This window comes from Ancylobacter sp. TW_SC_1 (assembly GCF_056836805.1).
The window spans coordinates 2,877,935-2,989,494 of record NZ_CM166365.1; the positions used below are offsets into that span (position 1 = coordinate 2,877,935).

Annotated in this window: 104 protein-coding genes, 2 tRNA genes and 1 pseudogene (2 of these 107 running past the window's edge); 48 read left to right on the forward strand and 59 right to left on the reverse strand. The window is 67.7% G+C overall.

Annotated elements, in window-relative coordinates:
- The 6 genes from trkA to AC1PZ7_RS13295 all read left to right on the forward strand — a co-directional run.
- Positions 1–531, forward strand: partial view of a Trk system potassium transporter TrkA gene (trkA, locus tag AC1PZ7_RS13270; RefSeq protein ID WP_482355692.1) — the 3' portion only. 846 nt of this gene lie to the left of the window's left edge; only the last 531 of its 1,377 coding nucleotides appear in the window; its start codon lies off the left edge, out of view; it ends in the stop codon at positions 529–531.
- Positions 532–544: 13 nt separating this feature from the next.
- Positions 545–1,993, forward strand: coding sequence for a TrkH family potassium uptake protein (locus AC1PZ7_RS13275; protein WP_482355693.1), 1,449 nt, complete (start codon positions 545–547; stop codon positions 1,991–1,993).
- A gap of 20 nt (positions 1,994–2,013) precedes the next feature.
- On the forward strand, positions 2,014–2,874 hold the full coding sequence (locus tag AC1PZ7_RS13280) for a D-amino-acid transaminase (protein WP_482355694.1): 861 nt from the start codon (positions 2,014–2,016) through the stop codon (positions 2,872–2,874).
- Between the two features lie 209 nt (positions 2,875–3,083).
- Entirely contained in the window at positions 3,084–3,335 is a 252-nt protein-coding gene (gene hfq / locus AC1PZ7_RS13285; RefSeq protein WP_013166585.1) for an RNA chaperone Hfq, read from the forward strand.
- A gap of 83 nt (positions 3,336–3,418) precedes the next feature.
- Complete coding sequence (gene hflX / locus AC1PZ7_RS13290; protein WP_482355695.1) at positions 3,419–4,726, forward strand: GTPase HflX; 1,308 nt, start codon at positions 3,419–3,421, stop codon at positions 4,724–4,726.
- Positions 4,727–4,914: 188 nt separating this feature from the next.
- Positions 4,915–5,868, forward strand: coding sequence for a TylF/MycF family methyltransferase (locus AC1PZ7_RS13295; RefSeq protein ID WP_482355696.1), 954 nt, complete (start codon positions 4,915–4,917; stop codon positions 5,866–5,868).
- Between the two features lie 52 nt (positions 5,869–5,920).
- Here AC1PZ7_RS13295 and mazG read toward each other — a convergent pair whose 3' ends face one another.
- From mazG to AC1PZ7_RS13340, 9 genes are all read right to left on the reverse strand, one after another.
- Complete coding sequence (gene mazG / locus AC1PZ7_RS13300) at positions 5,921–6,742, reverse strand: nucleoside triphosphate pyrophosphohydrolase (protein WP_482355697.1); 822 nt, start codon at positions 6,740–6,742, stop codon at positions 5,921–5,923.
- A 96-nt stretch (positions 6,743–6,838) separates the two neighbouring features.
- On the reverse strand, positions 6,839–7,639 hold the full coding sequence (locus AC1PZ7_RS13305) for an MBL fold metallo-hydrolase (protein WP_482355698.1): 801 nt from the start codon (positions 7,637–7,639) through the stop codon (positions 6,839–6,841).
- Positions 7,640–7,655: 16 nt separating this feature from the next.
- Positions 7,656–8,429 (reverse strand): TatD family hydrolase, encoded by a 774-nt coding sequence (locus AC1PZ7_RS13310; RefSeq protein WP_482355699.1) that lies wholly within the window; start codon positions 8,427–8,429, stop codon positions 7,656–7,658.
- 8 nt (positions 8,430–8,437) lie between these two features.
- Positions 8,438–9,982 (reverse strand): methionine--tRNA ligase, encoded by a 1,545-nt coding sequence (gene metG / locus AC1PZ7_RS13315; RefSeq protein WP_482355700.1) that lies wholly within the window; start codon positions 9,980–9,982, stop codon positions 8,438–8,440.
- 35 nt (positions 9,983–10,017) lie between these two features.
- Entirely contained in the window at positions 10,018–11,055 is a 1,038-nt protein-coding gene (locus AC1PZ7_RS13320; protein ID WP_482355701.1) for a DNA polymerase III subunit delta', read from the reverse strand.
- Positions 11,052–11,783 (reverse strand): dTMP kinase, encoded by a 732-nt coding sequence (gene tmk / locus AC1PZ7_RS13325; protein ID WP_482355702.1) that lies wholly within the window; start codon positions 11,781–11,783, stop codon positions 11,052–11,054. Before tmk ends, AC1PZ7_RS13320 begins: the two co-directional genes overlap by 4 nt.
- A gap of 2 nt (positions 11,784–11,785) precedes the next feature.
- Positions 11,786–13,027, reverse strand: a complete 1,242-nt coding sequence (locus AC1PZ7_RS13330) for a D-alanyl-D-alanine carboxypeptidase family protein (protein WP_482355703.1) — start codon at positions 13,025–13,027, stop codon at positions 11,786–11,788.
- A 116-nt stretch (positions 13,028–13,143) separates the two neighbouring features.
- Positions 13,144–14,220: a septal ring lytic transglycosylase RlpA family protein gene (locus AC1PZ7_RS13335; protein ID WP_482355704.1), complete on the reverse strand. Its 1,077-nt coding sequence runs from the start codon at positions 14,218–14,220 to the stop codon at positions 13,144–13,146.
- Between the two features lie 281 nt (positions 14,221–14,501).
- The gene (locus AC1PZ7_RS13340; protein ID WP_482355705.1) at positions 14,502–15,197 is read right to left on the reverse strand and encodes a GntR family transcriptional regulator; all 696 of its coding nucleotides are present in this window, start codon (positions 15,195–15,197) and stop codon (positions 14,502–14,504) included.
- 135 nt (positions 15,198–15,332) lie between these two features.
- Here AC1PZ7_RS13340 and AC1PZ7_RS13345 point away from each other — a divergent pair, with 135 nt between their 5' ends.
- The 9 genes from AC1PZ7_RS13345 to AC1PZ7_RS13385 all read left to right on the forward strand — a co-directional run bounded on the left by AC1PZ7_RS13345 (position 15,333) and on the right by AC1PZ7_RS13385 (position 24,629).
- Positions 15,333–15,935, forward strand: coding sequence for an amino acid synthesis family protein (locus AC1PZ7_RS13345; protein ID WP_482359643.1), 603 nt, complete (start codon positions 15,333–15,335; stop codon positions 15,933–15,935).
- Positions 15,928–17,685, forward strand: coding sequence for an alpha/beta fold hydrolase (locus AC1PZ7_RS13350; RefSeq protein ID WP_482355706.1), 1,758 nt, complete (start codon positions 15,928–15,930; stop codon positions 17,683–17,685). Before AC1PZ7_RS13345 ends, AC1PZ7_RS13350 begins: the two co-directional genes overlap by 8 nt.
- Before the next feature lie 24 nt (positions 17,686–17,709).
- Positions 17,710–18,747 carry an LLM class flavin-dependent oxidoreductase gene (locus AC1PZ7_RS13355; RefSeq protein WP_482355707.1) on the forward strand — a complete coding sequence of 346 codons (1,038 nt, stop codon included), beginning with the start codon at positions 17,710–17,712 and terminating at the stop codon, positions 18,745–18,747.
- Positions 18,748–18,757: 10 nt separating this feature from the next.
- A complete protein-coding gene (locus AC1PZ7_RS13360; protein ID WP_482355708.1) occupies positions 18,758–20,245 on the forward strand; it encodes an aldehyde dehydrogenase in 1,488 nt (495 codons plus the stop codon).
- 11 nt (positions 20,246–20,256) lie between these two features.
- Positions 20,257–20,571 carry an NIPSNAP family protein gene (locus tag AC1PZ7_RS13365; RefSeq protein ID WP_482355709.1) on the forward strand — a complete coding sequence of 105 codons (315 nt, stop codon included), beginning with the start codon at positions 20,257–20,259 and terminating at the stop codon, positions 20,569–20,571.
- Positions 20,572–20,693: 122 nt separating this feature from the next.
- Positions 20,694–21,728 (forward strand): ABC transporter substrate-binding protein, encoded by a 1,035-nt coding sequence (locus AC1PZ7_RS13370; RefSeq protein WP_482355710.1) that lies wholly within the window; start codon positions 20,694–20,696, stop codon positions 21,726–21,728.
- 169 nt (positions 21,729–21,897) lie between these two features.
- Complete coding sequence (locus AC1PZ7_RS13375; RefSeq protein ID WP_482359644.1) at positions 21,898–22,725, forward strand: ABC transporter permease; 828 nt, start codon at positions 21,898–21,900, stop codon at positions 22,723–22,725.
- A 3-nt stretch (positions 22,726–22,728) separates the two neighbouring features.
- Positions 22,729–23,526 carry an ABC transporter permease gene (locus tag AC1PZ7_RS13380; RefSeq protein WP_482355711.1) on the forward strand — a complete coding sequence of 266 codons (798 nt, stop codon included), beginning with the start codon at positions 22,729–22,731 and terminating at the stop codon, positions 23,524–23,526.
- A complete protein-coding gene (locus AC1PZ7_RS13385; RefSeq protein WP_482355712.1) occupies positions 23,523–24,629 on the forward strand; it encodes an ABC transporter ATP-binding protein in 1,107 nt (368 codons plus the stop codon). The genes AC1PZ7_RS13380 and AC1PZ7_RS13385 overlap by 4 nt, the downstream gene beginning before the upstream one ends.
- 69 nt (positions 24,630–24,698) lie before the next feature.
- Here the strand turns inward: AC1PZ7_RS13385 and AC1PZ7_RS13390 are convergent, their stop codons facing one another.
- Genes AC1PZ7_RS13390 through AC1PZ7_RS13410 form a run of 5 tightly spaced genes read right to left on the reverse strand, consistent with a single transcriptional unit; the run spans position 24,699 to position 30,394 of the window.
- Positions 24,699–25,664 (reverse strand): ABC transporter substrate-binding protein, encoded by a 966-nt coding sequence (locus AC1PZ7_RS13390; protein ID WP_482355713.1) that lies wholly within the window; start codon positions 25,662–25,664, stop codon positions 24,699–24,701.
- Positions 25,665–25,691: 27 nt separating this feature from the next.
- On the reverse strand, positions 25,692–26,693 hold the full coding sequence (locus AC1PZ7_RS13395) for an ABC transporter permease (RefSeq protein WP_482355714.1): 1,002 nt from the start codon (positions 26,691–26,693) through the stop codon (positions 25,692–25,694).
- Positions 26,686–28,206, reverse strand: coding sequence for a sugar ABC transporter ATP-binding protein (locus AC1PZ7_RS13400; protein ID WP_482355715.1), 1,521 nt, complete (start codon positions 28,204–28,206; stop codon positions 26,686–26,688). The genes AC1PZ7_RS13395 and AC1PZ7_RS13400 overlap by 8 nt, the downstream gene beginning before the upstream one ends.
- Positions 28,203–29,339, reverse strand: coding sequence for a Gfo/Idh/MocA family protein (locus tag AC1PZ7_RS13405; protein WP_482355716.1), 1,137 nt, complete (start codon positions 29,337–29,339; stop codon positions 28,203–28,205). Before AC1PZ7_RS13405 ends, AC1PZ7_RS13400 begins: the two co-directional genes overlap by 4 nt.
- Entirely contained in the window at positions 29,336–30,394 is a 1,059-nt protein-coding gene (locus AC1PZ7_RS13410) for a sugar phosphate isomerase/epimerase family protein (RefSeq protein ID WP_482355717.1), read from the reverse strand. The genes AC1PZ7_RS13405 and AC1PZ7_RS13410 overlap by 4 nt, the downstream gene beginning before the upstream one ends.
- 169 nt (positions 30,395–30,563) lie before the next feature.
- Here AC1PZ7_RS13410 and AC1PZ7_RS13415 point away from each other — a divergent pair, with 169 nt between their 5' ends.
- On the forward strand, positions 30,564–31,577 hold the full coding sequence (locus tag AC1PZ7_RS13415; RefSeq protein ID WP_482355718.1) for a LacI family DNA-binding transcriptional regulator: 1,014 nt from the start codon (positions 30,564–30,566) through the stop codon (positions 31,575–31,577).
- Between the two features lie 53 nt (positions 31,578–31,630).
- On the opposite strand, the gene AC1PZ7_RS13420 is transcribed toward AC1PZ7_RS13415, so the two are convergent.
- Both AC1PZ7_RS13420 and AC1PZ7_RS13425 read right to left on the reverse strand, forming a co-directional pair.
- The gene (locus AC1PZ7_RS13420) at positions 31,631–31,873 is read right to left on the reverse strand and encodes a BrnA antitoxin family protein (protein ID WP_482355719.1); all 243 of its coding nucleotides are present in this window, start codon (positions 31,871–31,873) and stop codon (positions 31,631–31,633) included.
- A gap of 329 nt (positions 31,874–32,202) precedes the next feature.
- A complete protein-coding gene (locus tag AC1PZ7_RS13425) occupies positions 32,203–33,165 on the reverse strand; it encodes a LysR family transcriptional regulator (RefSeq protein ID WP_482355720.1) in 963 nt (320 codons plus the stop codon).
- 202 nt (positions 33,166–33,367) lie between these two features.
- Here AC1PZ7_RS13425 and AC1PZ7_RS13430 point away from each other — a divergent pair, with 202 nt between their 5' ends.
- The 9 genes from AC1PZ7_RS13430 (at position 33,368) to AC1PZ7_RS13470 (ending at position 43,870) form a co-directional block, all read left to right on the forward strand.
- Positions 33,368–34,459 carry an ABC transporter ATP-binding protein gene (locus AC1PZ7_RS13430; protein ID WP_482355721.1) on the forward strand — a complete coding sequence of 364 codons (1,092 nt, stop codon included), beginning with the start codon at positions 33,368–33,370 and terminating at the stop codon, positions 34,457–34,459.
- 36 nt (positions 34,460–34,495) lie between these two features.
- A complete protein-coding gene (locus AC1PZ7_RS13435; protein ID WP_482355722.1) occupies positions 34,496–35,218 on the forward strand; it encodes an HAD-IA family hydrolase in 723 nt (240 codons plus the stop codon).
- A gap of 20 nt (positions 35,219–35,238) precedes the next feature.
- Positions 35,239–36,543 carry an NAD(P)/FAD-dependent oxidoreductase gene (locus AC1PZ7_RS13440; RefSeq protein WP_482355723.1) on the forward strand — a complete coding sequence of 435 codons (1,305 nt, stop codon included), beginning with the start codon at positions 35,239–35,241 and terminating at the stop codon, positions 36,541–36,543.
- 63 nt (positions 36,544–36,606) lie between these two features.
- Positions 36,607–37,644: an ABC transporter substrate-binding protein gene (locus tag AC1PZ7_RS13445; RefSeq protein ID WP_482355724.1), complete on the forward strand. Its 1,038-nt coding sequence runs from the start codon at positions 36,607–36,609 to the stop codon at positions 37,642–37,644.
- A gap of 132 nt (positions 37,645–37,776) precedes the next feature.
- Positions 37,777–38,649, forward strand: a complete 873-nt coding sequence (locus tag AC1PZ7_RS13450) for an ABC transporter permease (protein ID WP_482355725.1) — start codon at positions 37,777–37,779, stop codon at positions 38,647–38,649.
- Between the two features lie 2 nt (positions 38,650–38,651).
- Positions 38,652–39,446: an ABC transporter permease gene (locus AC1PZ7_RS13455; protein ID WP_482355726.1), complete on the forward strand. Its 795-nt coding sequence runs from the start codon at positions 38,652–38,654 to the stop codon at positions 39,444–39,446.
- Complete coding sequence (locus AC1PZ7_RS13460; RefSeq protein ID WP_482355727.1) at positions 39,443–41,140, forward strand: GMC family oxidoreductase; 1,698 nt, start codon at positions 39,443–39,445, stop codon at positions 41,138–41,140. Before AC1PZ7_RS13455 ends, AC1PZ7_RS13460 begins: the two co-directional genes overlap by 4 nt.
- Positions 41,141–41,255: 115 nt before the next feature.
- Complete coding sequence (locus AC1PZ7_RS13465; protein ID WP_482355728.1) at positions 41,256–42,758, forward strand: NAD-dependent succinate-semialdehyde dehydrogenase; 1,503 nt, start codon at positions 41,256–41,258, stop codon at positions 42,756–42,758.
- A 38-nt stretch (positions 42,759–42,796) separates the two neighbouring features.
- Positions 42,797–43,870, forward strand: coding sequence for a tartrate dehydrogenase (locus tag AC1PZ7_RS13470; RefSeq protein ID WP_482355729.1), 1,074 nt, complete (start codon positions 42,797–42,799; stop codon positions 43,868–43,870).
- Between the two features lie 133 nt (positions 43,871–44,003).
- Here the strand turns inward: AC1PZ7_RS13470 and AC1PZ7_RS13475 are convergent, their stop codons facing one another.
- The 9 genes from AC1PZ7_RS13475 to AC1PZ7_RS13515 all read right to left on the reverse strand — a co-directional run bounded on the left by AC1PZ7_RS13475 (position 44,004) and on the right by AC1PZ7_RS13515 (position 55,442).
- The gene (locus AC1PZ7_RS13475) at positions 44,004–44,486 is read right to left on the reverse strand and encodes a cupin domain-containing protein (protein ID WP_482355730.1); all 483 of its coding nucleotides are present in this window, start codon (positions 44,484–44,486) and stop codon (positions 44,004–44,006) included.
- Positions 44,487–44,636: 150 nt separating this feature from the next.
- Complete coding sequence (locus tag AC1PZ7_RS13480; RefSeq protein WP_482355731.1) at positions 44,637–45,359, reverse strand: HAD family hydrolase; 723 nt, start codon at positions 45,357–45,359, stop codon at positions 44,637–44,639.
- On the reverse strand, positions 45,356–47,041 hold the full coding sequence (locus AC1PZ7_RS13485; protein WP_482355732.1) for an ABC transporter permease subunit: 1,686 nt from the start codon (positions 47,039–47,041) through the stop codon (positions 45,356–45,358). The genes AC1PZ7_RS13480 and AC1PZ7_RS13485 overlap by 4 nt, the downstream gene beginning before the upstream one ends.
- Positions 47,038–48,081 carry an ABC transporter ATP-binding protein gene (locus tag AC1PZ7_RS13490; protein ID WP_482355733.1) on the reverse strand — a complete coding sequence of 348 codons (1,044 nt, stop codon included), beginning with the start codon at positions 48,079–48,081 and terminating at the stop codon, positions 47,038–47,040. Before AC1PZ7_RS13490 ends, AC1PZ7_RS13485 begins: the two co-directional genes overlap by 4 nt.
- Before the next feature lie 28 nt (positions 48,082–48,109).
- Positions 48,110–49,123, reverse strand: a complete 1,014-nt coding sequence (locus AC1PZ7_RS13495; protein WP_482355734.1) for an ABC transporter substrate-binding protein — start codon at positions 49,121–49,123, stop codon at positions 48,110–48,112.
- Between the two features lie 145 nt (positions 49,124–49,268).
- A complete protein-coding gene (locus tag AC1PZ7_RS13500) occupies positions 49,269–50,087 on the reverse strand; it encodes a DeoR/GlpR family DNA-binding transcription regulator (RefSeq protein WP_482355735.1) in 819 nt (272 codons plus the stop codon).
- 142 nt (positions 50,088–50,229) lie between these two features.
- Complete coding sequence (locus AC1PZ7_RS13505; protein ID WP_482355736.1) at positions 50,230–54,222, reverse strand: autotransporter domain-containing protein; 3,993 nt, start codon at positions 54,220–54,222, stop codon at positions 50,230–50,232.
- Between the two features lie 110 nt (positions 54,223–54,332).
- On the reverse strand, positions 54,333–55,265 hold the full coding sequence (locus tag AC1PZ7_RS13510; protein WP_482355737.1) for an AraC family transcriptional regulator: 933 nt from the start codon (positions 55,263–55,265) through the stop codon (positions 54,333–54,335).
- A gap of 3 nt (positions 55,266–55,268) precedes the next feature.
- On the reverse strand, positions 55,269–55,442 hold the full coding sequence (locus tag AC1PZ7_RS13515) for a hypothetical protein (RefSeq protein ID WP_482355738.1): 174 nt from the start codon (positions 55,440–55,442) through the stop codon (positions 55,269–55,271).
- Between the two features lie 374 nt (positions 55,443–55,816).
- Here AC1PZ7_RS13515 and AC1PZ7_RS13520 point away from each other — a divergent pair, with 374 nt between their 5' ends.
- A complete protein-coding gene (locus AC1PZ7_RS13520; RefSeq protein ID WP_482355739.1) occupies positions 55,817–56,728 on the forward strand; it encodes an agmatinase in 912 nt (303 codons plus the stop codon).
- Positions 56,729–56,971: 243 nt separating this feature from the next.
- Here AC1PZ7_RS13520 and AC1PZ7_RS13525 read toward each other — a convergent pair whose 3' ends face one another.
- From AC1PZ7_RS13525 to AC1PZ7_RS13535, 3 genes and pseudogenes are all read right to left on the reverse strand, one after another.
- The gene (locus tag AC1PZ7_RS13525; protein ID WP_482359645.1) at positions 56,972–58,207 is read right to left on the reverse strand and encodes a nitrate reductase; all 1,236 of its coding nucleotides are present in this window, start codon (positions 58,205–58,207) and stop codon (positions 56,972–56,974) included.
- Positions 58,208–58,774, reverse strand: a pseudogene (locus AC1PZ7_RS13530) (molybdopterin-dependent oxidoreductase); the annotation flags it as partial.
- An 89-nt stretch (positions 58,775–58,863) separates the two neighbouring features.
- Positions 58,864–60,227, reverse strand: a protein-coding gene (locus tag AC1PZ7_RS13535) for an IS3 family transposase (RefSeq protein WP_482359592.1) whose coding sequence is annotated in 2 segments (ribosomal slippage) — positions 58,864–59,877 and positions 59,880–60,227 — 1,362 coding nt in all. Because the reading frame shifts where the segments join, the coding sequence is not laid out codon by codon here.
- Between the two features lie 90 nt (positions 60,228–60,317).
- Here AC1PZ7_RS13535 and AC1PZ7_RS13540 point away from each other — a divergent pair.
- On the forward strand, positions 60,318–61,301 hold the full coding sequence (locus tag AC1PZ7_RS13540) for a terminase gpA endonuclease subunit (RefSeq protein WP_482355740.1): 984 nt from the start codon (positions 60,318–60,320) through the stop codon (positions 61,299–61,301).
- A gap of 21 nt (positions 61,302–61,322) precedes the next feature.
- On the opposite strand, the gene AC1PZ7_RS13545 is transcribed toward AC1PZ7_RS13540, so the two are convergent.
- Entirely contained in the window at positions 61,323–61,766 is a 444-nt protein-coding gene (locus AC1PZ7_RS13545; RefSeq protein WP_482355741.1) for a hypothetical protein, read from the reverse strand.
- 125 nt (positions 61,767–61,891) lie between these two features.
- Here AC1PZ7_RS13545 and AC1PZ7_RS13550 point away from each other — a divergent pair, with 125 nt between their 5' ends.
- From AC1PZ7_RS13550 to AC1PZ7_RS13580, 7 genes are all read left to right on the forward strand, one after another.
- A complete protein-coding gene (locus AC1PZ7_RS13550) occupies positions 61,892–62,341 on the forward strand; it encodes a hypothetical protein (RefSeq protein WP_482355742.1) in 450 nt (149 codons plus the stop codon).
- Positions 62,341–62,589, forward strand: coding sequence for a hypothetical protein (locus AC1PZ7_RS13555; RefSeq protein ID WP_482355743.1), 249 nt, complete (start codon positions 62,341–62,343; stop codon positions 62,587–62,589). The genes AC1PZ7_RS13550 and AC1PZ7_RS13555 overlap by 1 nt, the downstream gene beginning before the upstream one ends.
- Positions 62,576–62,752, forward strand: a complete 177-nt coding sequence (locus AC1PZ7_RS13560) for a hypothetical protein (RefSeq protein ID WP_482355744.1) — start codon at positions 62,576–62,578, stop codon at positions 62,750–62,752. The genes AC1PZ7_RS13555 and AC1PZ7_RS13560 overlap by 14 nt, the downstream gene beginning before the upstream one ends.
- Positions 62,752–64,137: a phage portal protein gene (locus tag AC1PZ7_RS13565; RefSeq protein ID WP_482355745.1), complete on the forward strand. Its 1,386-nt coding sequence runs from the start codon at positions 62,752–62,754 to the stop codon at positions 64,135–64,137. The genes AC1PZ7_RS13560 and AC1PZ7_RS13565 overlap by 1 nt, the downstream gene beginning before the upstream one ends.
- Positions 64,127–65,905 carry a prohead protease/major capsid protein fusion protein gene (locus AC1PZ7_RS13570; RefSeq protein WP_482355746.1) on the forward strand — a complete coding sequence of 593 codons (1,779 nt, stop codon included), beginning with the start codon at positions 64,127–64,129 and terminating at the stop codon, positions 65,903–65,905. The genes AC1PZ7_RS13565 and AC1PZ7_RS13570 overlap by 11 nt, the downstream gene beginning before the upstream one ends.
- Before the next feature lie 2 nt (positions 65,906–65,907).
- Positions 65,908–66,141: a phage head-tail joining protein gene (locus AC1PZ7_RS13575; RefSeq protein WP_482359646.1), complete on the forward strand. Its 234-nt coding sequence runs from the start codon at positions 65,908–65,910 to the stop codon at positions 66,139–66,141.
- Positions 66,142–66,448: 307 nt separating this feature from the next.
- Complete coding sequence (locus AC1PZ7_RS13580; protein WP_482355747.1) at positions 66,449–67,072, forward strand: hypothetical protein; 624 nt, start codon at positions 66,449–66,451, stop codon at positions 67,070–67,072.
- Positions 67,073–67,108: 36 nt separating this feature from the next.
- On the opposite strand, the gene AC1PZ7_RS13585 is transcribed toward AC1PZ7_RS13580, so the two are convergent.
- The 4 genes from AC1PZ7_RS13585 to AC1PZ7_RS13600 form a co-directional block, all read right to left on the reverse strand.
- Positions 67,109–68,347, reverse strand: a complete 1,239-nt coding sequence (locus AC1PZ7_RS13585; protein ID WP_482355748.1) for a tyrosine-type recombinase/integrase — start codon at positions 68,345–68,347, stop codon at positions 67,109–67,111.
- Positions 68,348–68,538: 191 nt separating this feature from the next.
- Positions 68,539–68,628: transfer RNA gene (locus AC1PZ7_RS13590), tRNA-Ser, on the reverse strand.
- Between the two features lie 84 nt (positions 68,629–68,712).
- Entirely contained in the window at positions 68,713–69,444 is a 732-nt protein-coding gene (locus tag AC1PZ7_RS13595) for a hypothetical protein (protein WP_482355749.1), read from the reverse strand.
- Between the two features lie 149 nt (positions 69,445–69,593).
- Positions 69,594–69,869 (reverse strand): hypothetical protein, encoded by a 276-nt coding sequence (locus tag AC1PZ7_RS13600; protein ID WP_482355750.1) that lies wholly within the window; start codon positions 69,867–69,869, stop codon positions 69,594–69,596.
- A gap of 563 nt (positions 69,870–70,432) precedes the next feature.
- Between AC1PZ7_RS13600 and AC1PZ7_RS13605 the strand changes: the two genes are divergently transcribed.
- The 3 genes from AC1PZ7_RS13605 (at position 70,433) to rimO (ending at position 72,981) form a co-directional block, all read left to right on the forward strand.
- Complete coding sequence (locus AC1PZ7_RS13605; RefSeq protein WP_482355751.1) at positions 70,433–71,002, forward strand: hypothetical protein; 570 nt, start codon at positions 70,433–70,435, stop codon at positions 71,000–71,002.
- A gap of 177 nt (positions 71,003–71,179) precedes the next feature.
- The gene (gene hmuQ, locus AC1PZ7_RS13610; protein ID WP_482355752.1) at positions 71,180–71,509 is read left to right on the forward strand and encodes a heme-degrading protein HmuQ; all 330 of its coding nucleotides are present in this window, start codon (positions 71,180–71,182) and stop codon (positions 71,507–71,509) included.
- A gap of 113 nt (positions 71,510–71,622) precedes the next feature.
- A complete protein-coding gene (gene rimO / locus AC1PZ7_RS13615; protein WP_482355753.1) occupies positions 71,623–72,981 on the forward strand; it encodes a 30S ribosomal protein S12 methylthiotransferase RimO in 1,359 nt (452 codons plus the stop codon).
- Positions 72,982–72,991: 10 nt separating this feature from the next.
- On the opposite strand, the gene AC1PZ7_RS13620 is transcribed toward rimO, so the two are convergent.
- The 9 genes from AC1PZ7_RS13620 to AC1PZ7_RS13660 form a co-directional block, all read right to left on the reverse strand.
- Complete coding sequence (locus AC1PZ7_RS13620) at positions 72,992–73,756, reverse strand: bestrophin-like domain (protein ID WP_482355754.1); 765 nt, start codon at positions 73,754–73,756, stop codon at positions 72,992–72,994.
- Between the two features lie 16 nt (positions 73,757–73,772).
- The gene (locus AC1PZ7_RS13625; RefSeq protein ID WP_482355755.1) at positions 73,773–74,993 is read right to left on the reverse strand and encodes an ArgE/DapE family deacylase; all 1,221 of its coding nucleotides are present in this window, start codon (positions 74,991–74,993) and stop codon (positions 73,773–73,775) included.
- On the reverse strand, positions 74,990–76,270 hold the full coding sequence (locus AC1PZ7_RS13630; RefSeq protein WP_482355756.1) for an allantoate amidohydrolase: 1,281 nt from the start codon (positions 76,268–76,270) through the stop codon (positions 74,990–74,992). Before AC1PZ7_RS13630 ends, AC1PZ7_RS13625 begins: the two co-directional genes overlap by 4 nt.
- Before the next feature lie 136 nt (positions 76,271–76,406).
- The gene (locus AC1PZ7_RS13635; RefSeq protein ID WP_482355757.1) at positions 76,407–77,492 is read right to left on the reverse strand and encodes a BMP family ABC transporter substrate-binding protein; all 1,086 of its coding nucleotides are present in this window, start codon (positions 77,490–77,492) and stop codon (positions 76,407–76,409) included.
- A 102-nt stretch (positions 77,493–77,594) separates the two neighbouring features.
- Entirely contained in the window at positions 77,595–78,518 is a 924-nt protein-coding gene (locus AC1PZ7_RS13640; protein ID WP_482355758.1) for an ABC transporter permease, read from the reverse strand.
- On the reverse strand, positions 78,511–79,587 hold the full coding sequence (locus AC1PZ7_RS13645; RefSeq protein ID WP_482355759.1) for an ABC transporter permease: 1,077 nt from the start codon (positions 79,585–79,587) through the stop codon (positions 78,511–78,513). The genes AC1PZ7_RS13640 and AC1PZ7_RS13645 overlap by 8 nt, the downstream gene beginning before the upstream one ends.
- Entirely contained in the window at positions 79,577–81,142 is a 1,566-nt protein-coding gene (locus tag AC1PZ7_RS13650) for an ABC transporter ATP-binding protein (protein WP_482355760.1), read from the reverse strand. The genes AC1PZ7_RS13645 and AC1PZ7_RS13650 overlap by 11 nt, the downstream gene beginning before the upstream one ends.
- 217 nt (positions 81,143–81,359) lie before the next feature.
- On the reverse strand, positions 81,360–82,337 hold the full coding sequence (locus AC1PZ7_RS13655; RefSeq protein WP_482355761.1) for a quinone oxidoreductase family protein: 978 nt from the start codon (positions 82,335–82,337) through the stop codon (positions 81,360–81,362).
- Positions 82,338–82,389: 52 nt separating this feature from the next.
- Positions 82,390–83,121, reverse strand: a complete 732-nt coding sequence (locus AC1PZ7_RS13660) for a CDP-alcohol phosphatidyltransferase family protein (RefSeq protein ID WP_482359647.1) — start codon at positions 83,119–83,121, stop codon at positions 82,390–82,392.
- Positions 83,122–83,293: 172 nt separating this feature from the next.
- On the opposite strand from AC1PZ7_RS13660, the gene AC1PZ7_RS13665 reads away from it, so the two are divergent.
- Positions 83,294–84,505 carry a UbiH/UbiF family hydroxylase gene (locus AC1PZ7_RS13665; protein ID WP_482355762.1) on the forward strand — a complete coding sequence of 404 codons (1,212 nt, stop codon included), beginning with the start codon at positions 83,294–83,296 and terminating at the stop codon, positions 84,503–84,505.
- A 3-nt stretch (positions 84,506–84,508) separates the two neighbouring features.
- Here the strand turns inward: AC1PZ7_RS13665 and AC1PZ7_RS13670 are convergent, their stop codons facing one another.
- Positions 84,509–85,471, reverse strand: coding sequence for an AEC family transporter (locus AC1PZ7_RS13670; RefSeq protein WP_482355763.1), 963 nt, complete (start codon positions 85,469–85,471; stop codon positions 84,509–84,511).
- Positions 85,472–85,621: 150 nt separating this feature from the next.
- Between AC1PZ7_RS13670 and hspQ the strand changes: the two genes are divergently transcribed.
- The gene (gene hspQ / locus AC1PZ7_RS13675) at positions 85,622–85,951 is read left to right on the forward strand and encodes a heat shock protein HspQ (RefSeq protein WP_482359648.1); all 330 of its coding nucleotides are present in this window, start codon (positions 85,622–85,624) and stop codon (positions 85,949–85,951) included.
- A gap of 87 nt (positions 85,952–86,038) precedes the next feature.
- On the opposite strand, the gene AC1PZ7_RS13680 is transcribed toward hspQ, so the two are convergent.
- Positions 86,039–86,785 (reverse strand): invasion associated locus B family protein, encoded by a 747-nt coding sequence (locus AC1PZ7_RS13680; RefSeq protein WP_482355764.1) that lies wholly within the window; start codon positions 86,783–86,785, stop codon positions 86,039–86,041.
- Positions 86,786–87,112: 327 nt separating this feature from the next.
- Here AC1PZ7_RS13680 and AC1PZ7_RS13685 point away from each other — a divergent pair, with 327 nt between their 5' ends.
- Both AC1PZ7_RS13685 and AC1PZ7_RS13690 read left to right on the forward strand, forming a co-directional pair.
- Complete coding sequence (locus tag AC1PZ7_RS13685) at positions 87,113–88,813, forward strand: extracellular solute-binding protein (protein WP_482359649.1); 1,701 nt, start codon at positions 87,113–87,115, stop codon at positions 88,811–88,813.
- A gap of 165 nt (positions 88,814–88,978) precedes the next feature.
- A complete protein-coding gene (locus AC1PZ7_RS13690; protein ID WP_482355765.1) occupies positions 88,979–89,293 on the forward strand; it encodes a hypothetical protein in 315 nt (104 codons plus the stop codon).
- A 24-nt stretch (positions 89,294–89,317) separates the two neighbouring features.
- Here the strand turns inward: AC1PZ7_RS13690 and mfd are convergent, their stop codons facing one another.
- Both mfd and AC1PZ7_RS13700 read right to left on the reverse strand, forming a co-directional pair.
- Positions 89,318–92,833, reverse strand: a complete 3,516-nt coding sequence (mfd, locus tag AC1PZ7_RS13695) for a transcription-repair coupling factor (protein WP_482355766.1) — start codon at positions 92,831–92,833, stop codon at positions 89,318–89,320.
- A gap of 13 nt (positions 92,834–92,846) precedes the next feature.
- On the reverse strand, positions 92,847–93,143 hold the full coding sequence (locus AC1PZ7_RS13700) for an FAD assembly factor SdhE (protein ID WP_482355767.1): 297 nt from the start codon (positions 93,141–93,143) through the stop codon (positions 92,847–92,849).
- 349 nt (positions 93,144–93,492) lie between these two features.
- Here AC1PZ7_RS13700 and recG point away from each other — a divergent pair, with 349 nt between their 5' ends.
- The 3 genes from recG to mobA all read left to right on the forward strand — a co-directional run bounded on the left by recG (position 93,493) and on the right by mobA (position 96,672).
- The gene (gene recG / locus AC1PZ7_RS13705) at positions 93,493–95,574 is read left to right on the forward strand and encodes an ATP-dependent DNA helicase RecG (protein ID WP_482355768.1); all 2,082 of its coding nucleotides are present in this window, start codon (positions 93,493–93,495) and stop codon (positions 95,572–95,574) included.
- 106 nt (positions 95,575–95,680) lie between these two features.
- A complete protein-coding gene (locus tag AC1PZ7_RS13710; protein WP_482355769.1) occupies positions 95,681–96,022 on the forward strand; it encodes a YbaN family protein in 342 nt (113 codons plus the stop codon).
- A complete protein-coding gene (gene mobA, locus AC1PZ7_RS13715; RefSeq protein ID WP_482355770.1) occupies positions 96,022–96,672 on the forward strand; it encodes a molybdenum cofactor guanylyltransferase MobA in 651 nt (216 codons plus the stop codon). The genes AC1PZ7_RS13710 and mobA overlap by 1 nt, the downstream gene beginning before the upstream one ends.
- On the opposite strand, the gene mobB is transcribed toward mobA, so the two are convergent.
- On the reverse strand, positions 96,657–97,190 hold the full coding sequence (gene mobB, locus AC1PZ7_RS13720) for a molybdopterin-guanine dinucleotide biosynthesis protein B (protein WP_482355771.1): 534 nt from the start codon (positions 97,188–97,190) through the stop codon (positions 96,657–96,659). The genes mobA and mobB overlap by 16 nt on opposite strands.
- 153 nt (positions 97,191–97,343) lie before the next feature.
- On the opposite strand from mobB, the gene AC1PZ7_RS13725 reads away from it, so the two are divergent.
- Complete coding sequence (locus AC1PZ7_RS13725; protein WP_482355772.1) at positions 97,344–97,583, forward strand: sulfurtransferase TusA family protein; 240 nt, start codon at positions 97,344–97,346, stop codon at positions 97,581–97,583.
- 9 nt (positions 97,584–97,592) lie between these two features.
- On the opposite strand, the gene AC1PZ7_RS13730 is transcribed toward AC1PZ7_RS13725, so the two are convergent.
- Entirely contained in the window at positions 97,593–97,886 is a 294-nt protein-coding gene (locus AC1PZ7_RS13730; protein WP_482355773.1) for a DUF2218 domain-containing protein, read from the reverse strand.
- A 94-nt stretch (positions 97,887–97,980) separates the two neighbouring features.
- Between AC1PZ7_RS13730 and AC1PZ7_RS13735 the strand changes: the two genes are divergently transcribed.
- The gene (locus AC1PZ7_RS13735; RefSeq protein WP_482355774.1) at positions 97,981–98,619 is read left to right on the forward strand and encodes a lipase family protein; all 639 of its coding nucleotides are present in this window, start codon (positions 97,981–97,983) and stop codon (positions 98,617–98,619) included.
- Here the strand turns inward: AC1PZ7_RS13735 and AC1PZ7_RS13740 are convergent.
- Together AC1PZ7_RS13740 and AC1PZ7_RS13745 are read right to left on the reverse strand one after the other, a co-directional pair.
- A complete protein-coding gene (locus tag AC1PZ7_RS13740; RefSeq protein ID WP_482355775.1) occupies positions 98,616–100,868 on the reverse strand; it encodes a putative bifunctional diguanylate cyclase/phosphodiesterase in 2,253 nt (750 codons plus the stop codon). The two genes, AC1PZ7_RS13735 and AC1PZ7_RS13740, sit on opposite strands and share 4 nt — an antisense overlap.
- Positions 100,869–101,315: 447 nt before the next feature.
- A tRNA-Lys gene (locus AC1PZ7_RS13745) sits at positions 101,316–101,391 on the reverse strand.
- Positions 101,392–101,629: 238 nt separating this feature from the next.
- Here AC1PZ7_RS13745 and wrbA point away from each other — a divergent pair.
- Positions 101,630–102,229 carry an NAD(P)H:quinone oxidoreductase gene (gene wrbA, locus AC1PZ7_RS13750; RefSeq protein WP_482355776.1) on the forward strand — a complete coding sequence of 200 codons (600 nt, stop codon included), beginning with the start codon at positions 101,630–101,632 and terminating at the stop codon, positions 102,227–102,229.
- A gap of 75 nt (positions 102,230–102,304) precedes the next feature.
- On the opposite strand, the gene tgt is transcribed toward wrbA, so the two are convergent.
- From tgt to gyrA, 7 genes are all read right to left on the reverse strand, one after another.
- Complete coding sequence (gene tgt / locus AC1PZ7_RS13755) at positions 102,305–103,459, reverse strand: tRNA guanosine(34) transglycosylase Tgt (protein ID WP_482355777.1); 1,155 nt, start codon at positions 103,457–103,459, stop codon at positions 102,305–102,307.
- The gene (gene queA / locus AC1PZ7_RS13760; protein WP_482355778.1) at positions 103,456–104,541 is read right to left on the reverse strand and encodes a tRNA preQ1(34) S-adenosylmethionine ribosyltransferase-isomerase QueA; all 1,086 of its coding nucleotides are present in this window, start codon (positions 104,539–104,541) and stop codon (positions 103,456–103,458) included. Before queA ends, tgt begins: the two co-directional genes overlap by 4 nt.
- Positions 104,542–104,663: 122 nt before the next feature.
- On the reverse strand, positions 104,664–105,122 hold the full coding sequence (locus tag AC1PZ7_RS13765; protein WP_482355779.1) for a peptidylprolyl isomerase: 459 nt from the start codon (positions 105,120–105,122) through the stop codon (positions 104,664–104,666).
- 78 nt (positions 105,123–105,200) lie between these two features.
- The gene (locus AC1PZ7_RS13770) at positions 105,201–105,767 is read right to left on the reverse strand and encodes a peptidylprolyl isomerase (RefSeq protein WP_482355780.1); all 567 of its coding nucleotides are present in this window, start codon (positions 105,765–105,767) and stop codon (positions 105,201–105,203) included.
- A gap of 42 nt (positions 105,768–105,809) precedes the next feature.
- Positions 105,810–106,310, reverse strand: coding sequence for a pantetheine-phosphate adenylyltransferase (gene coaD / locus AC1PZ7_RS13775; protein ID WP_482359650.1), 501 nt, complete (start codon positions 106,308–106,310; stop codon positions 105,810–105,812).
- 100 nt (positions 106,311–106,410) lie between these two features.
- Positions 106,411–106,992 (reverse strand): LOG family protein, encoded by a 582-nt coding sequence (locus AC1PZ7_RS13780; RefSeq protein ID WP_482355781.1) that lies wholly within the window; start codon positions 106,990–106,992, stop codon positions 106,411–106,413.
- 83 nt (positions 106,993–107,075) lie between these two features.
- Positions 107,076–109,835, reverse strand: a complete 2,760-nt coding sequence (gyrA, locus tag AC1PZ7_RS13785; RefSeq protein WP_482355782.1) for a DNA gyrase subunit A — start codon at positions 109,833–109,835, stop codon at positions 107,076–107,078.
- A gap of 287 nt (positions 109,836–110,122) precedes the next feature.
- Between gyrA and AC1PZ7_RS13790 the strand changes: the two genes are divergently transcribed.
- On the forward strand, positions 110,123–110,749 hold the full coding sequence (locus AC1PZ7_RS13790) for a MarC family protein (RefSeq protein ID WP_482355783.1): 627 nt from the start codon (positions 110,123–110,125) through the stop codon (positions 110,747–110,749).
- Between the two features lie 4 nt (positions 110,750–110,753).
- Here the strand turns inward: AC1PZ7_RS13790 and AC1PZ7_RS13795 are convergent, their stop codons facing one another.
- Together AC1PZ7_RS13795 and AC1PZ7_RS13800 are read right to left on the reverse strand one after the other, a co-directional pair.
- Positions 110,754–111,401, reverse strand: a complete 648-nt coding sequence (locus AC1PZ7_RS13795) for a hypothetical protein (RefSeq protein WP_482355784.1) — start codon at positions 111,399–111,401, stop codon at positions 110,754–110,756.
- 138 nt (positions 111,402–111,539) lie between these two features.
- Positions 111,540–111,560: the 3' end of a DUF2306 domain-containing protein gene (locus tag AC1PZ7_RS13800; RefSeq protein ID WP_482355785.1), read on the reverse strand. 378 nt of this gene lie beyond the right edge of the window; the window shows 21 of its 399 coding nt (coding positions 379–399); its start codon lies off the right edge, out of view; the stop codon is at positions 111,540–111,542.

Here is a 111,560-nt window from a genome sequence, read left to right on the forward strand (position 1 = left end):
GTGCTGCGCGGCAGCGCGCTGGACCGCACGATCCTGGAGGAGGCGGCCGTCGGCGACGCGGACACGGTGATCGCCGTCACCAATGACGACCGGGTCAACATCCTGTCCTGCCTTTTGTCGCGCGAGCTTGGCGCGCGGCGCATGCTGTCGCTGCTGAACGATCCGGCCTATCCCGCCTTCGCGCGCGGGCTCGGCATCGACGCCTATGTGAACCCGCGCCAGATCACCGTTTCCAAGATCCTGCAATATGTCCGCAAGGGCCGCATCCGCGGGGTCCACTCGCTGCTGAACGGCGCGGGCGAGGTGATCGAGGCCGAGGCGCTGGAGACCTCGCCGCTGGTCGGCAAGCCGTTGAAGCAGCTCGACCTCTTCGACGGCATGCGGATCGGTGCGGTGATCCGTGCCGGTCGCGTGCTGTTGCCGCGCGGCGATACCGTCATCCAGGCGCGTGACCGGGTGGTGATGTTCGCGCTCGCCGACAAGGTGAAGCGGGTCGAGCAGCTCTTCCGGGTGAGCCTGGAATTCTTTTGAGAGGCCGGGCCAGATGATCGCGGTCGCCCGCCACAGCGCGCTCACTGCCGGGGTGATGGCGGGCTTCCTGCTGATCGCGGCGCTGGTCTCGCTGTTCCGCAACGAACCCGGTGCCGACATCTTCCTGATGACGGCGCTGCTCACCGTGTTCGGGGCCGGAGCCGTTTATCTCGCGGTGCGCAATCGTGGCGGACGGCTCGACCGGCTCGCGTCCTACAGCCTGCTCATCGTGCTGTGGATCGGCGTGCCGGTGGTTGCCGCCGTGCCGATCGCCGCGACCACGTCGCTCGGCCCGATGGACGCGTGGCTGGAGGCCGTATCGGCCTTCACCACCACCGGCGCCGTGCAGATCCATGACATCGACGACGTGCCGCGCGCGACGCTGGGCTGGCTGCTGACGCTGCAATGGGCCGGCGGCCTGCTGACGCTGCTCGGCTTCGTCGCCGTGCTGGGGCCTGCGGGCATCGGCGGTCTGCCGGACCGGAGCGTGCGCTCGACCCTGCTCGGCGTCACCGAGCAGTCCTCGCTCGACGACGCGCTGCGGCTGGTGCTGCCCGTCTATCTGGGCGCGACCATCCTGTGCACGTTCCTGCTCTTCCTCTTCGGCGTGAGGATGTTCGACGCGCTCGGGCTCGCCGGATCGGCGCTTTCCACGGGCGGCCTGCTGCCAGATGTCGACGGTGTCGCCGCCTACGGCCATTTCGCGGTGAAGCTGGTGCTGATGCTCTTCATGCTGGTGGGCGGGACGAGCGTCCTGTGGCACCGCATGCTGCTGTCGTGGCGCTTCCGGCTCGCATTCGGACAGTACGAGAACATCGCCCTGTTCGTGCTGTGCCTGGCGGTCGGCATCATCGCCGGGGCCGCCGGCTTCCGCATGCCCAATGGCGCATTGTCGCTGCCGATCGCGCTGGAGGACGGCATGTTCACCGCCGTCTCGCTGATCACGACGACCGGCATCGAGCCGCATGGCGGCGCCTTCGCCAGCCTGCCGCTGACGCTCGTCGTCGCCATCGTCTTCGTGGGTGGGGCCAGCTTCTCCACCGCAGGCGGCATCAAGATCTACCGTGCAGGTATTATGTTGCTTCAGAGCCATCTGGAGCTCGAGCGGCTGGTTCAGCCGAACGCCGTGCATCCGCGCCGTCTCGGCCAGCAGAACGTGACGCTGCAGATGATGAAGGCGATCTGGATCATGTTCGGCGTCGCCTGCACGGTGATCGCGGCGCTCTCGGTAGCCATCGCACCGGCGATGCCGAGCTTCGAGGCTGCCTTTGTCTCGATCCTTACGGCGCTGAGCAATGTCGGTCCGGTCTATACCGCCGGCTGGCAGCCGGATGTCGGCTGGCCGGAGTGGGGGACGCTGCCCGCCTATGCGCAGATTATACTGGCAATAGCCATGATTCTCGGCCGACTGGAGATTCTCGTCGTGCTGGGTCTGGCCAATTTCGCGCTATGGCGGCGGTAGGCCGCCGGAACGGATCGCAGATGTCGCGCATCGCCTATGTAAACGGACTTTACGTGCCGCACGCGGATGCGGCGGTACATGTCGAGGATCGCGGCTACCAGTTCGCCGACGGCGTCTATGAGGTGTGCGAGGTGCGCGGCGGCCGGATGGTCGACGAGCGCCGGCATATGGAGCGGCTGGTGCGTTCACTCGGCGAGATCCATATACGCCTGCCGATGCCGCTCGCCGCGCTGGGCGTGGTGCTGCGCGAGACGATCCGGCGCAACCGCGTGCGCACCGGCTTCGTCTACCTGCAGGTGACGCGCGGCGTCGCACGGCGCGACCACTATTTCCCCGATCCCTCGACGCCGCCTTCGCTCGTCGTGACGGCGCGTTCCGTCGATCCCGCCAAGGGCGAGGCGCAGGCGTTGCAGGGCATGGCGGTCATCACCGTGCCCGACAATCGCTGGGAGCGGGTCGACATCAAGACCATCGGCCTGCTGCCCAATGTGCTGGCCAAGGAGGCGGCACGGCAGGCCGGCGCGCGCGAGGCATGGTTCGTCGATGCCGCCGGCCATGTCACCGAGGGCGGCTCGACCAATGCGTGGATCGTGACCGGGGAGGGCAGGCTGGTCACCCGTCCGGCCGAGAGCGGCATCCTGCGCGGCATCACCCGAACGGTGATGATGGAGGTGGCCGAAAAGCTGCAGCTGCGCGTCGAGGAGCGGCCCTTCACCGTCGCCGAAGCACTGGCCGCGCGCGAGGCCTTCGTGACATCCGCGACCAATTTCGCCACGCCCGTGGTGCGAATCGATGGTCAGGTGATTGGCGACGGCCGGCCGGGGCCGGTGGCCCGGGCGCTGCGCGAGAACTTCCACAAAGTGGCCGAGATCGCCCGCTGACAGCGAGGATTGTGCCGTTCCCAAGCCATTCTCACCGATGAATGGCCTTGCCAAGCGCAGGCAACTTGGCGAAAGCATCTTGCGCGATAGGCATGGTGTGCCATGTTTGCGATGCACGTCTTCATAAATGTCCGCTCCCGGACGGGGCGCACTGGTGAAGGCGACCGCGCCGACCTACGAGCAACAACAAACAAACGGATCAAAAAATCATGGCCGCGGAACGTTCCCAGAACCTCCAGGACACCTTTCTCAATCACGTCCGCAAGAACAAGACGCCGCTCACCATCTTCCTGGTCAACGGCGTGAAGCTCCAGGGCGTCGTCACCTGGTTCGACAATTTCTGTGTGCTGCTGCGTCGCGACGGTCATTCGCAGCTGGTCTACAAGCACGCCATTTCGACCATCATGCCCGGCCATCCGGTTCAGCTGTTCGAGCCGGACGAGACCGGCGAGAAGGGCTGAAATTGGAGCTGAAAGCTTCCCGGCGGCCGGCGGCCGGCCGCGGTGCCGGTCTGCCCACGGAAAACGAGACGTCCGGCGATGCGATGCGGGTCGTGGTCGTCGTGCCGCATCTCACGCGCCGCGGGGCAGGGGAGGACGACCCTCGCCGCTCCCCGGAGGCCCGGCTGGAGGAAGCGGTCGGACTCGCCCTCGCCATTGATCTGAAGGTTGCCGCCAGCCTGCTGGTCGGCCTTTCCCAGGTGCGTCCGGCGACCTATCTCGGCACCGGCAAGGTCGACGAGATCGCCGGCATCGTGACGGCGGAGGAGGCGGGGCTTGTCTTCGTCGACGCGCCGCTCAGCCCGGTGCAGCAGCGCAACCTCGAAAAGGCCTGGTCGGCGAAGGTCATCGACCGGACCGCGCTGATCCTTGAGATCTTCGGCCAGCGCGCCCGCACCAAGGAGGGCGTGCTGCAGGTTGAACTCGCCCACCTCAACTATCAGCGCAGCCGGCTCGTGCGGTCCTGGACCCATCTGGAGCGCCAGCGCGGCGGCTTCGGCTTTCTCGGCGGTCCCGGCGAGACGCAGATCGAGGCCGACCGGCGGCTCATCGGCGAGCGGATCATCAAGATCGAGCGCGAGCTCGAACAGGTGAAGCGCACCCGTGCATTGCATCGGGCGAGCCGCAAGAAGGTGCCCTATCCGGTCGTCGCGCTGGTCGGCTACACCAATGCCGGCAAGTCGACGCTGTTCAATCGGCTGACCCGTGCCGACGTGATGGCGCAGGACCTGCTCTTCGCCACGCTCGACCCGACGCTGCGCTCGGTTCAGCTGCCGACCGGCGAGCATGTGATCCTATCCGATACGGTGGGGTTCATCTCCGATCTTCCGACCCAGCTCGTCGCGGCCTTCCGGGCGACGCTGGAGGAGGTCATCGAGGCCGACCTGATCCTGCATGTGCGCGACATGTCGCATGAGGATGCCGACGCGCAGGCGCACGACGTGAAGGCCGTGCTCGCCGATCTCGACATCGATCCGGAGGACGACCACCGCGTCATCGAAGTCTGGAACAAGATCGACCGGCTCGACGAGGAGGGCAGGGCGCGCCTGATCAACGCCGTCTCCCGGCGCGAGGGCGATGCGCGCCCGATTCCGGTGTCGGCGCTCAACGGCGACGGCATGGACGTGCTGCTTTCGTCGATCTCGCGGCGCCTGTCGCGCGAGCGTGTGAGCCTGCGGGTCAATCTCGACGCCACCGACGGCAGCGGCCTGAGCTGGCTCTACCGGCACAGCGAGGTGCTGGAACGCCGCGAGGATGTCGACGGGCGCCTGCACCTGGTGGTGCGGGTGCTGCCGGATCGCGCCGAGCATATCGAGCGCCGCTTCGGCGCGCGGCGGTTGCCTTCCGCCTGATGCCCGCCCGCTGCCCGGGTGTAGTATGATACAGTTCAGCGTATCGGGCGCCGGGGGGGATCATGTCACGATTGCGGGCCTACCTATCATGGGGGCGAAGTACCATCAGGGAAGCCACAGCGCCAAGACCGCCACACCAGCGGCGTCTGGCTGACCTTTCGGCAGAGCTTGCCCTGCGCCTGGAAGAAATGGAGGCGCTGCGACAGCGGACGGCGCTTCTCCGGGACGAGTTCGCGACGTTGCGCACGGCGGCCGAGGAACTGCCCGTCGCCCGCAACAACAAGCAGGCACTCGCCGTGGGCAGGCAGTCCTTGCTCGACTACCGCGTTCAGGCGGCCTTATCCGGAGATGTGGACGAAGGTGACACCGGCGATTCCGGGCGCGTGCGCGGGCTTTATCTCGACCTGCTGGAAGCCGCGCTCACCGGTTGCCTCACAGAAGATCCGGCACAGAGCCGCTCCGCCGAGGTTGGCTACGACAGCAAGCTGCGTATGATCGGATGGGACTGGCCGAAGACCGCACAAACCATGATCGGCGTCGTTCGGATGCGCAATCTGCGCCATCTGCTGGAGCGCGCGATCGCCGACGGCGTTCCCGGCGACGTGATCGAGACCGGGGTCTGGCGCGGTGGTGCCTGCATCTACATGCGCGGCATTTTCGCGGCACACGGCATCGGCGACCGGACGGTCTGGGTGGCGGATTCCTTCCGCGGCCTGCCTCCGCCTGACGAAGCCGCGTTTCCTCAGGATCGTGGCGATACCCACCACACCCGCGCGGAGCTGGCGATTCCCCTTGAGGAGGTTCGGCGCAATTTCGAGCGCTACGGTCTCCTGGATTCGCAGGTCCGCTTCCTGGAGGGGTGGTTCAAGGACACGCTACCCACGGCTCCGGTCGAGCGGCTCGCGATCCTGCGGCTGGATGGCGACATGTACGAGTCCACCATCGAGGCGCTGGACGCGCTTTACCACAAGGTGTCGCCGGGCGGGTTCGTGATCATCGACGACTACATCCTCCAGCGCTGCCGGCAGGCGGTGCATGATTTTCGTGCGCGCCACAACATAACGGCGGAGCTCGAAGCGGTGGACGGGGTTTCTGTATTCTGGCGGGTGCCGCCTGCGGGCGACGGCGCGGCTCCCGCCTGAGGGGCGGGGACTCTGCGTTGGGGGCGGCTTGCCGCCGAGAGCAGGGGGGCGATTACTCGCGCTTCGCGGCCTGCCAGAGCGCTTCCATCTCGTCGAGGCTCGCCTCGCCCGGCGAGTGCCCCGCCTCCGCCAGTCGATCCTCGATATAGGCGAAGCGCCGGACGAACTTCTGGTTCGTGCCGCGTAGCGCCGCCTCGGGATCAACGTCGAGATGGCGGGCCAGATTGGCGAGCGCGAACAGGAGATCGCCGACTTCGCCGGCGGCAGCCTCGCGGTCGCCCGCGACGATCTCGGCCTCGACCTCGTCGATCTCCTCGCGGATCTTGTCGAGCACCGGCCGCACGCTCGGCCAGTCGAAGCCGACCTTGGCCGCCTTGTTCTGAAGCTTGACGGCGCGGGTGAGGGCGGGGGCGCCACTCGGCACGCCGTCCAGCGCGCGGCCCTGCTCCGGTTCCGGCGGCAGGCCGCGCCGCATCCGACGCTCGACCCGCTCGGCCTTCTCCTGCGCCTTGATGGCATCCCAGGCGGCATTTACCGCCGCGACGTCACGACCGCGCGCGTCGCCGAACACATGCGGGTGGCGGCGGATCATCTTTCGCGTGATCGCCTCGACGACGTCGCCGAAATCGAAGGCGCCGCGCTCCTGCGCCATGCGGGCGTGAAACGCGACCTGAAGCAGCAGGTCGCCGAGTTCGTCGCACAGATCGTCGAGGTCGTCGCGCGCGATGGCGTCCGCCACCTCGTAGGCTTCCTCGATGGTGTAGGGCGCGATGGAGGCGAAGTCCTGTTCGAGGTCCCACGGGCAGCCGGTCACCGGCGTGCGCAGCGCGGCCATGATGTCGAGCAGGCGATCGATGTCGCGGGAAGGCTTCATTCTCGCATCCCTAAGAGTCGCAGAAGACATATTATGGAAAACATCGAGATAATCAGGCCGTGAGGCGATGATTTAGAAACGCCGCACATCCCATTGTCAGAGCGTGAATTTAAGGCCGTCAAAGGCGGCCGTGACACCGTCGGGCAATTCGCGCATCAGCGTGCCGTAATCGAGATCGGTGTGCAGGTTGGTCAGCACCGCGCGGCGCGGCTTCAGGCGCTCGATCCAAGCCAGCGCCTCGCTCAGCGAGAAATGCGTCGGATGCGGCGTGATGCGCAGCGCGTCGACGATCCAGACGTCGAGGCCTTCGAGATAAGGCAGGCTCTCGTCCGGCAGATCGTGCAGGTCGCTGGAGTAAGCCAGCCCGCCGATGCGGAAGCCGTGCGAGATGATGTTGCCGTGATACTGCCGGAACGCCTGCGCCTCGATCGGTCCGGCCGGCCCCTGGACGCGGATCGTGTCGCCGGCGTGATAGCGATGCTCGGCCAGGATCGGCGGATAGTCGCTGCCCGGCGGCGTCTCGAAGCAGTAGCCAAAGCGCTGGTGCAGCAGCGCCGAGGTGTCCGGGTCGACATACACGTCGATGCGTCGGCGGTGCATGATGGTCAGTGGGCGCAGATCGTCGATGCCGTGCGTGTGGTCGGCATGTTCATGAGTGAACAGCACGCCGTCGAGACGGTCGACCTCCGCACCGATGAGCTGCTCGCGCAGGTCCGGCGAGGTGTCGATCAGCACCCGGGTCGGCTGCTCGATCCCCGGCTCGAAACGCTCAACCAGCATGGAGCAGCGACGGCGCCGGTTGCGCGGCTCCTTCGGGTCGCAGGCGCCCCATCCCTGCCCGACCCGCGGCACCCCGCCGGAGGAACCGCAGCCGAGAATGGTGAAGGTGAGCGCCATGGCGGAATTGGATGCCTCAGGATGCCCGGGAGAACAGGCGGAAGAAATTTTCGGTGGTCAGCGCTGCGATGTCCTCGAACGGGACGCCACGCGCCTCGGCGAGTATACGGGCGGTTTCCACCACATAGGAAGGCTCGTTGCGTTTTCCGCGCCGGCTGTTGGGCGCGAGGTAGGGCGCGTCGGTCTCCACCAGCACGCGGTCGGCCGGCAGGCTCGCGGCAATCTCGCGCAGCGGCGCACCCGACTTGAAGGTGAGGATGCCCGAGAACGACACATAGCCGCCCAGCGCCACGGCGCGGCGGGCCAGCTCCGGGCCGGCGGTGAAGCAATGGAGCACGAAGCCGAAGGCGCCCTTCCCGCTTTCCTCTTCGAGGATCGCGGCGACGTCCTCGTCGGCGTCGCGGGCGTGGATGACCAGTGGCAGGCCGGTGCGCCGGGCCGCCTCGATATGCAGGCGGAAACCGGCCGCCTGCGCCGCGCGCGGGGCGGTGTCGTAATGGTAGTCGAGCCCCGCCTCGCCAATGGCGACGACCTTGGGGTGGTCGGCCTCGGCCAGCAATTCGTCGAGCGTGACGTCGGCTTCCTCGCCGGCATTGTGCGGGTGGGTGCCGACCGAGCAGAACACGTCATCGAAGCGTTCGGCGATCGCCCTCACCTCACCCGACCGGCGCACCCGGGTGCCAATCGTGACCATGCGGCCGACGCCCGCCGCTCGTGCCCGCGCGACCACGTCGTCGAGCTCCGCGGCAAAATCCGGGAAGTCGAGATGGCAGTGGCTATCGACGATCATGGAGCGGCCTACGCCTCCGGCTCGACATAGCGCGGGAACACCCCGACCGGCGCCGGGAGCGCCGTTCCGCCCATCAGCCGGCCAGCGTCGCCAAGGCTGGCGAAGCTGCGGGCCTCAGCCGGAATGTTAAGCAGGTCCAGCAGCTTGCCGGCGCTTGTTGGGATGAAGGGTTGCGCCAGAAGCGCCACCTGGCGGACCACTTCCGCCGTCGTCCACAGCACCGTGCCGAAGCGCTCCGGATCGGTCTTGCGCAGTTCCCACGGCGCGGCGCCGGCGAAATAGCGGTTGGCGTCGGCCACCACCGACCAGATGGCGGCGAGCGCCTGATGGATCTGCTGAACGTCCATCGCCTCGCGCACCTTGGCGCCCATGGCGTCGGCGCTCGCGAGGATCGCCGCGTCGTCCTCGGCGAGCGGGCCGGGCGCGGGCAGCGTGCCGCCGAGATTCTTGGCGATCATCGACAGCGAGCGCTGGGCCAGATTGCCGAGGTCGTTGGCGAGGTCGGCATTGGTGCGGGCGACGATGGCCTCATGGCTGTAGGAGCCGTCCTGGCCGAACGGAATCTCGCGCAGCAGGAAATAGCGCAGCGCGTCGACGCCATAGGCATTGGCGAGGTCGAACGGGTCGATGACGTTGCCGACCGACTTCGACATCTTCTCCCCGCGATTGTGGATGAAGCCGTGGGCGAAGACGGTCTTGGGCGGCTCGACGCCGGCCGACATCAGGAAGGCGGGCCAGTACACGGCGTGGAAACGGATGATGTCCTTGCCGATGATGTGCAGGTCCGCCGGCCAGTAGCGCCTGAAGCTCTCGCTCGCCGTGTCGGGATAGCCGACGCCGGTGATGTAGTTGGTGAGCGCGTCGACCCACACATACATCACGTGGTCCGGATCGCCCGGCACCGGGATGCCCCAGGAGAAGGTGGTGCGGCTGATCGAGAGGTCCTGCAGGCCGCCCCTCACGAAGCTCGTCACCTCGTTGCGCCGCACGTCCGGGCGGATGAAGTCGGGATGGGCGTCGTAATAGTCGAGCAGCTTCTGCTGATAGGCTGAGAGGCGGAAGAAGTAGCTCTTCTCCTCGGTCCACTCGACCGGCGTGCCCTGCGGGCCGAGGCGCACGCCGTCAGCGTTCACCGTGGTTTCATCCTCGGCGTAATAGGCCTCGTCGCGCACCGAATACCAGCCGGAATAGGCGCCGGGATAGATGTCGCCGGCCTCGACCATGCGCTGCCAGATCGCCTGTGTGGAGACGATGTGGTCCTCGTCGGTGGTGCGGACGAAGCGGTCGTAGTCGACGCCGAGCAGCGCATCCATCTCCTTGAAGCGGGTGGCGTTCCTGGTCGCCCATTCGAGCGGCGTCAGGCCCTGCTTCTCCGCCGTCTGCGCCATCTTCAGCCCGTGCTCGTCGGTGCCGGTCAGGAAGAAGACGTCGTAGCCGTCGAGCTTCTTGAAGCGGGCGAGCGCGTCCGAGGCGATCTTCTCGTAGGCGTGGCCGATATGCGGCGCGCCATTGGGATAGTCGATCGCCGTGGTGATGTAGAAGGCGGGTTTCAAGATCGTTTCCTGCGGCACGCCCGGCTCCCGTGCGGTCAGGGGCGCAGGGCCTCGTTGAGCGACGCGAAAATCCGGAAGACGAGGGTTTTGCGGTCGAGATTGTAGACGTCGGCGTCGACCGCGGCGCGGCGAACCTTCTCCCACACCTCCGGCAGGCGTGCAAGGCGCACGCAGGCCGTCTGGCGCCGTCCCGTGGCGTGGTCGCTGATCCATTCCTCGACGGTGCCGACGAAGCTCTCCAGTGCCCCTCCCCGGTCGCCCTGAAGCCGCTCGCCAAGGGCGTGCAGCGCTTTCGGATCGACCCTCGGTAGCGTGTCGAGCAGGACCGTCGTGGCATTGCGGACCGCCAGCCCGTCGCCGGCCATCAGGGACAGGGCCTCGCGCACGCTGCCGCCCGCTGCCTCCGCTGCCTCGGCGAAGCGGCTGCGATCGAGGTCCGGCATCGTCTCGGCCAGCGACTCCAGCGCGGTGACCACCTGATCGTCGGCCAGCCGGCGCAGCGCCACCATGCGGCAGCGCGAGCGGATGGTCGGCAGAAGCCGGCCCGGCGCGTGGCTCACCAGCAGGAAGAGCGAGCGGGCCGGCGGCTCCTCGAGTGTCTTCAGCAGGGCGTTGGCGCCCTGCGCGTTCATCTCGTCCAGCGTGTCGACGATGCAGACCCGCCAGCCGCCGAGTGCCGCTGTCGAGCCGAAGAAGCTGCGCACCCGGCGCACCGTCTCGGCCGGAATGGTCGCCGGCAGCTTGCCGCTGTCATTGGGCGTGCGCCTCAGCACCAGAAGGTCCGGATGCGACAGTGCCGCGACCTGCCGCGACGCGGGATTGTCGGGCGCGACGGCGAGCGAATGGGCGGGCGCGGCCCCGCCGGACAGTACGAAACGGGCGATCGCGTAGGCCAGCGTCGCCTTGCCGATTCCTTCCGCCCCGCCGAGCAGCAGCGCGTGCGGCAGCCGGCCGGCGTCCCAGGCGGTGCGGACCATCGCCTGTGCCTCGTCATGGCCGATCAGGCGCGAGGTCTCGCGCGGCGAGGGTGCGGTGCCGAAGCGGTCGGCTTCCAGCTGGGCGGTCTCCTTCACTGGCGGGCTCCCCGGCGCGGGACCTTGGGCTGGAGGCGCGTCGACACGGCGTTCCAGACGGCCTCGGCGACCGTGTCCGGGTCGGCGCTGGCGTCGATCAGCACGCAGCGCCCGGGCTCGCGCGCGGCGAGATCGCGGAAGGCGTCGCGCAGGCCACGATGGAAGTTGAGGTCTTCGCTTTCAAAACGGTCGGCATCGCGGCCCGAGCGGGTGGCGGCGCGGGTCAGGCCTTCCTCCGCCGGAATGTCGAGGATGATCGTCAGGTCCGGCTTCGTCTCGCCCACCGTCACCACTTCGAGCGCCGCGATGAGGCGCAGATCGACATTGCCGACGGCGCCCTGATAGACGCGCGTCGAATCGGCGAAGCGGTCGCATATGACCCAGGCGCCGCGCGCCAGCGACGGCCGGATCATGGCGTCGAGGTGATCGGCGCGGGCGGCGGCGAAGAGCGCGGCCTCGGCGAGCGGCCCCAGCGGCTTGGCGGCGCCGGAGAGGATCAGGTGGCGGACGATCTCCGCGCCGGTCGAGCCGCCCGGCTCGCGTGTCGCCACGGCGTCGATCCCCATGGCGGCGAGGCGCTGCTGCAGCCGCCGCACCTGCGTGGACTTGCCGGCACCCTCCCCGCCTTCGAAGGTTATGAAATGGCCCGGACGGGCGGAACGGCGGCGTGGCAGGCCGACGGGCTTCAGATCCGCGGATTTCGCGCCTCGGGGCTTGCGGGCCGCCATGCTCAGCCCGTCAGCTTGGCGTAGCCCTGGCGCAGCAGGCTCACGACCAGTTCATAGGCACCGTCCATCGCGCGCCGCCACAGCGGGCCTTCCGGCACCGGTTCGGCGGCGATCAGCGGCACGTCGAGGGCGAGCTGTTCGCCGCGATAGACCATCAGCCGGGCCAGCGTCGCGCCCTTCTCGACCGGCGCGGGAATGGGCCCCTCGTAGCGGATGCGGGCGACGAGCTTCTCGTCGCCGTTGCGCGGCACCAGCACGCGGATCGTCTCGTTGCTGGTCAGCAGCGCGCCGCCACGCGCACCGCCGTAGAGCGTCGCTTCGCCGACGATCTGCCCGGATTCGAAAAGGAGCCGCGACTCGAAGGAACGGAAGCCCCATTCGAGCAGCTTGCGGGCGTCTTCCGCCCGCTCCTTCTCGCTTTTCGAGCCCATGATGACGACGATGAGGCGCTGGCCGTTCTGCACCGCCGAGCCGACGAGGTTGAAGCCGGCATCCTTCTGGTAGCCGGTCATGAAGCCATCGGCCCCCAGGCTCATGCCGAGCAGCGGGTTGCGGTTGCTCTGCCGGATCTTGTTCCAGAGGAAGTCCGGCTCGCTGTAGATTTTGTAGAGTTCGGGGTAGTCGCGGATGATGTGCGCGGCGATCTTCGCCATGTCGCGCGGCGTCGTCTTCTGGTCGGGATCGGCCAGGCCGCTGGAATTGACGAAGACCGAGCCGGTCAGCCCGAGGCGCTTGGCCTCCTCGTTCATCTTGACCGTGAACGCCAGCTCATTGCCGGAAATGCCCTCGGCCAGCACGATGGCCCCGTCATTGCCGGAGGGGATGATGGCGCCGCGAAGCAGGTCGCTCACCTTGATGGAGCTGTTCACCGCGGCGAACATGGTGGAGCCGCCCGAAGGTGCGCCACCGCGTCGCCAGGCATACTCGCTCACCTTGAATTCGGTGTCGGGCGAAAGGCGGCCCGAGGAGACTTCCTCGAACACCACCGCCATGGTCATCAGCTTGGCGATGCTGGCGGGGGCATTGGCCGTGTCGGCGGCGCGCTCGAAGAGCACCGATCCGCTGTCGAAATCGAGAAGCAGGGCCTGCGGCGACGCGATATCCGGCTGCGACTGTGCCCGCGCGGGGAAGATGCCGGCCATCAGGCCGATCGCGGCGAGCAGAGTTCCGCACGCGAGTCGCGCGCCGACAGAGCGGCCGGCCATCGTCTTCGGGCGCGGGACAACGAGGTGCATCAAGCTCACAACAACCCTCCCCTGCCTTCAAGGCAGAGTTAGCAGCCGGTGACGGCCATCGCAATGCAACCCGCACCGCGCTTTGCCAGAAGGCATGGAAGGATGTTCGGAAGCCCGCGGGGCGGTCAGTAGAGGCCGCGGCCGGAATCGATGGTCGTGTCGGTCGTAGCGTCGGCGTAGCCCATTGCGGGCTGCGGTCCCACGACCCAGCCGCTCGGCATGCCGTTCGAGGCGGAAGCCGGAGGCGGCGCCTTGGGCGCGCGGACCGGCGGCTGCAAGCTGGCCACCTGCACCGCGCGGGTCGGCGCCGTGCCGCTGGGCGCGCGGTTGGCGGCGACCTGCGGCGCCGGACGCGGCGCGCTCGCCACGGCAGCCGGACGAGGCTTGCTGGCAACGCGGACCGGCGCGACCGGTGCGGGATCGAAGACCGGCTCGGACGCGTCGGCCACCTGCTCGTCGCCGGGTTCGCCGAGGTCGAACGGACGGCTCGGCGGCAGCGGCACGGCGGCGGCCATGCCGCGCAGCGGGCCGGCGGACGCGACCATGACGGTGGGCATCTCGGCCGGCCTGCCGTTCTGGCGCAGCGTCGCGGCGAGCTGGATGTCGTCCGACCCCTCGAGCGGAGCGCGGCCGACATATTCGACCCGCACGCGGGCGGTGCCGTGACGCTTGAAGCCGAGCAGATCGGCCGCACGCTGGGAGACATCGACCACGCGGTTGCCGTGATAGGGCCCGCGATCGTTCACGCGGACCACCATGGACCGGCCATTCTGCAGGTTGGTGACGCGGATATAGGAAGGCATCGGCAGCGTCGGATGCGCCGCGGCGATGGAGTGCATGTCGAACACTTCGCCGTTGGCCGTCAGGCGGCCATGAAAATCGTCGCCATACCAGGAGGCGAGGCCTTCGGTGCGATAGTTCTTCGGCTCGGTCGGCACATAGGTCTTGCCGGCGACCACATAAGGCTTGCCGACGCGGTAGGTGCCGCCGCCCTTCGGTACGGGCTGGCCCATCGCGACGACGCGCGGGCTGGCGGACACGCCGTATTTCGGATCAATCTTGCTCGTCAGCTTGGAGCCGCCAGTGCAATTGGCGACCAGAAGGCCGATGCTGCAGAGCGCCACGAGCCGGCCGATCCGGACGGCGGTGGTGTCCGTCGCAATGTGGCCGGCAGCACGAGCAAGAACTGGAATCGTTGCCATTCACCCCGACCGCATCCGGGCACCCGGTCCGCGGCAACGTCGATACGTCGCCAGGATCGAGCCCCATTTCACCAAGATCGTCGGAAAGATACCGGCGATCCCACTCCGTGTCTCTCAAGAGGCTGTCCGAGTGAGGCGAAAATGCGGCACATCGCGCGGCATGGTGAACGAAGTGTAAGTGACGATGGGGAAAAGGGTATTCGAGCCCGACCGATACGTCCTCGCCGCGCGGCGGCCGCGAAACCGCCGTGAGCGTGGCTCGATCTGCTTGCTGGAGTTGATCAGATGTCGCCGAGAATGGCATCGGCGAGGCGGGCTACGGTGGCGACATGCGCACGGCTCGCCTCAAGGGCCGCCTCCCCGTCCCTGCGACGAATCGCGTCGTGCAGCGCGCGCATCTCGCCGATCGCGGCCGCGTGGCGTCCATCGGCGGCGATGGTCATGCCGCGCAGGTGATTGATGCGGGCATTCAATGAGCGCACCACGTCCCAGGCGACGAGCTTGCCGGCGGCAATGAACAGCTTCTCGTAGAATTCGGTCGTCGCCTTCAGCACCAGTCGCGGGGTGCCCTCGCGAAACGCAGTGTCGATCCTGTCGATGGCGTGACCGAGTTCGGTGATCGACGCCTCATCGGCATGCAGGGCGCAGGCGCGTGCCGCCTCGCCCTCGAGCAGGCCGCGGATCTCGTAGATCTGCGCCGCCTGGGCCGGATCGGGCTTCGCCACCGCCGGGCCCTGGTGTGGAATGGTCTCGACCAATCCTTCGGCTTCGAGATGGCGCAGCACTTCGCGCACGACACTGCGGCTCACGCCCAGCCGCTCGCACAGCGTGCGCTCGACAAGCCGCTCGCCGGGCCGGAAGCGGAAATCGAGGATCGCATCCCGCATCTTTTCGAGTGTCAGGCTGCGCAGCGTCGCGACGTTGCGCTCCACCTTCATCTCCGCCGCCGCGTCGTTCGAATCCGTCATCGCGACCATCGTCGTCTCCATCCCCGCTTCTTGTCGCCTGTGCCGCGCGGCATGGCAATTGACTCGATTGTCCGATGGTATACCATCATACGAGACAGAATGACCACTGCGCCGAACAAGGCGCCGCCAAGCCGGAAACGCATGATGCCCTTGCAGCTCAGGAAGCTCGTCACCTTCTCCGAAACCACGCTGATCGAGGGCGGGCGCACCGCGCCGACTCCGCTGCGGCTGCATGCCGCCGCCGCGGTGCTGACCAATCCGTGGGCCGGGCGCGGCTTCGTCGAGAACCTCAAGCCGGAAATCCACGACATCGCGCCGCAGCTCGGCGCGCTGCTGACGGAGGAGATCCTCAGGCTGGCCGGCTCGGGCGAGGCGGTGGAAGGCTATGGCAAGGCCGCCATCGTCGGCACTTCGGGCGAGGTGGAACACGCCTCGGCGCTCATCCACACGCTGCGCTTCGGCAACCACTACCGCAAGGCGGTCGGCGCCAAGAGCTATCTCGCCTTCACCAATACGCGCGGCGGCCCGAACACTCCCGTGGTGATTCCGCTGATGGACAAGCTCGACGAAGGGCGCCGCTCGCACTACCTCACCATCCAGTTTTCCATCCTCGACGCGCCCGCGCCGGACGAGATCGTGGTGGCGCTCGGCGCGTCCATCGGCGGACGGCCGCATCACCGCATCGGCGACCGCTACCAGGACCTCAAGGACCTCGGCGACACGCAGGAGCTCGGCGCCCATGTCTGAGGCGCGCGTCGTCGGCTATAGCGGCCGCGACGGGCGGCCGGCCCGCATCCGGTACCGGCGGGACGGGGTTGCCGGGAGCATCCCCGTCGTGCTGGTGCATGGCGTCGGCATGGCGCTGGATGCGTGGGAGCCGCAGATCGAGGCGCTTCGCGCCCGCTACGACGTGATCGCCCTCGACATGCCCGGCCATGGCGGTTCCAGCCTGCCGCCGGCCGACGCGCGGCTCGCCGACTACAGCGACCATGTGGTCGCCCTGCTCGATGCGCTGGCGCTGCCGGCGGCGGTCGTCATCGGCCACTCTATGGGTGCGCTGGTGGCGCTGGATGTGGCCTTGTCGCATCCTGCGCGGGTGCTCGGCGTTGCCGCGCTCAACGCCGTGTTCTGCCGCACGCCCGCGCAGCGCGCCGCCGTGCTCGCCCGCGCCGCGTCGCTTGCCGAGGAAGGCAGCGCCGCGTCGCACGAGGCGGCGGTGCGGCGCTGGTTCGGCGAGCCGGTGCCACCGGACCTCGAGGCGACGGCGCAGCGCGTGGCGGATCTGCTCACCACCTGCGATCCCGTCGGGTATGCGCGCACCTACGCGCTGTTCGCCTCTTCCGACGAGGCCCATCGCGACAGGCTGCGTGATCTTACGGTCCCTGCCCTTTTCATGACTGCGGATGGCGACGCGAATTCCACCCAGGCGATGTCCGAGGCGATGGCGCGGCTCGTCCCTCAGGGGCGCTGCGAGGTGCTGGCCGGCGAACGCCACATGATGAACCTGACGGCGCCGGAGGCCGTGAACCAGCGCCTCCTCGCCTTCCTGCAGCAGGTCGCTCCCGCCGCCTTCGATGCGAAGGCGTTCCGCCAGGCGCTGGGCGCCTTCGTCACCGGCGTGACGGTCGTCACCACGCGTGACGGTGCGGGCACGATGCGCGGTTTCACCGCCAACTCGTTCTCCTCGGTGTCGCTGGACCCGCCGCTCATCCTCGTCTGCATCGCCAGGACGGCGTCGAGCTTCCCCGTGTTCAGCGCCGCCGGGAACTTCGCGGTGTCGGTTCTGGCCGCCGGGCAGAAGGACGTCTCGGCGCTCTTCGCCTCCAAATCCGCCGACAAATTCGCTGACAGCCGCTGGCACATCGGTCCGGCGGGCAGCCCTGTCATCGAGGACGCGGCGGCGTGGTTCGACTGCCGCCGGCATGATGTCGTCGAGGCGGGCGACCATGTGATCCTGATCGGCGAGGTCGCCGGCTTCGGTGCCACCGCTGCCCCACCGCTCGGCTATTGCCGGGGCGCCTATGTCGATTTCGCGCTGGGTCAGCAGGCGCTGGCGCGACGCGACGAGCCCGCCCGCGTCGGCGCCATACTGGAGCGCGACGGCGCGGTGCTGCTGATCGAGGACGGCAAGGGCGGCGTCGATCTTCCTGCCGGTACCCGCTTGGAGCCGGCCGGCAATCCGCGCAGCCTCAGAGGCGCGCTGGCACGGCTCGGCGTCGAGGGCCGGCTCGGCTTCCTGTTCGCGGTGTTCGAGACGCCGGGCGACGGCGAAGGGACGGTCTCGATCTACTATCGCGGCACGTTCGACGGTACGCCGCGCATGGAAAGCGGGGCCCGTCTGGTGCCGTTCGACGCCATTCCGTGGACGCGCCTGCCGGACGAGCCCACGCGGAGCATGCTCCAGCGTTTCGTGCGCGAGCGCTGCGAAGACGCATTCGGCATCTATGTGGGCGATTCCGAGCGCGGCACCGTCCATCCGCTCGCCGCCCACGCCTGAGACAGAACCGGGGATCCGACGGCCATGAAATTCTCTCTCTTCGTCCACATGGAACGTTCCGATCCGTCGATCCCGCATCGCCGGCTGTTCGACGAGCTGGAGGAACTGGCGCTGACCGCCGAGGCCACCGGCTTCGAGACGGTTTGGATCGGCGAGCACCATGCGATGGAGTTCACCATCGCACCGAACCCCTTCATCCAGCTCGCGCATCTGGCCGCCCGCACCTCCACGGTGCGCCTCGGTACCGGCAATGTGGTCGCCCCGTTCTGGAACCCGATCCGCCTCGCCGGGGAAGCGGCGATGATGGACGTCGCCTGCGAGGGGCGGCTCGATCTCGGCATCGCGCGCGGCGCCTACAGCTTCGAGTATGAGCGCATGCTCCCCGGCCTCGACGCCATGGGCGCGGGCCTGCGCATGCGCGAGATGGTGCCGGCGCTCCGCAAGCTGTGGCAGGGCGACTACGCCCATGAAGGCCAGTTCTGGTCCTTCCCCACCACCACCGCATCGCCCAAGCCCGTGCAGCCCGGCGGCCCGCCGGTCTGGATCGCGGCGCGCGATCCCAACAGTCACGACTTCGCGGTGGCGAACGGCTGCAACGTGCAGGTCACTCCCCTCGCCTCCGGCGATGGCGAGGTGGCCAGCCTGATGGAGCGCTTCGACACGGCGGTCGGCAGCCATCCGGAAGTGCCGCGCCCGAAGATCATGCTGCTGCAGCATACGTTCGTCGCCGATTCCGAGGCCGAGACGCAGGCACTCGCCGACGATCTCTCCGCCTTCTACTGCCTGTTCGGTGCCTGGTTCGCCAACAAGCGGCCGATCCGGCAGGCGATCATGGCCCCGCTCTCCGCCGAGGAGCGCGCGGCATTCCCGCAATACGCCCCCGAACTGGTGCGCCGGAATCTCGTCATCGGCCAGCCCGACGAGGTGATCGCCCGGCTCAAGGGCTACGAGGCGCTCGGCTTCGACCAGTTCTCCATCTGGATCGACAGCGGTCTCAGTCACGCCCGCAAGAAGAAGTCGCTCGACCTCTTCATCCGCCACGTCATGCCGGCTTTCGTGTGAGGGGACGAAGATGAGCGCACAGGATCTTCGCGACGACTTCCGCCTCTATATCGATGGCGCGTTCGTCGGGGGCGGCGCGAGCTTCGAGAGCCTCGATCCGGCAACCGGGACGGCCTGGGCGCTCATGCCGGCGGCCACGGCCGCCGACGTCGACCGCGCGGTGCGCGCCGCCCATCGCGCCTTCGACGACCCCGCCTGGGCCGACCTCACCGCCACCCAGCGCGGCAAGCTGCTGATGAAGCTCGGCGACCTCGTTGCCGCCCATGCCCCGGAACTGGCCGAGCTGGAGACCCGCGACACCGGCAAGATCATCCGCGAGACCCGTGCGCAGATCGGCTATGTCGCCGACTATTACCGCTATTTCGGCGGCCTCGCCGACAAGGTCGAGGGCGCCCACCTCCCCGTCGACAAGCCCGACATGGAGGCCTATCTGCGCCGCGAGCCGATCGGCGTCGTCGCCGCCATCGTGCCGTGGAATTCGCAGCTCTTCCTCTCGGCGGTGAAGCTCGGCCCGGCGCTCGCCGCCGGCTGCACCGTGGTGCTCAAGGCGTCGGAAGAAGGTCCCGCGCCGCTGCTCGCCTTTGCGCGTCTTGTCCATGAGGCCGGTTTCCCCAAGGGCGTGGTCAACATCCTCACCGGCTTCGGCGAGGAATGCGGGCGCACGCTGACCGCCCATCCGCTGGTCTCGCGCGTCGCCTTCACCGGCGGGCCGTCGACGGCGCGGCATGTGGTGCGCAACACGGCCGAGAACCTCGCCTACACGACGCTGGAACTGGGTGGAAAATCGCCGGTTCTGGTCTTCGAGGACGCCAATCTGGAGAGTGCCGCCAACGCGGTCGTCGCCGGCATCTTCGCCGCCTCCGGCCAGAGCTGCGTCGCCGGCTCGCGGCTTTTCGTCCAGGAATCGGTGCGCGAGAAGCTGCTTGCCATGCTCGTCGAGAAGGCGAGCTGCATCCGCATCGGCGACCCGCGGGACCCGGCGACGGAGATGGGCCCGCTCGCCACGGCGCGCCAGCTCGCCCATATCGAGGCGACGGTGGCGGCGAGCCTCGACGCCGGCGCCGTCCTCGTCTCCGGTGGCCGGCGGCCGGCGGGCTTCGCGGCCGGCAATTATTACGAGCCGACCATCCTCGCCTGCGCGGGCAACGAGGTGCCTTGCGCGGCGGAGGAACTGTTCGGGCCGGTGCTCAGCGTCATCGCCTTCGACGACGAGACGGACGCCATCGCCAAGGCCAATGACAGCCCCTTCGGGCTGGCCGCGGGCGTCTTCACCTCCAGCCTCACCCGCGCGCACCGGCTCATCCGCCGCCTGCGCGCCGGCATCGTCTGGGTGAACACCTACCGCGCCGTCTCGCCCATCGTGCCGTTCGGCGGCTACGGCCAGTCCGGCCTCGGCCGCGAGGGCGGCGCGGAATCCATCCGCGATTACACCCGCACCAAGTCGGTCTGGATCCGCACCTCGGACGAGCCGATCGCCGATCCCTTCGTGATGCGCTGAGGAGGCCCGCCATGCTTTACGAAATGCGTACCTACCGGCTCAGGACGGGCACCGTGCCGGCCTATGTGAAGCTGGTCGCCGAGGAGGGCATCGCCATCCAGAAGGGCCATCTGGGCCAGCTAGTCGGCTACTTCACCAGCGACATCGGCCCGCTGAACGAGATCGTCCACATCTGGGCCTATGCGAGCCTCGACGACCGTGCCGCCCGCCGCGCGGCGCTGGCCGCCGATCCGGTCTGGCAGAGTTTCCTGCCCAAAATCCAGGCGCTGATCGAGGTGATGGAGAACAAGATTCTCCTGCCGACCTCGTTCTCGCCGCTGAGCTGACCCGAGGCGTTTCCACGCGGGAGAGCGGCTCTCTCGCGCAAGGACGATGCGTCAGAACGAAAGATCAAGGCGCGAAAAAGCGCCGCGTGCCGACCATAACCAGAGAACCACAGGGGAATAGCATGTCTCGCAAGTTCAAGATCGGCTGGGTCGGAGGGCTGGCCCTCGGTGCGCTCGTCGCTGGCGCGGGCCTCGGCGTCGCCAAGTCGGGCTCCATCGTCTTCACCAGCTGGGGCGGCACCACTCAGGACGCGCAGAAGAAGGACTGGGCCGAGCCCTTCACCAAGAAGACCGGCATCGCCGTGAAGCAGGACGGACCGACCGATTACGGCAAGCTGAAAGCCATGGTCGAGAGCGGCAACGTCACCTGGGATGTCGTGGACGTCGAGGCGGACTTCGCCGCCGCCGCCGCCAAGGACGGGCTGATCGAACCGATCGACTTCAGCATCGTCAAGCGCGCCGATCTCGATCCGCGCTTCGTCACCGACCACGCGGTCGGCAGCTTCTATTACTCCTTCGTGCTCGGCTTCAACCCGGCCAGCCTTGCCGGCAAGACGCCGAAGAGCTGGGCGGACGTGTTCGACACCAAGGCCTTCCCCGGCAAGCGCACCTTCTACAAATGGTCGGCGCCGGGCGTGCTGGAGATCGCGCTGCTCGCCGACGGCGTGCCGGCGGACAAGCTCTACCCGCTCGACCTCGACCGCGCCTTCAAGAAGCTCGACACGATCAAGGGCGACATCGTGTGGTGGGGCACCGGCGCGCAGTCGCAGCAGCTTCTCGCCTCGGGCGAGGCGCCGATCGGCCAGTTCTGGAACGGCCGCCTCTTCGCGCTGGAGCAGAGCGGCGAGAAGGTCGGCATCTCCTGGGAGCAGAACCTGACCGCCGCCGACATGCTCGTCGTGCCGAAGGGCTCGAAGAACAAGGAAGCGGCGATGAAGTTCCTCGCCGAGGCGACCAGCCCCGAGGGGCAGGCGAGCTTCGCCACCGACAGCGGCTACGCGCCGGTCAACGTCAAGTCGGCGGCGCTGATGCCGAAGGATGTGGCGGCGAACCTGCCGGACAAGCACACCACCTCGCAGATCAATCTCGACATGGGCTACTGGGCCGCCCATCGCGACGAGATCGGCAAGCGCTGGTACGCTTGGCAGGCGCAGTGACGCCTGTCCTCCCCGACGACGCCGCGACGTCCGCGCCGGCACGCGCGGACGTCCTCTCAGCTTCCCCCGTTCCGGTCCTTCAGGCCGGAACGGGCCGAGCGACCTTCGACGAGCGCCCATGACCGTGATCGACGCCGCGACACGCCCCGCCCCGCATGCGCCTCCGGCCATGCCGCGCCGCACCTCCCGCGGCTTCGCGTCGGTCGTGCCGGCGCTGCTGCTTGTCGGCTGCATCTTCGTGCTGCCGGTTCTCGCCCTGCTGCTGCGAAGCGTGCTCGAGCCGCAGCCCGGGCTGCAGAACTACGCCGCCTTCTTCGCCTCGACGACCTATCTCAAGGTCCTCGGCAACACCTTCCTGGTCGCCGGCACGGTGACGGTGGCGACCGTGCTGCTCGGCTTCCCGGTGGCGTGGTTCCTCGCCATCGCGCCGGGGTTCTGGTCGCGGCTGCTGTTCGCCATCGTGATCCTGTCGATGTGGACCAACCTGCTGGCGCGCACCTATGCCTGGATGGTGCTGCTGCAGCGCACCGGCATCATCAACCGGACGCTGATGAATCTCGGGATCATTTCCGAGCCGCTGCCGCTCATCAACAATCTGGCCGGCGTCACCATCGGCATGACCTACATCATGCTGCCCTTCATGATCCTGCCGCTGCACGCGACCATCCGCTCCATCGATCCGTCCGTCTTCCAGGCGGCGGCGCTGTGCGGGGCGAGCCGCTGGCAGGCCTTCACGCGGGTGATGCTGCCGCTCACCGCCTCCGGCGTCGCGGCCGGCGCGCTGATGGTGTTCGTGATGTCGCTCGGCTACTTCATCACCCCGGCGCTGCTCGGCGGCACGTCGAACATGATGCTTGCCGAACTGATCGCCCAGCTCGTCCAGTCGTTGCTGGATTGGGGGCTGGCGGGTGCGGCGGCGCTGATCCTTTTGACCATCACGCTGGCCATCTATCTCGTGCAGCTCCGCTTCTTCGGCTTCGGACAGGCGAGGAGCTGAACCATGCTGCTCGACTTCTCCCGCCTCGGCGCCTGGCGCGTCGCCCTCATTCTCATCGCGCTGCTGGTCGGCGCCTATCTGCTGCTGCCGATCCTGCTGATCGTCGCGCTGTCCTTCGGCTCCTCGCAATGGCTGCAGTTTCCGCCGCCGGGCTGGACGCTGCGCTGGTATGAGGAACTGTTCGACGATCCCGAATGGATCGCCTCCTTCCTCACCAGCTTCCAGATCGCCGCCGTCGTCACCGTGCTGTCGGTCGGCATCGGGCTGATGGCCTCCTTCGGCCTGACGCGCGGCACCTTCCGGGGGCGGGAGGCTCTGCGCGCGCTGTTCCTCACGCCGATGATCCTGCCGGTGGTGGTGCTGGCGGTGGCGCTCTACGCCTTCTTCCTGCGCCTGCATCTGAACGGTACCTTCGTCGGCTTCGTGCTGGCGCATCTCGTCATCGCGCTGCCCTTCTCGATCATCGCCATCTGCAATGCGCTGGAGCGCTTCGACCGCGACATCGAGACCGCCGCCATCGTGTGCGGCGCCAGCCCGCTGGAAGCCAAGATCCGTGTCACCCTGCCGGGCATCCGGCTCGGCCTCGTCAGCGCGGCGATCTTCTCGTTTCTCGCCTCCTGGGACGAGGTGGTCATCGCCATCTTCATGGCCAGCCCCGACCTCCAGACGCTGCCGGTGCGCATCTTCGGCACGCTGAGGCAGGACCTCTCGCCGGTCATCGCCGCCGTCTCGACGGTGCTGATCGGATTGACCGCTGCCCTCATGGCCCTGGCCGCTCTCCGCAAGGACACCCGCCCATGACAACGCCCTTCCTCGAGATACGCGGCATCACCAAGACCTTCGGCAAGGTCGCCGCCGTTTCCGACGTGTCGCTCGACATTGCGCGCGGCGAGTTCATGACGTTCCTCGGCCCCTCCGGCTCCGGCAAGAGCACCACGCTCTACATGATCGCCGGGTTCTTCGAGCCGAGCGCCGGCGACATCCGCCTGGAGGGGCGCAGCATCCTCGCCGAGCCGTCGAACAAGCGGAACATCGGCATGGTGTTCCAGCGCTACACGCTGTTCCCCCATCTCAGCGTCGCGGAGAACGTCGCCTTTCCGCTGCGCGTCCGCCGCCGCCCGCGTGCCGAGATTGGCCGCAAGGTCGAGGAGATGCTGGCGCTGGTGCGGCTGGAGCGCTTCGCCGACCGCATGCCGGCGCAGCTTTCGGGCGGCCAGCAGCAGCGCGTCGCGCTTGCCCGTGCCCTCGCCTACGATCCCCCGCTGCTGCTGATGGACGAGCCGCTCTCGGCGCTCGACAAGAAGCTGCGCGAGGAAATCCAGACCGAGATTCGCCGCATCCATCGCGAGACCGGCGTCACCATCCTCTATGTCACGCACGACCAGGAGGAGGCGCTGCGCCTGTCCGACCGTGTCGCCTTGTTCAACCATGGCCGCATCGAGCAGGTGGGCAAGGGCCGCGAGCTCTACGACGCGCCGCGCACCCGCTTCGTCGCCGACTTCGTCGGCCATTCGAACTTCCTCGACTGCAGCATTGCCGGAAGGCGCGGCGAGCGGGCGGAGATCGTCTTTCCCGACGGCAGCCGGCTCTCCGACGTGCCGTTCCACGATCCCGCGCACATGCGCGATACCGCGCCGTCCGCCGCGCAGAGCAGTCTGATGGTGCGGCCGGACCGGGTGCGCATCGACGTCTCCGGCAAACCCTCAAGCGTGCCTGGGATCGATGCCGTGCTGACCGATGCGACCTTCATCGGCGAGACCTTCCACTTCGCGGTCATGACGGCCTGGGGTGCCCCGGTGGACGTCCGCGTCGCCGCCGGAACGCCCATGCCAACCGATTATGCGGTCGGCGACCGGGTCCGGCTGAGCTGGGAAGCCGATCACGCCTGCCTGTTCGCGAAATGAACGGACGGGGACGCCGCCGCGATGGCGTCGTTCCCGTCCGCCCCTGCCCGTTCGTCTGGCCCCCCGGCGTCAGAACGGGCTGTTCGGGAAGTAGAAGTGCGCCGCGTTTTCCGGCGTGATCAGCGTCGAGCCGATGATGAAGCGGCCATAGACCGGCGTGTCGGAGACGAAGCGCAGCGCGGTGATCTCCAGCGCGGTGGAAATCTGCGCCGGCGGATAGGACACGTCGACCGGGATCTGCGGGTCCTTGTCCATCACCCGCTTGATGATCTCCTTCATGCCGGCGCCGCCGACGATCCACATCTCCTTCTGGCGGCCGGACTGCGAGATCGCTTCCAGCACGCCGATGGCCATGTCGTCGTCGGCCGCCCAGACCGCGTCGATCTGCTTGTGCTTGGACAGGTAGTCCTGCATCACGGAGAACGCCTTGTCGCGGTTCCAGTTGCCGTGCTGCATGTCGAGGATCTCGATCCCGGACCCGTCGATGGCGGCCTTGAAGGCGTCGACGCGCTCATTGTCGAGCGTGGTGGGAATGCCGCGCAGCACGACGATCTTGGCGCCGGGCTTGAGGTTGGCCTTGAAATACTCGCCCGAGACCCGGCCGAAGGCGGTGTTGTCGCCGGCGACATAGAGGTCCTCGATGCCGGGCTGCGACAGGCCGCGGTCGACCACCGTCACCCATTTGCCGGCGTCCTTCACCGCCTTGACGGGGCTTGTCAGCGGCTCGGATTCGAAGGGCAGCACGACCAGCGCGTCGATGTTGCGCGTCGCCACCATGTCCTCGATGTCGTTCACCTGCTTGCCGACCGCGCCGGCGGTGGCGAGCACGAACTCCAGGTTGGGATAGGTCGCCTTCAGCCGCTTGATGGTCTCCTGCGCGTGCCAGTTCAGTCCGCCCATGAAGCCGTGGGTGGCGGAGGGGATCGAGACGCCGATCACCGCCTTCTTCGCCTGCGCCGCCGCGGGAAGGGAAAAGCCGGTGGCGGCAGTGGCCGCGCCGACGGCGGCGGTAGTGAGGAATGTCCTGCGTTCCATTGTCGTTTCCTCCCGTTGCCTCCGCTCTCAGGCGGATGATGATTTGCCGCGCTGGAGAACCACCGCGAGCACGATGATGACGCCCTGGATCGTCCCGTTGAGATAGGGGGAGACGAGGTCCGCCAGGATGAGGATGTTGTCGATCAGGCTGAGGATCAGCACGCCCACCACCGTGCCCCAGACGCGGCCAAAGCCGCCCTTGAGGGCGGTGCCGCCGATGATCACGGCGGCGATGGCTTCCAGCTCCCACAGCATGCCGGTGGAACCGGAGGCCGAGCCGAGCCGCGGCACGTACATGATGGTGGCGAGCCCGACGAGCAGGCCCAGCAGCACATAGGTCATCATCCGCACGCGGTCGACGTTCACCGCCGAATAGCGGGCGACCTTGTCGCTGGAACCGATCGCCTCGCAGTAGCGGCCGAAGCGCGTGTGCCGCATCGCGATCTGCCCGGCGATGGCGACGAGGGCGAAGACGAGGATCGGCCAGGCAATGCCGAACAGGCCGGAATAATAGACCGGCCGGTAGAACTGCCGCACGCCGAAGTCGAGGCTGATGGTGCCGCCATCGGCGAGCCACGTCACCAGGGAGCGGAAAATGCCCATGGTGCCGAGGGTGACGATGAAGGGTTCGATGCGCGCCTTGGTGACGAGAAGCCCGTTGCCGAGTCCGGCGAGCAGTCCCACCCCGAGCGCGATCGCCATGCCGGCGAGCACCAGCGGCACGCCGACGCCCATGGAAGGCAGCAGCGCGTTCATGGCGAGGATCATGACCCCGGCGATGAACGCGGCCATCGAGCCGACCGACAGGTCGAGCCCGCCGGAGGTGATGACGAAGGTCATGCCGACCGCGATCATGCCGATGAAGGCCGAGCGGGCCAGCACGTTTGTGATGTTGCCGGCGGAGAGGAAATTGTCGTTCAGGAACGCGCCGAGCGCGACGAGCAGGATCAGCGCCAGCAGCGGGCCAAGAGCGGAGAGGCCAGGCAGGCGCGAGGTGCGGGCCGGCGGGGACATGGCGGTATCAGTCATTGGGACGCACCTCGCCGGTGCCAGCCTCGCTGGTGCCCATCACCAGCCGCACCACGTTGGTCTCGCTGATGCGATCGCCTGTCAGTTCGCCGGCGATGGTGCCGTGGCGCATGACGAGGACGCGGTCGGAGAGGCCGAGGATCTCGGGCATGTCGGAGGAAATCACGATGACGCTGCGTCCTTCGGAGGCGAGGTGGTCGATGAAGGCGTAGATCTGGCTCTTGGTGCCGACGTCGATGCCCCGCGTGGGTTCATCGATGATGACGATCTCGGGCTCCGCCAGCAGCGTCTTGGCGAGCAGCAGCTTCTGCTGGTTGCCGCCCGACAGATTGCCCGCGACCATGTCGCGGCGCGGCGCGCGGATGTCGAACTCCTCGATCGCCCGGCTCAGCGCCTCCTCTTCCCGCGCCTTCGAGAGGAAGGGACTGCCGAAGCGCGGAAGGGTGGAGAGGGTCAGGTTCTCGCGCAGGGTCTTGTCGAGCAGCAGGCCGCGCTCCTTCCGGTCCTCGGTGAGGTAGGCGATGCCGTATGTTGCCGCCTCCTGAACCGAACGGATGCGAACGGGGGCGCCGTTGCGCCGTATCTCCCCGCTCGCCGCGCGCAGCCCCACCAGCCCCTCGGCGAGTTCGGTGCGGCCGGAGCCGACGAGCCCGGAGATGCCGAGCACCTCGCCCCGGCGCAGGCGGAAGGACACGTCGTGGACCAGCGGCGGCACGGCGAAGTCCCGCACCTCGATCGCGACCTCCCCGGCCGCGTGGCGGTGGCCCGGATAGATGTCCGCGAGGTCGCGCCCGACCATGGCGGTCGCCATGCCGTCCTCGGTCAGCTCGCCGCGCATCGCCCGGCGCACCACCGCGCCGTCGCGCAGCACGGTGACGCGGTCGGCGATCCGCGAGACCTCCTCCAGCCGGTGCGAGGTATAGAGCAGCGCCACGCCCTGCGCGCGCAGGCGGTCGATCTGGCGGAAAAGCACCTCCACCTCGCGATGGGTCAGCACGGCGGAGGGCTCGTCCATGATGAGGACGCGCGCCTTGCGCGACAGCGCCTTGGCGATCTCGACCATCTGCCGGTCGGAAACGGTGAGGTCGCGAATGCGGGCGTCGGGGGCGATGCGGCTGTCGAGCTGGTCGAGCAGTTCCTGCGTGCCGCGACGCATGGCGCGATGGTCGAGGAGGACGCGGCCGATCTCGCGCCCGAGCCAGATGTTCTCGGTGACGGTGAGGTCCGGCGCGAGGTTGAACTCCTGGTGGATCACCACGACGCCGGCCGCTTCCGCCTCGGCGCCGCTGGCATAGGGCGCGGGCCGGCCGTCGAGCAGCACCTGTCCCGACGAGGCCGGCAGGAAGCCGCCGAGGATTCTCATGATGGTCGACTTGCCGGCGCCGTTCTCGCCGATCAGCGCGTGGACCTCGCCGGGATGCAGAGCGAAGTCGACGCCGTGCAGAACCTCGATCGGTCCAAAGCTCTTGCGGACGTCGCGGAGCTCGAGCACCGGCGCCGCGCCCGCCTTCATAACGTCACCCAGGCGGCGTTGCGCCTCGACGACTGGACGCAGGCCTCGACGAAGCGCATGCCCGCGAGCCCGTCCGCCAGCGTCGGGTAGACCACACCGGCCGGCGGCGGCTCGCCGGCCCGATGGGCGCGGATCGCCCGCGCCGCCTCGGCATAGATGTTGGCGAAGCCTTCGAGGTAGCCCTCGGGGTGGCCCGGCGGGATGCGCGAGACACGCGTCGCTTCCGGCAGCGCGCCGGCCCCGTTGCGGGTGAACAGCCGCTTGGGCTGGCCGAACGGGGTGAACCACAGGCGGTTCGGGTCCTCCTGCGCCCATTCGAGGCCGCCCTTCTCGCCGAAGATGCGCAGGCGCAGCCCGTTCTCGTTGCCCGGCGCGACCTGGCTGGCCCAGAGCATGCCCCTCGCGCCGCCGTCGAAACGCAAGAGTACATGGGCGTTGTCGTCGAGCGCGCGGCCCGGCACGAAGATGGAGAGGTCCGCCGCCAGCGCCTCCGGCGTCAGGCCGGAGACGAAGCAGGCGAGGTTGTAGGCGTGGGTACCGATGTCACCGGTGGCGCCGCCGGCGCCGGAACGCTCCGGGTCGGTGCGCCACTCGGCCTGCTTGGAACCATGCCTTTCGGCCGCCTCGGTCAGCCACTCCTGCACATATTCCACCTGAACCAGGCGGATCTTGCCCAGTTCGCCGGCCGCGACCAGGGCACGCGCCTGACGTACCATCGGGTAGCCGGTGTAGTTGTGGGTGAGGATGAACAGCGCCTTCGACTGTTCGGCCACCTTGGCGAGCTTCCGCGCTTCCGCCATCGTCGCGGTCAGCGGCTTGTCGCAGATGACATGGATGCCGCGCTTGAGGAACTCGATCGCCGGACCGGCATGCATGTGGTTCGGGGTGACGATCGCCACGGCCTCGATGCCATCCTTGCGGCGGGCCTCGCCCTTCGCCATGGCGACGAAATCGTCATAGCTGCGCGTGATCCCCAGAGCCTGCGCCGAAGCGCGGGCCTTCTCCGGGGTGGAGGAGAGCGCGCCGGCTACGAGCGTGAACTCGCCGTCGAGCCGCGCGGCGATGCGGTGGACGGCGCCGATGAAGGCGCCGGAGCCGCCGCCCACCATGCCGAGGCGGATCGGGGCGTTCATCGGTCGAGGCCCAGCAGGCGGCGATTGGCGGCGCGATCCGTGCCGGCCGCCGCGAAATCGTCGAAGGCGCGCTCGGTGACACGGATGATGTGGTTCTTCACGAAGGCCGCGCCCTCGCGCGCGCCGTCCTCGGGATGCTTCAGGCAGCACTCCCACTCGACCACGGCCCAGCCGTCGAAATCCATGGCGGCGAGCTTGGAGAAGATGGAGCCGAAATCGACCTGCCCGTCGCCCAGGCTGCGGAAGCGCCCGGCACGGTTGAGCCAGGGCTGGTAGCCGCCATAGACGCCCTTGCGTCCGGTCGGATTGAACTCGGCGTCCTTGACGTGGAACATGCCGATGCGCTCGGCATAGATGTCGAGGTGATCGAGATAGTCGAGCTGCTGCAGCACGTAGTGCGAGGGATCGTAGAGCATCTTGGCGCGCGGATGCTGGTCCACGCGGTCGAGGAACATCTCGAAGGTGTCGCCGTCGTGCAAATCCTCGCCGGGGTGGATCTCGAAGCAGATGTCGACGCCGCAACTATCCGCGTGGTCGAGGAGCGGGCGCCAGCGGCGGGCCAGCTCGTCGAAGGCTTCCTCGATCAGCCCCGCCGGCCGCTGTGGCCACGGGTAGACATAGGGCCAAGCGAGCGCGCCGGAAAAGCTCACCATGGCGGTGAGCCCGAGGTTCTTCGAGGCCGTGAGCGCCTTCTTCACCTGGTCGACCGCCCATTCCTGCCGCGCCGAGGGATTGCCGTGCACGCTCGCGGGGGCGAAGGCGTCGAACATCGCGTCATAGGCGGGGTGGACCGCCACAAGCTGGCCCTGCAGATGGGTGGACAATTCGGTGACGACGACCCCGTTCTGCGCGCCCTGCCCGGCCCATTCCGAACACCAGTCGCGCGAGGCGGCGGCACGGTCGAGATCGAGGATGCGCGGATCGTTGGTGGGCACCTGCACGCCGGCATAGCCGCACTCGTCGGCCCACCGCGTGATGTCGTTCCAGCTGTCGAAGGGCGCATCAGTGCCGATGAACTGGGCCAGAAACAGGCCCGGTCCCTTGATGGTCCGCATGTCTTCCTCCCGACCGGACGTTGCCGGCCAACCGCTTGTGTTTTTGTAATCGGTTGCAATCAGCGTAACGGAGTCATGTAATCGATTGCAAGAGGGGGTCGGCACCGTCTTCCGTTACGGCAGTGTGAGCGGATTGCCAATCGGGCACCGGCGCGTCTATGGAGTGGCCATGCAGCACCAGAGACCGAAGATCGTGGACGTGGCGCGGCTTGCCGGCGTTTCCACCGCCACGGTCAGCCGTGTCCTCTCCAACCCGGATGTCGTGAGCGCCGAGACAAGGCGGAGCGTCGAGGAGGCGATCCGGCAGACCGGCTACCGGCTCAACCACGCCGCGCGCAATCTGCGCCACCGGCGTACCGGCGGCGTCGTGGCGCTGGTGCCGAATCTGTCCAACCCCTTTTTCTCGCAGATCCTCGCCGGCATGGCGGCGGTGCTGGCGGCGGCCGGCTATAATCTGCTGGTCGCCGACACCTGCGCCATGGGCGGGGAAACCCTGCTCAGCTATGCCGAGCCCAGCCGGGCCGACGGGCTGATCGTGCTCGACGGGTCGCTGCCTGCCGACGGACTGGCGCGCCGGGTGCCGGTGGTGCTCGCCTGCGAGTGGATTCCCGGCTTTGCCGCGCCGCGCGTGAAGATCGACAACCGGGCGGCGGCGCGTATGGCCGTCGACCACCTCGCCGATCTCGGCCACCAGCGGATCGGCCATGTCGCGGGTCCGCCCGGCAATGTGCTGACGGAAGCGAGACTGGCGGGCACCGAAGAGGCGCTGAAGGCCCGGGGGCTGCCGTCACCGACGGTCTTCCCGGGCGACTTCAGCCTCGATTCCGGCCGCCGCGCGGGCGAGGCGTGGCTGACCCTGCCGGCGGACGAGCGCCCGACAGCGGTTTTCCTCGCCAGCGATGCGATGGCCTGCGGCTTCATCGGCGAGCTTCAGCACCGCGGCGTGGCGGTGCCGCGTGATGTCTCCGTGATGGGCTTCGACGACATCGAGCTCGTGGCGCACATGACCCCGGCGCTCTCCACCATCCGCCAGCCGCGCGAGTCGATCGGCCGCCACGCGGCGCAACGCCTGCTCGATCGGATCGGCGGCGATGAATGCCCCGACGACACGGTGCTGCCGGTGGAGCTGGTGCTGCGGGGAAGCACCGCCCCTCCCCCCTCCCCGCCGAACGCGCGGGCCTGAATTTCGCCGCTGCCGCGACTGCCGAACGCCCGGCAGGCCGGCCACGTCCGCTGCTAGAGTCCGGCGGCCTTGCGCAGCGCGGCGTTCATCCGGTCCTGCCAGCCCGCGCCGCCCTCCTGAAAGTGCTCCAGCACTTCGCGATCGAGGCGGATGGACACGAGTTCCTTGGCATTCGGGAGCACCGGGGCGGCGGCGGCCGGCGCACTGGCCGGCGGCGGTGCCGTGACGGTCTTGAACGCCGCCTCGGCGGCATCGCGGGCTGAACCGCCGAAGCGGCGGGTGGTCGGACTGCGCATATGGTAGGTTCCTAGCGTCGCGGACGGCTTATTCTACAGAGCAACCCGTGCTCGCTTATCAGCAGCCCTGAGGCTTCCATCCTACCGGCACCGCCCGCGAGCGCACAACATGCGCGTCGGGCCGGGCCCGCACCGCGCGCCCATTCTTCCACAGCGCCGTCGCATGCCCGCTTCGACCGGGCCGTCGGGCATGGAGCCTGGTCATTGGCCATCCTCCCCGCCGCGCGCAGCGCACCCCTGGCATTTCGGGGCATGAAACGTCGCCTGATGCCGGCGCGCCGCGCCTGCGGCGGCAAGCCGGTCGACGGCTCGGTTTGCCGCCCACGGTTTCAGGCGTGGCGGCGGTCCAGAACCTCGCGGATCCCGAGTTCGGGATAGAATTCCGCCACGTGCCGCACGTCCTCGTTGAGCCGAGCGACGATCCAGTCGCGCAGTTCGGCCACGATGGGGCGCAGCGGCTTGTCGCGGGAGCGCACGAACTGGCAGTGACGCCCGGTGGTCCTGATACGCGAACTCGCCGGCACCAGCGCCTGCGTGCGCAGCCAGTGGCAGGTGACGTTCAGCCAGCCAAGCGCCACGCCCTGGCCGAGCATGGCCGCCTGCACGACGATCGCGTAATCGGAGAAGATCATCGAATTGGTCGCCGCGCCGGGGTCGCCGGGAAAGAACACATGCGACCAGTCGGGCTGCACATCGTCGAGATTGATCAGGGTCTCGACCGGGGTGGCTGCCTCCCTCACCGATCCACCCTGCGTGTCGCGGTAGCCGGGGCTGCAGATCGGCACGAGGATCTCCGGCATGATGTAGCTCGCCTCGTGCCGTTCGTCCGGCCGATCGAGGAAGCGCATGCCGAGATCGACATCGGTGACCGGTCCCGACAGCGCCGACATGATCAGCTGGAAGCGCAGTTCGAGCGAAGGAAAGGCCCGCTTGATCTCCGCCATGTGCGGCATGATCCAGTGGGTCGTGAAACCGGTCGAGACCGATAGCGTGACGGTCTCCACGCCGGTCTTGCGATCCTCGATCTCGCGCAGCGCATGTTCGATGCCCGAGAAGCCGCGCGAGATCGCTTCATAAAGGATGCGCCCGGCTTCCGTCAGCGTCACCCCGCCGAGCGTGCGGTCGAACAGGGTGATGCCGAGATGGTCCTCGAGCCGCCCGATCATGCGGCTCACGGCCGCCGGCGTCACATTGAGTTCCCCGGCGGCACGCGCGAAACTACCGCAGCGAGCCGCCGCTTCGAAGGTGAAGAAGCCGTTCATGGACGGCAGGGCGAGACGAAGCCGGCGCATTACATAATGTAATGTCGGCCGGATTTTTTTTCAATTGAATATGGCTTCGAACGTTGGTCTGTTGCGTTCAACAAATGCAGAACGCACAGCCGAAGACGCGCATTGCGGGGGCGGTCCGGCACCCAGGGGAACCACGGGTGTGACGCCGCCGACCGCGCATATGCGATGTAATGTCTTCGTTCGCTTTCCAGATCGGAACGACATGAGCAGACTGATTTCACGGGATACGGTGGGGGTTACCATTCGAGCGGCTTCCAAATTCTATGGGAGCTTCTGCGCGCTCGACGACATCAACCTTGAGGTCCAGCCCGGCGAATTCGTCTCGATCCTCGGTCCCTCCGGCTCCGGCAAGACGACACTACTCGGCATTCTCGGTGGATTCGTGCCGCCGACCTCCGGCTCGATCCATCTCGGCAGCCGCGACATCACCACCGAGCCGCCGCACCGGCGCGACATCGGGATCGTGTTCCAGAACTACGCGCTGTTCCCGCACATGAACGTCGCGGAGAACGTCACCTTCCCGCTGCGCGCGCGCCGCATGCCGAAATCGGAATGGCCGGAGCGCCTCAAGGCGGCGCTCGACATGGTCGAGCTCGGCGGCTTCGGCGAGCGCCGGATCCACGAACTGTCCGGCGGCCAGCGCCAGCGCGTCGCCCTCGCCCGCGCCATGATCTTCGAGCCGCGGCTGATCCTGATGGACGAGCCGCTCTCGGCGCTCGACAAGCAACTGCGCGAGACCATGCAGATCGAGCTCAAGCACCTGCACCGCAAGCTCGCCGCGACGATGATCTATGTGACGCACGACCAGCGCGAGGCGCTGACCATGAGCGATCGCATCGCCATCATGAACAAGGGGCGCATCGTCCAGGTCGACACGCCCGAAAGGCTGCACGACAACCCGGCCGATTCCTTCGTCGCCGGCTTCATCGGCGAGTCTGCCCTGCTGCCGGTACGCCGCATCGACGACTATACCGTCGAGCTTGACGGCGCGCGCCTCGTCGCGTCCCGGCCGGTTCCGAACCGATCGGACCTGCTCCTGGTCGTCCATTCGGAAAATCTCACCATCGCGCCGGACCATGCGGTCGATGTGACGAACCGGCTCGTCGGCACCGTCAGCGAGACGCTCTACCAGGGCGAGAGCATCCGCATTCTCCTGGACCTCGACAGCGGCGCGCGGCTCAGCCTGCGCGTGCCCAGCAACCATCACGGCCGATCGCTCCTGCGGGCTCCCGGCGAACGCATCGCCGTCGCCATTCACCCGGACGACACCATCGTGGTGCCGCCGGCGGCCTGATCCCTGTTTTCGATCTCTCCTAAAAGGAATGCAGACATGAAGTTCACCGATTTCAAGGTCATGACGTTCGACATCGTCGGAACGCTGATCGACTTCGAAACCGGCGTCCTGACCGCCGTGCGCACGCTGGGCGGGCCGAAGGCCGCCGCGGCGAGCGACGAGGCGATCTTCGAGCCCTACAAGCGCGGGCGCGATCAGTTCTACGGGCGCTCGTCCTTCGCCATGAAGGACGTCTATCTCGCGCTCGCCAACGAATGCGGGTTCAACAATGACGAGGCGACCGCCGAGGCCTTCCAGCTCTCGGTGCTGCGCTGGCCGGCCTTCTCCGATTCCGTCGAGGCGCTGCGCCGGCTGAGAAAGAACTTCCGCCTCGTCGCGATGACCAATGCCGACCGCACCGCCTTCTCGGCCTATTCGGCGACGCTCGGCAATCCCTTCCACGACAGCGTGACCTGCGACGAGGCCGGCTGCGCCAAGCCGGACCCCCGCTTCTTCGCCTTCAACAAGGGGCGTCAGTCGGCGCTCGGCTTCCAGCAGTGCGAGATCTTCCACGTCGCGCAGAGTCAGCATCACGACATCGGCGTCGCCAAGGCCGAGGGCTACACGACGTGCTGGATCGAGCGTCGGCAGGGCCTCAAGGGTTTCGGTGGCACGCCCGACCCCAAGGTGCTGACGCGCCCCGACGTTCACTTCTCATCGCTGAAGCAGCTTGCCGACGCGGTCGACGCCGAACTCGCCGACAGCCGCGTGGCGGCCTGACCGGCAGGAGAGGCGCCGCCATGACCACACGGTCTCCTCCGGTCGACGTCGCCTCGCTCTGGCAGGCGACGTCCGTCGCACGGCCGGCATTCGAAAGCCTGACGGGCGACCAGGCCTTCGACATCGCCATCATCGGCGGGGGCTATACCGGCCTTTCCACCGCGCGCTATCTCGCCAAAGCCGGACTGTCGCCGGTGGTGCTGGAAGCCAATCGCGTCGGCTGGGGCGCGAGCGGGCGCAATGGCGGCGTGGTGTCGGGCAAGTTCCGCGTCGGCTTCAAGGACATTGCCGCGCGCCATGGCATCGATACGGCCCGCCGCATGCACGATGTCGGCCTGGAGGCGATCGAGCATGTCGGCCAGCTGGTCGAAGAACTCGACATCAAAGGCGCGGACTATCGCCCCTCGGGGTCGCTACGCTGCGCCCACAATGCCCTTAGCCTCGAGGCGCTCAAGAGCGAGGTAACCTGGCTGCGCGAGGCGCTGGGCGACACCGAGGCGTCGATCCTGAGCGCGTCGGAGGTCGCGGCAGAGACCGGCTCCAACGGCTTTACCGGCGGCATGCTGAACACGCATGGCGGCGTCATCCATCCGCTCAACTTCGTTTTCGGGCTGGCGGCCGGGCTCAAGGCCGCGGGCATCACCATCTACGAGAACACCCCGGTCACCCGCTTCGGGCGCGACGGAACCGGCGTGGTCGTAGAGACTCCAAACGGGCGGATTACCGCCCGCCAGATCGTCATCGCCACCAATTCCTACTCCGACCTGACGCCGGCGACCGAGGCGGTGCGCAGATCGGTTGTCCCGTTCCGCTCGGCGATGATCGCCACCGAGCCGCTGGCGGGAACGGCCGGTGCGCACCTGCTTTCCAGCGGGCGCAGCTACACCGAGACGCGGCGCATGATGCGCTGGTTCCGCAAGTCGGGCGACCGCCTGCTCTATGGCGGGCGCGGCGCCTTCGGCAAGACCGACACCGAGGCGGCCTTCGCCGCCCTCGAAAAGGCAATGCTTCGTCAGTTTCCCGAACTCGCGGGCGTGAAGGTGACGCACCGCTGGTCAGGACTGGTGGCGATGACGCTGGACAGCCTGCCGCATCTCGGACGCCTCGACGACCGCGTCGTCTACTCGGTCGGCTACAACGGCACCGGCGTGGCGCTGGCCTCCGCGATGGGCCGCCATGTCGCTGCCCTGATCACCGGGGGCAAACCGGATCTCGGCCTGCTCACGCGGCTGCCGCTCCATCCCATCCCTTTCTATGGACTGCGCGAGCCGGCGGTTCGGCTGGTTGCGGGCTGGTACCAGTTTCTCGACGCCATCGGGCGATGACGCGCCGCGATCATCACCTCGCTCTAGCAAGCGGCCGACAAGAATGACCAGAGGAGAACGAAAATGCGCGTGACACTCTCGATCTCGGCGATGACGGCAGCGCTGCTGCTGTCGGCCGCCGCCGCCTCAGCCGAGCAGATCACCTTCGTGTCGCAGGGCGGCGCCTATCAGGAGGCCCAGACCAAGGCCATCCTCGATCCGGTGGCCGAACAGCTCGGCATCACCGTCAATCAGGACAGCTCGCCCGACGCCTGGCCGGTGCTGAAGACACAGACGGCGACCGGCAAGCCTGTGTGGGATGTCATCGACACGCCCACCAAGGACTGCATTCGCGGCGGCGAGCAGGGCATGATCGAGAAGCTCGACTTTTCCAAGGTGCCCAACGCGGCGGGCATCCCGGCCGAATACAAGACGGCCTATTCGGTGCCCTACGAGTTCTATTCGTCCGTGCTCGCCTACAACAAGAAGGCTTACGGCGCCAACCCGCCGAAGACCTGGGCCGACTTCTGGGACGTGAAGAAGTTTCCCGGCACACGGGCGCTGCGCAGCCATCCGATGGCCACGCTGGAGGCCGCCCTGCTGGCCGACGGCGTTCCGGCCGACAAGCTCTATCCGCTCGACGTCGACCGCGCCTTCAAGAAGCTGGAGGAGCTGAAGCCGCACGTCACCGTCTGGTGGACCTCCGGCGCCCAGTCGGCGCAGTTGCTCGCCGATGGCGAGATCGACATGGAGATGGCGTGGAACGGCCGCGTCACCGCGGTGATCAAGGAAGGCGCGCCGATCGACTACACCTTCAACCAGGGCTTCCTGCAGGAAACCTCGCTCTGCATCCTCAAGGGCGCCCCCAATCTCGAAACCGCCTACAAATTCCTGAACGCCGCCATCGCGCCCGATATCCAGGCGAACTTCCCGGCCTATATCGACTACGGCCCGGGCAACCCGGCGGCGTACAAGACCGGCAAGATTTCGCCGGAGCGGGCCGCGCAGATGCCAAGCTCGCCGGAAAACGCCGCCAAGCAGGTGCTAATCTCGGTGACGTGGTGGAGCTCCCCGGCGGGCGAGGAAGCCCAGAAGCGCTGGGCGTCCTTCATCCAGAAATAGCGCCGACAATCGCGAACCCCGACGGATGCCGCAAGGCGCCGCCGGGGTTGCGCACCCCCTCGTTCATAAGAGGCATGCCTCTCTCGTCCGGGCGCCCGCGCGCGGATGAGGGAAACCGGTCGGGAGCCCATCATGTCGACGCCAGCGGTCAATCCGTCGGACACCTATCGGCGGCAGGAACGTCGTCTGGTCCTGCTGCTGCTCGCTCCGGCCCTCGCGGTGGTGGGCGGTCTTCTCATCGTGCCGCTGTGCTGGCTCGCCTGGCAGTCGGTGCGGCAGGATGGCGGATTCACCCTTGCCCACTATGCGCGTTTCCTCACGGACGACGTCTACTGGATGACGTTCCTGCAGACCTTCCGCATGGCCTTCATCGTCACGGCGGCGACCCTGCTGCTGGGCTATCCCGTCGCCTATGTCGCGGCGAACGCCTCGCGGCGCTGGAGCATGGTGATCCTGGCGATGGTGGTGCTGCCATTCTGGACCAGCGTGCTGGTGCGCGCCTATGCGTGGTTGATCCTGCTGCAGCGGCGGGGACTCGTGAACTCCGCTTTGACCGATCTCGGCGTCATCGATCAGCCCCTCGCGCTCGTGAACAACGAGCTCGGAACGATCATCGCCACCATCCACATCCTGATGCCCTTCATGGTGCTGCCGCTCTACGCCACCATGCAGAAGATTCCGGCCGAGCTGACCATGGCCGGGGCGAGCCTCGGCGGCACCCCGCTGCATGTCTTCCTGCGCGTGTTCCTGCCGCTGTCGCTGCCCGGCGTGGTGGCGGGAATGGTGCTCGTCTTCGTGCTGACGCTCGGCTTCTACATCACGCCCGAACTGCTCGGCGGGGGGCGGACCTACATGGTTTCCATGCTGGTCTCGCGCAATATCGAGATCTACAACGAATGGGGCGCCGCCTCCTCGATCAGCATCGTCCTGCTGGCCTGCGTCTTCCTCATCTTCCGGCTCGCCAGCCTTTTCATCCCGTTCGAGCGCATCATGGGGGCCCGCTGATCATGGCGTTGCCGAAGATCCTGCTGCGTCTCTTCGTCGGGCTCGTTCTGCTCTGGCTGATGATACCCATCGTCATCATCGTGCCGATGTCGTTCTCCGGCGCGCGGTTCCTCGCCTTCCCGCCGCCGTCCTGGTCGCTGCGCTGGTACGAGGCCTATCTCGCCAGCGCCGCCTGGATGCAGGCGACCCGTGTCAGCCTCATCGTCGCGGCGTCGAGCGCGGTCATCGCCACCGTGTTGGGAACCGCCGCCGCCTACGCGCTCAATCTCAGCGGGTCGCGGCTGATACGCAGCCTGCAGGTCGTGCTGATGCTGCCGCTGGTGGTGCCCATCGTCATCACCGCGGTCGGCGTGTTCCTCGTCTATGCCAATATCGGCCTGCTCGCGACCATGGCCGGCCTGATCCTCGCCAATGTCATGCTCGGCCTGCCCTATGTCATCACCTCGGTCCTTGTGGGCTTGAGGAAATTTGATCCGGCGCAGGAGATGGTCTCGCGCAGCCTCGGCATGAACCGGCTGCGCACCTTCTTCATCGTCACCCTGCCCCAGATACGGCCGAGCGTGATCACCGGCCTGCTGTTCGCCTTCATCTCGGCGCTCGACGAGACGGTGGTGGCGCTGTTCATTTCCGGCGGGCAGTATCAGACGCTGACCAAGCGCATGTTCACCGCGCTGCGCGACGAGATCGACCCCACCATCGCGGCGATCAGCACGCTGCTCACCGCGCTCTCCTTCCTGGTGGTCATGCTCGTGGCGCTCAATGCGCGCAGCGCCGAGCGATCCAAGGCCTCATCATGAACACCGATGTTCTCGTCCTCGGCGGCGGGTCGGCCGGCTGCGTGCTGGCCGCGCGCCTCTCCGAGGATCCCCGGCGCGACGTCATACTGGTGGAAGCCGGCCGAAACGTCGCGGTGGGCGACATCCCGGCCGAGGTGCGCGCGCGCTATCCCGGCCGCGCCTATCTCGATACGTCGAACATCTGGAGCGGGCTTTCCGCGCTGATGGGCGGGGTCGGGCGCAACGCCCCCCGTTCCGCGCGCCGCTACGAACAGGCCCGTATCCTTGGCGGCGGCTCGGCCATCAACGCGCTGATGGCCAATCGCGGCGCGCCCGGCGACTATGACGAATGGGAGGCGCTTGGCGCCGAAGGCTGGAACTGGGAGGCCTGCCTGCCCTGGTTCCGCGCCATCGAAGCCGATCGCGATTTCGATGGCCCGCTGCATGGCGCGAACGGGCCGCTAGTGCTGCGGCGCATCGGCGACGAGCGGATCTCGCCCTTTGTCGATCGCGTGATGAAGACGCTGGACCGGCGCGGCCACCCGATCCGCGCCGACCAGAACGGCCCGTGGGAGGACGGCACCTTTCGCGGCGTGGCGGCGATCGACGATCGTGGCGAACGCCAGCCGACCTCGCTCGTCTATCTGACGCCGCAGGTTCGCCGGCGCCCCAATCTGAGGATCCTCACCGGTCATCTCGCGACCCGCCTCGTCTTCGAGGGCCGGCATGTCTGCGGCGCCGAGATCGAGGCGCCCGGGGGCGCTCCGATCTCCATCGCGGCGCGGCAGGTCGTGGTGGCGGCGGGGGCAATCCATTCCCCGGCGCTGCTGCTGCGCTCCGGCATCGGGCCCGCGGATGAACTGAGCCAGCTCGGCATTGCGGCCGTCGCCGACCGGCGCGGGGTCGGTCGCAACCTGATGGAGCACCCCTCGATCGCGGTCGCGACCTGGCTACCGCCCCGGACACGCGAGCGCGATCCCGGAGAACACCACGAGCAGGCGATCTGGCGCTACTCCTCCGGCCTCGACGGGGCACCGGCGGGCGACATGCATGCGGCTATCCTGTCGCGCGCGGGCTGGCATTCGGTCGGCCGGCGCACCGGCAGCCTGTTCTTCTGGGTGAACAAGTCCCATTCGCGCGGCTTCCTGCGGCTCGCCTCGCGCGATCCGACGGTGGAGCCCGAGGTCGATTTCCGCATGCTCAGCGACGAGCGCGATCTGGTCCGCCTTGCATCGGCGCTGCGCATGGGCGCGCAGGCGCTGCTTGATACGAGCATGGAGGGCTTTCGCGACGTGGTGTTTCCCGCCAGCTACACGCCGCGCGTGGCGCAGATCGCGGTACCGGGCGCGTGGAACGCGCTGCAACGCGGCGCGCTTTCCGCGTTGCTGGACATGGCGGGGCCGCTGCGCGCGGCGCTCATCCACGCGGTGGTGACGCAGGGAACCACGATGCGCGGCCTGCTGGCGGACAACGCGGCCCTCACGGACTTCGTGCGGGCGAATGTCGGCGGCACCTGGCATCCCTCTGGAACCTGCCGCATGGGGCGCGCGGACGACCCGGATGCCGTGACCTCGCCGGTCGGGGCCGTCCATGGCATCGAGGGACTGCGCGTCGCCGATGCCTCGCTGATGCCGTCGATCCCGCGCGCCAACACCAACATGCCGACCATCATGATCGCCGAACGCATCGCCGCCTTTATCCGTCGAGAAGGCTGACCCGGTCGAGCGCCACAGCGCCTGCCCGGCTCGACAATCTGCGCCCGAACGCGCAGGAGAGCCTCCGACCGGTCGCGTCGACCGGACCCGTTGCCAGCGAAGGAAACCGCACCCGATGACCATGGTCACGCCAACCACCCGGACGGGTCTTCTCCTCGACGATCCGGAGCTTTTCGTCGAAGCGGCCCTGATCGGCGGCCGCTGGTGCGGCGCCGATGACGGCTCGACCCTGCCGGTCGAGGATCCGGCCACCGGGCGCGTCATCGGCACCGTGCCGGCATGCGGCGGCAGCGAGACACGGCGCGCGATCGAGGCGGCGGAGATTGCCTTCGCAAGCTGGCGCCGCGTGCCGGCGGCGGAGCGGGCACACCTGCTCGAGCGCTGGCACGACCTCATCCTCGCCCATGCCGCCGATCTCGCGCGCATCATGACCGCCGAACAGGGCAAGCCGCTGGCGGAGGCCGAAGGCGAGGTGCGCTACGGCGCATCCTTCGTGAAGTGGTTCGCCGAGGAGGCACGGCGCATTTACGGCCGCACCATTCCCGCCCCCGGCGCGGACCGGCGCATCCTGATGCTGGAGGAGCCGGTCGGCGTCTGCGCCGCGATCACGCCGTGGAACTTTCCCATCGCCATGATTACCCGCAAATGCGCGCCGGCGCTGGCGGCGGGCTGTACCATGGTGATCAAGCCATCGGAGCTCACGCCCTTTTCCGCGCTGGCGCTCGCGCGGCTCGCCCAAAGGGCCGGCATCCCGGACGGCGTTCTGTCCGTGATCACCGGACTGCCCGCCGGCATCGGTGACGAGATCACCGCCAATCCCGTGGTGCGCAAGATCTCCTTCACCGGCTCGACGCGCGTGGGCTCGCATCTGATGCGCGCCTCGGCGGGCACGCTGAAGAAGCTCAGCCTCGAGCTGGGCGGCAATGCGCCGTTCATCGTCTTCGATGACGCCGATCTCGACCTCGCCGTGGAGGGAGCTATGGCGTCCAAGTTCCGCAATGCCGGGCAGACCTGCGTCTGCGCCAACCGCATCCTCGTGCAGGCCGGCATCCACGACGCCTTCCTCGCCCGCCTCGGCGAGCGCATCGCCGGGCTGACGGTCGGCCCCGGCACGCAGGCCGACGTCGCCATCGGCCCGCTCATCAATGCGGCGGCGACCGCCAAGGTCCGTGCGCATGTCGCCGACGCTCTGGCCAAGGGCGCGCGCGTGGCGGCGCAGGCCCGGGGTGGTCTCGATGAGGAGCGCTTCGCCGCACCGCTGCTGCTTGCCGGCGCCACCACCGACATGCTGATCGCCAATGAGGAAACCTTCGGTCCCGTCGCGCCGATTTTCCGTTTCGAGACCGAAGCGGAGGCGATAGCCATCGCCAATGGCACGCCGTTCGGCCTCGCCGCCTATTTCTACACCGATGACCTGCATCGCGCCTGGCGGGTCGGCGAGGCACTCGAATTCGGCATGGTCGGCCTCAACACCGGTTCCGTTTCGATGGAGGTGGCGCCGTTCGGCGGGGTGAAGCAGTCCGGCATCGGGCGCGAGGGCGGCTATCTCGGCATCGCCGAATATCTGCAACCCAAGGCCTTTCACATGGGCGGGCTGAAGCTCGCGCCGACGGCCTGACAAGGGCCGCGCATCCGCATCACAGGAGGAGACAGACCATGGCCGACAGACGCTACGAGATTGCCGTCATCCCCGGCGACGGCATCGGCAAGGAAGTGATGCCGGAAGGCGTCCGCGTGCTGGAGAAGGCCGCGTCGCTCTACGGCTTCACCCTCGCACTGAACTGGCACGACTTCGCCTGTTGCGACTGGTACGCCCGCCATGGCGAGATGATGCCCGAGGACTGGAAGGAGCGGATCGGCGCGTCCGACGCCATCCTGTTCGGAGCGGTCGGCTGGCCCGACACCGTGCCCGACCACGTCTCGCTCTGGGGGTCGCTGCTGCAGTTCCGCCGCGAGTTCGACCAGTACGTCAACCTGCGGCCGGTGCGGCTGATGCCGGGCGTGCCCTCGCCGCTCGTCGGCCGCAAGGCGGGCGACATCGATTTCTGGGTGGTGCGCGAGAACACCGAGGGCGAATACACCTCGATCGGCGGACGCATGTATCCCGGCACGCCGCGCGAGATCGTCATGCAGGAAACCGTCATGTCGCGCCACGGCGTCGACCGGGTGCTGAAATATGCCTTCGAGCTGGCGATGCGGCGCCCCGACAAGCACCTGACCTCGGCCACCAAGTCGAACGGCGTGGCGATCACCATGCCGTACTGGGACGAGCGGGTGGAGGCCATGAAGGCGTCCTATCCCGAGGTGCGGACCGACAAGTACCATATCGACATCCTGACCGCGCAGTTCGTACTGCATCCGGATCGCTTCGGGGTGGTGGTCGCCTCCAACCTGTTCGGCGACATCCTGTCCGATCTCGGGCCGGCCTGCACCGGCACGATCGGCATCGCGCCCTCGGGCAACATAAACCCCGACGGCATCTTTCCGTCGCTGTTCGAGCCGGTCCACGGCTCCGCGCCGGACATCGCCGGCAAGGGCATCGCCAATCCGATGGGACAGATCTGGTCCGCAGCCATGATGCTGGAGCATCTCGGCGAGGCGGAGGCGGCCGCGGCGATCGTGCGCGCCATGGAGCGCGTGCTGGTGGAGCCCTCCGCCCGCACCGGCGACATCGGCGGCAGCGCCGATACCGTCACCAGCGGCAAGGCGGTCGCCGACGCGCTCGAATGACGCCGGCGCCGATCGTCGTCCCGGCCCTCGTGGACGTGGCCGGACATGGCGTTCCGGCCACGTCCATTCCCCGAGGATCACCGGGCCGGGCTGAGCCGGACCGCCCCGGTGATCAGCATGGCCTTGACGCGCCTCATTCGCTCGGCAGCTCGTGCGCGCCTACCGGCGGGCCGAGAAATTCCACGCCCCATTTCACCCCGAAGGCGTTGAGCGCATCCGTGTCGGGCAGCCCATCGCGCATGGTTTCCGCAAGCTCGGTGAAGAAGGCCGCCGCGTCGAGGGCGGGGGCCATGAGGATGTACTGGCGGGCGGGTTTGTCGGTGACATTGACGAAGCCGTGCTCGACCCCGCCGGGAATGCTCACCACGTCGCCCGCCTCGGCGTAGAAGCGCCGCCCGTCGGCTTCGTAGAGATAGCGCCCCTCGATGACGCGGAAGATCTCCGCCTCGTGGTGGCGATGCCGCGGCGGACCCTTGCCCGGCGCGTTGATGGTCTCGATGAAACAGAACGCGCCGGCGCTCGCGGCAGGCGGCATGCGCACGAAAAGATCGAGCCCGATGGCGGGAATCTTGATCGGAGGCTCGGTCCCGCGGGAATGAAGGAAGGAGATGTTCATCGGATAAACCAGTCGAGAGGCGCCCTGCGCCGGAGAGGCGCATCTGGAGGCTGATAATCGCTGAAACCGGGCCATATGCCACGACAATCGCGTTGCCGGCGTTTCGGCCGGGTTTGACGCGCCGGAGGTGGTGGGGTGCCGGCGGCGAGGTCAGGGCTGGCGGATCCCGTCCAGCGCCGGTTCGAGATCGGCGATGCTCGACAAGCAGATATCCGCCACCGTGGAAAGAACGGCGCGGCTCCCCGTGCCGGTGAGGACGCCGATCTTCAGGCCGGCGCCACCGGCGCGGGCCATCTCCATGTCATGGAGGTTGTCCCCGACCACGGCGATCTGCGCCGGCGCGATTCCCATCTCCGCGGCGAAGCCGTGCAGCATGCCGGGACCGGGCTTGGTCCCGAAGCCGCTGTCATAGCCGATGACGGAGCGGACATGCCGTTCGAGGCCGAAGGAGTGGAGCGTTGCGCGGATGGCGGCCTCGCTGTCGCTGCTGGCGATGCCCAGCACCAGCCCCCGCGCCGTGAGCCGGCCCAGAAGGGCGTCGAGGTCGGTGACCGGGACGGCATGCGCCGCCGAACGGGTGAACAGCTCGTCGAGCGCGTGTGTCAGCGCGGGGATGTCGTAGGGGCTGCCGGCGTCGACCCAGGCTTCGGCGATCTCGCGGGTGTTGCCCGCCGCCAGGACGCTTCCCGCCTGGGTGCGGCCGGAAGCGGGATCCACGCCGCCGATGGCGAGCAGGCGGGCGGCCAGAGCCTCGTCGCCGCGCGCCGCCAGCCGCGCCGCCGCGCGGTTGATGCCGCCCCAGGTCTTCTCATAGTCGAGCAGCGTGCCGTCCTTGTCGAACAGGATGGCGCGGATGGGTCCGTCTTCGCTCATCGGATCAGCGTCACGTTCTTGGCGCCCGCGACGAAGAGGATCAGGCGGACGAGGATAAGGCAGGCGACGACGGTCGCCATGATGCAGACGGAGAAGGCCGCCGCCTGGTTGATCGCTCCCCGGTCGGACAGCTGGAGCACCGATACCGCCGCGACCTGCGTCGAGGGGGTGATCAGGAAGATGACCGCCGAGAGCGAAACCATGGCGCGCATGAAGTAGAATACGCCGATTCCCAGCAGCGTTGGCCAAATCATCGGCAGCGTCACCTTGAACAGGGTACGCAGCACGCCGGCACCGAGCATGGTGGAGGCCTCGTCGAAGCTTCCGCCGATCTGCGACAGGCTGGTCGAACTGATCAGGAAGGCCTGACTGTGGTTGTAGTAGACATTCAGGATGATGATCAGGAAGAAGCCGCCATAGAGGAAATTGAGCGGGTTGGAGAGGTCGTTGAAGCTCAGCACATAGCCGAGGCCGAGCACCATTCCCGGCACGGCGGAGGGCAGCACCGCCAGGAGCGACAGCGTGCCGGTGAGCGGGTTGCGGAACTTGTTCACGACGATGGCCGCCGCCCCCGCCAGCAGCACGCCGAGAATGGCCGTCGCCCCGGCGACGGCGATGCTGTTCCACAGCGGCGTGATGCCGTTCTGCACGTCGAACTGGTAGTGCTTGAGCGTGAACTGCATGTTGTAGGGCCACAGCCGGACGAAGCTCGCCAGGACGACCACGCCCACCACCGACAGCATCAGCGCGGCGATCGTGTAGAGATACAGCGCGAAGCCGAGGTCCCGGCGCCGGTCGGGCTTGATCACCAGCGGCTGCGACTGCGAGGTGACGAGGGCGTGCTGCCGGCGGGTGATGCGCTTCTCGAGAGCCTTCGCGATGATGGCCGGCACGAGCAGCACCACGCCAATGACGGCGCCGAGGCCGAACTGCGCCTGGCCGATGACCTGATTGTAGATTTCGGTCGCAAGCACGTTGAAGTCGCCGCCGATCACCATCGGGTTGCCGAAATCGGTCATGACCAGCGTGAAGACGACGAAGCAGGCCGCGGCGATGCCGAAGCGCGTCGCCGGCAGCGTCACCGTGCGGAAGATGCGCACGGGCCCCGCCCCCATGACCGTCGCGCTCTCATAGAGCCGGCCGTCGGCAATCGCCAGCGCGGCTGAAAGAATGAGGAAGGCATAGGGGAAGGCGTAGAGCGTGTTGGCGATCGCCGTACCCCAGAAACCATATATCTCGATGCCGGCGTCGAGGAACCGGTTCAGCGCGCCGTTGCGGCCGAGCAGCAGGATCAGGCCCTGGGCCTGCACCAGCGAGGGCGCGAAGAGCGGCATGAGCGCCACGATGCGCAACACGCTCCTGCCCGGCACCTGGGTGCGCTGCAGCCCGTAGGCATAGCCATAGGCCAGCGAGACGGCGAGGACGGTCGACAGGGCGGACATGCCCGCGCTGTTGCGCACCAGCTCCCAGAAGCGGGGGCTCGGCAGGGTCGCGGCGAAGTTGGCGAGCCCGTAGCCGGACGGCGTGTCGACGCTGCGCACCAGGATCGACAGCAGCGGCAGCAGGAAGAAGATCGCCATGGGAAGGGCGACGGCGAAGGTCAGCAACCCGGCGACCTTCCGGTCGCTGAAGAAGCGGCGCCCCTGCCCGGCGGCGGCAAAAGCGGAGGGAACCGCCGTCATGCGAGCACCCGCAACGCGTCGGCGGGAAGGTGCAGCGAGACGGCCTCGTCCACCGCCGGAATGCGGCTGCGGCCATGGATTTCCGCGACGATGGGCGCGCCGCCCGAGGCCGCCGCCACCGAGACGCGGGTGAGGTTGCCGAGGAAGGCGACATCGAGAACGCGGCCCTGAACGGTGTTCTCGCCGGATTCATCGGAGGCGCCGATCACCACATGCTCAGGACGCACGCCGAGGCTGCGCGGCGCGCCGGCTGTCGTGCCGGTGTTCACACGCAGCGGCGTGCCGGCGAGAACGGGACGGCCGTCCGCGCCGGGCGTGACGTCGATCAGGTTCATCCCGCCGATGAAACTGGCGACGAAAGGCGTCGCCGGGTTGTCGTAGAGCTCGCGCGGCGTGCCCACCTGCTCGATGACGCCGCGGCTCATCACCACCACGAGGTCGCTCATGGCGAGGGCCTCGTCCTGATCGTGCGTCACCATGATGGTGGTGATGCCGAGGCGGCGCTGCACCGCGCGGATCTCGACCCGAAGCTCCTCGCGGACCTTGGCGTCGAGCGCCGACAGCGGCTCGTCGAGCAGCAGCAGCGCCGGGTTCGGCGCCATGGCGCGGGCGAGCGCGACGCGCTGCTGCTGGCCGCCGGAAAGCTGCGCCGGAAGCTTCTGCGCGTGCTCGTCGAGATGCACCAGCCTCAGCATCGCCTCGACCCGCTCCTCGATGGCCGGCCGCGCCCAGCGCCGGCATTCCAGCCCGTAGGCGACGTTGCGCGCCGCCGTCATGTTCGGGAAGAGCGAATAGGACTGGAAGACGATGCCGAAGTTCCGGTCCCGCGCCGGGGTGTGCGACAGGTCCTGCCCGTTCAGCACGATCCCGCCGCTGTCGGCCTCCTCCAGCCCGGCGATCACGCGCAGAAGCGTGGTCTTGCCGCAGCCGGAGGGGCCGAGGAAGCAGACGAAGGTCCCGTTGGGAACGTCCAGCGAGACGCGGTCGAGCGCGGAAATGCCCGCGAACCGTTTGGTGACGTCCCGGATCGCGAGACTCATGGCCGTGATCTCCCGCCCCCGCCCGCGATCAGCGTTCGAACTTCTTCTGCCAGGTCTCGATGATGCGGGCCCGCTCATTGGCGGCCGCCGCGAAATCGACCGGGAACAGCACCGTGGAGACGTCCGCCGGCAGGCCCGCCTTGATGAAGCGCTCGGGCATGGCGCCGCCGGGCACGGTCACGATGGCCTTCCACTTGTAGTAGGAATCGGCCGCTTCCTTGCTGACCGTCCAGTCGAGGAAGCGCTTGGCCGCGTCCTTATGCTTGGAAGCCGCCACCAGCGCATTGGCTTCGAGCTCGTTTCCCGCGCCCTCGGAGGCGATGACCATGGCGATGGGATAGCCTTCCTCGATGTTCTTGATCGCGCGCAGTTCGAACGAGGCGCCGACCGCGTACTCGCCCGCCGAGGCGGCGTTGCAGGGCTTGGAGCCCGACTTGATGTACTGGGCGACGTTCTTGTCGAGTTTTTCCAGGAACGCCCAGCCCTTCTCCTCGCCCATCATCTGCAGGAGCGAGTCGACCTGGATGTAGCCGGTGCCCGAGCTGGCGGGGTTGGGCATCACCACCTCGCCCTTGAACTTCGGATCCGTCAGGTCCGCCCAGGAGGTCGGCATGGGCAGCCCCTTGGCGGCGAGCCGCTCCTTGTTCACGCAGAAGGCCGCCATGTAGCCGGTGACGGCGAACCACTTGCCGTCCTTGTCGCGGAAGCGCTCCGCGATCGCCTCGACGCCCTTGGGCTGGTAGGCCTCGAGGGTGGAGCTGATGCGCGGGTCCACCATGGAGGTGACGGCGAAGCCCCAGAGCACGTCGTGCTGCGGATTGCCGGACTCGGCGATGATACGGGCGGCGAGGTCGCCGGTCGACAGCCGCAGCATCTTCACGTCGATGTCGGGCAGGGCCTTCTTGGCTTCCGCCAGAAAGGCGGCGGCCTCGTCCTCCTCATAGGCGGTGTACACCGTGATCGTCTCGGCGGAGGCGACGCCTCCCAGCATCAGGAGAGCGGCTGCCGTCAGCAGCGCACGTCCGGCCTTCATCGTCAGCATGGTCCCACTCCGGTTCTTGTGTGGCTGTTATCCGCCGAAAAGGTTCCATTTCGATCATAGGACGATCAAAATGTAATTTTTCCAACATTCACAAGCTAGGTAGGAAACGGCCGGGTGTAAAGATCAACTTCGAAGCGGCGGCCGCTTACGCGATGTGCAGTTTCACGCCCGCGGAATCGAGCAGGGATTTCAGTTCCTGGCCGGGCGCGGCATCGGTCACGAGGTCCGATACGTCGACCACATTGCTGAGTTCGACGAGCGCCGTCCGGTCGAACTTGCTGCTGTCGGCGGCCAGGATGATCGAGCGCGAGAGTTTCATCGCCGTCCGCACGATCGAGACCTCGTTGTGGTCGTCATCGGCCATCCGGCCGTCGGCCTCGATGCCGCTGACGGCGATGATCGCGACGTCGAAACGGAAGCGGCGGATGAAGTCGGAGGTGCCCTCGCCGAAGACGCTGCCGTCCACATTGCGCACGAAGCCCGCCGGCACCGCGATGGTGAAGTCGGTCCGGTCGGCGAGAAGCGTGGCAGCGCGCAGGCTGTAGGTCACGACCTTGAGTTCCGTCCGCGCGGTAAGCGCCTCCGCCACCGCTTCGCAGGTGGTGCCGGTGTCGAGGAACACCGAGGCGCCGTCATGCACCAGCTCGGCGACGCGCGCGGCGATCCGCCGCTTGGCCTCCACCCGTTCCACCCGGCGCTGGCGGTAGATCATCGGATCGAGTGCGGCCGCGGAGATCGCCGCCCCGCCGTGATAGCGCCGCACCTTACCCAGTGCGGAGAGTTCCACGATGTCGCGGCGCACGGTCTGGGTGGTGATGGCGAAATGCTCGGAAAGCTGTTCCACCGAGGCATAGCCGACGCGCTCCAGCAGAAGGACAAGCTCATGCTGCCGCCGGCTCTTCTTGTCCGCCGGTACATTCTCGGCGGAAGCGGCGTGCAGGGAGACTGCCTTGGGAACGCTCATCGGGAAGGTGCTGTGGAGTTCAGGGAAATCAGAGCATGGACTGCCCTTATGAGCCGGCCAACTGCCGCTTTCAAGGCAGTGCGTGGAGCCAGCGCTGCCGCAACCGGCCCGGCGCGCACGCATCCCCCGCCGGAACGTCGCGTCAGAAACGCCAGCTCAGGCCGACGTTGAGACCATTGTCGGAAATGCCGTCGCCGAACGTTCCGGAATAGGACGCAGCCAGATGCGCGGTCGAGGAGAGCGGCAGGGAAAGACCGCCTTCGAGCACCAGCGTGTCTTCCGCCAGCGGCACGCCGGCAATCGAAAACGGGATGCTGCCGGCGAAGCCGAGCGTCGCTTCCGGATCGGTGTCGCCAAAGGCATGGCGCCAGCCGGCCATACCCGTGAGGCGGCCGTTCAGGGCCCCCAGGGAGATGTCGACGGATGTCCGCAGGCCCAGAGTGGTGAATGTTACCCCAGCATCGCCCGCCCCACCCGAAAGCGCCGCCAGGCCCCCGGTTTCAGCGAAATCGCCGCTGGAAACATTGACATAGGCCAGCCCCGCAAAGGGCTCCAGCGCCATCGGTCCGAGCGCCATGCGCCAGCCCGCATCGGCGAAAACCTGCGCCGTGTGGCCGTCATAGCCGCCACTCAGGCGTTCGGAGAAGCCGGGGAAGGAGACCTGGCGGGTCGTGTCGACGTCCTGGTGGGTATAGGCGGCACCCAGCCGCACCCCAAGCGGGCCGAACTGGCCGCCGCCATAGACGCCCGCATGCAGGTCGTCGCTGTCGGCTGAGGCGCCGCCAGTGGCAAAATGGTAGCTGCTCTGCCCGTAGCCGGCGAAGCCGCCGAAGCGGAACGCCTCGCCGAGCGGGCGATCGACGCCGACCACGAAGCCGCCGATGGTGCGGTCGAAACCGGCGGCGTTCGCGGTGCCGTCGAACGTCCCCCACGACCCGTAGGCCTGGCCCCACAAGGCCGCGCCCGGCTCGATGTCGCCGCCGGGCGCGGCCACGTCGCCGAAGGCCCGTCGCAGACGCCCCAGGACGGCATCGCGCACGAAGCGGCTATCGTCGAGCGCCGCGTTCCGCAGGCTGGGATAGAGATCACCCGACAACTGGTTGAAGGCAAGCCGCGCGGCGGAATCGGTCAGCTGCGAGCCGACCGCGTCGTGCAGAAAGCTCCCGGCGGGCAGGCTGTCGAGCGCCGCCGCGGTGGTCCGCTGGTTCGGCGTAATGGCGGCAGACGCGAAGGCCCGGTCCTGCAGCACGTCGAGATACACGCCCGATGTATCGGCGAAGGTCTCCACCGCATAGAAGGCGGAGATGGAATTATCGCCCACCAGCGTGTAGCTCCCGGTGACACCGCCGGCGGCCGTGAGAACGGTGAAGCGCGAGCCCAGGGACGTGACGCCGCCGAGGCCGCTGACGCTGATCAGCGCGCCCTCGGTCAGAGTGGCGGTGCCGCCGACGGCGATCAGGTCGGCGGAGCCGCCGGCCACTTCCACGGCGTAGAGAGCGCCAGCCGCCTGATTGAAATCGCCCGCAACCGTCACCGTGCCGACGGAATTGCCCGGCGCGACCGTGGCCCCGGAGGCGAGAGCCAGCGCGCCGACGCGACCATTGCCGGCCAGCACGGCGCCATCCGTCACCATGACCGGCCCGCCCAGCGATCCCGCCAGCGAGAGCGTGCCCGCATCGACGTTCGTGGTGCCGGTGAAGGCGGTTCCGTCGCCCGCATAGATCAGCGTGCCGGTGCCGGTCTTGACCAGCGCCCCACTGCCGCTCAGCGCGTTGGCGAGCGTGCCGGTGTCCGACTGGTCGATCACGAGCACACCCTGATCGAGGATCGACCCGCTGCCGAAACTCGTGGCCGATCCGATCAGCGTTCCGCCATGGATGGTGGTGGCGCCGGAATAGGTGTTGAGGCCGGAAAGCCGGGTCGTGCCGGCATAGGCATCGACGGTCAGCGCGCCGGAAAGATCCGTGGCGAGGAGGTAGTCGCCCGCCGTGTGGTTCAGCACCAGTTGCGCGCTCGCGCCCGCCTGCACGGCAAGCGCGTCGGCTTGCAGCGTTCCCGCCGCCGTCGCCGCATCGCCAGAGGCGCCGCCGATGACGATCTCGGCGGAGATGCCGGCATTGCCCTCATCATCGGCGACCCCGACCGAGACCAGGTCGGCGGCAAGGGTTCCGCCGTCGGAGAGGGTCAATCGACTGGGGGTGACGCCGCCCAGCAGAAGCGCGCTGCCCGCATCGAGGCGCGAGCCGGCGCCGGTCACGGTGATGTTGGAGGTGCCGCCGAGCGCGTCGACGAAGGTGGCCGCGACGTGCCCGCCATTCTCCACCCGCAACGTGCCCTGCCCGCCTTCGCCGGCAACCGACAATTCGCCGTTGACGGTCCAGCTTGAACCCGCGCCCGAGACGCTGACGAAACCCCGCGAGCCCGGCCCGGCGCCGAGCGCCGCGGCGCCGGTGACGAGCGACCCGCCGGTCTCGACCTCCACCGCGCCGCTGCCGCCGAAGCCGACATAGAACTCGTCGGCCACCACCAGCGAGGCGCCGGAGCCGATCTGGATTTCGCCGTGGCCTCCCGCCTGATAGCCCAACACCGCGAAATTGGTGCTGACCGAGGCGCCATCGCCAATGCCCAGCCCGCCGTCGCCGCCATCCCCCACATAGAGCACGCCGTCATTGCTCCAGCTGGAGCCCGCGCCGGACACGTCCACCACGCCGATGGTGCCGAAGACCGAGCCGATCACCCCATCCCCGGAACGCAGCGTGCCGCCATCGGCAATATGCAGCGAGCCGTAGCCGTCATAGCCCACCGCCACGGCCTCGGAGGCGGTCCAGCTCGATCCGGCTCCCGCGATCTCGAGCCGGGCGGGAACGGTGAGGTCGAAACCGACGAGAAGCTCCGAACTGGTCGCCGTTGCGCCATCGAACACCGAAACGGTTCCGCCGGTCTGCACCCGGACGGTTCCGGCACTGTCCCAGCGCGCACCCGCGCCGCCCACCTCCACCAGCGCGGGCGAGTTCTCGGCGCCCACCACCGCATTGACGTTGGACACGACCGCGCCATCGGCGATGACGAGCGTGCCGCTCCCGCTGCCGGTTGCCACCGTCAGGTCGCCGGCGATCAGCCACTGCGAACCGGAGCCGAGCACGGCCGCCTGTCCGGTGCTGTTGGCATTGCCGATCAGCGCGCTCGCGGAGGTCACGACGCCGCCATCGGAGACGACCATGGATCCGGCCCCCAGCGCCCCCACGGTGATCGCGCCCGAAGCGTCCCAGCGCGAGCCGGAGCCATCGACGGTGACGTTGCCGGTGGCCGCGCTCACGCCGTCGCCGATATTGGCGTGCCCCGACATCATCACCGCCCCGTCGAGCACCGAGACGGTCCCGTTGGTGCCGACCGCGAGCGTCCCGTCCACCTGAAAAGCCGAGCCGGCGCCGCTGACGATGACCGCGCCACTGGGCGACAACAGACCCGCCACCACCGTGTCGCCGGTGGTGACGACGCCGCCGTCCGAAACCGTCAACCGGCCGGAGCCGAAGCCTCCGACCGTCATGCTGCCGGCATTGACCCATTTCGAGCCGGCGCCGGTGACCGCGACCGAGCCGACGGCGCTGGAGCCGGCCACGCCGAAGCTGGCGTTGCCGGAGGCGAGAAGCCCGCCCTGCTCCACCGAAAGGCTGCCATTGGCATCGAAGCCCACCGTGAGGCTGCCGGAGGTGCGCCAGGCCGATCCCGTGCCGGAAATCGTCGCCGTGCCCGCCGCCGCCTGCCCCACCGTGCCGCTGGCGCCGGATACGGAGGCTCCGTCGAGGACGTCCAGGGTGCCGGTACCGCTGGCGCCGACCACGACGGCGGCATCGTTCGAAAGGGAGGTCCCCGGGCCGGTCATGGTAAGTGTCCCGGCAATGCCACCCAGGCCGATGAAGGTGTTGTCATAGGAGGGGGTGGCGCCGTGGTCGATCTGCACGCCGCCGGTCACCGACAGGTCCTGCGCACCGGCGGAGCCGACATCGAGGCCGAGGCACAGAGCGGCCAGGGAAACGGATGCAGCAAGGATGAAGCGGTCGCCACACGGGGATGCCTGTCCGCGGCATGCCATCTCATTCCTGCGCATCAGCCCCTGTCCCCAAAGCGTGGTCACGCCACCCGATTCCGGGTTTCCGCCCTAACAGCTCGCGGGGATGGGTGTTTGATCGTCCTTGCTATCCGCCGCCGGCGAGCCCGCGCCGATGCGCGGCGACAACAGGGCGATCAAGGGGTGCACGGCACCAGCAGGCTGGCGCGGAAACTGCCATTCGCGAGCCAAGGCGGGGTGCGGTACATCTCATAGGCGGGGACCTCGCCGAGCGCTCGCCGGTTGCGCGGCAGCCACACGGCACACACGCCGAACACGGCCTCCGGGATGAGATGATAGGGCCCGTCGACATCCAGCCGCACGAAAGCGCTTTCGCGCAGGGACAGGCGGCGCAACGGCGCGCGGAGGGCGGGAAACGTCGAATAGGTGTCCACCACCGTGCAGTCGTAGCGGATCTGCTCGGGCGCGGTGAAACCCGGATCGTCATAGAGGATGCCCACGGCGGTCACCTGCGCCAGCGGCAGGCCCGCCGCCTGTAGGGCGGCGGCGAAGTGCTGCCAATGGCTGGGAACGTGCGATAGCGGCCCGTGAAAACGCATGCCGATGAGCGGCAGGGCGCCCTGTCGCACCGGCGCGGCCTGGTCAACCAGGTCGACGTGCAGCCGCTGCGGTCGTGGAGCCTGCGCCTGCGCGATGGCTCGCAGACGGTTGGGCGCCATGGCGAACTGCCGCGCGAAGGCGCGCGTGAAGGCCGCCTGGCTGCCGTAGCCGCTCCGCAGGGAGGCCTCGATGATCGACGTCGACGACCGGCAGATCAGCGCCGCGGCATGGGCAAGGCGGGTGCGTCGCACATAGGCGCCGAAGGTCTCGCCCATGAGTTCGGCGAACCGACGATGAAAGTGGAACGGGCTCATGCCCACCCGCCCGGCGGCCGCCTCCAGCGTGCGCGGAGCGGAGGTGTCGCTCTCGATCCAGTCGAGCGTGGAAAGGAGGAAGCCGGCGCCCACCAGCGTCGGCGGCGCGGCCGGCAGCGCGGTCGGCAGCGACTCGGCCCAGAGTTCGGTGAGGTCCAATCCCTGGCTGGCGAGAGGCGATGCGTGGTCGAGCATGGATCAGATGCCTCGGGCGGAGGGTGCAATTGCCATGGTCGCCGTCCGCCGGAGCGCAGGGCCGGGCTCGAACGGACGCCGGTGGCGACGGCCGGTCACCTTCGCCGCCGTCGCGAGCCCGCCCGCGCCCGCCAGAAAGATCCCGAGGTCGGAGCCGGCGAGCGTCGTTTCATCCATGGACGGGGTTCTCCGTTCTCGGCAACGGCTGCGATCATCGCATCTTTGCGGGCGAGCCAGAATGGGACTGCGAAGAGGACGACATCAATACCGCAATTGGCGCCGCGCGTCGGCAGGGGCTGCTGGGTCAGCGGTGGCCCTTCCGCTCCGGCGGCATCGCGGCCGGATATTCCGCAGCCGGCGATGGAGCCGGGCCTCGCTCGCCCAGGAGGCCTCAAGCTGTGGAGAATGCGGGGCGATGGACCACGGCCCCCTGCCCGCCTCGGCGATCGGCGAGAACGATGCCATCCTGCACGCGTCGTCACGGCGACAAAGTCCACCACCAGCCGCGCCCGCGCGACACTTCAGCCGAACCCTCATCGAGACCGTCAAGAATGACCTCGTCGCCTCGCTTTCTCGGTCTTCCCGATCGCCTCGCCGACGGGAGCGCGCCCCGTGCGGTGATCTTCGGAGCGGGTCACGGCAGCACCTATCCCGGCAAGGACAGCCGCGGGTATGCCCTGGCCGCCGACGCGATCCGCGCGGCGAGCCAGGAGGATGCCGCGCTCGTCGAACACTGGGACTTCGATCTCGGCGGCCCGCTGTTCGACGGCGGGCCAGTCTGCTGCATTGATGCCGGCGATGTCCCGACCAGCTTGCAGAACAATGACGGCAACCGGGCCCGGATAGAGGCGAAGACGCGCGAGATCCTGGCATTGCCGGCCGTGCCGATCCTGCTCGGCGGCGACGATTCCGTGCCCATTCCGTTTCTCGCCGGCTTTGCCGATCAGGGACCGGTCTGGATCCTGCAGATCGACGCTCACATCGACTGGCGCGACGAGGTTGACGGTGAACGCTACGGCTATTCGAGCCCGATGCGCCGGGCGAGCGAGATGGCGCATGTCGCCGGCATGGTGCAGGTCGGCCTGCGCAGCGTCGGCAGCGCGCGCCTGCCGGAGCTCGAAGCGGCGCGGCGCTATGGCAGCCGCCTCATAACCGCCCGCGAGATTCACGCCCTGGGGGTAGATGCCGCGCTCCGGCACATTCCCGAGGGCGCCCGGGTCGTCGTCACCCTCGACTGCGACGGCCTCGATCCCGGCATCATGCCGGGCGTGGCGGCGCGCACCCCCGGAGGCCTCAGCTACACGCAGGTGATCGACCTGATCGCGGGCGTCGGCAAGCGGGCACGGATCGCCGGGTTCGACCTCGTCGAACTCTATCCTCCCACCGACATTGACGGTCTGTCGGCCCTGACCGCCGCGCGCCTTCTCGTCAACGTCCTAGGCGCCATCGTCCGGCAGGTTTGAGACCTGCCCGCTGAAGCCGGCCGGTCCCTGCGAGCGAATGAGCGACGCCGTCCCGGAGGCGCCGGGCACGGTCGCCGGACACGATGGTCACCTCCCCGGGCGGGAATAACGCGGCAGTTGCTGCGCGGGTCGTGATTCACGTTCAATGTATACGTCACATGGCGCCAAGTGGCCGTGTCGCATAAAGTAACGTTTCGTGCCGCCGGCGAGTGACGCGTTATCCGACAACAAGAAAAGCGTCCGTCAAACTGCGTGATGCTGGGGTGCATTCTGCCGGATCAGTTTCTTGAGCTCCGGCACGCAGGAGCCGCAATTGGTTCCCGCGCCCAGCTTCTGCCCCAGCCGCTGGACATCGGCACCGGGGTCAGCGGCAAGCGCCGCCTCGATCTGCGACGCCGAGACGGCAAAGCACGCGCAGACCAGCGGCCCGCGCGATGGCACGCCCTCGTCGCCTCGCCCGGAGAGCAGGTTGCGGCGCCCGGTGGAGCTGGGCGTCCGCGCGGCGAGCAGGGCTTTCATTCCGTCCCACGAGGCAGGGGCATCGCTGGGTGACAGGAAAACCGCGCCGGTGAGCGCGCCCGTTTCATCGAAGGCGGCGGCGCGATAGGTGCCGCCGTCGGCATCGACATATTCGGTATAGTCGGTGGTTCTGAGAAGTCCCGCCGTATGGCGCTGCCAATCCTCCGGGCCTTGATCGGAGGCCATAAGATACCCCTCGCCTCCTTCCATCGCGACTTTCGCCCACCAGGTGGCAGGCAGGTCGGTCACCGCCTCACGGCTGAGGACGAAGCCGCGATACGGCATGGACAGCGCCGAGGCGTGCACCGGTGTCGCCTTCGATTCCGGCTGGCCCGACACCGGGTCCGTGATGCCGGCGACCAGCGCGTTGATGCGTGCGTTCGACGAGGTGGCATTGGACCAGTGGATCGGCGCGAAAAGCGAGCCGCGTATCTGGCCGGGGCTCAGGTGTGCTTCGAGCACGGCGTGACCGTGAGGAGACCGCAGCGCGACCAGGCCACCCTCCTTCAGGCCGAGTTTCTCCGCGTCCACGGGATGGATTTCGACGAACGGCATCGGCAGGTGTGCGCCAAGCCGCGGGCTGAGCCCGGTCCGCGTCATGGTGTGCCACTGGTCGCGTATGCGCCCGGTGTTGAGGATGAACGGAAAGGCTGGGCTGGTTTCGGTCGCGAGTTGCGCGGCGATTGGCGCGACGAAGCGCGCCTTGCGATCCGGCGTGAAGAAGTGGCCGTCGGCAAAGAAGCGCTTGTCGGCGCGATCGTCCGCCGACCGCACGGGCCATTGCACCGGCGCCAGCATGTCGAAGGCGACGTCATCGAGGGTGCTCAGGCCGCCGAGATCGAAGTCACGGCTGCCCTGGTTCTCGAAGCCCGACAGAGCGGCATGCTCGCGAAACACGTCGGCGACGTTCCGCCAGGCGAACGCATCCTCGAAGCCGAGCCGGCGGCCCACCTGCGCCATCGCCCACCAGTCCGGCCGCGCCTCGCCGGGCGGCGGCAGAAAGGCGCGCTGACGCGAAATACGGCGCTCGGAATTGGTGACGGTGCCGTCCTTCTCGCCCCAGGCGAGCGCGGGAAGCACGAGATGCGGGCGGCAGGAAAGCGTGTCGTTGGACGCGACATTCTCCGACACGACCAGGAAGTCCAGCGATTTCAGCGCGTGGTCCACGGCTCCCGCGCGTGGCAGGCTGACCGCCGGGTTGGTGCCCAGGATCCACAGTGCCTTGATCTTGCCCGCCGCGATGGCCTCGAACATCGCGACGGCCTTCAGGCCCTCCCGCCCGGCCATGCGCGAGGCGCCCCAGAACCGGCCTACCCTGTCGATCTCGACCGGCGTGAAGTTCATGTGCGCCGCCAGCTGGTTGGCGAGACCGCCGACCTCCCGCCCGCCCATCGCATTGGGCTGGCCGGTGAGCGAGAATGGGCCCATGCCCGGACGCCCGATGCGGCCGGTGGCGAGATGCACGTTGATGATGGCGTTGACCTTGTCGGTGCCGTGGGCCGACTGGTTCACGCCCTGCGAATAGCAGGTGACGGCGCGCTCTGTCCGTCGTCAGAACATTTGGCGCAACTCGCGGGGTAAATTAGCGGAGTGCGGGCCTCGTCTGGGGGTTGATGTTAGGCGGCGAGCTTGCGGTGCTGCAAGCGCCGATGTTCGATGGTCTGTCGCTTGATCCTTTCACGCTGTTGGATGACCGCCGGAGCCCTTCCGAAGTAGGTGTCGGCGGGCGTCACATTGTTCAGGCTCTCGTGGTAACGCTGGTGATTGTAGTGTTCGACGAAGGCCTCGATCTGGGCCTCGAGATCGCCGGGCAGGAAGTAGTTTTCCAATAGGATGCGGTTCTTCAGGGTCTGATGCCAGCGTTCGATCTTGCCCTGGGTCTGGGGATGCATCGGGGCGCCGCGCACATGGCTCATTTTCCGGGCCTCAATGTATTCCGCAAGTTCGCCGGCGATGTAGCTGGGACCATTATCGCTGAGCAGCCTGGGCTTGTGCAGCACCGTGGCGCTGTCGCAGCCGGAAGCCGCCAGAGCCAGGTCCAGCGTGTCGGTCACGTCCTCGGCCCGCATGTTGGTGCACAGCTTCCAGGCGATGATGTAGCGCGAGAAGTCATCGAGGACGGTCGACAGGTACATCCAGCCCCACCCAATGATCTTGAAGTAGGTAAAATCAGTCTGCCACATCTCGTTCGGCCGGGTGGTCTTGGTGTGGAACTGATCGGCGGCCTTGATCACGACATAGGCCGGGCTGGTGATCAGATCCTGGGCCTTCAACAGGCGGTAAACCGCGGATTCTGACACGAAGTAGCGTTTCTCGTCGGTGAAGCGCACCGCCAGTTCGCGGGGGCTGAGGTCGGTCGCCTCCAGCGCCATCTCCACGATCTGATCCTGGATGTCGCGGCCGATCCGGTTCCACACCCGGCTCGGCGCCGATGGCCGATCCTCCAGCGCCTCCGGCCCGCCCTCAAGATAACGGTCATACCAGCGGTAGAACGTCCGACGGGCGACGCCCAACTGGTCGAGCGTGCGTTTGGCGGGCAGGTGCGACTGTTCCACGATCCGGATGATCTCGAGCTTTTCGGATGCGGGATACCTCATTCGTCGTCGCCCCCATCCGCAATCATGCTTTTTTTGAGCAACCGGTTTTCCAGCGTCAGGTCCGCCACGCATTCCTTCAAAGCACGGGTTTCGCGGCGCAGATCCTGGACCTCACCGGTGGTCGCCGCGCGGGCAGTATCGCCGGCCAGGCGGCGCTTCCCCGCTTCCATGAACTCCTTCGACCAAGTGTAGTACAGGCTCTGGGCGATGCCTTCCTTGCGGCACAGCTCCGCAATGCTGTCCTCGCCGCGCAGCCCATCGAGCACGATGCGGATTTTGTCCTCGGCCGAGAAATGGCGACGCGTCTGCCGCCGAATATCCTTCACAACACGCTCAGCAGGGGCCTTTGTCGGCGATTTTTTCAAGGAGGGTTGGGCCTTCATCTTCGTTCCTTCGTCACTACGACGAAGCCCCAACCCTCCTTAAATCACAACCTCAAATCTGTGCCATTGGTGCTGACGGCGGACAGGTGCGTGATCGAGGAAGCCGACAAGCCCGCGATGGTGGAGGCCGGCCGCTGGCGCGCGACGGCGCCGGAGGTGCATGGGCACGCGGGGTTCCGTCTCAATGCACTCGTGTCGCTGTTGCCGAATGCGTCCTGGCCGAAGCTCGCTGCCGAATTCCTCGCTGCGAAGGATGATCCCGAAAGCCTTCAGGTTTTCGTAAACACCATCCTCGCCGAGGGCTGGAAGGACGGCGGCGACGAGGTGGATGAGGCCGCGCTTCAAGCGCGCGCCGAGCCGTTCGGGCTGGAAGCCATTCCGCCGGAGGTGCTGGCGATCACGGCCGGCTGCGACGTGCAAGATGACCGGATCGAGGTGACGCTGTGCGGTTGGAGCCGCATCGATCTTTTCGTGCTCGGTCACATCATCATTTGGGGTTCCCCCGACGATGATACGACGTGGCTTGAACTCGACGCCATTCTCAAGAGCCGGTGGAAGCACCCGGCCGGCGGGTCCTTGAGGATCGACGCCGCTGTCGTGGATGCAGGCGATGGCGATTGGACCGAACGGGTCTATGCCTTCTGCTTTCCGCGTGCGGTTCGTCGCATAATGGCCGGAAAGGGCGTCTCTGGCGCCCGCCCTGCCATCCAAGCGAGCAAGACCAAGGTGCGCGGCGGGCGGCTATGGATTGTCGGCGTGGATGGGATCAAGACGACGTTGGCGAACCGCCTCTCGCGAGGGCGCTCGATCCGATTTTCTGCCGAGCTTGAGCCGTCGTGGTTCGAGCAACTGACCAGTGAACGCCGTACGGTGCGGTACTTCAAAGGGCAACCGATCCGGCGTTTCGAGCGCATCCCCGGCCGGCGGGCTGAGGCGCTGGATTGCGTCGTCTACGCCTTCGCTGCGCGCCATGCTCTTACGCTGAACTGGAATATGCGCGAGGAAGAACTGAAAGGCGCGCCGCCCGCTAAGGCGGCGCCGAGGGTGATCAAGTCGGCGTGGATGGAGCGTTAGGCGCGAAAGATCATGCGCGCCTTATATCGCCCGAAAAAGCGCGATCACTGCTGCTGGAATGCAAGCCACAGCCATGAAGCCGAAAAACAGAGATGCTCGGTAGGTTCTTCCGATAGCCTCACCATGGTTGTCTTCCTTAACGAGGTGGGCTGCCGAAATGAGCAAACGCGGGTCTGCCCATTCGTCATAGAGGGCCGCCGCTCGCGACCAATTTAGCCATGCGAACAATCCAGAGAGAAAAGTGCATACAAGTCCAGCAGTGAGCCAAATAATCGAATATTTTTTCTGATCAATTGTAAATTGATCGGCCTGCGCCAGAATATATATTCCACCAAAGTTAGACAGAGCAATCGTTGAGGTCAGCCATTTTCCATAATCAGCCTGAACCTGTCCGCAATATTTCGCATAGTCAACGTATTTTTCGAAGTATGCGGTTGATAATATCCGATAATCTTCGCTAGACATCTCACGCCCCTGCTTTTTTCGCATTATTCGTTATTCTGGATGGATCGCGGAAGTAAATCCATCATTGCATTGAAATTGAATTCGCTGGCCCCATATAGGTTCATATTGAACCCGGTGGCGTGGCGATGGAAACCAGCAATCTTCTTTACACCGTTTCGCAGATCGCCGCCGCTGCTGGCGTCGCGCTGAACCGACTGAAAACTCTGCGCTTTAGGGGTCATGTTCCCTTTTGGGATGCAGAGGCGGACGCGGAGGAACGGTCTTGGCGTCGCTACTCATTGGTTGATGCCGCGCTGCTGAGCGCTCAGGTCGCGCTCATGAGTGATGGTCTTTCCGCTGAGGCTGCCTGCGAACTCGTCCGCGACGCCCGCATCTTCCTCCGCTCGGAAGGCTCTGCGGACATCTGGGCCGGGATCGTCCGTTTCGAGGATGGCGAGCGCCACGTCGGCGGATCGTTTGGCGACGTGCTCGCCGCGACCGCCGAACCGTCCGCTGACAGCGGCTCGCGGGCCGCCTTTCTGGTGAACCTCACCTTTCATATGCGCCGCGTCCGCGCGGCGTTGGAGGCGAAGTAATGGATAGCGAACAGCTTTTCGCCCTCTCCGTCGATGACGCGCTGAAGCTGCCGGGTTTCCCCGCCGAGGCGCGCCGCCTTGTCGAACTACTCGAAACGAAAGGGACCGACGCGACGCTCGGCGACATCGCCGATGCCCTCGGCGTGGATCGCGGCGGCTACCTCGCGCGCTTCGCCGAAGAGACGATCATGACCGGCGTGCAGGCCATGGCGGCGCCGAAGAAGGGCGAGCGCAATGGACTTAATTGAGATCGCGAAGGCGGCGCGCGAAGCGCCTGACTATGAAGAGCGCCTTGAAGAACTGCGGATTGCGATTGCCGATGGCGAACTCACGCTCGCGGACGAGGCCAAATTTCTCGGGATTTTGCCGGAAGAGCTGGCGGAAATCCTGAAACCGCCGCAGGTGCAGTGATGGGTATCCTCGACCTATTCCGCGCTCCCGCGAAGGCCATGGCGCGTTCCTACGACGGGGCGCAGGGTGGTCGCCGCTGGCGCGGCGCGGGAGAAATGCCGGCGCCCGTGAGCGCCGGTTTGACCGCTCGCGGGCCGCTCTCCCGGCGGGCGAGGTACTTGACCGCAAACAACCCGTTGGCCGCCTCCGGGGCCGAGGCGTGGATGTCCGCCCTCGTGGGGACCGGCATCCGGCCGCAGTCGACGCATCCCGATCCGGCTATCCGTGCCGCCCTCGGTGCGGCTTTCGAGGCGTGGACTGATCGCGCCGACCTCGACGGCGGCGGCGACCTCTACGGCGTTCAGTCCCTCGTGGCCCGCCGCATGGTGATCGACGGCGAAAGCCTCGTCGCCTTGTCCTACTCTCCGGCTGGCGAACTCCGGGTGCGTGTGCTCGATGCCGAGCAACTTGACCCGAGTATGTCTCGCGATCTGGACGGCGGACGCCGGATCATTGCCGGGGTGGAACTCGATCAGGACGGGACCCGGCTCGCCTATCACCTTCTCCCCGATCCGCCGTCGCTCCCATTTGTGCGGGCTCTCGACGCGGTGCGGGTTCCGGCTGAAAGCGTCTGCCACATCTTCAAACCGGACATGCCGGGGGCGGTGCGCGGCGTTAGCTGGTATGCGCCCTGTCTCCTGCGGCTGAACGATCACGACGGCGCAATGGACGCGCAGCTCGTGCGCCAGAAGGTGGCCGCGCTCCTCACGGGCTTCGTTACCTCGCTGGACGGCGCTGTACCCTTCGACGGCGAGCAGTCGGGCGGCAACCTCGATGGCGGACTTGAGCCTGGAACCCTGAAGGTGCTCGCCCCCGGACAGGATGTCCGGTTCTCCGATCCTGCCAAGGTTGGTGCCGAGGTGATCGACTTCCTGCGCATCACGGCGCGGGAGATCGCGGCCGGGCTCGGCGTGCCCTATGAGGCGCTTACGGGCGACCTGTCGAGCGTCAATTACTCCTCGATCCGCGCCGGTCTTGTCGACTTCCGGCGCCGCGCTGAGGCGATCCAGCACAATGTGCTGGTGTTCCGCCTGCTGCGGCCGCTCTGGCGGGCTTTCGTCACGGCGGAAATCCTCTCCGGCCGCATCGCCGCACCGGGGTTTGAGAGCGATCCCGAGAGCTATCTCGGCGCGCGCTGGATCACGCCGCGTCAGGAGTGGGTGGACCCTGCGAAGGACGTGGACGCGGAGATCGCCGCCATCAGTGCGGGTCTCATGTCGCGCCGGCAGGCGGTGGAGGCTCGCGGCATCAGCGTCGAAGAACTCGACGCCGAGCGGGCGGCCGATGCCACGCGCGAAGCGGCCCTTGGTATCTCCGAACAAAAGGTGAACTCCAATGGGGAATGAACTGATCACCCGCCGCGCTCCGCTCGCCGCATCATCGTGGAAGCCTGAAGAGCGCACCCTTGAAGTGGTGTTCTCGACGGGTGCCCCGGTGGAGCGCGCCGACGCGCGCGGCGCCTATGAGGAGCGGCTGGACCTTCAACAGGATTGGAGCGCCTTCATCGGCGCCCCGGTTCTCAACTCTCACCGTCGCGGCGACGTGTCCGACGTGCTCGGTCACGTCACCAAGGCGTGGACGGTGAGCCCTTCCGAAGCACGGGCGGTCATAAAGCTCTCGCGCCGCCCCGATGTGGAGGCCGTCGTTCAGGATGTGCTCGACGGGCATCTCCGGGGAGTGAGCGTCGGCTACGCCGTCGCGGAGTGGAAGGAAAGCGCCGAGGGCGGGCGGCGCATCAAGACCGCTCAGAAGTGGACGCCGCTGGAACTCAGCATCGTCCCTATCGCCGCCGATGGCGGCGCCACCATTCGAGGAACCGACATGACGACGCAGACCGAAACCCAGACCCGCACCGATCCGGCCCCGGCTGTGGTGGAGCGAGCAACGATCAACTCCGAAATCCGCAGCATCGCCCGCGTGGCCGGGCTGGGGCAGGATTGGATTGACGGACAGGTGGATGCCGGCGCGAGCGCCGATCAGGCCCGCGCCGCCGCGTTCGCGGCGATGCAGGAGCGCAGCGCTCCCGCCGGCACGATCCGCACCGCGACGGTCGGGACCGGCTTCGACGATCCCCATGTCCGCGCTCAGGCGATGGGCGAAGCGATCTTCACCCGCGTGACGCCCGGCCATGAGCCGAGCGCAGCGGCTCGTCAGTTTTGCGGCCTCACCCTGCCGGAGATGGCCCGTGAGAGCCTTCGCCGCTCCGGGGTGGGTGTGACCGGCCTCGGCTCTGCCGAGGTCGTGACCCGCGCTCTCGGCGGCCTGCACAGCACCTCGGACTTCGCCATTGCCCTCGGCGACAGCGTGGGACGCGTGGTGCGCCAGAGCTACACCGCTGCTCCTTCCGGCCTCAAGCCGCTGGCGCGGCAGATGACGCTCCCCGACTTCAAGACCCGGATTATCGTTGGGCTCTCCGGTCTCGGCACGCTGGAAAAGGTGAACGAACACGGCGAGTTCAAGCGCGGGACGCTGGACGAGAACGGCGAGACGATCCGCCTCGACACCTTCGGCCGCGTCTTCGGCATCACCCGCAAGGCGATCATCAACGATGACATTGGGGCGCTTCAGGATATTCCGCGCCGGCTCGGCGTCGCTGCCGCTCAGTTCGAAGCGAACCAGCTTGCGGCGCTTCTGATCGCCAATCCGGTGATGGGCGACAACGTGGCGCTCTTCCACGCCACGCACAAAAACCTCGGCACTCCGGCCACGCTCTCGATTGACAGCCTCTCTGCCGCGCGCGTCGCGATGCGCGGCCAGACCGACCCGGCCGGCCAGTTGATCGCCGTTGTGCCCCGCTTCCTCGTGGTGGGGCCGGCGCTGGAAAGCAAAGCCGAACAGCTTATGGCGACGATCACGGCGCCGACGACGGACGATGTGCAGCCGATCAAGCTCACGGTGGTTGTCGAGCCCCGGCTGACCGGAAACGGCTGGTACGTGGTGAGCGATCCGGCCGCGACGGACGGTCTCGCCTACGCCCATCTCGCCGGTGAGCCCGGCCCGGTGATCGAGAGCCGCGCCGGCTTCGATGTGGATGGCGTCGAGACGAAAATCCGGCTGGATTTCGGGTGCGCGTTCCTCGATCACCGTTCGTGGTTCAAGAATGCCGGGGCGTGACGATGGCCCGCGCGATTGAGGATATCAGGGCCGATCTTGACGCCCTCCGCTCGGCGCGCGCTTCCGGCGCGCGCCGCATCGTCACCCACACGGGTGGGGTGCGGAAGGAAGTCGAGTTCAAGACGGACGCGGAGATGCGGGACGCCATTCTCGGCTTGGAGCGCGAGCTTGCCGCGTTCTCCGGGCGCCCAATCCACACTGTGCGCCTCGCGTCAAGCAAAGGTTTTTCGGGATAGGACGGCAGGTCCGCTGCGTCGGCTGTTCCGGCCGTTAGGTTCGCTCGCCTCTGCCGTCCTTCTCCTCAAGGCGGGCGAACCGGGAACGTCCGCCCCACGCACGGGGCATCTTCATCAGAGCGACTTGGCCCGCCGTGGAAACGCGGCGGGCTTTTTTCGTTGGAGAAAGTCACCGGCTCCTGTCATGCCCGAGGCCGGGGTGCTCTAAGTGTCAGTCGCCCCTACCAAGTGAAGACGGCTCGTATGCTCGTGAGGTCACGATGCGGAGATGAGGGGTGAATCGTTATGAATTGGGAGGTCCGGTGCAATGGAACGTATTTTTGCGATGTTTGTTGAGTACGCCGGCCCAGTTTCAATTATTTTTTCGGGAATCGCGGCAATTTCTGCTTCTATCGCCTTGATATATTCAGCTAGGCAATCGTCCATCATGTCGAAGCAATTGATTTCGGATCAACGGGCGTGGATATGCTTTGATATGAATGTCGTGAGTGATTTTCGAGCTTATGAGACGGGGTCTGAATTTGATATTGAGATTAACGTGTCAAATGTTGGAAAGACGCCAGCATTGGATGTTTGCACGTCGGTCGACGTAATCACTGATGGAGCGAATGTTCCCCAAGATCTTAAAAAGTTCGCGAACGAAAATCTCAAATCAGAACCCCAGGCAAGTCGGTTGGTGTTTCCGGGGGAGTCATACAAGCGCCCATGGGGGTGCACCGTCAGTGTTGATGACCTCAATGGTCGTGCAAGTGTAAGTATAATAGTTGTTCTTATTTGCATAACGTATAAAATTCCTCATGATAATGTCTTTCATCAAAGCGCCGTACCTTATTGTGTAGGAATTGGGAGTGGATTAATGCCTATTGATGCTGACCTAGTTGAGGTTAGTCGTATCAGGTCGACAGTGTGGCCGGGCGGCTTTGCCAATTAATCTCTCTCGGTCCGCTACCCGCAATTCGTGAGAAATTCAAGAAGAGTGCATGCCTTTGATAAATTGCGCCCATGCGTTCATCATTTTCCTGCGCTTCTCAAGCGCATCGCCGCGCCGATAAGCCGCTTCGACTTCGTTCCCTACCGCATGCGCAAGCGCCGCTTCCGCGACCTCGCGCGGGAAGCTGGTGCGATCCCCTGCCCAATCGCGGAACGCCGAGCGGAAGCCGTGAACGGTGGGCTCACCTTCCGCGTTCCGGCGAAGCAGCATGGTTAGCGCCATATCCGAGAGCGGGCGGCTTCGCTTTGCGCCGGGGAAGACCAGGGCCTCTTCTCCGTTCTCTGCCGGCCGGAGCGCTGCGACGGTCCGCAGCAAATCCACGGCTCGGTCGGGGAGCGGTACGCGATGTTCCCGCCCTCCCTTCATGCGGGTGGCTGGAACCGTCCATAGCTTGTTCTTCAGGTCGATCTCGTTCCACCGCGCCGCACGGACCTCACCCGACCTTGCCGCCGTCAGAATGAGGAATTCGAGCGCCCAAGCGCTGACACCGCGCACAAGGTGTAGCTTGGCGACAAAGGCAGGGACATTCTGAAATGGCATGGCGGCGTGGTGGCCGCGATCTGCCTTCCTTCGCCTCGGCAAGAGATGATCGAGATGCCCGCGCAACCGCGCGGGGTTCTCGCCAGACCGAAGCCCTTTCACCCGCGCGAAATCCAGCACCGCTTCAATGCGGCCCCGTACTCGCGCCGCTGTCTCTGGCAATTCTGTCCAGATGGGCGTGAGCACGCCTAGGACGGCTTCCGTGTCGATCTGATCGACAGGCTTGCCTCTGATCGAGACGCAGTATCCAGCCTCAGTGAGGTTGCCGTCACCGTCCCGCACGCGGCTCAGGGTCATGACCCACTGCGCCACATGCTTGGAGTTTCGCCAGCCGGGAGCGTTCGCCTTGATGTAGTCGTCCGCGACCTCTCCGAACGTCTTCACCTTATCCACGGGCTTCGCAGCGGCCCGCCGATCCTCGATAGGGTCTACTCCGTCCGCAATCAGCCGCCGGGCGGCATCCGCCCTGCGGCGGGCCTCCGCTAGGTTCACATCGGAAACGGGCCCCAGCCCCATTTCCCGCTGTTTGCCGCCCATGCCGAAGAGAAAGACCCATCGCCGTCTCAGGCCATCCGGCGAAATGGCGAGATAGAGCCCGCCACCATCGGCGTGACGGCCCGGCGTGGAGCACGTTTTGACGAAGAGTGCCGAAAGGCGATTAAGGGCCCGCGCCATCGTGATTTCCCCGCTGAAACTGGGGCCCGGATTTGGTCCCCAGTCAGGCCCCAGTTTGGGCCCCAGTCCGATACGGCGGATTGTAGCGGTCGTTCGCGAACACAGGAATACGTCCGCGCTTGGAGAAGCCTTACAGATCAAGGGTTCTCCGCGCAGTGGCGAACATAAAAATACATGGAAAATCAATGGGATGGCGGAAGAGGTGGGATTCGAACCCACGGTGGAGTTGCCCCCACGGCGGTTTTCAAGACCGCTGCCTTAAACCACTCGGCCACCCTTCCCCGCTGTCGCGGCGCCTCGGCGCCACGCCCTTGTTTCGAAACTCGGCGCGTTTGGCAAGCATGCGTCTCGGCCGGGCGGCGCGTCTAGGGCGTGGTGCCCGGCATCGACCAGTTCGGGACGCTCCAGCCGGGAACCGTCCACATCTGCGGCCGGCTCGTGGGAGGCGGCGCGGGGCGCGCCGGCTGCGGTGCGGTCGCCTGCGGCGGCCTGTCGGTCTTCGCCGTCTGCTGCATCGCCGCCTGCCGGGCGGCGAGCCAGTTGGCCGTTTCCTGCAGGATGAGCTTCTGGACGGCCGGGTGCATCGGCAGCTGCGCATGGTTGGTGAAGCGCGCTCCCGCCGCCCAGGCACTGATGTTCTGGGCGCCGCGCACCTTTATGAAGCCGGGACCGGCAATGTTCACGCAGCGCGGCACGGTGCAGGCCGGCGGGGCCGGCGCGGCGTCGACCGTAATCACCAGCGGCGCGGGATAGCCGGCGCGAGCGAGCTGGCCCGCATAGCGCAGCGCTGTCTCACCGCCCATCGAATGACCGATGATGATGTCCGGCACGATGCCCTTGGTCTTCACCATCAGATGGGAATCGGTGCGGGTGCGAAAGCCCTGCTGCGCCAGCGGCCGCGCCAGCGCGGAAACTCCGATATAATCGTTCTCGACATAGACGCCGAGCCCGTCGAGCAGCAGCACGAGCGGCGGTGGAGGCGCTTCGCCTGCAGGCGCTCCCGGCACCTGTCCGGCTCCCGTGACGGGGGATGATTCGGCCAGCGCCGGCAGAATGCCGGCAAGCAGAAAGGCCAACGCGAGATGAACAAACTTCAATGCGGTCGCTCGTATCGAGGTTTCCCCCGCCCCCGACGACACGCTTAGCGCAACGCCGACGGGTTCGCCATCGGCATTATGCCAAAGGGGCGCGCGGCGTGCGGAGAGAGGCTGGCGTCCCTCCGCAGGGCCGAAGCGTGAGCGCGGGCTTACGCGGCCCGGCTCCAGTGGCGGTCGTCATTGCGCAGGTGGCAGGCGTCCGTCCAGGTGGTGAAGGCGGTCCAGGCCTCGTTCTGCTGGTGGGGAAGGCGCGCGGCCTCCATCTGGGTCAGCAGCATCTCCGCGAAACGGCCGAGCCGGTCGTGCCGCAGCGAGCGGATGAACCCGATCGCACCGTCCAGCGACTCGATGGCGATATCCTCCTGCCCGATCAGGACGTGGATCGGCTGGGGTCGAAAGGTGGTGCCGTCAATCACGTTCGTCATCTTGGAACCTCCCGTTTCCGGCTTTGCTTGGAACCCGGCGGGGCTGAGCCGTGGCATCCGCGGGCAGGCTGATACTGGCAGGCTAATTTGGCACCGAAATGACGCAGTCAAGAAGTATCCGGGAACGCTCGGCGCGAGTCATTGCGAATCCAGCCTTGCCCACCAACACATTCCTGTGATGACTGATGTTCGCCATGAAGAATATGGCGCATCGTACATGGAATGTGGTATTCCACACCGTCCCCATGTTTACTTTTAACCCATGGCGACGACTTGAATGTTTAAAATGACATTTTAGTTGTATTGATTACCCTGCGTCATAACGAACGACATTGATCGGGTCTCGGCCGCGCCTTGCCGTCGGCGAAGGCGCGTGAATATGTTTCGTCAGGCGCGAATACATCATTGCGACAACACTGGCAGTGCCGAATATTTCGCGACTGCGAAGGTCGTGAATTATTTATGGTGCCTTGCAGCGTGAAATACCTCTTGCGGACCCATTGTTACATCATGTTACGGTGGGTACGGACGGCACAAAGATCGTCCGTGAGGAGGAAACACCAATGAACATCCGCAACAGCTTTGTCGCGTTCGCCGCGGCGGTGAGCATTCTCGGCGTCGCGCCGGCCTTCGCGCAGGAGGAAGCTGCGCATGTGAAGCCGGCGACGGCTTATGTGCAGAAGAACATTCAGCCCTGGCTCAGCGATCCGGTGGTCATCGCCGCCGTGATCGAGTCGAACAAGAAGCACAAGAAGCTGATGCAGGAAGAGATCATCGTTCTGGACAAGGCGTGGATCGCCAAGGACCAGGCGCTGATCGACAGCATCCGCAAGAACAAGCTGTCGGAGTTCCTGATCCAGAAGAAGGATGCTTCCGGCGGCGTCATCACCGAAGCCTTCGTGATGGACAATCGCGGCCTCAATGTCGGCCAGACCGATGGCACCTCCGACCTGTGGCAGGCAGATGAGGCCAAGTGGCAGAAGACCTATGCCGTGGGTCCCGGCACCATCTTCGTCGACAAGGTCGAGGAGGACGGCGGCAAGAAGATCGCGCAGGTCAGCGTCACCATTTCCGACAAGGACGTGGCGATCGGCGCCGTGACCTTCGGCATCGATGTCGACAAGCTGAAGTAAGCCCTGTCCCGGACGTGTCTCTCCAGGATATCGGCGGGCGGCGCGAGCCGCCCCTTTTTTTGCCGCCGTCCGTGTTCCAGACGTCGGGTTCGCGAGCCGCACGCCGCGGCGCCGCATCGACCTCGCCGGCGGCTTGGGCTAAGTCTCCTGCTGCCGGGCAGACGTAAGGAGAATCCCATGTTTCTTGCAATGAACCGCTTCAAGGTGAAGCTGGGGTCGGAAGCCGATTTCGAGACGGTCTGGCGCGAGCGCGACAGCCATCTGAAGACCGTTCCCGGCTTCAAGTCCTTCAATCTCCTGCGCGGCCCCACCAAGGACGACCACACGCTCTACGCCTCCCACTCGATCTGGGCCTCGCGCGCGGATTTCGAGGCGTGGACGCGTTCCGAGGCCTTCCGCAAGGCGCATGGCAGCGCCGGGGGCAACAAGCCGCTCTATGTCGGCCATCCCGAGGTCGAGCTGTTCGAGAGCGTCATCGCCCTGTCGGTCGACGACGCGGCCGCCTGAGCGCCCGCTCACATGCCGGAGAGGTGCGGCGGTCCCGGGGCCGGTGCAGTTGACGCGGGCGGCTGCGTGCCGTAACCGCTCGCGATCCAGAAAATCCGGGTGCCGCACCGATCATGGCCGATATCGCGTCGTCCGACGCCTTTCCTTCCGCACGCGGTGACGCACCGCGCATTTCCTTTGTCTCGCTGGGCTGCCCGAAGGCGCTGGTGGACAGCGAACGCATCATCACCAGCCTGCGTTCGGAAGGCTACGAGCTGTCGCGCCATCACGAAGGCGCCGACCTCGTCATCGTCAACACCTGCGGCTTCCTCGACAGCGCCAAGGCCGAGAGCCTGGCGGCCATCGGCGACGCGCTGAAGGAGAATGGCCGGGTCATCGTCACCGGCTGCATGGGCGCCGAGCCCGAGCAGATCCGCGACGTGCATCCCGGCGTGCTCGCGGTGACCGGGCCGCAGCAATATGAGAGCGTGCTGGCGGCGGTGCATCAGGCGGTGCCGCCGCAGCACGATCCGTTCGTCGATCTGGTGCCGCCGCAAGGCATCAAGCTCACCCCGCGCCACTATGCCTATCTAAAGATTTCAGAGGGTTGCAGCAATCGTTGCACCTTCTGCATCATCCCCAAGCTGCGTGGCGATCTGGTCAGCCGTCCGGCCGGCGACGTGCTGCGCGAGGCCGAGCGGCTGGTCGCAGCCGGCGTGAAGGAACTGCTCGTCATCTCGCAGGACACCTCCGCCTACGGCGTCGACCTGAAATATGCCGCCAGCACGTGGAAGGACCGGGAAGTCCGCGCCCGCTTCCTCGATCTGGCGCGCGAACTCGGGTCGCTCGGGGCGTGGGTGCGCATGCACTATGTCTACCCCTACCCCCATGTCGACGAGGTCATCGCGCTGATGGCCGACGGCGTGATCCTTCCCTATCTCGACATCCCCTTCCAGCATGCCTCGCCGAGCGTGCTCAGGCGGATGAAGCGCCCGGCCGCGCAGGAGAAGACCCTGGCGCGCGTGCAGGCATGGCGCGCCGCTTGCCCGGACCTCACCTTACGCTCGACCTTCATCGTCGGCTTCCCCGGCGAGACCGAGGCCGAATTCGAGGAGTTGCTGGCCTTCCTCGAGGAGGCGGAACTCGACCGTGTCGGCTGCTTCAAATATGAGCCTGTCGCCGGCGCCCCGGCCAACGCGCTCGGCGCGGCGATTGCCGACGAGGTGAAGGACGAGCGCTGGAAGCGCTTCATGGAGGTGCAGCAGCGCGTCAGCGCCCGGCGCCTGAAGCGCAAGGTCGGCACCCGCCAGCAGGTCATCATCGACAGCGTCGGGCCGAGCGTCGCCATCGGCCGCTCCAAGGCGGATGCGCCGGAGATCGACGGTGCCGTGCACGTCGCTGCCCGCCGCCCGCTCCGGGTCGGCGAGATCGTCACGGTGAAGATCGAGCGGGCCGACGCCTACGACCTGCACGGCACGGCGGTGGGCTACTGAGCCCCCGCCTCTACTCCAGGACCCGCCGCAGTTCCTCGGAAGGAACGATGCTCTCGTCGACGGTCGGCCAGGACAGGGCGACCGTGTAGGCGAGCGTCGTCGAAAAGGCGATGGCGAAGGTCGTCAGCCCGATGATGAGCTGATAGCGCTTGCCGACATGCAGCGCCGCGAGGCCGATCAGCGACAGCAGGCCCAGCACCATCACCACGATCCAGCGATGGGGCGCCAGATCGGCATGCAGGATGAAATAGCGATCCGTCCTGAGGCGCCGCAGATCGAGTTGCGCGGCGAGCATCACGCTTCGGATGTGGGTCGGAACCTCGGCGTCGGCGTCGGCCTTTGAGACGGCCCGCACCAGCCCGTCGAAGGCGGTCGAGACCTCCGGGTGCGGGCGGACCCAGCCTTCATCCCATTCGTGGAGGGAGAGCGCGCGCGCATAGGCTCCCACGGCATCGTCGATCGGCGCGCAGGTCGGCCCGCACACGCGGGCGATGTCGAGCATGGCGTCGAGCCGCTGGACTTCCTTCAGCACGGTCTGCGCGTAGTGGTTCTCGCGGTTCCAGATGTCGCTCACCATGAAGGCGAGGAACAGCGCGAAAGGCAGCGTCAGCGCGCCGAGATAGGAGGTCTGGAGATCCCTCGGGTTGAACACCGCGATCAGCCGCGGGCGCATCGCCACCCAGTAGCAGGCCCATCCCGCCAGCAAGGGCATGGTCGCCACCAGGAAGACGTAGAGCGGGAAATAGTGACTGACGAACAGCCGGCTCCAGGTCACGCGGGCACTCCCGGCCTCAAGGCGTGAGCAGATCGCGGAGCGTGGCCTCGATCACCTGCGTCGCCGCCTTGAGGTCGCTGATGCGCACATGCTCGTCCGCCGCATGGGCGTTGGCTTCGAGAATGGAGCGCGGGCCGGCGCCGTAGAGCACGGTCGGTATGCCGGCGGCGGTGTAGTGGCGGGCATCGGTATAGAGCGGCACCGCGGTCGCCGGGGGCGTCTCGCCCAGCACGTCGGTGGCGTGCTTCTGGATGATCTCGACCAGCTTCTCGGTTCCCGGCAGCGTGCGCAGCGGCTCGGCGAGGATGATGCGGCGGCATTCGATCTCGATGCCAGGACGGCCCGCCACCGCGCGCTCGACCAGCGCGTTGAGTTCGGCCTCGACGCTGATCCCGTCCTCCTCCGGCGTCAGGCGGCGGTCGACCCGCATGACGATGCGGTCCGGCACCACATTGGTGTTGATGCCGCCCGAGATGAGGCCGACGGTGATCTTCGGCGAGCCGATGCCGGGCGTGGCGCTGGTGATGCCGTAGAGCCGGCGCCGCTCGGCATAGATGGCGTCGAGGATGGCGGTGGCGGCCTCCAGCGCGTCGGCGCCGGTTTCCGGCAGGGCGGCATGGGCCTGCTTGCCGCGCACCACGATCTCGAGGTGCAGGCAGCCATTATGGGCGATGACGACGGCATAGGAGAAGCCGGCGGAAATGGCGTAGTCCGGCTTGGTGATCTCGTGCTGCAGCAGCCATTGCGGCCCGACGAAGCCACCCGCCTCCTCGTCATAGGTGAAGTGCAGCTCGACCGTCCCGTCGAGCCCCTCCGGCCGTTCCTTCAGTGCCAGCAGGGCGAAGGCATAGGTGGCGAAGTCGGATTTCGACACCGCCGCGCCGCGCCCGTAGATCGCCCCGCCCTTCTCTTCCGCGCCATAGGGATCGTAGGTCCAGCCCTCGCCGGGCGGCACCACGTCGCCATGGGCGTTGAGCGCGATGACCGGCCCCTTGCCGCTGCCGAAGCGTTCGCGCACGACGAGGTTGATCACCGACTTCATGCCATGCGCCAGCACGAAGGGCTCGGGCACCACATGGCGCTCGACCGCGAAGCCGAGCTCTTCCAGGAGCTGGCCGGCGACTTCCGCGTGCGGGGCGCAGTCGCCGGGCGGATTGTCGCTCGGCACGCGCACCAGCGCCTTCAGGAAGTCGACCTCGCGGGCCAGCTTCTGCATGTCGTCGCCTGAACTGCTCACGTCTGTGCTCCGCTTGTGCCGCCGTCGAGATGCGGGAGTTGGAAGCGCTCGATGAAACCGATGAGCGCCGCCGTCGCCAGGCCCATGTCCTGGGGCGAGGTGTATTCGGCCGGATTGTGGCTGATGCCGCCCCTGCAGCGCACGAACAGCATGCCGACCGGGCAGAGCTTCGACATTGCCTGCCCGTCATGGCCGGCTCCGGAGGGCAGCGACAGCGCACGGTGGCCGAGCCCGGCGACCGCGTCGCGCAGCCGGTGCTGCAGGTCGCGATAGCAGGGCACCGTCGCCACGTCGTGGAAAGCCGAGATGACCACGCCGAGACGGCGATTGTCGGCGATGCGATGGGCCTCGCGCTCGAAGCGGGTCAGCGCCTCGCGGCGGGAGCTGTCCGAACCGGAGCGCAGATCGACGGTGAAGACGACGCGCGCGGGAATGACGTTCACCGAGCCGGGCTCGACATGCATCCGCCCGACCGTCGCCACCATGCCATGGGCGTCGGCCCTGGCGATGCGTTCGACCGCGAGGACCATTTCGGCGGCGCCGGCCAGCGCGTCGCGGCGCATGCGCATCGGCACCGTGCCGGCATGGCCCGCCTCGCCCGTCACGGTGACGGACAGGCGCGAGGCGCCGGCGATCGCGGTGACGACTCCCAGCGGCTCGCCTTCCGCCTCCAGCACCGGTCCCTGCTCGATATGGGCCTCGACATAGGCGATCACCCGCGAGGGGTCATAGGCCGCCGATGCGATGTCGTCGGGATTCTTGCCATAGGCGAGGAGCGCCTCGCGCAGGGTGACGCCGTCGGCGTCCGCTCCGGCGAGGCTGGCGGGGGGAAACACGCCGGCAACCGCGGCCGAAGACGACAGCGTGGTGGGAAAGCGGCTCCCCTCCTCGTCACCGAAGGCGAGGACGTCGATGCCGTAAGGGGGCGCGAGCCCGGCCCTGGCGACCGCCTCGACCGCGAGGATGCCGAGGACGACGCCGAGCGCGCCGTCATACTTGCCGGCATTGGCGACCGTATCGATGTGGGAGCCGACGAGCAGGCGCGGCGCGTCCGCGCCGGCGGGATGCCAATGGCCGCGCACCGTGCCGAGCGCGTCCTCGCTGACGGCGAGGCCCGCCTCGCGCATCCAGCGGGCGACGAGATCGGCGGCGCGCCGGTGCTCTTGCGTCAGGAAAAGCCGGGTCAGGTCGTCCGGACGGGCGGAAATCGCGCCGAGTTCTTCGATCATCGCCGCCGCGCGGGCACCCAGTGCGGCGATGTCCACCGGAATTGTCATGTGCTCGACGCTGCGCCTCTGGCTCTGCGACCGGCAAGTTCGGAACCGTCGCCGCTTGCCATGCGCAATCGCATATGGAGCGGTCTTTGGCAACGATGGCGGCGCAGCCGGGCCGCGCCGCCATGCCCGCGCGCGCCTACTGCCCGGGCACCGTGTCGTCGATGCCCTTCACGTACCAGTTCATCGAGAGGATGTCCTTGTCGGGGAGCACCTCGCCTTCCTTCACCGCCAGGGTGCCGTCCTGCTTGTAGATCGGCCCCTTGAAGGGATGCAGAGCTCCGGAGGTGATCGCCGCCTGGGTCTCCTCGGCCATCTTCTTCACGTCGTCGGGCATGTTGGTGTAGGGGGCCATGACGACCTCGCCGTCCTTCATCCCGCCCCAGGTGTCGGTCGAGGTCCAGGTGCCGTCGAGCGCGGCCTTGGTGCGCTCGATATAATAGGGCGCCCAGTTGTCGATGATCGAGGTGAGCTGCGCGTTCGGGCCGAACTTGATCATGTCGGATGCCTGGCCGAAGGCCTTGGTGCCGCGCGACTCGGCGGCCTGCATCGCGGCCGGGCTGTCGGTATGCTGCGAGATCACGTCGGCGCCCTGGTCGATCAGCGCCTTGGCCGCGTCGGCCTCCTTGGCCGGATCGAACCAGGAGTTCACCCAGACGATCTTGATCTTCATGTCCGGGTTGACCGACTGCGCGCCGAGCATCAGCGAATTGATGCCGGAGACGACCTCGGGGATCGGGAAGGACGCGATGTAGCCGATCGTGCCGGTCTTCGACATCTTGGCGGCGAGCTGCCCGAGGACGTAGCGGCCCTCATGGAACTTGGCGTTGTAGGTCGAGACGTTCTTGGCGCGCTTGAAGCCGGTGGCGTGCTCGAAATGCACCTTCGGGTAGCGCTTGGCGACCTTCAGCGTCGGCTCCATGAAGCCGAAGGAGGTGGTGAAGATCAGCGTGTTGCCGGCGCGGGCGAGCTGCTCGATCACGCGCTCTGCGTCCGGGCCCTCGGGCACGTTCTCGACGAAGGTGGTCTCGACCTTGTCGCCGAGCGCCTGCTCGACCGCCTTGCGGCCCTGGTCGTGCTGGTAGGACCAGCCGAAATCGCCGATCGGCCCGACATAGACCCAGGCGGCCTTCAGCTTCTCCGCCGCCCGCGCCTCCGGCAGCCCGCCGCCGGCGAGGGCGAGGCCCGAAGCGATGGCGACCGCCATGGAGAGAATCTTGCGCATGAACGTCTCCGCTCCATCAATCGCGGCCGGAATTGTCACCGGCGGCACGCGGCCGCGTCGCGCGCCGGGAGGTCGCCATGCGACCCGTTTGGTCCGCCCGGATCAGCGGTCGGGCACGAAGGGCACGCCGAGCGAGGCCGGCGCACCCTGCCCGTGCTTGAGGGCGGAGATGACGACAAGGGCGATGATCGTCGCCAGATAGGGCAGCGACGAGAGGAACTGCGACGGGATGCCGAGGCCGAAACCCTGGACGTGCAGCTGCAAGATCGATACCGCGCCGAACAGATAGGCGCCGGCCAGCAGCCAGAGCGGCCGCCAGGCCGAGAACACCACCAGCGCCAGCGCGATCCAGCCGCGGCCCGCGGTCATGTCGCTGGCCCAGAACGGCGTATAGGCGAGCGACAGGTGCGCGCCGGCAAGCCCGGCGCAGGCGCCGCCGAACATCACCGCCAGCGTGCGGATCCAGCGCACCGGATGGCCGAGCGCATGCGCGGCGGCGTGGTTCTCGCCGACGGCGCGCAGCACGAGGCCGATCCGGGTACGGGCGAGGCCGTAGGCGACGACGATCAGCAGCAGGACGGAGGCATAGACGAAGGCATCCTGTCCGAAAGCCGCCCGTCCGATCACGGGCAGGTCCGTAAGCACGGGGATGTGCAGCGCCGGCGCCGCGTCGATCCGCGTACCGACGAAATTCGACCCGATCAGCCCAGCGATCCCGAGGCCGAGAATGGTGGTGGCGAGCCCGGACGCCACCTGGTTGGTGGCGAGCCAGACGGCCAGCCCGGCGAAGACGAGCGACAGCGCCACCCCGGCGAGCACGGCGGCGAGCGTGCCGAGCAGCAGGCTGCCCGAGCTGTAGGCGGTGGCGTAGCCGACCGCCGCGCCGACGATCATCATGCCCTCGACGCCGAGATTGAGCGTGCCGCCGCGCTCGGCGACGAGCTCGCCCAGCGAGGCGAGCAGCAGCGTCGTCGCCGCTGCCACGATGCTGGCGAGGACGGCCCCGAAGATCGCCGCGTCAAGCATGGCTCGTCCCCTCCACCCGGCGGATGCGGTAGCGCACCAGCACGTCGGCCGCCAGAATGGCGAGCAGCAGCGTGCCCTGGAACACGCGGGTGACGTCGAAGGGCAGGCGCATGCTGATCTGCGCCGCCTCGCCGCCGATATAGGTGAGCGCCAGCACGAGGCTCGCCACCAGAATGCCGATCGGGTGCAGCCGGCCGAGCATCGCCGCGATGATGGCGGTGAAGCCGTAGCCGGGCGAAATGGACGGCTGCAACTGGCCGACCGGGCCGGCCACCTCGATCATGCCGGCAAGGCCGGCCAGCGCGCCGGAGACGGCGAAGACGCCATAGGTGACACGGCGCTCGTGGAAGCCGGCGAAGGCCGCCGCGCGCGGCGCGGAACCGCCGAGCTCGATGGAGAAGCCGACCAGCGTCCGGCCGAGAACGAAGGTGGCGACGGCGACGGCGACGAGGGCGATGAGGATGCCGCCATGCATGCGGCCCTCCTCCATCAGCAGCGGCATCAGGGCGACGTCGTCGAAGGTCACGCTCTGCGGAAAGTTGAAGCCCTGCGGGTCGCGCCAGGGGCCGCGCACCAGATAGTCGAGGCCGAGCTGGGCGACATAGACCAGCATCAGGCTGGTCAGGATCTCGCTGCAGCCGAAGCGCACCCGCAGGAAGGCGGGAATCAGCCCCCACAGCGCCCCGCCGATGGCGCCGAGCACCAGCATGGCCGGCAGCACCCAGGGCCCCGCATCGGTGCCGTGCGTCGCCAGCGCCAGCCAGGAGCCGAGCACCGCGCCGGCGACATACTGGCCCTCGGCGCCGATGTTCCAGCGATTGGCGCGGTAGCAGAAGGCGAGCCCGACGCCGATCAGCAGCAGCGGGCAGGCCTTGACCACCAGTTCCTGCAGCGTCCACGGGTCGAGGAGCGGCTCGACGAAATAGATCGTGAAGGCGCGGATCGGATCGTGGCCGAGCATGACGAACATCGCCGCGCCGACGACGAGCGTCACCAGCAGCGCGACGACCGGCGCCGCCGCGTGCCGAAGGCCGGACACGTTCTCCTGCCGTTCGAGCTTAAGCGGCATGGCTGCCCTCCTCCGCCGCCGCGTCGTGCGCGCCGCCCATGGCAAGACCGATCGCCTCGCGCGAGGTCTCGGCGACGGGCACGGGTACGGTCAGGTACCCCTCGCTCATCACGGCGATGCGGTCGGTGAATTCGAGCAGTTCATCGAGATCCTGGCTGATCACCAGCACCGCGCAGCCCTCCGCCGCCTTCTCGCGCAAGGTGGTGCGGATGAAGGCGGCGGCCGCCGCATCCACGCCCCAGGTTGGCTGGTCGACGACGATCAGCACCGGATCGCGCAGCACCTCGCGGCCGATGACGAATTTCTGCAGGTTGCCGCCCGACAGGCGCCGCGCCTTCGGATCCTTGCCGCCGAAACGCACGTCGAAGCGCGTCACGATCTGCTGGAAGCGGGCGTACAGGGTCGAGCGTCGGATGACACCGAACCGCACGATCTGGCCGTCGCCATGCGTCGTCAGCAGCACGTTGTCGGAGAGCCGCATGTCGGGCGCGGCGGCGTGGCCGAGCCGCTCCTCGGGCACGAAGCCGGCACGCAGCGCCCTCCGCTCGGTGGGGCCGAGGCCGCCGGCGGGCACCTTGTCGATGACGATGCTCTCTTGATCCTCCACCGGCTTTTCGCCGGAAAGCACGTCGAACAGCGTGGTCTGGCCGTTGCCGGCCACGCCGGCGATGCCGACGATCTCGCCGGCGCGGATCTCGAGGTCGATGTCGTGCAGCGCGGAGCCGCGCGAGCCGTCGCCCGCGACATTGAGGCGTCGGATCAGCAGGCGGGGCTCGCCGAGTTCATGGGTGGTGATGCGCGGCGTGCGCGGAACCTCGGCGCCCACCATCAATCGGGCGAGGCTGGAGGAGGATTCCTGCTTCGGGTCGACCTCGGCGATGAACCTGCCGCCGCGCAGCACCGTCGCCCGGTGACAGAGCCGGCGCACCTCGTCCAGCTTGTGGCTGATGAACAGGACCGCCCTGCCCTCGCCGGTCAGCAGGTCGACGGTACGGAACAGGTTCTCGGATTCGTCCGGCGTCAACACGGAGGTCGGCTCGTCGAGGATGAGCACGCGCGGATTGCCGAGCAGGCAGCGGACGATCTCCACGCGCTGGCGCTCGCCGACGGAAAGCTCGCCGACGCGGCGATAGGGCTCGACGGACAGGCCGTAACGGCGGACGCAGTCGTCGATCCGCGCCGCCAGCGCCGACATCGGCTCGTTGCCCGGCAGCCCGAGCGCGACGTTCTCCACAACCGTCATCGCGTCGAACAGCGCGAAGTGCTGGAACACCACGCCGACGCCCTTGGCGCGCGAGCTCGCCGGATCAGGGAAGACGATCGGCGTGCCCTCATAGAGCAGTTCGCCCGAATCGGCCTGAAGCAGGCCGCACATCATCTTCACCAGCGTCGACTTGCCGGCGCCGTTCTCGCCAAGCAGCGCGTGCGTCTCGCCGGCACGGATGGCGAGGCTGACATGATCATTGGCGACCAGCGCGCCGAAGCACTTGGTCAGTTCCACCGCTTCCAGCAGTGACGTCGGCCGAGCCTGTGTGTCCCCGGTGCCCTCCGCCATGACGTTATCGGTGCCCCTGCCGGCATGCATCGGCGGGGGCATGCACGTCACGGGGTGCGTCGGGTTCGCGGTGCGGCACTCGGTTCATGCTGGCTTCGTTTTGGGGGAAGCGTTACTGCCAGCATGGCATGCTCGATCGAGGGAGCAAGCCTAAAGTCTGGTCCATCCGGTCCGGATTCTGATGCGTTTTGCGCCAGATTCCGGAGGTTCGGCAGGCCTAGGGCAGCAGTACGGTAGAACCGGTGGTGCGGCGCGCTTCCAGTTCGCGATGCGCCTCGGCCGCGTCCGCCAGCCGGAAGCGCTGGTTTTCGGGAATGCGCACCGCACCGGAGCTGACGACCTCGAAGAGGTCGGCGGCGTTGGCGAGCAGGTCGTCCCGCGTGGAGATGTGGGTCACGAGCGTCGGCCGCGTCGCATAGAGCGAGCCCTTCTGCGACAGCGCCAGCAGGCTGAAATTCTGGATCGGGCCGGAGGCATTGCCGAAGCTGACGAAAAGTCCGCGCGGCTTGATGCAGTCGAGCGAGGCTGGATAGGTCGCCTGGCCGACGCCGTCATAGACGACGTCGCAGAGCGCGCCCTCGGTGATCTCCTTCACCCGCTCGACGAAATTCTCCTCATTGTAGTTGATGACGTAGGCGGCGCCGTTCGTCCTGGCGATCTCGGCCTTCTCGGCCGAACCGACGGTAGCGATGACGGTGGCGCCGAGATGGGTCGCCCACTGGCACATGATCTGCCCGACGCCGCCGGCGGCGGCGTGGACCAGCAGCGTGTCGCCGGTCTTCACCTTGTAGGTCTGGCGCAGCAGGTAGCGGGCGGTCATGCCCTTGAGCATCATTGCCGCCGCCGTCTCGTCGCGGATGGCGTCGGGCAGCTTGACCAGCGGCGCGGCCGACATGATGCGTTCGCTGCAATAGGCGCCGAGCGCCGAGCCATAGGCGACGCGGTCGCCCGGCCTGAACCCCGTCACGCCCTCGCCGACCTGAAGCACCACGCCGGCCGCCTCATTGCCGGGAATGAACGGCAGGCCCTGCGGCGGCGGGTAGAGGCCGGAGCGGAAATAGGTGTCGATGAAGTTGAGCCCGATCGCGGTGTGGCGCAGCTTGACCTCGCCCGGACCGGGCGCGCCGACTGCGATTTCCTCGTATTTCAGAACGTCCGGACCGCCGAATTCATGAACGCGAATCGCCATGGCCATCGTGCGTGCTCTCCTGCCGGGAGGAATTGTGAGGACCTGCCGCCTGGAGGCGTCAGCCGGGCTGCCGGCCCGAGGGCCGGCGCGCGGGAATGACGCCGAACAGGGTGAAATAGAGCGCGCAGGCGCACAGTCCCAGCGTGACCCACAGGTCCGGCCGCATGCCCTGCAGCACGGCTATGATCGCCAACACCGCCCACACCGCCAGAAGCACGAGAGTAAGCAGCCGAAGCCGGACCACGCGGAAGGGGTGCACGAACTTGATCGGCAGGAAGGTGCCGATGGACAGCAGGGTGATGATGCCGGCGATCACCCAGGGGTTGAGCGGGACGAGGAAGAAGTAGAACGCCACCACGTTCCACACCGCCGGGAAGCCCTGGAAATACAGGTCCTCGGTCTTCATGGAGGTATCGGCGAAATACAGCGCGCTGGTCAGCAGGATGGCCGCGCTGGCGGGTACCGCCATCCAGAACGGCATGAGACCGCTGCTCGCCACCGCGAAGGCCGGCACGAGGCAATAGGTCAGGTAGTCGACGACGAGATCGAGCGTCTCGCCGGACCAGCGCGGCAGCAACTCGCCGACCCGGGCGCGACGCGCCATGGTGCCGTCGATGCCGTCCACGAACAGCGCGGCGCCGAGCCAGGCGAACATGATCGCCCAATGACCCTCGACCGCGGCCATCAGCGCCATGAGCCCGCACACCGCGCCGGAAGCGGTGAAGATATGGACGGCGAAGGCAATCGTGCGTCGGCCGGCCGGGCGCTCGCTCAGCGACTTGGATGTGATCGCCACCGGATCTCCTCCCCCGACTGCCGGCTCCGAACCGTCGCCGCCTGCTTCTTCTATGTTACGCATATAGCATGTGCCCGCATTGATCCGCATTGCCAGACCACGCTCGCCTGCTTATCCCACACTCGCGGGCCGGCTTATAGTCCCGGCGACGCGGATGGAGGCGCACATGTCATCTTACCCGCGAACGGAGCAGAAGGTGGCTGTCGTCGGCGGCGGCGCGAGCGGCCTTGTGGCGGCGCTGGCGCTGGCCTCCGGTGGCCTCTCGGTCAAGCTCGTCGCGCCGCCCCGCGCGCCCGATCCGCGCACCACCGCCCTGATGGACGGATCGGTGCGCGCGCTCGGGACGCTCGGTCTCTGGGAGGCTTTGCGCCCTCATGCCGCGCCATTGCGCGTGATGCGGCTGGTCGACGACACGGGGCGGCTCATCCGCGCGCCGGAAGTGGAGTTCCGGGCCAGCGAGCTGGGGCTGGAAGGCTTCGCCTGGAATCTGGAGAACGAGCCCCTCCTCGCCGTGCTGGACGAAGCCGTGGCCGGCACGCCGGGCATCGAGCGGATCGCGGGCAGCGTGGCGCGGGTGGTCGACGGGCCGGAACATGCCATTGTCGAACTGGAAGACCGCTCGTCGTTCGCGGTGGCGCTCGTCGCCGCGGCGGATGGGCGCAATTCGCCGTGCCGCCGCGCCGCCGGCATTGAAATGAAGGTGCGGGAATATCCGCAGGTCGCCGTCACGGCGACGCTCGCGCACAGCCGCCCGCACCGCGACATCTCGACCGAATTCCACACCAAGACCGGCCCGTTCACGCTGGTGCCGCTGCCGGGCGGCCGCTCCAGCGTGGTCTGCGTCGTCTCGGCGCAGGAGGCGCGCGAACTCACGGCGCTCGATCCGCAGGCCTTTGCCCGGATCATGGAGCGCAAGGCCCATTCCCTGCTCGGGCAGATGAGCCTCGTCTCGCCGCGCGGCAGCTTCCCGCTGAGCCAGCGCACGGCGACGCATTTCGCCCGGGGCCGCGTCGCGCTGGTCGGCGAGGCCGCGCACATCATTCCGCCGATCGGCGCGCAGGGTCTCAATCTCGGCATTCGCGACGCCGCGACGCTCGCCGAGCTGGCCTGCGACGCCCTGCGGGCCGGCCGCGACATCGGCGGCTCGGACGTCACGGAGGCTTATGAGAGCCGCCGCCGGGCGGACGTCGCCAGCCGCGGCTTTGTGGTCGACCTGTTCAACCGCTCGCTGCTGTCGGACCTGCTGCCGGTGGCCGGCCTGCGCGGGCTCGGCATCTGGGTGCTCGGGCAGTCGTCGGGCCTGCGGCGCATGGTGATGCGCGAGGGGGTTGGACCGACGCGGGACGTGCCGCGCCTGCTGGCGGGAACGCCGCTCTAGGATCTAGTGCAGCAGGCCGTGCGGCAGCATGTCGTGCTGCACGGCATAGAGCATGGCCGTCACCGTGGCGACCGAGACGACCGTGCCGATGAGCACGCCGCCCGAGGCGCCGGCGACATAGGTGTCGTACTGCTTGGCCATGATGAAGGCGTTGAGCGCCGGCGGCAGGCTCGCCATCAGCACGGCAGTGGCGATCCACACCGGCTCGAAGCCGCCGACCGTGGTCAGCACCAGCCAGATCAGGGCGGGATGCACGACGAGCTTGATCGCCAGCAGCCACGGCACCTCGCCCTGCATGCGTTCCATCGGCCGCAGCGCCACCGAGACGCCGAGGGTGAACAGCGCGCAGGGGGCCGCCGCGTTGCGCAGGAATTCCAGCGTCTTGTCGATCGCCGCCGGCGGCTGGAACTCGAAATAGGCCGAGACGACACCGAGGAAGGTCGCGACGTTGAACGGGTGCGTCACCACGCGACGCACCACGAGCAGCAGCGTGGCGCCGAGGCTGTGCCGGTCACGCCCGCCGATCGCCATCATGACGGGCACGATGGTGAAGAAGAACAGGCTGTCGAAGACGAAGATCAGCGCCGTCGGCACCGACGCGGCCGCGCCGAGCGCCCCCAGCGTCAGGCCCGGCCCCATATAACCGACATTCGAATAGGAGCCGACGATGGCGGCGATGGTCGCCTCGGGCAGATTGCCCCGCCGCAGCCACAGGCCGACGATGAGCGAGAGCGTGAAGCAGATCGCCGTGGTCGCCGTGGTCGCGGCGATGAAGGAGCCGTTGGTCAGCTCATGGAAGGGCGTGCGCGCCACCAGCGAGAAGAACAGCGCCGGCAGCGCCACATAGATGATGAAGAAGCTGAGCCAGGCGAGGCCGCTTTCGGGGATGCGCGCCAGCCGGCCGCATCCCAGCCCCAGGAAGATCACACCGAAGAAGGGAAGCGCCAGCGCCAGGACCTCGCCCATGACGGCTGGCTATCGACTTGCCGCGTGTCGGTCAATCGGTCTTTCGCGCTACCCGGGTAGGACCGGGCATGCGCATTGCATCGTCCACGGTTGACAGTTTCCGGCGTCTCCCGTTACGGGTCGCCACAAGGAAAGGCGGACAGGTTCATGATGAAAGAACGGAACGCCAAATACCGCATCGGGCAGATCGTCCGGCACCGGCACTACCCGTTTCGCGGCGTGGTGTTCGACGTCGATCCGGAATTCGCCAACTCCGACGAATGGTGGGAGTCGATCCCCGAGCACATCCGGCCCACCAAGGACCAGCCTTTCTATCACCTGCTCGCCGAGAACGCGGAGACGGAATACGTCGCCTATGTCTCGGAGCAGAATCTCGAACTCGACACGTCCGGCGATCCGGTGCGCCACCCGCAGGTCGAGGAGATGCTGGCGGCGGACGGCGACGGCGGATGGCGGGTACGCAGCGAACGCCTGCAGTGATCGCCGGGCTCTGACGCCATCGCGGCAGCCGAAACGAAAAACGCCCGGCCGTGAGCCGGGCGTTCGCATGTCGGAGGGACTATCGCCTCACTGCGCGGGCTGCGCGTTCTTCAGCTTCTCGGCGCCGAGCTTTTCGAGGCCGGCCTTGGTCTGCTGCTCGCGCTGCGCGGCGTCGGCCTTCAGCTGCTCCTGGCGCGCCTTGACCTGATCCTGGATCTTGGTGACCTGCTGCTCGAAGACCTTGGGGTCGGTCTGCGGGCCATCATAGACCTTGGCGAAGTCGCCAAGCCCGATCGGGTAGGAGATCAGCCGGCCGACGGCGTTGGCAACCTGCAGCGTCAGGCCCGGAGCCTTCTTCATGCGGTCGACGAAGCCCTGGTCGACCTGAAGGTCGCCGCGGCATACGCGCTCGTCGCACATGACGAAGGTGCCGAGGATCGGCTGTTCGTTGGCGAGCGCCACGCGGAAGCCGTTGCGCAGCAGCAGGCCGGTCGGGAAGGCGACGGTGAACGCCTTCTTCGGATCGTCCTTCACCTCGAAGATGCCGAAGCGGACGAGGAACTGCCCGGTGTCGGTGATGATGGTCTGCTCCATTTCGCAGACCTCCTTGTTGATCGACGGCTCCGTCCGGCAGCGCTTGACCCACGGAATCGGGATCGCCGGGATCTGCTGCGGAGCACCGGCCTGCTGGCCGCCGGCGGGCGCCTGCTGGGCATTGGCCGCGGGCTTCGCGGCGGGCTTGGCCGGCTGCTGGGCGACGGCGGCGCCGCCGGCAACCGTGAGCGCCAGAGCCGCACCGGCAAGGCTGCGCGCGAAAGTGGAGCGTATGATCATATCGAGTTCCTGTCGTGCGAACCGCAACGTAAGCGAAGGCAGCAGACGCCTCGGCGCCATACCGGGATCGAGGGCTGTCTCCTGTCCAATTGAGGCGACAGAGTGACCCTCAGGGAAATCGGTGTCCTGTTCATGCTAGAACTCTGCAATGAGTACGAGCCGAATCTGTGACCAGGGAGTCGAGGCGTGACCGATATCACCCGGCGCGCCTTCGGGCGCAACGTGTTAATCGCCGGTTGCACCACGGCATTTGGGTACCCGCTCCTAGCATCCGCGCGCGCGCAGGACAACGCCGTCGCGCCGGCGGGCCCGCAGCACGGCATCGCCATGCACGGCGCGCCGCTGCATCCCGACGGTTTCGCTCACTATCGCAGCGTCAATCCGGATGCGCCGAAGGGCGGACGCTTGGCGCAGGGCGCGGTCGGCACCTTCGACAGTCTCAATCCGTTCATCGTGCGCGGAACCGCCCCGCCCTTCGTGCGCTGGAACATCGTCGAAAGCCTGATGGCGCGCAGCCCCGACGAGGCCTTCACCTGCTACGGGCTGCTGGCGCGCAGCGTCGAGACGGACGACGCGCGCTCTTACGTCGCCTTCGAGATAGATCCCCGCGCGCGCTTCTCCGACGGAACCCCGGTCACGGCGGAGGACGTGCTGTTCTCCTTCGACCTGCTGCGCACGAAGGGGCGTCCGAATCACCGCAGCTATTACGGCAAGGTCGCCAAGGCCGAGGTGACGGGCCCCCTGTCCATCCGCTTCACCTTCGGCGTCATCGACCGCGAGCTGCCGCTCATCCTGGCGCTGATGCCGGTGCTGGCGCGCCACGCGGTCGACCCGGACCGCTTCGACCAGACCAGCTTCACGCCGCCGCTCGGCAGCGGCCCCTACAAGGCGGTGGAGGTGAAGCCGGGCGAGACGGTGATCCTGGTGCGCAACGCCGGCTATTGGGGCGCCGACCTGCCGGTCAATCGCGGCAACTACAATTACGACAGCCTGCGCTACGACTTCTATCGCGACGTGAACTCGCAGTTCGAGGCCTTCAAGCGCGGCCTCTACGACATCCGCTTCGAGACCGATCCGGGACGCTGGAAGACCGGCTACGACATCCCCGCCGTGCGCGACGGGCGCATCCTGTGCGAGCAGATCGAGACCGGCATGCCCAAGCCCTACTCCGCGCTGATCTTCAACATGCGGCGCGACATCTTCGCCGATGTGCGGGTGCGGCAGGCGATGGTCGAGCTGTTCGACTTCGAATGGGCAAACGAGAACCTCTATTTCGGCCTCTACCGGCGCAATGGCAGCTTCTATGACGGCTCCGAGCTCTCCTCGCTCGGCCGGCCGGCGACGGCGCGCGAGCGCGAATTGCTGGCCCCTTTCCCCGACGCGGTGCTGCCCGAGGTGATGGACGGCACCTGGCACGCGCCGCGCTCGGACGGTTCGGGACGCGACCGCGAGAGCCTGCGCCGCGCGCTGGATCTGTTCGCGTCGGCGGGATGGGAGCTGAAGGGCGGCGCGCTGGTCTCGCGCGCCACCGGCAAGCCCTTCGCGCCCGAACTGATCGTCGGCACCAAGGATCAGGAGCGCCTCGCCCTCGCCTATCAGAACATGCTGCGGCGCGTCGGCGTGAAGCTGAACATCCGCCTCGTCGACAATGTGCAGTTCGAGGCCCGCAAGCAGACCTACGACTATGACATGGTGCCCTATATCTGGGACCAGTCGCTGTCCCCGGGCAACGAGCAGGCGTTCTATTTCGGCTCGGCGTCCGCCGACACGCCCGGCACGCGCAATTTCATGGGGCTGAAGAGCCCGGCGGCGGACGCGATGATCGAGGCACTGCTCGCCGCGCGCGAGCGGACGGACTTCGTCTCGGCCGTGCGCGCGCTCGACCGCGTGCTGATCTCGGCGCGGTTCTCGGTGCCGCTGTTCTACACGCCGGGCCAGTGGGTGGCACGCTGGCGCAAGGTCGAGCGTCCCTCGCAGCTCGCCTTGTCGGGCACGCTCGCCGAGAGCTGGTGGCAGGCGGCGGGCTGATTTGCGCGCCACATGCCGACATGGCGGCGCATCGAAATTCGCTCCGGACCGCATGAAGCGCTGGACAGATTTCCCGGAAAGCGGTCCTTAGGGAACATTATCGTCGCTTTGCATCCCGGTGTCCGGGGCCTGCGGCGCCTACAGTCGATGTCCTGGAGCAGGATTATGCGTTACGCCGTCATTTCCGCCGCCGCTCTCTTCCTCGCGGGCGTGCTTCCCGCCGGAGCCCAGCAGCAGCCGATCACGGTGCATCCGAAGTCGCAGACCGGCAATGGCGGGCTGGAGATCACCATTCCGCCGATCAACAACCCGAACTATCTCGATTACGGCCCGCTGCCGGACAAGCCCGGTTCGGGCCACAGCAACGACTATATGGAACAGGCCGGCGGCGACTACATGGACCTCAGCGGTCCCGGTTCGGACAACGATGCCGACGTGATGCCCGACAGCGACGGCGCCTACGCCAGCCCGCTGGAATAGGGATGGTTCAGGCGGGGCGGCCGATCAGGCCGCCTTCGCCCCCTGTTCGGCGATCTTCGCCAGCTCCTTCAATATGCCGGCGCTGCCCTTGAGGCGCGCATTGGCGTTCGGCCAGTCCTCCGAGAACACCACCTTGCCGTCGGGGCGCATCTTCGCCACCACATGCGGCCTGCCGACATAGCTTATGAAGCCGGCCGGGTTGGGGAAGCGCCCGTCGCGGAAGGTCAGCACCATGCCGCGCGGGCCGGCATCCACCTTCTCCACATTGGCGCGGCGGCACAGCGCCTTGATGGCGACGAGCTTGAGCAGCTGTTCGACCTCCTCGGGCAGCGACCCGAAGCGGTCGACCAGTTCGGCGCCGATGGCCTCGATCTCGGCATCGGTCTCGAGGTCGGCCAGGCGCCGGTAGAGATTGAGGCGGACATGCAGGTCCGCCACATAATCCTCCGGTATCAGCACGGGCGTGCCGATGGAGATCTGCGGCGACCATTTGTCGGCGACCGGCGCGGTGATGCCGGCCTTGAGGTGGGCGATCGCCTCCTCCAGCATCTCCTGGTAGAGCTCGTAGCCGACCTCCTTGATGTGGCCGGACTGCTCGTCGCCGAGCAGGTTGCCGGCGCCGCGAATGTCGAGGTCGTGGCTGGCGAGCTGGAAGCCCGCCCCCAGCGTGTCCAGCGACTGCAGCACCTTGAGACGGCGGTCGGCCTGCGCCGTCACCTGTCTCTCTGCCGGCAGGGTGAAGATCGCGTAGGCGCGCGTCTTCGAGCGCCCGACGCGTCCGCGCAGCTGATAGAGCTGGGCGAGGCCGAACATGTCGGCGCGGTGCACGATCAGCGTGTTGGCGGTCGGAATATCGAGGCCGGATTCCACGATGGTGGTGGAGAGCAGCACGTCGAACTGTCCGTCGTAGAAGGCGGACATGATCTCCTCGAGCTGCGTCGCCGCCATCTGGCCATGCGCCACCGCGACCTTCACTTCCGGCACCTGCTTGTCGAGGAAGTCCTTCACCTCGGCGAGGTCCTCGATGCGCGGGCAGACATAGAAGCTCTGGCCGCCGCGATAGCGCTCGCGCAGCAGCGCCTCGCGCACGATCAGCGGGTCGAACGGCGTGACGAAGCTGCGCACCGCCAGGCGGTCGACGGGCGGCGAGGCGATGAGGGAAAGCTCGCGCACGCCGGTCATGGCGAGCTGGAGCGTACGCGGTATCGGCGTCGCGGTGAGGGTCAGCACATGCACCTCGGCGCGCATCTGCTTCAGCCGCTCCTTGTGGCCGACGCCGAAATGCTGCTCCTCGTCGACGATGACGAGGCCGAGATCCTTGAAGGAGATGGTCTTGCCGAGCAGCGCGTGGGTTCCCACCACGATGTCCACCGTGCCGTCGGCGAGGCCCTTCTTGGTCTCGGAAAGCTCCTTGCCGGTCACCAGCCGCGAGGCCTGCCGCACGACGACCGGCAGTCCCTTGAAGCGCTCCGAGAAGGTCTTGAAGTGCTGGCGCGCCAGCAGCGTGGTCGGCACCACCACCGCGACCTGCTTGCCGTTCAGCGCCACCGCGAAGGCGGCGCGCAGCGCCACCTCGGTCTTGCCGAAGCCGACATCGCCGCACACCAGCCGGTCCATCGGGTGGCCGGAGCCGAGATCGTCGAACACCGCCTCGATGGCGGCTTCCTGGTCCTCGGTCTCCTCATAGGGGAAGCGGGCGCGGAATTCGTCATAGATGCCGGCCGCCGGCACCAGGCGCGGCGCCTCCTGCGTCTGGCGCTGCGCGGCGACCTTGATGAGTTCCGCCGCCATCTCGCGGATCCGGCTCTTCATGCGCGCCTTGCGCGCCTGCCATCCGCCGCCGCCGAGGCGGTCGAGCTGCGCCTCGGTGTCTTCCGAGCCGTAGCGCGAGAGCAGTTCGAGATTCTCCACCGGCAGGAAGAGCTTGGAGCCTTCGGCGTAGTGGATTTCGAGGCAGTCGTGCGGCGCGCCCATCGCCTCGATGGTCTTCAGCCCGATGAACCGGCCGATGCCATGGTCGACATGGACGACAAGATCGCCGGCGGTCAGCGAGGTCAGTTCGGCGATGACGTCCTGCGGGCGGCGCGCCTTGCGCTTGGGCCGCACCAGGCGGTCGCCGAGGATGTCCTGCTCGCCGATCACCGCGAGCGTGTCGGTCTCGAAGCCGCTCTCGATGCCGAGCACGGCGAGGCCGATCGTGCCCTTGGGCAGCGCGTCGGCGGCGTCGCGCGAACCGATGGTCTGCGTGCCTTTCAGCCCATGGTCGGCGAGCACGGTGGAGAGGCGGTCGCGCGAGCCGTCCGACCAGGCGGCGAGAATGGTGCGCTTCTTTTTGGCGAGATCGCGCAGATAACCGGCGGCAATGTCGAAGAGCGAGGCGTCGGCGTCCGCCCGCTCGGGCGCGAAGGAGCGCGCCGGGCGAGCGTCGAGGTCGATGACGTCCTTCGATTCCGGCAGCGCGAAGCCGGAAATGGCAATGTTGCGCGCGTCGCGCCGCCGGCTCTCCCATTCCTCGGCGGTCAGGTACAGCGCGTCCGGCGGCAGCGGCTTGTAGGGCGCCGTGTTGCCGCCATGCTCCATGCCGTGCCTGCGGGCGTCGTAATAGTCGGCGATCTGGTCGAGCCGCGAGGCGGCGGCCTCGTCGCCCTGCGCTTCCATGACGACGGGCGCGTCGGGGGCGTAGTCGAACAGCGTGTCGAGCCCCTCATGGAACAGCGGCAGCCAGTGCTCCATGCCGGGATAGCGCCGGCCCTCGCTCACCGCCTCATAGAGCAGGTCGCCGCGCTGGGCCGCGCCGAAGGTGGCGACATAGGCCATGCGGAAGCGCTTCATCGTTTCGCTGGTGAGCTGCAACTCGCTCATCGGCACGAGGTCGAGCGAGCGCATCTGCATCGCCGTGCGCTGCGTCTCGGGATCGAAGGAGCGGATCGATTCCAGCGTGTCGCCGAAGAAGTCGAGCCGCACCGGCGCCGGCAGGCCCGGCGGGTAGAGATCGACGATGCCGCCGCGCACGGCATATTCGCCAGTGTCGCGCACGGTGGAAGTACGCTGGAAGCCGTTGATCTCCGCCCAGCCGACGACCTCGTCGAGCGAGAGCGCGTTGCCCGGCGCCGCCGAGAAGGACTGCGTCGCCACCAGCGCGCGCCGGGGCACGCGCTGCAGCGCCGCGTTCACCGTGGTGAGCACGATGGTGCCGGCCTCGCGCCCCTTCACCCGCGCCAGCCGGGCGAGCGTCGTCATGCGCCGGGCGATGATCGCGTTGTTGGGCGAGGCGCGGTCATAGGGCAGGCAGTCCCAGGCCGGGAACGGCAGCACCTCGACGCCGGGCGCGAAGAAGCCGAGCGCGCGCTCCAGCTCGGCCATGCGCTCGGTATCGCGGCAGATCACCATCAGCGTCGGCCATGGTGCGTCCTCCTGCGCCGCCAAAGCGCGGGCGAGATCGGCGACGACCAGCCCCTCCATGCCGGTCGGCACGTTGGCGAGGGTCAGCGTGCGGCCGGGGGACAGGCGCGCGGTGAGCGTGGCAAGGGGCGTCTTCATGTCGTCGCGGTCTTCATATTTCAGGGACGCCCTCACCCGACAGATGGAACTGCCGGAAGCGGTGGAAAACGGGTGTATCGAATTGCGGCGGCGGCTCGCCGCCGCCGAGCCAGCCGAACAGGTCGGGATCCTCGACCTCGATCAGCAATTCGAAGTCGGCGACCTCGTCCTCGCTGAGATCGCCGATATGGGCATCGGCGAAACGGCCCATGAGCAGGTCCATCTCGCGCGTGCCGCGGTGCCAGGCGCGGTAGAGAATACGGCGGCGGCGGGCATCGAGACCCGCGCTCGAACGCGTGGTTCCGGTCATGTGTCGGCCTCGGTTTCGCGGCGCCGCGCAAAAGACGGCTCGGGAAAGGCGGAGTGTTTAGCGCGCCGCGCGGGCGCTGTCAGGTAGGCATTGGGCGGGGATGTGCCACGCTTTGCCGGGTAGAAGCCGAAAAGGAAAACGCCGAAGCGTCTTCGCCGGGTCCCGGATCGGCGCTCCGCCTCCGGCGTCGCCTGTCCGGGACACGCCATTTCCCGTTTCCCGGACAAGCTGCACGACGTGCAGCGCCGATCCGGGACCCAGCAAAGACTCGCCATCCGACTCCATCCCCCTGACGAGTGCCGCCCACCGCATTGCGCCCCGGCGCTCCTTCGTCCACCTTCCCGGCATCATGCGGCCCGACATTCTCAATCCCTATTTCGCCTCGATCACCGGCCTGCCCGGCATCGGCCCGAAGCTCGCCCGGCCGTTCAACCGCCTGCTGGGGCGGGAGGACGGCGCGCGGGTGCTCGACCTGCTGCTGCACCTGCCCTCCTCCACCATCGACCGCCGGGCGCGGCCGACGCTGGCCGATGTCGTGCCCGACACAGTGGTGACGGTGGAGATTCATGTCGACCGCCATGTCGCGCCCCCGCGCGGTTCCCGCGCGCCCTATCGCGTCTACGGCCATGACGCCACCGGCGACCTCGGGCTCGCCTTCTTCAAGGCCGAACGCAGCTGGATGGAGCGGCTGCTCCCCGTCGGCGAGACGCGCTGGGTCTCGGGCACCGTGACGCTCTACGACGGCATGGCGCAGATGGTTCACCCCGATCGCGTGGTCGACGCCGCCGGCCTCGCCAGGCTGCCGCCGATCGAGCCGGTCTATCCGCTGGTGGAAGGTCTCAGCCAGGGCCATGTGCGGCGCGCCGTCGAGGCGGCGCTGGCGCAGACCGCCGAACTGCCCGAATGGCAGGCGGACACGCCCGATATCGGTTTCCACGCCGCGCTGCGCAAGGTTCACCAGCCCTACGACACGCTCGATGCCAGCCTCGCCGGCCCGGCCTGGCAGCGGCTCGCCTACGACGAATTGCTGGCGGGCCAGCTCGCCCTCGCGCTGCTGCGGGAGCGGACGGTGAAGCAGGCGGGACGGCCGAGCGTCGGCGACGGCTCGGTCTCCGGCCGGATCCTCACGGCCCTGCCCTTCGCGCTGACCGGCTCGCAGGTGGAGGCGCTGAAAGCCATCCGCGCCGATCTCGCCTCGCCGGACCGCATGCTGCGGCTGCTGCAGGGCGATGTCGGCTCCGGCAAGACGGTGGTGGCGCTGCTGGCGGCGGCGAGCGTGATCGAGGCCGGCCGGCAGGCGGCGCTGATGGCCCCTACCGAAATCCTCGCCCGCCAGCACATGAAGACCATCGCGCCGCTGGCGGAGAAGGCAGGTCTGTCGGTTGCCCTGCTCACCGGCCGCGAGAAGGGCCGCACGCGCACGGAGCTGCTGGCGCGGCTGGCGGCGGGCGAGATCGACCTCGTCATCGGCACCCACGCGCTGTTCCAGGAAGGCGTCGTCTTTCGCGAGCTGGCGCTGGCCATCGTCGATGAGCAGCACCGTTTCGGCGTGCACCAGCGCCTCGCCCTCGCCTCCAAGGGCGAGGCGGTCGACGTGCTGGTGATGACGGCGACGCCGATCCCGCGCACGCTGGTGCTGACCTATTTCGGCGACATGGAATCGAGTGAACTGCGCGAGAAGCCGGCCGGGCGCAAACCCATCGACACGCGCGCCGTCCCGTCCGACCGCATCGGCGAAATCGTCGAGCGCCTCGGCCAGGCCTTGGCGGAAGGGCGGCGGGCCTACTGGATCTGCCCGCTGGTCGAGGAATCGGAGAGTTCCGACCTCGCCGCCGCCGAGGCGCGTTTCGCCGATCTGCAGGCGCATTTCGGCGCGCGCGTCGGGCTCGTTCACGGCAAGATGAAGGGCGCGGAGAAGGACGCCGCCATGGCGGCCTTCGCGGCGGGCGAGACGCAGCTCCTCGTGGCGACGACCGTGGTCGAGGTGGGTGTCGACGTGCCGGAGGCGAGCATCATCGTCATCGAGCATGCCGAGCGCTTCGGCCTCGCCCAGCTGCATCAGCTGCGCGGGCGGGTCGGGCGCGGCGACATCGCCTCCATCTGCCTGCTGCTCTACCGCCGTCCGCTCGGCGAGATCGCCCGCCAGCGGCTGGAGGCGCTGCGCTCCTCCGAGGACGGATTCTTCCTGGCGGAACAGGATCTGAAGCTGCGCGGCGAGGGCGATGTGCTCGGCACCCGGCAGAGCGGCTTTCCCGGCTTCAGGCTCGCACGGCTCGAGGTGCATGGCGACCTGCTCACCCGGGCGCGCGCCGAAGCCATAGCAACAGTTAAGAACGATTCCGATCTAACGGGGCCACGCGGTGCGGCATTGCGGCTGCTGCTGCATCTTTTCGAGCGTGACGTGGCCGTGAAACTCCTAAGTGCGGGATGAATATTATATGAGTATGGTCGAACGACTTGATGGTGCGACCATGCGAACCCCGATGACGGAGCGTCGGCCGAAGTTCTCTTCCCTTGCGGCACCCGGCCGCTGGGCGATGTTTGCGCTTGCGTGGGTGTGCGTCGGGCTGGGCGTGATCGGCATCCTCCTGCCGGTCATGCCGGGAACGGTGTTCCTGATCCTCGCCGCCTGGCTGTTCGCGCGCTCCTCGCCGCGTTTCGAGGCGTGGCTGCTGACGCATCCCAGGCTCGGCCCGGCGGTTCTCGCCTGGCGCGAAAGCGGCGTGGTGCCGCGCTGGGCGCAGCTGGTGGCGACCGGCAGCATGGTCGGCAGCTTCGGGCTGCTGATCCTCATCGGCCTGCCGGTTCCGCTGCTGGCGGTGATCGGCTCGATCTTTCTCGGCGTCTGCGCCTATCTGCTCACCCGGCCGACCGCCTGATGGAGGGAACGGTCAAACCCGCCGGACTGATCCCTGCCGGACTGATCCCCGCCGGACTGATCCTCGCCGGGGGCCTGTCGCGTCGCATGGGCGGCGGCGACAAGGGGCTGCTCCCGCTGGGCGGCGAGACGATCCTCGCGCGGATCGCGCGGCGCCTGCGGCCGCAGGTGTCGCGGCTGATGCTCAACGCGAATGGGGCGGCGGAACGCTTCGGGCTGGGACTGGCGGTCGTGCCGGACAACCTGCCCGACACGCCCGGCCCGCTGGCCGGCATTCTCGCCGGCCTCGACCATCTGGCGGAGCACGATCGGGGGGCGCGCTTCCTGCTGACCGTCGCGGCCGACTGCCCGTTCCTGCCGATGGATCTCGCCGCGCGCCTCGTGGCGGCCGCCGAGACCGCCGGCGCGGCCTATGCGGCTTCCGGCGGGCGGGCGCATCCGGTGATCGGGCTGTGGGACGTCGCCTCGCGCGCGCAGCTGCGCCGGCTGCTGGTCGAGGAGGGCGAGCGCCGCATGGCGCGCTGGACGCAGCGTATCGGCGCCGTTGCGGTGGAATGGCCGGTCGCGCCGGTCGATCCCTTCTTCAACGTCAACACGCCCGAGGAACTCGCCGAGGCGGAGCGCCTGATTGCCGCCTATCCCGCGTTCTGATCGGGGCGCCAGGCGATGCCGTCGATCGGTGCGGCGTGCTGGTCGACGAAGTCGGCGATCGCCTCGACATTGTCGAGGTCGAGCACCGGCAGCGGCGCGTCCGGCAGCTCCGTGTCGGAGGCGATGGCGATGATGTGCGGATCCTCCGGATGGAGCAGCGGCTTGCCGACCTCGGCACGGTGGATCTCGATCTTGGGGTGATGGTCGCGCTTGAAGCCTTCGACCAGCACCAGATCGACCGGCGCCAGATGGCCGACCAGTTCCGGCAGGTCCGGCTCGGGCGCGCCGCGCAGCTCGTGCATCAGCGCCCAGCGATTGGCCGAGGAGATGAGCACCTCGCAGGCGCCGACCGTCCGGTGCGTGTGCGAATCCTTGCCCGGCTTGTCGACGTCGAAATTGTGATGGGCGTGCTTGATCGTCGACACGCGGTGGCCGCGCCCGACGAGCACCGGGATCAGCCGCGCCAGCAGCGTCGTCTTGCCCGCCCCGCTCCATCCCGCGAAACCGATCAGCCGCATCCTCGCCTCCCTCAATGACGTATCCGCACTTCGGGTTCGGAAGGTGCTCGCGTCAAGCCGGCGCGCACCATCGCCCGATCACGCTTTCCACTTGCGGCGCTTTCCGCTTGCCGGCTGCGCACCGACGTCCTACTCGGGCGCTGGAGCTTGCCGATGGATCCTGAACCCGCCACCCTGAGGCTCGACCTGAAGGGCCTCAAATGCCCGCTGCCGGCGCTGCACACCCGCCGGGCGCTGGAACGCGCCGCGCCGGGCACGCTGATCCTCGTCGAATGCACCGATCCCATGGCGGTGATCGACATTCCCCACCTCGTGCAGCGGGACGGCCATGCGCTCGAAGCGCAGGCGCGAGCTGGCGGGACGCTCACCTTCCGCATCCGCAAGGCCGGCTAGCGGCCCGCCCTACGCCGCGTCGCGCCAGTCGAACGGCAAAGGCGCCTCGCGAAACGCGAAACGGTCGAGATGGCGGGCCACCACGCCCTTCATCCGCTCCAGCAGTTCGGCGTCGGCCGCCTCGATCCGCACGTCGAGCGCCTCCGGGCCGGCGTCCATCGTGGCGATCGCGCCGTCCGGCAGCTTCACCTCGCCATGCGCGGGCGTGAAGGTGACGTCGAGCTTATGCGCCCAGTGCTTGCAGAGCTGCTGCAGGTAGCGGCTGGCATTGGCTGTCGGGACGCGTGCGACGGTCGCGGGCATGGGAAACTCCCTGGTGGATCGGGCGCCGGGCCATGGACAAAGCACCTGCGGGCCAAGCAAACTTGGCGCGCTTGGTACGCTCCGGGGGACGAAAATGAAACTGCCGCGCATCCTCATCGCCGTGTCGCTGCTCCTGATCCCGGCGGTGTTCGCCTCGGTGATGTTTGCTCCCGCCGTGGCGGCGACGAAGCCGCCGCACGCGACGGCCGCCACGGCTCCCCTGCCCGCGCGTGCGCAGACGCATGTCTATCTGCTGCGCGGCCTGTTCGGCGTGTTCTCGCAGGGGCTGGACGCGCTGGCGCAGGAGCTTGTCGCGCAGGGCTACCACTCGGAAATCTATGGCTGGGACGAGGCGCAGAAGGTCATCGACCTCATCACGCAGCGCTATCAGGAAGGCCATGCCGGGCCGGTCATCCTGATCGGCCATTCGCTCGGCGCCAATGCGGTGGTGTCGGTGGCGACCAGCATCGGGGCGCAGGACATTCCGGTCGATCTCGGAGTCACCTTCGATGCCACCGATCCCGCCCCGGTGCCGGACAACGTGGCGGTGCTCATCAATTTCTGGGCGCAGGACGGCTTCGGCGTGCCGATGACGGCCGTCGCCGGCTATCCCGGCGATCTGGAGAACATCGACCTTTCCGGCCAGCCGGGCATCGACCATACGAGCATCGACTCGCTCGACCAGTTCCACCAGACCGTGATCGCGCGGCTGGAGAGCATGACGGGCAACTAGCTGCCAGAGGGAGGGACGATTGACCCGGTGCCGGCCCGCGCGGCTTCGTTGCTGCGGGCGAGCGCCTCGTCGAGAGTCATCGGCCGCCCGGTCAGATAGCCCTGCACGAAATCGCATCCGACCTGTTCGACCGCGCGCATGGTTTCCGTCGTCTCGACGCCTTCGGCCACGACCGACATGCCGAGCGCATGGGCCAGTTCCACCATGACCGCCACGATCTTGCGCGCACGGGGCTCGTGCGGGAGGTCCTGCATGAAGGAACGGTCGATCTTGAGCACGTCGGCCGGCAGATGCTGCAGATAGCTGAAGCTGGAATAGCCGGTGCCGAAATCGTCGATGGCGACGGAACAGCCGAGAGTCTTGAGCTGCTGTATCCGCGCTGCCGCCATGGCCGGCTGCGCGACGAGCGTGCTCTCGGTCAGTTCGAGGCACAGGGCACCGCCCGCGACGCCGTGACGGGAGAGGATGTCGTCGAGCCGCTGGATGAGATCGGGTGCGGCGAGCTGCGGCGCGGAGAGGTTGACCGAGACGTAGAGAGGGCCGCTGTCCTTCGCCTCCGCATTCCAGCAGGCGCACGCCTCGACCGCGCGTTCGAGGATCAGGTCGCCGAGCGGGTCGATCAATCCCGCCGCCTCGGCCAGCGCGATGAACTCCGATGGCGGCAGCGGCCCGAGGCTGGGATGGGTCCATCGCGCGAGCGCCTCGAACCCGGCCACGGCGCCGGTACGGCAGTCGACGATCGGCTGGAAGACCGGGTGGATTTCATTGCTCCGCGCCATCACCGCTTCGCGCAGGGCGGCTTCCAGTTCCAGACTATGCTGGTGCTCGGCGCGCAGCGACTCGTCGAACAGGCTCCAGCCCAGGGCGGATCGGCAGGATTGGGAGGCCAGCTCCGCATCACGCAGCAACTGCTCCAGCTCGCCGGGGCCCGTGGCGATGCCGATGCCGGTGTGCAGATAGAATCGCCTTCCCCCGATCACGAGCGGCGTGTGGAGCAACGCGTCCATCTGCGCGCCCAGCATGTCGGGCTCGGCGGCTTTCATCAGGACGATGGCGAACTCGCTCTCGCCGGTGCGCGCGAGGTGGGATGCCTCCGGCAGGTGCGCCTTCAGGCGGTCGGCCATCGCCGCGACGAGGGGCTGGATGAATTCCTCGCCGAAGCTGGCGGAGAGCGTCGCCAGATCCGGCAGGCGCATCACCAGCACGCCGTGAGGACCGTGCCCCTGCGTTCGGATCAGCCGGGTGACGCCGGCGCGGTTGGCGAGGCCGGTGACGGCGTCGGTATAGGCAAGGCGCTCCAGTTCCTCCTTGGCGCGGATGCGCTCCGAGATATCCCTGAGATAGGCGATGAACAGGCGCCGCTGGTCGGTCCGTATTTCCGTTACCGTCAGCTCGATGGGAAACACCCGGCCGTCCGATGCCCGCGCTTCGATCTCGATCCGCTGGCCGAGAATGTGCGGCTCGCCTCCCGACATGTAGCGGATCATGCCGAACTCGTGGGCGTTGCGGTAGCGCGCGGGCATGATGGTCTCGTTCAGATTCCGGCCGATCACCGCCTCGCGTCGAAACCCGAACATGGCTTCCGCCGCCGGATTGAAATCGACGATCTGGCCGGCTTCGTCGATGGTCACGATGGCATCGAGTGCCGCGGCGAGCATGGCCTGGCGGCTGGCCTCGCTGAGCGCGCCCCCGGCGCGGGAGGGCTCGACCGCCAGTGCTATCAGCTCCGCGAGCGCACCGAACGCCGCGCGCTCATCGGCGCTCCAGACCCGCTCCGGATCATCCGAACTGACGCAGAAATGGCCCCACCAGCCACCGTTCACCATCACTGGGACGGTGTAGAAGCTGGCGATGGCGGCGGCGCGGAAATACGCGCCGAGATAGCCGGCGAGGTCCTCGGTGCGGCCCGCGATGACCTCACCCCGCGTGCGCCGTTCCGCCCATTCGCGCTGGAGCGTGTCCGCCTCATTGGGGCGCACGGGCGGGTGGGTGTTGTCGGAGAGCGACTGAAGACCGGCCCGCGCCCAGTCGATTGAGCAGGTGACGCCGAGCCCCGCTTGCGCCGACATGTGGACCTCGTACAGCGCGACGCGGCTCAGATCGAGCTCGGCGCCGAGCTGGGGCATCAGTTCGGCCAGTTCGAGACGCCAGTCGTGGCGCGCGGTCATTCCGGCGATGAAATGCCCGATCGCCGACAGCAGCCTGCTCGCGCCTCTCACGCTCTCGACCACGACATGCACCTTTCGCACGTCAGCCTTCGTGTACCCGGAACGGCCGAAGCGCATGGCAAACCATGCCCATCTCCGCTGCCCCGAAGCCCTTCATGCGGCTGCGGAACGGTGAAGAGATCGACGCTTCAACCCTTTCCCTCCAAATGAATAGGGGCTTTCGCGTTCCACCGGAAGCGGGATTCACTACTGGGATGCCGTAAAGTCAGTCGGCTCATGGCGAAGGATTGGGCAGCCCCCGGAGCCGCTGGTTTTAACGCCCCGATTATCAGGGTCGGCGCGCCGGCCTGCCGGCGGATCGCCCCGCGGGCGCCGCGATGTCCGGATGGAAGCCCGGACAGCAGAATCTGGAGGGCCCGGGAGCGGAAGCCGCACATGCGACCGCACGCCCCGCATGTTTCCGTCCCGCACTCGTCTTCAGAAGCGGCGCCGGGGCCGAGAACGCGTCAGGTGCGATGTTCTGGTACGTGGTGAGCCCGTTGGGATTCGAACCCAAGACCCCATGATTAAAAGTCACGTGCTCTACCGGCTGAGCTACGGGCTCCCACGGGGTGGGGCTTAAGGGTTTCGTCCGGCGAAGGCAAGCCGCTCGGGTTCATTCCCGCGCGGGGTTTCCAGAGGTTGCGCCGGCGGCGCCGGCCAAGCGCTTTGCATTGCGCCGATGCAAGAGCGTTCCGTCGATCATGCCGCTTCCGATGCATGCGGCGCGGGACTAGCTTCGCCGCACGAAATCCGGCGGGGCCCGAAGCGAGGCCCGGCGACAGATGCAGGGAGTTGCAGTCATGGCGAAGGTTCTGGTTCTCTATTATTCGACCTATGGCCACATCGAGACCATGGCGGAAGCGGTGGCCGAAGGCGCGCGCGAGGCGGGTGCCGAGGTGGTGGTGAAGCGCGTGCCGGAGACGGTGCCGGAGGACGTCGCCAGGGCCGGCCACTTCAAGCTCGACCAGAAGGCGCCGGTCGCCACCGTCGACGAGCTGAAGGACTATGACGCGATCATCTTCGGTGCGCCCACCCGCTTCGGCACGGTGGCCTCGCAGATGCGCAGCTTCATCGACCAGACCGGCGGCCTGTGGTTCACCGGCGCGCTGGTCGGCAAGGTCGGCTCGGTGTTCACCTCGTCCGCCACCCAGCATGGCGGCCAGGAATCGACCATCCTCGGCTTCCTGCCGACGCTGCTGCATCACGGCATGGTGGCGGTCGGCCTGCCCTATGCCTTCCAGGGCCAGATGGGCGTGGACGCGATCAAGGGCGGCTCGCCCTATGGCGCCTCGACCATCGCCGATGGCGACGGCTCGCGTCAGCCTTCCCAGGTCGAGCTGGCCGGCGCCCGCTTCCAGGGCAAGCATGTGGCGACCATCGCCACCAAGCTGCACGGCTGAGCCTGAGACGACGTCATGCCCGGCCTCGTGCCGGGCATGACTTTTTCGGGCGTTATCCCGGCAGGAGAAACAGGATCAGCGCGCCGCGATATCCCCGCGCGCCCAGCCTTCCTTGACCTCGGCCTTGAACGCCTCGAAGCGTCCCTGCGCGATGGCGGCGCGGATGCCGGCCATCAGGCTCTGGTAATAGGCGAGGTTCACCCAGGTCAGCAGCATCGAGCCGAGCATCTCGTCGCAGCGCACGAGGTGGTGCAGATAGGCGCGGGAATAGTCGCGCGCCGCCGGGCAGTCGCTTTCCTCGTCGAGCGGGCGCGGGTCCTCGGCGTGGCGGGCGTTCTTCAGGTTGATCCTGCCGAAGCGGGTGAAGGCCTGCGCGTGGCGGCCGGCGCGCGTCGGCATCACGCAGTCGAACATGTCGACACCGCGCGCCACGCTCTCGATGATGTCGTCCGGCGTGCCCACCCCCATCAGGTAGCGCGGCTTGCCCATGGGCAGGATCGGCGCCACCACTTCCAGCATCGCCAGCATCACCGCCTGCGGCTCGCCGACCGCGAGCCCGCCGATGGAGTAGCCGGGGAAGTCGATAGCGACGAGCCCGCGCGCGGATTCCTCGCGCAGCACCGCGTCGTCGCCGCCCTGCACGATGCCGAACAGCGCCCTGCCCTTCGGCTGCGCCTCGAACGCCTTCTTGGAGCGCTCGGCCCAGCGCAGCGACAGGCGCAGCGCGCGGGCGATCTCCTCCTTGCTGGCGGGCAGCCGCACGCATTCGTCGAGCTGCATCTGGATGTCGGAGCCGAGCAGGCCCTGGATCTCGATGGAGCGTTCGGGCGTCAGCTCGTGATAGGCGCCGTCGATATGCGAGCGGAAGGTGACGCCCTTCTCGCTCATCTTGCGCAGCGCCGCCAGCGACATGACCTGGAAGCCGCCGGAATCGGTGAGGATCGGGTGAGGCCAGCGCATCAGCGCGTGCAGCCCGCCGAGCGCCGCCACCCGCTCGGCGCCGGGACGCAGCATCAGGTGATAGGTGTTGCCGAGCAGGATGTCGGCGCCGAGCTCGCGCACCTGCTCGGGGTACATGCCCTTCACCGTGCCGGCGGTGCCGACCGGCATGAAGGCCGGCGTGCGCACGACGCCGCGCGGCGTGACGACCTCGCCGAGGCGGGCCGCGCCGTCGGTGGCGTGCAGGCGGTAGTGGAAATCGGTCTGTTCGCGAGTGTCGGGATTATTCATGGCCGGGCTTGTGGCAGCAAAAGGCAGGCGTCGCCATAGGAATAGAAGCGGTAGCCGGCGTGAATCGCGTGCGCATAGGCGCGCTTCTGGCTCTCGTGGCCGATGAAGGCGGCCACCAGCATCACCAGTGTCGAGCGCGGCAGGTGGAAATTGGTCAGCATGCCGTCGATGAAGCGGAAGCGGCTGCCGGGGGTGATGAAGATGTCGGTCTCGCCGCGCCACGCGCCGAGCCTGCCGTCATCGGCGGCCGCGCTCTCGATGAGCCGCGTCGCCGTGGTGCCGACGGTGACCACCCGGCCGCCGCGCGCCTTCACGGCGTTGAGCGCGGCGGCGGTCTCAAGGGACACCTCGCCCCATTCGGCATGCATGCGGTGATCGCTGGTGTCGTCGGCCTTCACCGGCAGGAAGGTGCCGGCGCCGACATGCAGGGTCACGCGATGGGTGCTGACGCCGCGCGCTTCCAGCCGCGCGATCAGCTCGGGCGTGAAATGCAGGCCGGCGGTGGGCGCGGCGACGGAGCCCTCATGGCTCGCGAACATGGTCTGGTAGTCGGCGCGGTCCAGCGCATCGTCCGGCCGCTTGGCGGCGATATAGGGCGGCAGCGGGATATGGCCGATGGCGGCGATGGCGGCGTCGAGCGCGGGACCCGAGGCCGCGAAGCGCAGCGTCACCTCGCCGCCCTCGCCTTTCGCCGCGATGGCGGCGGCGAGCGTTCCCGAGCCGTCGGCGGAGGCGAATTCGATCGTATCGCCGACCGCCAGCCGCTTGCCGGGGCGCGCCAGCGCCAGCCAGGTGTCGGGGGCGAGCCGCTTGTGCAGCATCGCTTCCACCTTCACCCCCTCGCCCTGCGAGGAGGCGCGGCGGCGGATGCCGTCGAGCCGGGCGGGGAAGACACGGGTGTCGTTCACCACCAGCGCGTCGCCCGGCGCCAGAAGGTCGGGCAGGTCGCGCACCTGCGCGTCGGCGAGTTCCGGCGTGGCGCCGGGACGCACGACCAGCATGCGCGCCGCGTCGCGCGGCGAGGCGGGACGCAGCGCGATGCATTCGGGCGGAAGATGAAAATCGAACAGGTCGACGCGCATGATGTCGTGCCGTCCTCCCGGACGCCGCGCAGGCGCGCGCCGGGACCGGGCACCCTTTCATAAGACGATCCCGGCGCGCGCGGATGCGCGGCCGGGATGACGCCGTGTCGGGACGAACGCGATCAGGCGGAAACGGTCGCCTTGACGATCTTGTCCGGGTTCTGCACCGGCTCGCCGCGCTTGATCTTGTCGACGTTCTCCATGCCCTCGGTCACCTCGCCCCAGACGGTGTACTGGCCGTCGAGGAAGCCGGCGTCGCCGAAGCAGATGAAGAACTGGCTGTCGCCGGAATCGGGATGCTGGGCGCGGGCCATGGAGACCGTGCCGCGCACGTGGCGGCCCTTGTTGAACTCTGCCTTCAGGTTCTTGCCCGAGCCGCCGCGGCCGGTGCCGGTCGGATCGCCGGTCTGCGCCATGAAGCCCTCGATCACGCGGTGGAACACCACGCCGTCATAGAAGCCCTGCTTGGCCAGCTCGGCGATGCGCGCGACATGGCCGGGCGCCAGATCGGGGCGGAAGCGGATCTTGACCGGACCCTGCGTGGTTTCGAGCAGCAGCGTGGTTTCGGCGGTATCGGTCATTTTACTCTCCTTGCGAATGATATACGCGGGCCGGCGTCATTTCACGCCCGCGCGGCGTCACTTGACGTCCACGCGGCGTCACTTGACGTCCGCTGCCACCTTCATCGAGATGATCTTGTCCGGGTTCTGCACCGGCTCGCCGCGCTTGATCTTGTCGACGTTCTCCATGCCGGAGACGACCTGGCCGATGACGGTGTACTGGCCGTTCAGGAACGAGGCGTCGCCGAAGGTGATGAAGAACTGCGAATTGGCGCTGTTCGGGGCGGAAGCGCGGGCCATGCCCACCGTGCCGCGCTTGAAGGGCACGTTGGAGAACTCGGCCGGCAGGTTGGGATAGCGCGAGCCGCCCGTGCCGTTGCCGTACTGGCCGTCGCCGGTCTGGGCCATGAAGCCCTCGATGACGCGGTGGAACGGCACGTTGTCATAATAGCCCTCGCGCGCCAGCGTCTTGATGCGCTCGGCGTGCTGGGGGGCGAGGTCGGCGCGCAGCACGAAGATCACCGGACCCTTGGTGGTCTGCATGATGATGGCGTTCTGCGGATCGACATTCGGCGGCAGCTTGGGGGCCTGCGCCGCGGCCGGCGCGATGGCCGCGACGGCCAGCGCACAGACGAGGGCGAAGGCGGCGGTGAGGCTTCGGATCATTTATATGAACTCCGTTGAGCAATGGCGGACCGGCGTCCGCCGCTAGCCGGCGCGGTCGAACCGGGCCCTGAGGCGGATTTGTACGGCGGGCGGCACGAAGGCGGACACGTCGCCGCCCATGGCAGCGATCTGCCGGACCAGAGTGGCGGTGATGGGGCGGGCGATCGGCGAGGCCGGAAGAAAGACCGTCTGCACGCGCGGTTTCAGCACCGCGTTCATGCCGGCCATCTGCATTTCGTAGTCGAGATCGGTGCCGTCGCGCAGGCCGCGGATCAGCAGGCTGGCGCCCTGCGCCTCGGCGGCGTCGACGACGAGATTGTCGAAGGTGACACAGTCGAACGCGGCTCCCTCCTCGCGGGCGATCGGCTCGAACACCTCGCGCAGCATCTCCAGCCGCTCCGCCGGCGTGAACAGCGGCGCCTTGCCGGGATGGACGCCGACGCCGACGACCAGCCGGTCGGCCAGCCGCGCGGCGGCGCGCGCCACCTCGGCATGGCCGTTGGTCGGCGGATCGAACGAGCCGGGATAGAAGGCGGTGCGCATCGCGCTCATAGGGTGCCCCTCGGTGCGCGGCAAGGGTTAGCGGCCTCCCGCGACGGACGCAAGCACAACGGGCACCGGCCGGGCGTCGCTGTTGCCGATCTCAGCGTTCCTCGCGCCCGATCCATTTGGTGACGGCCGGCGCCCGATAGGCGCGCAGCCGGGCCAGCAGATCGTCCGGCCGGTCGGCGACGAGCAGCATGTCGCGATGGGCGGCGCGCAGGAACCCCTCCTCCACCATGTGGTCGACGAAGCCGAGAAGACGCGTGTAATAGCCCGCCACGTCGAGCACGGCGCAGGGCTTGTCGTGGCTGCCGAGCTGCGCCCAGGTCCACACCTCGAACAGCTCCTCCAGCGTGCCGATGCCGCCCGGCAGGGCGACGAAGCCGTCGGCAAGCTCGGCCATCAGCGCCTTGCGCTCGTGCATGGAGGCGACGACGCGCAGGTCGCCGAGGCCGGAATGGGCGATCTCCTTCTCGACGAGATGGCGCGGGATGACCCCGATGACCTCGCCGCCCGCCGCCAGCGCGGCATCGGCCACGCGCCCCATCAGCCCAACCGCGGCGCCGCCATAGACGAGGCCGATGCCCTCGCGGGCGAGCGCGGTGCCGAGCGCCGTCGCCGCCTCGGCATAGGCCGGGCGATGGCCGGCATTGGAGCCGAGAAAGACACAGACGCGACGCATGTCATGGCCCTCAAACGGCAGCGGCGCCGTGGCCGGCGCCGCTCCACTGTCCGATCGATTTGCCTGCGGGTGGAGCCGGCGGATCAGTCCGCCGCCTCCTCGCCGAGGCTTTCCTCGCCGTCTTCCTCGGTCACGCGCTCGACCGAGACGACCTTTTCGTCCTCGGCGGTATCGAACACGATCACGCCCTGGCTGCCGCGTCCGACGATGCGGATGCCGTTGACCGGGCAGCGGATGAGCTGGCCGCCATCGGTGACCAGCATGATCTGGTCGCCCTCCTCCACCGGGAAGGAGGCGATCAGCGGCCCGTTGCGCTCGTTGACCGCCATGGCGACGATACCCTTGCCGCCGCGCCGCGTGGTCCGGTATTCATAGGACGAGGTGCGCTTGCCGTAGCCATTCTCCGACAGGGTGAGGATGAACTGCTCGGCCGCGCTCATCGTGATGTAGCGGGCCTGATCGAAGGACGCGGCGTCGCCGCCGGTCTCGACCTCCTCCAGAGCGTCCTCGACCTCCATGTCGGTGACGTCCTCGACCTCGGTGCCGCTCTGCGCGCGGCGGACCGCATTGGCGCGCTTGATGTACTCGGCGCGCTCCTCGGCCGAGGCGTCGACATGGTGGATGATCGCCATCGAGATGAGGCGGTCGCCGGCCTCGAGCTGCACGCCGCGCACGCCCATGGAATCGCGGCCCTTGAACACGCGCACCTCGGTGGCGGGGAAGCGGATGCACTGGCCGTTGGCGCTGGTGAGCAGCACGTCGTCGGCCTCGGTGCAGAGCTGCACGTCGGCGATCGACTCGCCCTCCTCCAGCTTCATCGCGATCTTGCCGTTCCGGTTCACATTGGTGAAATCGGAAAGCTCGTTGCGCCGCACCGTGCCGGAGGTGGTGGCGAACATGATCTGTAGCCGGCTCCACGCCTCCTCATCCGGCAGCGCCATGATCGAGGTGATGCGCTCGCCCTCGGTGAGCGGCAGGATGTTGACCAGCGCCTTGCCGCGCGCCTGCGGCGCGGCGATGGGCAGGCGCCACACCTTGAGCTTGTAGACCTGCCCCTTGGAGGAGAAGAACAGCACGGGCGCGTGGGTCGAGGCGACGAAGAGACGGGTGACGAAATCCTCGTCGCGCGTCTGCATGGCCGAACGGCCCTTGCCGCCACGCCGCTGCGCCCGATAGGTCGACAGCGGGACGCGCTTTACATAGCCGGCATGGGAAACGGTGACGACCATGTCCTCGCGGGCGATGAGGTCCTCGTCCTCGAAGTCGCCTTCCGCCTCGGTGATCTCGGTCTTTCGCGGCGTGCCGAATTCCGCTTTCACCGCAAGGAGTTCGTCCTTGACAATGGTGCGGATGCGCTCGCGGCTGGCGAGGATGTCGAGATAGTCGCGGATCTCGACGGCGATCTTGTCGAGCTCGTCGGCGACCTCGTCGCGGCCCAGCGCGGTGAGGCGCTGCAGGCGCAGCTCCAGGATGGCGCGGGCCTGTTCTTCCGAGAGGCGATAGGTGTTGTCATCGGCCAGTCGATGGCGCGGGTCGTCGATCAGCGCGATCAGCGGCGCCACGTCCATGGCGGGCCAGTGCCGCGTCATCAGCGCCTCGCGGGCGGATGCCGGATCGGGCGAGGTGCGGATGGTGTGGATGATCTCGTCAATGTTCGCGACGGCGATGGCGAGGCCCACCAGCACATGGGCGCGGTCGCGCGCCTTGCGCAGCAGGAATTTTGTGCGCCGGCTAACAACATCTTCCCGGAAGATCACGAAGGCCGACAGCAGGTCGTGCAGCGTCATCAGTGCCGGCTTGCCGCCGTTGAGCGCCACCATGTTGGCGCCGAACGAGGTCTGCAGCGCGGTCATGCGGTAGAGATTGTTCAGCACGACGTCGGCCTGGGCGTCGCGCTTGATCTCGAACACGATCCGCATGCCCTCGCGCGAGGATTCGTCGCGAATCTCGGCGATGCCTTCGAGCCGCTTGTCGCGCACCAGTTCGGCGATGCGCTCGATCATCGTCGCCTTGTTCACCTGATAGGGAATCTCGGTGACGATGATGGCGTCGCGGTCCTTGCGCAGCTCCTCGATGGTGGCGCGGGCGCGCATGACGATGGAGCCGCGACCGGTAAGGTAGGCCTGCCGGATGCCGCTGCGCCCGAGGATGAGCGCGCTGGTGGGGAAATCCGGGCCGTGGATGTAGTCCAGCAGCCGCTCGATCTCGAGCGCCGGGTCGTCGATGAGTGCGATGCAGGCGTCCACCACCTCGCCGAGATTATGCGGCGGGATGTTGGTCGCCATGCCGACGGCGATGCCGCCGGCGCCGTTGACCAGCAGGTTCGGGACGCGTGCCGGCAGCACGACCGGCTCCTGCTCGCGGCCGTCATAATTGTCCTGGAAGTCGACCGTGTCCTTGTCGAGGTCGTCCAGCAGCGTCATCGCCGGCTTGGCGAGGCGCACCTCGGTGTAGCGTTCGGCCGCCGGCGGGTCGCCGTCGACGGAGCCGAAATTGCCCTGCCCGTCGATCAGCGGCAGGCGCATGGAGAAATCCTGCGCCAAGCGCACCAGCGCGTCGTAGATCGCCTGGTTGCCGTGCGGATGGTACTTGCCCATCGTGTCGCCGGTGACGCGGGCGGATTTGTTGTAGGGCCGGTCGGGCGTGTAATTGTTCTCGCGCATCGAGAACAGGATGCGGCGGTGCACCGGCTTCAGGCCGTCTCGCACATCCGGCAGGGCGCGCGAGACGATGACGCTCATCGCGTAATCGAGATAGCTGCGCGACAGTTCTTCGGTGATCGAGACGGGCCGGATATCCGAAGGGCCGCCGCCCTCCGGCTTGATCGTATCGGAATCGGACAAGGAATCGTCTTTCCGTGGTTGCGGAACAGGTGGCCCTGTGTAGCCGATTCCGCTCTTCGACGCCAGCTAAACGACAATTTAGCGGGCCCGAAAAAACGTTATAATACAAAGCCTTACAATGACGTTTCCGCAGTGCCGGCGGAACGTGGCGGAAGCGTGGCGGCGGGAGCTGCCGACCGTCGCCAAAAGCGCCCTTGGCATGCCAGGCGGAGCGCGGTCTTATGAAGGCACGGCGGGGTCCGTCGGCCAGGACGCCGGTGCGGATCAGGCGGGGAAGAGGTAGGATCGTGCTGGATTATGTCTTCTCCGCCGTGGTCACGATGCTGGTCGTGATCGACCCGATCGGGCTGGCGCCGCTCTTCCTCGCCGTGACCAACGACCTGACGGGCTCCGAGCGGCGCCTGGTGGCCTGGCGCTCGTCCATCATCGCGCTGGCCGTCATGACCGTGTTCGGCCTTGTCGGCGCGCCGCTGCTGGCGGCGCTCGGCATCACCCTGCCGGCCTTCCGCATCGCCGGCGGGCTGCTGCTGTTCACCATTTCCTTCGAGATGGTGTTCGGCCGGCGTACCGAGCGCAAGTTTGACGCCACCGAGGTCGCCCTGCGCGAGAAGCTGCTGCGCACCCTCGCCGTCTTCCCGTTGGCCATTCCGCTGATGGCCGGCCCCGGCGCCATCACCGCCATGCTGCTGCTGGCCGGCGAGGCGAAGGGCGATCCGATGCGGCTGGCGGCGCTGTTCGCCATCACCGCCCTGGTGATCGGCAGCTGCCTCGCGGTCTTCCTCGCCGCCGAACGCATGGACAGGCTGCTCGGCGTCACCGGCAACGTCATCCTGTCGCGCCTGCTCGGCATCGTGCTGGCGGCACTGGCGGTGCAGTTCGTGATCGACGGGATACGGGCGTCGTTCCTGAACTGACGGCCTACTGGCCGCAGCCCTTTCGCGGAGCTGCGCGAACCGGGCCGGCGGCATCCCTCATGCGTTGCACCAGCGCTGGATCGGCGCCCCACGCGCAATAGGCCGCGATGTCGGCGTAGAGCGCCTGAAACTGCTCCGCCGATGGCGACGCCGGCAGCGCGACAAGCAGGCGCCGGATCTCGTCGATGTTCCACAGCGTGGGGTGGCGGGCATAGAGTTCATCGAGCGTTGCCCGGGCGGCGGCGACATCGCCGTCCAGCAACTGCAGGAATGCCCGGTCATATCCGGTTCGCGAGGCGCCTCCGGTCTTTTCGGAGATGATGGTGGCCTCGATGAAACGTTCGTAGCGGTAGAGAAGCTGTTCGAGCGCCGTGATCTTCTGCGCGTCGTTCCAATCCGGCGTGACCTTGATCACCGCGAGAAGGGCGTTGAGGACCTCGCGCGAATCGTCCGTCAGCTGAACCGAGACTTCGAGCTTGTCGTATTTGATGCTCGCCGTGTTCTGCAGCAGGGCGCCTATCGGCTGGCTGAACAAATAGACGAAGCCGACCAGGGCGCCGAGGATCAGGCACCTGAAGACGAAGGAGAAGAGAGTGGCCCGCCCCTCGCGCGAGGCGGGTGGCGGATTTTCGGAAACGGCCGGGTCGCTCATGACACTCCTCCACGTTCCGTTGGCGGAGAAGAGTACCATGTTAACGGCGCGCTACAATCGTTGGTTGCCGTGTATGCAATTATAGATTGCGTTCAGAATCCGTCCTCGTTGCGGTCCCGCCGGTTCGGCGCGCCCTTCTCACGAGCCGAACAGCACCTG

What these genes read in the sequence shown, in the direction of transcription:
- AC1PZ7_RS13670 (WP_482355763.1), bottom strand. Translation starts at nt 85,471, where the DNA reads ATGGGCGAGGTCCTGGCGCTGGCGCTTCCCTTCTTCGGTGTGATCTTC.
- AC1PZ7_RS13655 (WP_482355761.1), bottom strand. Translation starts at nt 82,337, where the DNA reads ATGGCCATGGCGATTCGCGTTCATGAATTCGGCGGTCCGGACGTTCTG.
- AC1PZ7_RS13480 (WP_482355731.1), bottom strand. Translation starts at nt 45,359, where the DNA reads ATGAGCGAAGACGGACCCATCCGCGCCATCCTGTTCGACAAGGACGGC.
- AC1PZ7_RS13575 (WP_482359646.1), top strand. Translation starts at nt 65,908, where the DNA reads ATGGCCCGCGCGATTGAGGATATCAGGGCCGATCTTGACGCCCTCCGC.
- hspQ (WP_482359648.1), top strand. Translation starts at nt 85,622, where the DNA reads ATGAAAGAACGGAACGCCAAATACCGCATCGGGCAGATCGTCCGGCAC.
- AC1PZ7_RS13510 (WP_482355737.1), bottom strand. Translation starts at nt 55,265, where the DNA reads ATGCTCGACCACGCATCGCCTCTCGCCAGCCAGGGATTGGACCTCACC.
- AC1PZ7_RS13650 (WP_482355760.1), bottom strand. Translation starts at nt 81,142, where the DNA reads ATGGCGGAGGGCACCGGGGACACACAGGCTCGGCCGACGTCACTGCTG.
- AC1PZ7_RS13380 (WP_482355711.1), top strand. Translation starts at nt 22,729, where the DNA reads ATGCTGCTCGACTTCTCCCGCCTCGGCGCCTGGCGCGTCGCCCTCATT.
- AC1PZ7_RS13295 (WP_482355696.1), top strand. Translation starts at nt 4,915, where the DNA reads ATGGAGGCGCTGCGACAGCGGACGGCGCTTCTCCGGGACGAGTTCGCG.
- AC1PZ7_RS13640 (WP_482355758.1), bottom strand. Translation starts at nt 78,518, where the DNA reads ATGCTTGACGCGGCGATCTTCGGGGCCGTCCTCGCCAGCATCGTGGCA.
- AC1PZ7_RS13710 (WP_482355769.1), top strand. Translation starts at nt 95,681, where the DNA reads ATGTTTGCGCTTGCGTGGGTGTGCGTCGGGCTGGGCGTGATCGGCATC.
- tmk (WP_482355702.1), bottom strand. Translation starts at nt 11,783, where the DNA reads ATGGCGGCCCGCAAGCCCCGAGGCGCGAAATCCGCGGATCTGAAGCCC.
- AC1PZ7_RS13450 (WP_482355725.1), top strand. Translation starts at nt 37,777, where the DNA reads ATGTCGACGCCAGCGGTCAATCCGTCGGACACCTATCGGCGGCAGGAA.
- AC1PZ7_RS13560 (WP_482355744.1), top strand. Translation starts at nt 62,576, where the DNA reads ATGGACTTAATTGAGATCGCGAAGGCGGCGCGCGAAGCGCCTGACTAT.
- AC1PZ7_RS13390 (WP_482355713.1), bottom strand. Translation starts at nt 25,664, where the DNA reads ATGGAACGCAGGACATTCCTCACTACCGCCGCCGTCGGCGCGGCCACT.
- AC1PZ7_RS13310 (WP_482355699.1), bottom strand. Translation starts at nt 8,429, where the DNA reads ATGATCGTCGATAGCCACTGCCATCTCGACTTCCCGGATTTTGCCGCG.
- AC1PZ7_RS13555 (WP_482355743.1), top strand. Translation starts at nt 62,341, where the DNA reads ATGGATAGCGAACAGCTTTTCGCCCTCTCCGTCGATGACGCGCTGAAG.
- AC1PZ7_RS13730 (WP_482355773.1), bottom strand. Translation starts at nt 97,886, where the DNA reads ATGCCCGCGACCGTCGCACGCGTCCCGACAGCCAATGCCAGCCGCTAC.
- AC1PZ7_RS13455 (WP_482355726.1), top strand. Translation starts at nt 38,652, where the DNA reads ATGGCGTTGCCGAAGATCCTGCTGCGTCTCTTCGTCGGGCTCGTTCTG.
- AC1PZ7_RS13500 (WP_482355735.1), bottom strand. Translation starts at nt 50,087, where the DNA reads ATGAGCGTTCCCAAGGCAGTCTCCCTGCACGCCGCTTCCGCCGAGAAT.
- AC1PZ7_RS13700 (WP_482355767.1), bottom strand. Translation starts at nt 93,143, where the DNA reads ATGACCGGAACCACGCGTTCGAGCGCGGGTCTCGATGCCCGCCGCCGC.
- AC1PZ7_RS13465 (WP_482355728.1), top strand. Translation starts at nt 41,256, where the DNA reads ATGACCATGGTCACGCCAACCACCCGGACGGGTCTTCTCCTCGACGAT.
- AC1PZ7_RS13425 (WP_482355720.1), bottom strand. Translation starts at nt 33,165, where the DNA reads ATGCGCCGGCTTCGTCTCGCCCTGCCGTCCATGAACGGCTTCTTCACC.
- AC1PZ7_RS13795 (WP_482355784.1), bottom strand. Translation starts at nt 111,401, where the DNA reads ATGAGCGACCCGGCCGTTTCCGAAAATCCGCCACCCGCCTCGCGCGAG.
- mfd (WP_482355766.1), bottom strand. Translation starts at nt 92,833, where the DNA reads ATGAAGACGCCCCTTGCCACGCTCACCGCGCGCCTGTCCCCCGGCCGC.
- AC1PZ7_RS13430 (WP_482355721.1), top strand. Translation starts at nt 33,368, where the DNA reads ATGAGCAGACTGATTTCACGGGATACGGTGGGGGTTACCATTCGAGCG.
- AC1PZ7_RS13550 (WP_482355742.1), top strand. Translation starts at nt 61,892, where the DNA reads ATGGAAACCAGCAATCTTCTTTACACCGTTTCGCAGATCGCCGCCGCT.
- AC1PZ7_RS13370 (WP_482355710.1), top strand. Translation starts at nt 20,694, where the DNA reads ATGTCTCGCAAGTTCAAGATCGGCTGGGTCGGAGGGCTGGCCCTCGGT.
- AC1PZ7_RS13345 (WP_482359643.1), top strand. Translation starts at nt 15,333, where the DNA reads ATGCCCTTGCAGCTCAGGAAGCTCGTCACCTTCTCCGAAACCACGCTG.
- rimO (WP_482355753.1), top strand. Translation starts at nt 71,623, where the DNA reads ATGGCCGATATCGCGTCGTCCGACGCCTTTCCTTCCGCACGCGGTGAC.
- AC1PZ7_RS13685 (WP_482359649.1), top strand. Translation starts at nt 87,113, where the DNA reads ATGCACGGCGCGCCGCTGCATCCCGACGGTTTCGCTCACTATCGCAGC.
- AC1PZ7_RS13460 (WP_482355727.1), top strand. Translation starts at nt 39,443, where the DNA reads ATGAACACCGATGTTCTCGTCCTCGGCGGCGGGTCGGCCGGCTGCGTG.
- AC1PZ7_RS13635 (WP_482355757.1), bottom strand. Translation starts at nt 77,492, where the DNA reads ATGCGCAAGATTCTCTCCATGGCGGTCGCCATCGCTTCGGGCCTCGCC.
- AC1PZ7_RS13440 (WP_482355723.1), top strand. Translation starts at nt 35,239, where the DNA reads ATGACCACACGGTCTCCTCCGGTCGACGTCGCCTCGCTCTGGCAGGCG.
- mazG (WP_482355697.1), bottom strand. Translation starts at nt 6,742, where the DNA reads ATGAAGCCTTCCCGCGACATCGATCGCCTGCTCGACATCATGGCCGCG.
- queA (WP_482355778.1), bottom strand. Translation starts at nt 104,541, where the DNA reads ATGCGCGTCGACCTGTTCGATTTTCATCTTCCGCCCGAATGCATCGCG.
- AC1PZ7_RS13375 (WP_482359644.1), top strand. Translation starts at nt 21,898, where the DNA reads ATGCCGCGCCGCACCTCCCGCGGCTTCGCGTCGGTCGTGCCGGCGCTG.
- AC1PZ7_RS13410 (WP_482355717.1), bottom strand. Translation starts at nt 30,394, where the DNA reads ATGCGGACCATCAAGGGACCGGGCCTGTTTCTGGCCCAGTTCATCGGC.
- hmuQ (WP_482355752.1), top strand. Translation starts at nt 71,180, where the DNA reads ATGTTTCTTGCAATGAACCGCTTCAAGGTGAAGCTGGGGTCGGAAGCC.
- AC1PZ7_RS13415 (WP_482355718.1), top strand. Translation starts at nt 30,564, where the DNA reads ATGCAGCACCAGAGACCGAAGATCGTGGACGTGGCGCGGCTTGCCGGC.
- AC1PZ7_RS13360 (WP_482355708.1), top strand. Translation starts at nt 18,758, where the DNA reads ATGAGCGCACAGGATCTTCGCGACGACTTCCGCCTCTATATCGATGGC.
- AC1PZ7_RS13680 (WP_482355764.1), bottom strand. Translation starts at nt 86,785, where the DNA reads ATGATCATACGCTCCACTTTCGCGCGCAGCCTTGCCGGTGCGGCTCTG.
- coaD (WP_482359650.1), bottom strand. Translation starts at nt 106,310, where the DNA reads ATGCGCACCGCCTTCTATCCCGGCTCGTTCGATCCGCCGACCAACGGC.
- AC1PZ7_RS13580 (WP_482355747.1), top strand. Translation starts at nt 66,449, where the DNA reads ATGGAACGTATTTTTGCGATGTTTGTTGAGTACGCCGGCCCAGTTTCA.
- AC1PZ7_RS13665 (WP_482355762.1), top strand. Translation starts at nt 83,294, where the DNA reads ATGTCATCTTACCCGCGAACGGAGCAGAAGGTGGCTGTCGTCGGCGGC.
- AC1PZ7_RS13565 (WP_482355745.1), top strand. Translation starts at nt 62,752, where the DNA reads ATGGGTATCCTCGACCTATTCCGCGCTCCCGCGAAGGCCATGGCGCGT.
- AC1PZ7_RS13545 (WP_482355741.1), bottom strand. Translation starts at nt 61,766, where the DNA reads ATGTCTAGCGAAGATTATCGGATATTATCAACCGCATACTTCGAAAAA.
- AC1PZ7_RS13765 (WP_482355779.1), bottom strand. Translation starts at nt 105,122, where the DNA reads ATGACCGATACCGCCGAAACCACGCTGCTGCTCGAAACCACGCAGGGT.
- AC1PZ7_RS13525 (WP_482359645.1), bottom strand. Translation starts at nt 58,207, where the DNA reads ATGGCGCAGGTGGGCCGCCGGCTCGGCTTCGAGGATGCGTTCGCCTGG.
- AC1PZ7_RS13405 (WP_482355716.1), bottom strand. Translation starts at nt 29,339, where the DNA reads ATGAACGCCCCGATCCGCCTCGGCATGGTGGGCGGCGGCTCCGGCGCC.
- AC1PZ7_RS13395 (WP_482355714.1), bottom strand. Translation starts at nt 26,693, where the DNA reads ATGACTGATACCGCCATGTCCCCGCCGGCCCGCACCTCGCGCCTGCCT.
- AC1PZ7_RS13600 (WP_482355750.1), bottom strand. Translation starts at nt 69,869, where the DNA reads ATGACGAACGTGATTGACGGCACCACCTTTCGACCCCAGCCGATCCAC.
- tgt (WP_482355777.1), bottom strand. Translation starts at nt 103,459, where the DNA reads ATGAATAATCCCGACACTCGCGAACAGACCGATTTCCACTACCGCCTG.
- AC1PZ7_RS13520 (WP_482355739.1), top strand. Translation starts at nt 55,817, where the DNA reads ATGACCTCGTCGCCTCGCTTTCTCGGTCTTCCCGATCGCCTCGCCGAC.
- AC1PZ7_RS13770 (WP_482355780.1), bottom strand. Translation starts at nt 105,767, where the DNA reads ATGATCCGAAGCCTCACCGCCGCCTTCGCCCTCGTCTGTGCGCTGGCC.
- AC1PZ7_RS13735 (WP_482355774.1), top strand. Translation starts at nt 97,981, where the DNA reads ATGAAACTGCCGCGCATCCTCATCGCCGTGTCGCTGCTCCTGATCCCG.
- recG (WP_482355768.1), top strand. Translation starts at nt 93,493, where the DNA reads ATGCGGCCCGACATTCTCAATCCCTATTTCGCCTCGATCACCGGCCTG.
- mobB (WP_482355771.1), bottom strand. Translation starts at nt 97,190, where the DNA reads ATGCGGCTGATCGGTTTCGCGGGATGGAGCGGGGCGGGCAAGACGACG.
- AC1PZ7_RS13420 (WP_482355719.1), bottom strand. Translation starts at nt 31,873, where the DNA reads ATGCGCAGTCCGACCACCCGCCGCTTCGGCGGTTCAGCCCGCGATGCC.
- mobA (WP_482355770.1), top strand. Translation starts at nt 96,022, where the DNA reads ATGGAGGGAACGGTCAAACCCGCCGGACTGATCCCTGCCGGACTGATC.
- AC1PZ7_RS13475 (WP_482355730.1), bottom strand. Translation starts at nt 44,486, where the DNA reads ATGAACATCTCCTTCCTTCATTCCCGCGGGACCGAGCCTCCGATCAAG.
- AC1PZ7_RS13585 (WP_482355748.1), bottom strand. Translation starts at nt 68,347, where the DNA reads ATGGCGCGGGCCCTTAATCGCCTTTCGGCACTCTTCGTCAAAACGTGC.
- AC1PZ7_RS13485 (WP_482355732.1), bottom strand. Translation starts at nt 47,041, where the DNA reads ATGACGGCGGTTCCCTCCGCTTTTGCCGCCGCCGGGCAGGGGCGCCGC.
- AC1PZ7_RS13350 (WP_482355706.1), top strand. Translation starts at nt 15,928, where the DNA reads ATGTCTGAGGCGCGCGTCGTCGGCTATAGCGGCCGCGACGGGCGGCCG.
- AC1PZ7_RS13780 (WP_482355781.1), bottom strand. Translation starts at nt 106,992, where the DNA reads ATGCGTCGCGTCTGTGTCTTTCTCGGCTCCAATGCCGGCCATCGCCCG.
- AC1PZ7_RS13490 (WP_482355733.1), bottom strand. Translation starts at nt 48,081, where the DNA reads ATGAGTCTCGCGATCCGGGACGTCACCAAACGGTTCGCGGGCATTTCC.
- AC1PZ7_RS13355 (WP_482355707.1), top strand. Translation starts at nt 17,710, where the DNA reads ATGAAATTCTCTCTCTTCGTCCACATGGAACGTTCCGATCCGTCGATC.
- AC1PZ7_RS13495 (WP_482355734.1), bottom strand. Translation starts at nt 49,123, where the DNA reads ATGCTGACGATGAAGGCCGGACGTGCGCTGCTGACGGCAGCCGCTCTC.
- AC1PZ7_RS13570 (WP_482355746.1), top strand. Translation starts at nt 64,127, where the DNA reads ATGGGGAATGAACTGATCACCCGCCGCGCTCCGCTCGCCGCATCATCG.
- AC1PZ7_RS13725 (WP_482355772.1), top strand. Translation starts at nt 97,344, where the DNA reads ATGGATCCTGAACCCGCCACCCTGAGGCTCGACCTGAAGGGCCTCAAA.
- AC1PZ7_RS13630 (WP_482355756.1), bottom strand. Translation starts at nt 76,270, where the DNA reads ATGACAATTCCGGTGGACATCGCCGCACTGGGTGCCCGCGCGGCGGCG.
- AC1PZ7_RS13365 (WP_482355709.1), top strand. Translation starts at nt 20,257, where the DNA reads ATGCTTTACGAAATGCGTACCTACCGGCTCAGGACGGGCACCGTGCCG.
- AC1PZ7_RS13280 (WP_482355694.1), top strand. Translation starts at nt 2,014, where the DNA reads ATGTCGCGCATCGCCTATGTAAACGGACTTTACGTGCCGCACGCGGAT.
- AC1PZ7_RS13645 (WP_482355759.1), bottom strand. Translation starts at nt 79,587, where the DNA reads ATGCCGCTTAAGCTCGAACGGCAGGAGAACGTGTCCGGCCTTCGGCAC.
- AC1PZ7_RS13385 (WP_482355712.1), top strand. Translation starts at nt 23,523, where the DNA reads ATGACAACGCCCTTCCTCGAGATACGCGGCATCACCAAGACCTTCGGC.
- AC1PZ7_RS13275 (WP_482355693.1), top strand. Translation starts at nt 545, where the DNA reads ATGATCGCGGTCGCCCGCCACAGCGCGCTCACTGCCGGGGTGATGGCG.
- hfq (WP_013166585.1), top strand. Translation starts at nt 3,084, where the DNA reads ATGGCCGCGGAACGTTCCCAGAACCTCCAGGACACCTTTCTCAATCAC.
- AC1PZ7_RS13605 (WP_482355751.1), top strand. Translation starts at nt 70,433, where the DNA reads ATGAACATCCGCAACAGCTTTGTCGCGTTCGCCGCGGCGGTGAGCATT.
- wrbA (WP_482355776.1), top strand. Translation starts at nt 101,630, where the DNA reads ATGGCGAAGGTTCTGGTTCTCTATTATTCGACCTATGGCCACATCGAG.
- AC1PZ7_RS13340 (WP_482355705.1), bottom strand. Translation starts at nt 15,197, where the DNA reads ATGGTCGCGATGACGGATTCGAACGACGCGGCGGCGGAGATGAAGGTG.
- AC1PZ7_RS13400 (WP_482355715.1), bottom strand. Translation starts at nt 28,206, where the DNA reads ATGAAGGCGGGCGCGGCGCCGGTGCTCGAGCTCCGCGACGTCCGCAAG.
- AC1PZ7_RS13335 (WP_482355704.1), bottom strand. Translation starts at nt 14,220, where the DNA reads ATGGCAACGATTCCAGTTCTTGCTCGTGCTGCCGGCCACATTGCGACG.
- AC1PZ7_RS13690 (WP_482355765.1), top strand. Translation starts at nt 88,979, where the DNA reads ATGCGTTACGCCGTCATTTCCGCCGCCGCTCTCTTCCTCGCGGGCGTG.
- AC1PZ7_RS13305 (WP_482355698.1), bottom strand. Translation starts at nt 7,639, where the DNA reads ATGGCGCTCACCTTCACCATTCTCGGCTGCGGTTCCTCCGGCGGGGTG.
- AC1PZ7_RS13435 (WP_482355722.1), top strand. Translation starts at nt 34,496, where the DNA reads ATGAAGTTCACCGATTTCAAGGTCATGACGTTCGACATCGTCGGAACG.
- AC1PZ7_RS13515 (WP_482355738.1), bottom strand. Translation starts at nt 55,442, where the DNA reads ATGGATGAAACGACGCTCGCCGGCTCCGACCTCGGGATCTTTCTGGCG.
- AC1PZ7_RS13470 (WP_482355729.1), top strand. Translation starts at nt 42,797, where the DNA reads ATGGCCGACAGACGCTACGAGATTGCCGTCATCCCCGGCGACGGCATC.
- hflX (WP_482355695.1), top strand. Translation starts at nt 3,419, where the DNA reads ATGCGGGTCGTGGTCGTCGTGCCGCATCTCACGCGCCGCGGGGCAGGG.
- AC1PZ7_RS13445 (WP_482355724.1), top strand. Translation starts at nt 36,607, where the DNA reads ATGCGCGTGACACTCTCGATCTCGGCGATGACGGCAGCGCTGCTGCTG.